Below are 111,646 nucleotides of genomic sequence, written 5' to 3'. Positions count from 1 at the left end.
GCCGAGTATGTGAAGAGCGCCCCCGGCGACCCCGCGAACAACATGCTCGCCGCGTACAACGCGGGCCCGTACGCCGTGATCAAGTACGGCGGGATCCCCCCGTACCGGGAGACCCAGAACTATGTGCGGATCATCCGCACCCTGGAGAAGAGCTTCGCCCGGCCCATCGGCCGGGTCGACCCCTCCCGGCAGGCCGCCGCGGCGATCCACTTCGCGCAGCAGCAACTCGGCAAGAAATACCTGTGGGGCGGCACCGGCACCCCCGAACAGGACGGCCGCTTCGACTGTTCCGGGCTCACCCAGGCCGCGTACCGCACGGTGGACATCGAGCTGCCCCGGGTGGCCAATGACCAGTACAACGCCGGACCGCACCCCGCCAGGGACGAGCTGCTCCCCGGGGACCTGGTCTTCTTCTCGGACGACCTCACCAACTCCCGGGCCATCCGGCACGTCGGCATCTATGTCGGGGGCGGATATATGATCAACGCTCCCCGCACCGGGGCCTTGATCCGCTTCGACAAGATCGACACCCCGGACTACTTCGGGGCCACCCGGGTCACCGCGGACGGCGCGAAAGCGTTGCCCAAGCGGCCTTCGGAGGTCTGACGCGGGCCCCGCCCCGGCGGGAACGCTCTGCTGAGGCGCGGCCCTGAACTGCGGCGACGCATCTCTCTTCGATAACGTCATGGTGATCGTTCAGTGGAGAGTGGAACGTCCGGGGCGGGAGAGCCGTTCCCTGGACGGAGCGGGACGCGGCGGCGGAGCGGCCGTCACGGAGAGCGGCGGAGACGGTGCGCCTCCCCGGGGTGCGGACCGTGGCCGGGAAGCAGTCACGGGGGCTCGGACGGACACAGAGCAGTTTCAGGGCGAACAAGGCAAGGGGCCGGAGCAGATGGCTGGACTCGCAATGAGGGATTCCCTCGCGGAGCCGAGGACAGGGCTTCCGCTCGCTGACGGGGCCACGGGGTCGGGTCCCGACCTCACCCTGCTCTACGAGATCAACGGTCTGTCCAAGGCCGCCCCGCCGTGGGTCGACCGGATCATGGGCTTCGTCGGTGAGTACGGCATCATGCTCGGGCTCGCCGTGGTCGGTCTCTGGGCCTGGTGGAGCGTGCGCCGCAGCGCCACCGCCGAGGACGCCGTCGCCTCCGTCGCCGGACTGGCCTGGGCGCCGCTCGCCGCCGCGGCGGCCGTGGTGGTCAACATCCCGATCCGGGGCTTCGTCGAGCGACCGCGGCCCTTCGTCGACCACCCCAAGGAGCTGGAGGTCCTGGTCGACGGGAAGACCGACTTCTCCTTTGTGAGCGACCACTCCACGATGGCCATGGCGCTCGCCGTCGGTATCTTCCTGGTCCACCGCAGGCTCGGCTGGGCGGCCCTCGGGCTGGCGTTCGCGGAGGGCTTCCTCCGTATCTATATGGGTGTGCACTACCCGACCGATGTGATCGGCGGCTTCGCGCTCGGCACGGCGGTCACCCTGCTGCTCGCCCCGCTCGCGATGGCGCTGCTGACGCCGCTGGTGTCGGCGATCGCCGGGTCGAAGGCGGGCGGGCTGGTGTGGGCGAGGCCGCCGCGCTCCCGGCGCGGTGACCGTCGGGAGCCCTTCGGGATTCCCGAGCCGCGGGCCGAGGAGGGCGGCGAGAAGGGGCTGGCCGCCTGAGGCGGAATGGCCGCCGGAGCGACGGGCGGAGCGGATGAGGGGCCGTGGGCGGGAAGCCCGCGGCCCGTCGTCGTTTCCGGGGGGTCCGGGGTCCGGGGCTCGGACCTCAGCGGCGGCCGCCGCGGTTGCGGCGCTGATGGCGGCGGAGGATCACGGCGGTCCCGGCGGCGGCCACGGCGCCGGTGCCCAGGACGGACAGCGAACTCTCGATGGGCCCGTCCGGTTTGGTCCCGCTCGCGGCGAGGGCGGTGCCCGCGGCGAGGGCCGTGCCCGTGGGGGACAGGACGAGGACGGCGGAGGCGAGTGCGGTGGCGGTGGTGAGGGCGGCGAACCGGGCGCCGCGGCCTATGGAACGGTGCGTCATGGCGGTATTCCTCCGGGGAAAAGGTCTTTCCCCCAGCGCACCGCCGCCGCGCCCCGGTGGCCATCCGGACACGCCCGTACGGGTCACGCCCCCGTACCGGTCACGCCCCAGGCCCGGCGTCAGACCCCGGAGGCCAGCGGTTCCGGCGCGCTGTGCGTACGGGCGTCCACCCGGGCCCGTTCACGGGAGCGGCGGGCGGGGCCGCTCCAGCCGCAGGAGCAGCGGGCGAGGGCGAAGGCACCCCGTTCGACCGTGGTCGTCGTATGCGCTGCCGGAGTCGGGTCCGGCCCTTCTGGCGGAGGCACCGGACCACCGTAGCGGGGGAGGAGCGCGCCGCGGGACATACGGACGGGCCATTCGGCGGCCGGGGACAGGCCATTCGGCGCGTTGCCGGGGGGCCATTCGTCCGGGAAGGATCAGGGGCTAAATGGTCCGGACGTGTCATGCGCGTACTGTGTGTCACTCCCTACGCTGGGAAGCCGGTACCGGCAGGGAGAGGGTGAACGCGCGTGGCTCCGCCCAGTACGACCATGGTCCAGGACCACGTGGCCCTCGCCGAGATCGAGCTGTGCGGCGATCTGATCATCGCGGCCTCCGCCGCCGACGGGGACCGGCTCAGCTTCGCCCGTATCGACGAGGTGCTGAAGGTGGCGGCGGAGCGCTCGGCGCTCCAGGCCGCCGCCCGCCGTCAGAGCTGACCCGCCCGCCGGACCGGCCCCCGGGGCCGGGCGTACGAGGCCGGCCCGAGCCCCCTCGGGCCCGGGCGCCCCTGCGATCAGGTGCGCAGCAGCCGGGCGATCGCCTTGGTGGCCTCCTCGACCTTCGCGTCGATCTCCGAACCGCCCTTGACGGCCGCGTCCGCGACACAGTGCCGCAGATGCTCTTCGAGGAGCTGGAGCGCGAAGGACTGGAGGGCCTTGGTGGACGCCGAGACCTGAGTGAGTATGTCGATGCAGTAGACGTCCTCGTCGACCATGCGCTGGAGGCCGCGGATCTGTCCCTCGATCCGCCGCAGCCGCTTCAGGTGCTCGTCCTTCTGCTTGTGGTAGCCGTGGTGCCCCTGCTCGTGCCCCTGGTCCTGCTCGGTGACCGGTCCGTCCGCCGCCGCGGTGGTGTCCGTGACCGGGGGGCCTGCTGCCTCGGTGGTCGTCATCGGGTCCTCCCGTTGTCCTGCGGTGCCTGTCCGAAAATGGTCTGTCCAAAGCCCGGGGTTACATACCCCTCATGGGTATATGGTACCGAACCCCGGGCGAAGGGGGCGGCAGATGCCCGCGGGGGGCCCTGCTCAACGGGGGATGCCATGGGCGACACTGAAGAACACTGGTTGGCCGTGGCCGGATGAATGCGCCTAGCATCAACGTGTCCGAACCCTGAGCATCCTGAGGACCTCACGTGCGATTTCGTCTGACCCCCCGGGAGACGAGCTTCTACGACATGTTCGCCGCGTCCGCGGACAACATCGTCACGGGCTCCAAGCTCCTGATGGAGCTGCTCGGGGCCGAACCCTCCGCACGTGCCGAGATCGCGGAGCGCATGCGGGCGGCGGAGCACGCGGGCGACGACGCCACCCATGCCATCTTCCACCAGTTGAACTCCTCGTTCATCACCCCGTTCGACCGTGAGGACATCTACGCCCTCGCCTCCTCCCTCGACGACATCATGGACTTCATGGAGGAGGCCGTCGACCTCGTCGTCCTCTACCAGATCGAGGAGTTGCCCAAGGGCGTCGAGCAGCAGATCGAGGTGCTGGCGCGGGCGGCGGCGCTCACGGCCGAGGCCATGCCGCATCTGCGCACCATGGAGAACCTCACCGAGTACTGGATCGAGGTCAACCGGCTGGAGAACCAGGCCGACCAGATCCACCGCAAGCTCCTCGCCACGCTCTTCAACGGGAAGTACGACGCCATCGAGGTGCTGAAGCTCAAGCAGATCGTGGATGTGCTGGAGGAGGCCGCGGACGCGTTCGAGCATGTGGCCAACACCGTGGAGACCATCGCGGTCAAGGAGTCCTGAACCCCGTGGACACCTTCGCCCTGGTCGTGACCATCGCGGTCGCGCTCGGCTTCACCTACACCAACGGCTTTCACGACTCCGCGAACGCGATCGCCACCTCCGTCTCCACCCGGGCGCTGACCCCGAGGGCCGCGCTGCTCATGGCGGCCGTGATGAACCTCGGCGGCGCCTTCCTGGGCCAGGGGGTGGCCGAGACGGTCAGCGAGGGGATCATCGCCACCCCCGAGGGCAGCCAGGGGATGGGCATCCTCTTCGCCGCGCTGACCGGGGCGATCGTCTGGAACCTGATCACCTGGTACTTCGGGCTGCCCTCGTCCTCCTCGCACGCGCTGTTCGGCGGCATGGTGGGCGCGGCGCTGGCGGGCGGCACGGAGGTGATCTGGTCGGGGATCCTGGAGAAGATCGTCATCCCGATGTTCGTCTCGCCGGTGGTCGGCCTGGTGGCCGGTTATCTGGTGATGGTCGCGATCATGTGGGTCTTCCGCAACGCCAATCCGCACAAGGCGCGGCGCGGCTTCCGGATGGCGCAGACGGTGTCGGCGGCGGCGATGGCGCTCGGCCATGGCCTCCAGGACGCCCAGAAGACGATGGGCATCGTGGTGATGGCCCTGGTGATCGCGGATGTGCAGCAGAGCGGGGACGAGATCCCGGTCTGGGTGAAGATCGCCTGTGCGGTGATGCTCTCGCTCGGTACCTACGCCGGTGGCTGGCGCATCATGCGGACCCTCGGACGCAAGATCATCGAGCTGGACCCGCCACAGGGGTTCGCGGCCGAGTCCACGGGCGCCTCGATCATGTTCGGCTCCGCTTTCCTCTTCCACGCGCCGATCTCCACGACCCATGTGATCACCTCGGCGATCATGGGCGCGGGCGCGAGCAAGCGGGTGAACGCCGTGCGGTGGGGCGTCGCGAAGAACATCGTGCTCGGGTGGTTCATCACGATGCCCGCCGCGGCGGTGGTCGCCGCGGCGAGCTACGGGGTGATCTGGCTCGTCTTCGGCTGAGCCCGGAGCCGCCCGGAGCCGCCCGGCCCCGGCGCACCGGGCCGACGGTCGTCCCGGCGGTCTCCGTCCGGGCCCGCGCTCCGCGGCCCCGGCCCCTCATCGGGGCTGTACGGGCCGCTGACGGCGTCCCGGGGCCTTTGCCGTCAGATCCGTTCCTGCCGTGCTCGTACGCCCGTACGGGCGCGGCAGAAGCGTTTCCGCGCCCGGAGGTACCCGCAGGCGTCCGGAGCGACCCGCGGGAACGACGGCACGGTGCAACGGGAACGACGGCACGGTGCAACGGGAAACGGGAACGGGAAACGGACAGGGCCCGCCCCCCAGGGAGAGGGGACGGGCCCTTCGCCTCGCGGTGGCACCGCCATGCAGCACCGCCAGGACATTTGGTGTCCGGGGACGCGCGCCTCGTCAAGGCGCCGTCCGTCGGGGACGGGGGGATCAGCCGAAGCGACCCGAGATGTAGTCCTCCGTCGCCTGGACCGACGGGTTCGCGAAGATGCGTTCCGTCTCGTCGATCTCGATCAGCTTGCCCGGCTGTCCCACGGCCGCCAGGTTGAAGAAGGCCGTCCGGTCCGAGACTCGGGCCGCCTGCTGCATGTTGTGGGTGACGATGACGATCGTGAACCGTTCCTTCAACTCACCGATCAGGTCCTCGATCGCCAGCGTCGAGATCGGGTCGAGGGCCGAGCAGGGCTCGTCCATCAGCAGCACCTCGGGCTCGACCGCGATGGCACGGGCGATGCACAGCCGCTGCTGCTGACCGCCGGAGAGGCCGGAGCCGGGCTTGTTCAGCCGGTCCTTGACCTCGTTCCAGAGGTTGGCGCCGCGCAGCGACTTCTCGACGACGTCGTTGAGGTGGTTCTTCTTGTACGCGCCGTTCAGCCGCAGCCCCGCCGCCACATTGTCGAAGATCGACATGGTGGGGAAGGGGTTGGGACGCTGGAAGACCATGCCCACGGTGCGGCGCACCGCGACCGGGTCCACCTGCGGCCCGTAGAGGTTCTCGTCGTCGAGCAGCACCTTGCCCTCGACCCGGCCGCCGGGGGTGACCTCGTGCATCCGGTTCAGCGTGCGCAGAAAGGTGGACTTGCCACAGCCGGAGGGGCCGATGAAGGCCGTCACCGAGCGGGGCTCCACGGTCATCGAGATGTCCTCGATGGCCTTGTGGGCTCCGTAGTAGGCGGTCAGGCCGCTGACGTCGATTCGCTTGGCCATGTTCTCAGATCACTTCCAGGAAGCCGCGTCAGCGGCCGGTCTTCGGGGCCTTCCAGCGGGCGATGCCGCGGGCCACCAGGTTGAGGAGCATGACGAAGGCGATCAGGACCAGCGCGGCGGCCCAGGCGCGGTCGTACGACGCCTCGCTGCCGACGCGGTACTGCTCCCAGATGTAGAAGGGGAGGGAGGACTGCGCGCCTTCGAAGGGGTTGGTGTTGATGAGCTGACTGCCGAAGACGAGCAGCATGATCGGCGCGGTCTCACCGGCGATACGCGCGATCGCGAGCATCACACCGGTGGTGATGCCGCCCAGCGCGGTGGGGATGACCACCTTGAGGATGGTCCGCCACTTCGGCACGCCGAGGGCGAGCGACGCCTCGCGCAGCTCGTTGGGGACCAGCTTGAGCATTTCCTCGGTGGAGCGCACCACGACCGGGATCATCAGGATCGCCAGGGCCAGCGCGCCCATCAGCCCGGAGGGCTGGAGCTGGAACATCAGCATGATCGACAGCAGGAAGAGGCCCGCGACGATCGACGGGATGCCGGTCATGACGTCGACGAAGAAGGTGACGGCCTTGGCGAGCGCGCCCTTGCCGTACTCGACCAGGTAGACGGCGGTGAGCAGGCCGATCGGCACCGAGATGACGGTCGCGAGACCGACCTGCTCCAGGGTGCCGACGATGGCGTGGTAGACGCCGCCGCCGGCCTCGAAGCCGGGGACACCGGCCATGGAGTGGGTCAGGAAGTAGACGTCGAGGACCTTGATGCCGCGGCTGACGGTGACCCAGATCAGCGAGAACAGCGGGACGACCGCGAGGATGAAGCAGACCCAGACGATGCTGGTGGCCAGCCGGTCCTTGGCCTGCCGCCGGTTCTCGACCGTCGAGGTCACGACGTAGGAGATCAGCAGGAAGAGGAGCGCGGAGACCAGACCCCACTGGGTCTTGCTCTGCCAGCCCGCGACCGCGCCCAGGCCGCAGCCGAGGGCGAGGGCGGCGCCCGCGAAGCCCAGGGGGGCCCAGCGGGGCAGTGAACGGGCGCTCAGCGAGGAGGCCGGGGGCGGCGGAGTGGGGCTCGGCCGGTTCTGTACGGCGGTCTGGCTCATGCGTTGGCCCCCGAGTACTCCTTGCGGCGGGCGATGATGAGCCGGGCCGCGCCGTTGACCAGCAGGGTGAGGACGAAGAGCACGAGGCCGGACGCGATCAGGGCGTCCCGGCCCAGCTCATTGGCCTCGTCGAACTTCGCGGCGATGTTCTGCGCGAAGGTGCCGCCGCCCGGGTCGAGCACATGCAGCGAGATGAGGAAGCTCGGGGAGAGGACCGTGGCGACGGCCATCGTCTCGCCGAGCGCACGGCCGAGGCCGAGCATGGAGGCGGAGATGACACCGGAGCGGCCGAAGGGGAGCACCGACATCCGGATGACCTCCCAGCGGGTCGCGCCGAGGGCCAGGGCCGCCTCCTCGTTCATCCGCGGGACCTGGAGGAAAACCTCGCGGCTCACGCTGGTGACGATCGGCAGGATCATGATCGCGAGCAGGATGCCCACGGTGAAGAGCGAGCGGGCGACGCCGACCTCGGTCTTGTCGAAGATGTACGTCCAGCCGAAGTAGTCGTCCAGCCAGAGGTTGAGACCTTCGAGGTAGGGCACGAGGAAGAGCGCGCCCCAGATGCCGTAGATGATCGAGGGCACGGCGGCCAGCAGGTCGACCACGTACGCGATGGGCGCGGCCAGCTTGCGCGGGGCGTAGTGGGAGATGAAGAGCGCGATGCCGACCGCGATCGGGACGGCGATGACCATCGCGATCACCGAGCTGACGACGGTGCCGAAGAGCAGCACCGCGATGCCGAAGACCGGCGGGTCACCGGCCGGGTTCCAGTCGAAGGTGGTGAGGAAGTTGCCCTCGTCCTTCGAGATGGCGATCGAGGCGCGGTAGGTGAGGAAGCCCGCGATCGAGGCCATGATCACCAGCAGCAGGATGCCCGAGCCCCGGGAGAGGGCGAGGAAGACCTTGTCTCCCGCGCGCCCGGTCTTCGCGGGCTTCGGCTGCTGGGGGGCGACGGGCGGTGCCTGCATCGGCGGAGGTGAGTCTATGGGTGTGGTGGATGCCATGGTCTTTCCGGTCTGTGTGGGGGAGCGGCTGCTCCCCTGGCGGCGGTGCACCGGAGGGGGCGGCGGGCGGAAGCGTCGGGGCTTCCGCCCGCCGGTGTCGTTCCTGCTGGTCCTGAGGTCGGGGGCCGGAGCCGGTCCGGCTCGGCCCTACTTCAGACCCGCGACGGTCTCGCGGACCTTGGCGTTGATCTCGGCGGGGATCGGGGCGTAGCCGTGCTCGGAGAGCAGCTTCTGGCCCTCCTCGCTCGACGTGTAGGTCAGGAAGGACTTGACCGTGTCGAGGGTGTCGGCCTTGTTGCCGCTGTCGCAGACGACCTCGTAGGTCACCAGGACGAGCGGGTAGGCGCCTTCGGCCTTGGTGGTGTAGTCCAGCTCCAGGGCCAGGTCCTTGCCGGTGCCCTTGACCTTGGCGGCGGCGATGGCCTTGGAGGCGTTCTCGGAGGTGGCCGCGACCGGGGCGGAGGCGCCGGTGGCGATGCTCACGGTCGGGATGGACTGGGAGGTCGCGTACGACAGCTCGAAGTAGCCGATGGCGCCGTCGACCTGCTTGACCTGGGCGGCGACACCGGAGGAGCCGGACGCGGCCTGGCCGCCGGGCGCGGGCCACTTCTTCTCGGCCTCGTACGGCCACTCCTTGGCGGCGGCGGCGCCGAGGTACTTGCCCAGGTTCTGGGTGGTGCCGGAGTCCTCGGAGCGGTGGAACGCCTGGATCGCCTTGTCCGGGAGGCTCTTGCCCTTGTTCAGCTCGGCGATGGCCGGGTCGTTCCACTTCTTGATCTTGTCGTCGAAGATCTTGGCGATCGTCGGCGCGTCCAGGACCAGGTTGTCGACGCCGGAGAGGTTGTAGCCGATGGCGATCGGGCCGCCGACCATCGGGAGGTTGATGCCCTGGCCGGTCTTGCAGGTCTTCTTGGACTCCTCGACCTCCTCGGGCTTGAGCGCCGAGTCGGAGCCGGCGAAGCCGACCGTGCCCTGGTTGAAGGCGACGATTCCCTCACCGGAGGAGGAGGACTTGTAGTTGATCTCCACACCCGAGCAGGCGGCCATGTAGTTCTTGACCCACAGGTCCATGGCGTTCTTCTGGGCGCTGGAACCGGAGGCGAGAAGCTTGCCCTTGGCGCCCTCGCAGGAGATGTTCGAAGCGGCGGTCGTCTTGCCGCTGCCCCCGCCGCTCCCGGCGTTGTCGTCCGAGCCACACGCCGTGAGCACCAGGGCGCCGGTGACGGCGAGGGCGCCGAGCGCGGTGGCGCGAAGCCCGTTGTTGCGCTGAAGCTTCACTTTCCAGTGTTCCTTCCAGAAGCCGCCGGACGCCTGTCCGTACCGGGGCGCGCTGCGACGGCGTGTGATCGGGAGTGGGACGTCCGGCCCGGTGCCGGTCACCACATGGGGCCGAAATTAAGCAGATCAGGTGACAGGGCTCATGGGGGAGAGTGAACGGCAGGTGAACCGTGTCGGGCGGCTGGGTGTGTGCCCCGGGCCATGCCGAGAGGGCGTGCGGAAGGTGGCGTACGCGCTGGTGGACGGCTGTCGTAGCGTGAACGGGGGCTGGTACGCGCCCCCTGGATCGGCTCCGGGGGCTGTCCCCGGCCCCTGGTGAACTCCCTCCGGAATTACGCCCGTACGAGGGTCTGCGGGTGTGGGCGGGGGTGACCCGAACGGGTCACGGAGCCCTGGACGCGCGGGCGCTCCCGCGCCGTGCGCCCCCCGGTTGCGGCGGGGCGTCGGGAGGGTCCGGCGGGTCCGGCCGCGCGGCCCGCGTCCACCGCGGCCGGGAAGGAATCCGGCCGGGGCGGCGGCGGTCTCAGCCGATGCCGGATATGGGTGGGACGGGGTGCGCCGGGCGCGCGGTGGCCGGGGCCGCGACGGCCCGCGGCGCGGCGGACCGGCCCGCACCCGGGACGGGGCACCGGCCGCGGCGGTGGAGCTGCCGCGGAAGGTGCGGAAGGTGACATACGCGCATGACCCGGGACCGTACACCGATCACGGTGGTCCGTGTCCCGGGCCGTTCCCGGGGGGCGGGGCGCCGTGCCGTCGGGGAACGCCGTGCCGGGGCGGGGTGCCGCGGTGCCGCGGGACGCCACCCCGTACGGGAATGCCGTTCCGTACCGGAATGCCGTTCCGGCAGGGGACGCCGTGCCGCGGCGGGGCGTCGCCCCGCCGCTGCCCCCTGGCCCCCGTAGCCCTGACACACTGAGGTGATGTCCGCGGTGGCCGGGGCGAAACCGGGGTCAGTGGGCGTGCTCGGCGCCCGCCGGGCGCAGTGCGGTGAGGAAGGCGTCCACCAGCGCACGGTCGCGTTCCTGGGTGAGCCGGATGTGCGCCGCCCGGGGGGACAGCCACACCACCCGGTCCACCTCGCGGTTGGGGGTGAAGCCGCCGCCGGTGGCCTCGGCCGCCCAGTAGCGGACCTCCTTGGGGCGCCCCTCCACGGGGTAGCGCACCGTGGGCAGTTCGGGTCCCGGGTCGCAGTCGGTCCCGGTCTCCTCCCGTACCTCCCGCCGCGCGCCCGCGCGGGCGTCCTCGCCGCGCTTCAGCTTTCCCTTGGGGTGCGACCAGTCGTCGTACTTCGGCCGGTGGACGAGACAGATCTCCACGTCCCCGCCGCCGTGCGGTGAGCGCCGCCAGAGCACACACCCGGCGGCTCGTATCACGGTTCCGTTCGCTGACATCGGGCCTCCCTTCGACCCCCGTGACCACCGGCCGGGCCCGCCCCGGCCGACGGCTTCCTGTATCTCACAGGACCGCTTTCATCGCGGTGGAGCCCTGCCAGACCTCCTGGAAGGCGAACCGGGCGGCCTCCACCTCGTGGCGCTGGTCGGCGTGGAGCACGCCCAGCGCGTACGCCGTCGCCGGGGCGATCCGCGGGGTGCGGGCCGCGCTTGCGGCGGCTGCCGCCGCTTCGGCGGCGTCCCGGTGCCGGTCGAGCAGACCGCCCGCCCGGCGCAGGACCGGATCGGTGTCCGGGCCCAGCACCTCCAGTGCGTACCGGTGCAGCCGCAGCAGCCGCCGCACCCGGTGCCAGGGTTCGTCCTGGGCCTCTTCGCCCGCCAGCCCCGACATCAGGGCCTCGGCGTTGTACGGGTGGCCGGCCCGGCCGAGCGGGAGCGCGGCCACCGCGTCGAGGAGGCGGCGTTCGGCGCCCCCGGCGGAGGGCGGGAGCGCCGTGCCCGCGGGGAGCGACCCGGCGGCCGGGAGCAGCGGCAGCTCGGACGCGAGCACGGCGACGGCGTCGGCGACCGCGTGGAAACGGGCGGAGCCCAGCGCCTGGAGCCCGGCGGAGTGCGCCCGGGTCCGCGCCAGGGTGAGCTGCCGGTCCAGCAGGGCCGCCGCGCGGGCGGCGCCGACGGCGAGCTGTCCGCCCTCCTGGCCGGTGCCCCGGCCGCGCGGGGCGCCGCGCCGCGCCGCCGCCGTCCGCCCGGGGGCCGGGGCGGCTCCCGGGCCGCCCTGCGCCCCCGAGAGCCGTCCCAGCGAGGTGAGCAGTCTGCTGAGCCGGGCCGTGCACGCGTGTTCCTCGGCGAGCGTGGCGGAGAGCCAGGTCAGCTCGGTCCGCAGGCCGTCCGCCCAGGCCGGGTCGAGCAGCGGGCGGAAGGTGTGGAGGGTGCCCGCGATCCGCCGGGACGCCATCCGCAGCGCACGGGCGGAGTCGGCCGCCGCGGCGGTGTCCGCGCCGCTGTCCTCGTGCAGCCGCAGGCCGCGCAGGAACTCACCGGCGCGGGCGTGGAGATACGCGGCGAGGGCGTCCCCGGCGCAGCCGCCGGTGCCGCCGCCCGCGCGGGCGGACGGTGTCGACTGTGGGGGGACACAGGACAGTTCAGGGTTGTGCACGCCTTCGCCTCCGGGCGTCAATGAGCATCTCCTGGACATTGCGCAGCGGCTGCCCCTCCGGGTCGGTCGCATGGCGGGTCCAGGCGCCGTCCGGCCCCAGATGCCAGGAGGAGGTGGAGTCGGCCATCCCCGTCTCCAGCAGCCGGGTCAGTGCCGCGCGATGGGCCGGGTCGGTGACCCGGACGAGTGCCTCGATACGGCGGTCGAGGTTGCGGTGCATCATGTCGGCGCTGCCGAGCCAGACCTCCGGTTCGCCGCCGTTGCCGAAGGCGAAGACGCGGGAGTGCTCAAGGAAGCGGCCGAGGACGGAGCGGACCCGGATGTTCTCCGAGAGTCCGGGGACGCCGGGGCGCACCGCGCAGATGCCGCGGACCCAGATGTCGACGGGGACCCCCGCCATCGCGGCCCGGTAGCAGGCGTCGATGATCGCCTCGTCCACCATGGAGTTGACCTTGATGCGGACATAGGCGGGGCGTCCGGCGCGGTGGTGGGCGGCCTCCTTGTTGATCCGGGAGACCAGGCCGTCGCGGAGCGACTTGGGGGCGACGAGGAGGCGGCGGTAGGTCTCCCGCCGGGAGTAGCCCGACAGCCGGTTGAACAGGTCGGAGAGGTCCGCGCCGACCTGCGGGTCGGCGGTGAGCAGCCCCAGGTCCTCGTAGAGCCGGGCGGTCTTGGGGTGGTAGTTGCCGGTGCCGACGTGGGAGTAGCGGCGCAGCGTCTCGCCCTCCTGCCGCACCACCAGGGAGAGCTTGCAGTGGGTCTTCAGGCCGACCAGGCCGTAGACGACATGGCAGCCCGACTCCTCCAGCTTCCGCGCCCATTTGATGTTGGCCTGCTCGTCGAAGCGGGCCTTGATCTCGACCAGGACGAGGACCTGTTTGCCGGATTCGGCGGCGTCGATCAGGGCGTCGACTATGGGGGAGTCGCCGGAGGTGCGGTAGAGGGTCTGTTTGATGGCGAGGACGTCGGGGTCGGCGGCGGCCTGCTCCAGGAACGCCTGCACCGAGGTGGAGAAGCTGTCGTACGGGTGGTGCAGCAGGACGTCGCGTTCGCGCAGGGCCATGAAGATGTCGGGCGCGGACGCGGACTCGACCTCGGCGAGGTCGCGGTGGGTGCCCGCGATGAACTTGGGGTACTTCAGCTCCGGCCGGTCCAGTCCGGCGATGCCGAAGAGGCCGGTGAGGTCGAGCGGGCCGGGCAGCGGATAGACCTCGGAGTCGGAGATCTTCAGCTCGCGGACCAGCAGGTCCAGGACGTAGGGGTCGATGGACTCCTCGACCTCCAGGCGGACCGGCGGGCCGAAGCGCCGCCGCATCAGCTCTTTCTCCAGGGCCTTCAGCAGGTTCTCGGCGTCGTCCTCCTCGACCTCCAGGTCCTCGTTCCTCGTCACACGGAACATGTGGTGCGCGAGCACCTCCATGCCGGGGAACAGCTCCTCCAGATGGGCCGCGATCACGTCCTCCAGCGGGACGTACCGCTGGGGCGACGCCTCCAGGAAGCGGGAGAGCAGCGGCGGGACCTTCACCCGGGCGAAGTGGCGGTGGCCGCTGACCGGGTTGCGGACGACGACGGCGAGGTTGAGGGAGAGCCCGGAGATGTACGGGAAGGGGTGCGCGGGGTCCACGGCCAGCGGGGTCAGCACCGGGAAGATCTGCTGCCGGAACAGCGTGAACAGGCGGGCCTGCTCCTTCTCGGTGAGGTCGGGCCAGCGGATCAGATGGACGCCCTCGTCGGCGAGGGCGGGGGAGACGTCCTGCTGGAAGGTGGCGGCGTGCCGGGCCATCAGCTCGCGCGAGCGGGTCCAGATCAGATCCAGCACCTCGCGGGGCTGGAGGCCGGAGGCGGAGCGGGTGGCGACGCCGGTGGCGATGCGGCGCTTGAGCCCGGCGACCCGCACCATGAAGAACTCGTCCAGGTTCGAGGCGAAGATCGCCAGGAAGTTGGCGCGTTCGAGCAGCGGAGTGGTCGGGTCCTCGGCGAGTTCGAGCACCCGTTCGTTGAAGGCGAGCCAGCTGCGTTCCCGGTCCAGGAAGCGGCCCTGGGGCAGCTCGTTCCCCGGCGCGACGCGCTCCTCGTCGTACCCGTCGAGATCCGCGTCGAGGTCGGGTTCCAGATCGGAGACCGTGGCGGCGACGGTGTGCGGTCGGTGCGCGGCTATGGAGCCGATCGACGGCTGGGGGTGCTGGACCGATGCCTCGGCAGGCTGCTGACTCATGAACCCATTCTTCCGCGTCAGGGCGGCAAGGGGCGCGTCGGAGGGCACGGACGCGATCATGCCGTTGCGGGAGGGGCGGCGCGGTCGGCGGCGATGTTCCGGATCGGGCACAGCGGGCTGCATTGAGTGAGGGTCCCAGCGCCGTCTGAATGGCTGGTAACAACAGGGTGACCGGAAGGAAGCGGAGCGGGGCCGGGCGGGGGACGTCGGCTGAGCTGCGGTGCCGATGAGGGGGGTGGGGCGGCTGGGGCCGGGGTGATCTTGTGGGTACATGCACGAGTGTCCGATTCTCGTCCTGGACCCTGATGGTTTCGGTCAGCTTCGGCGGCCTTCCGCCGACGGGGGTCGGCTCCGGGGGAACGGGGTCCCGCGGGGCTCCCACCGGGGCGGAACGGGAGCGGAACGGGGTGCTCCCGGCGGCCGGTCCCCGCCCGCCGAACGGGTGAGCGGCGGGCCGGGGACCCGGGGGTGGCGTCCGGCGGGGTCCGCGCTGCCGGGGCGTCGGGGCGGGCGGCGTTCCCGGGGCTTCCGCCCCTGTTGCGGAACCGGCCGCGATGCTGCCCGGCTTTGCGGAACCGGCTGCGATCCGGGCCGCGGCCCCGGGGCGGAGCCCGGGTCACTGACCGGTCAGGACCCCAGGCCAGCCCCCGGTCAGGACTCCGTGCGGTACATCAGGTCGATCTCGTGGGTGCGGAAGCCCAGCCGCTCGTACACGGTGACGGCGGCGGTGTTGTCGGCGTCGACGTAGAGCATCGCCGTGGGCAGCCCCTCGGCCGCGAGATGGCGCAGACCGATCGCGGTGAGCGCCTTGCCGAGCCCCCCGCCCTGGGCGTCCGGGCGGATGCCGACCACATACACCTCGCCCAGCCGCTCGGCGGCGTGCACCTTCGTCCAGTGGAAGCCGATGATCTCCCCGTCGCGCTCGGCGAGGAAGAAGCCCCGGGGGTCGAACCAGGGCTCGGCCGTCCGGTCGTCGAGGTCGCGCTGGGTGAGGGCGCCCTGCTCGGGGTGGTGGGCGAAGGCGGCGGCGTTCACCGCGAGCCAGGCGGTGTCGTCCTGCCCGGGGACGAAGGCGCGGACGGTGACGCCCGGCGGCAGCACCGGCTCGGCGATGTCCAGCGGCTCCAGCGGGCGGCGGAGCTGCCGCAGCTCACGGAAGAGGGTCAGACCGAGCACCTGCGCCAGATGGCGGGCGGCGGACCGGCCGCCGTGCGCCCAGACCCGCAGCCGCTTGCCGGAGGCGGCGAGCAGCGCGTTCCCGAGCGCCCTGCCGTGGCCGCGTCCCCGGTGCTCGGGGTGGACCACCAGTTCGGCGGCGGGCGCCTCGACCGGATCGGTGTCCTCAAGCTGTGCATATCCGGTCAGGACATCCCCGACCGTGAGCAGGAAGTGCCGTACGCCCTCCCGCCCGCCGCCCCGGAGCTGGAGCCGGCCCTGCTCGGAGACGGCCTGGGTCCCGTCCGATGCGGCCGCGTCCGCGAGCAGCGCGAGCACCGCCTCGGCCTGCACGTCCGTCAGCTCGTCCAGGCTCGCGATCTGCCGGCCGGGCCCCGGGGTCACTGCGTCAGTCGTCATGGGGGAAGCCTACGGCGGCGGACCCGCCCGACAGCGGTGGCCTCAGGCCCTGATCAGCTCCGAAACACTCAGCGTGACGGCGGGGGCGCCCTCGGGGCCGACGAAGGCGGGGAGGGTCAGGCTCTGGCCGGGGGCGTAGACCTGATGGCTTTCGTAGGTGTCGCCGTTGGGAGCGGTGAGGAGATGGACCCTGCCGTGCTTGCGGTTGATGATCAGATAGACCGGGATTCCGGCCTCGGCATAGGCGTTGACCTTGGTCCTCAGGTCATGGTTGTAGTTGCTGGAGGTGACTTCCACGGCGAGATGGACGATGGCGGCGTCGTGACAGTTCTTCTCCGTGACGTGATCTTCGATATCGGCGTCCACGACGACGAGGTCGGGGGTGGCGTAGTCGGAAGGCCCGCCCGGCAGCGCGATATCGACGTTCTGGAGGACCAACGTCTCCTTGCCGTGCAGACCCGCCATGATGAACGGGACCATGAGATCGGTCAGAACGCGTGCGTGACGGCTGTCCGGGGACGGGGCCATGGTGAGGTTGCCTCCGATGATCTCGACGCGCCAGCCGGGATTCTCCTCACTGAGGCGGTCCGCCTCGTCCAGGAGGTTGATTTCCGGCTCGCTGTCCCAGGGGCACTCGACTGCTTCGGCAGACATGGGGACCTCCTGAAGGGCGTGTGTCGAGAGCATCATCGTAGGCACAGGGCTCCGTATGTGTCCGTTTGTCGATGGCTCACTCGTTCGGATGGTCGGACGCTGCCTCCCGCGCGGGAGGCAGCCGTCGGCCCCGGCCCGCGCGGGAGGCGGGGCGGTCGGAGCACGCGGCCCGCGCGGGAGGCGGAGGTGGTTCAGAGCACGCGGCCCGTCTTTCCGGTGGCGGCGGGGCCCTTGGCGGCCCGGCCGCAGAACTCGGCCTCCGCGATGGAGCCGCCGTTGTCGCCCCAGTCGCCGTTGAGGTTGTAGGCGAGCTGGCGGCGGCCGTCCTCCGTGGTGAACACCTGGGAGAGGGAGCCGACGATGCCGCCGCCGTGGGACCACAGCTGTGTGCCGCAGTTCGTGATGTGCCGGTAGATGCCCAGGCCGTAGTCGATGCCGAGCCTCGGCATCGGCACCGTGGTCCGCATCGCGTCGAGCTGCTTCTTCGGCAGCAGCCTCCCCTTCATCAGGGCGCTGAAGAAGCGGTTCAGATCGCCGGTGGTGGAGATGATGTCCCCGTCCGCCCAGCCCTGGGAGCCGTTCATCTCCGTCGCGTCGTGGATCGCCGCCGCCGGGGGCGCGCCCTCGTACAGCGTCGAGTAGGCGCGGCTGCTCGGCCTCGGCATATGGACACTGTTGCCGGGCTGGCTGGTGGAGCGCAGCTTCAGCGGCTCGATGATCCGCTCGCGCACCTCGTGCTCATAGCTCTTCCCGGCGACCTTCTCGATGATCAGACCGGCCAGGACGTAGTTGGTGTTGGAGTAGTCGGACGTGGTGCCGGGGGCGAAGTTCGGCGGGTTCGACATCGCGACCCGGATGTGGAACGCGGGCGGCAGGGTGTCGTAGCGGTGCTTCAGAAAGCCCTCGCCGATCAGATACGTCCGCGCGTACTCCGGGTCCGCCAGATAGTCGAAGATGCCGCTGGTGTGGTTGAGGAGCTGGCGGACGGTGATCTTCCGGCCGTCGTGGCCGTTGCCCCGGACGACACCGGGGAGGTGGGTGTCGACGGTGTCGTCGAGGGAGAGCCGCCCCTCCGCCTCCATCTGGAGCAGGACGGTGGCGACGAAGGTCTTGGTGATGCTGGCGATCCGGAAGCGGTCCCGTGTGTCGCGCGGCGCGCCGGTGACGCGGTTGCCGACGCCGGAGGTGGCGGCCCAGGTGCCGGTGCGGTCGTCACGGGTGGACGCCACGACACCGGGTATGCCGGACGCGACGACGGCGTCCATCGCGCGCCGGGTCTCCTGGTGCCGGGGCGCGGTGTCCGTGGCGGTGCCGGGCGCCGTGCCGGCCGCCTGGGCGGGTACGGCGAAGGCCGTGGCCGCGACGGCCGCCGCCGCGATGCCGACGACCGCCGTCCGCGCGGCCTTCGTCCGGGCGGTGCCCGGGCGCGCGGTCCTCGTCCGGGCCGCTCCGTCCGGGCCGGGGGCGGTGCGGGTGGTGGGTGCCGGTGTCGTCATGCCGCGTTCCTCTTCTCTGCCGGAGCCGCTGCCGGAGCCGGGGCCGCTGTCGGGGTCTCTGCCGGGGTCGCCGCCAGGCTCTCCGCCGGAGCCGCTGCCGGGGTCCTCGCCCAGCTCTCCGGCGTGGTGGTGGCGGTGGTCGCGGCCGGGGCGCCGGGCTGTCGGCCGCCGGGCTCACCGCTGCCGGGCTGCGGGTCCCCGGGCTTCGGCGGATCGCAGAAGCCCGCGTCGATCAGCGCGGTGAAGCCCGCGAAGGACCAGTCGCCATTGGTGTTGAACGTGAGCTGACGACTGCCGTCCGCCGTGGAGAAGGAGGCCGAGAGGCTGCCGATCCAGCCGCCGGTGTGCCCCCACACCTCGGTGCCGCAGCTCGTGGTCTCCTTCGTCAGCCCCAGCCCGTAGCCGGAGGCGCCGTCGTCGGACTGCGGGCTCAGCGTCTTCATCGCCGCGAGCTGCGCGGGCGGCAGCAGCTTTCCGCGCAGCAGCGCGCGGAAGAAGCGGTTCAGATCGTCCGCCGTGGAGATCATGTCGCCCTCCGCCCAGGACTGGGAGGCGTTCTGGAGGGTGACGTCGTGCAGCCGTCCGCTGCCGTCCTCGGTCAGTGTCGAGTACGCGCGGCTGCTGGGCCGGGGCATGCGGACGCTGTCGCCGGGCGCGGTGGTGGAGCGCAGCTTCAGCGGTGCCGCGATCCGCCGGTGCACCTCGTCCTCGTAGCGGTTGCCGGTGACCTTCTCCAGGATCAGCGCGGCCAGGACGTAGTTGGTGTTGGAGTACCGGTAGTGCGCGCCGGGTGCGAAGACCGGGGCGTGGGACATGGCCACGTCCACCGCGACCTGTGGGGAGCGGTAGTCGTAGCGGTGTTTCAGAAAGCCCTCGCCGAGCATGAACTTCGCCCGGTACGCGGGGTCCTCCAGATAGTCGTAGACCCCGCTGGTGTGGTTGAGGAGCTGGCGGACGGTGATCTTCCGGCCGTCGTGGCCGTTGCCCCGCACGACGCCGGGGAGGTGGGTGTCGACGGTGTCGTCGAGGGAGAGCTTCCCCTCCGCCTCCAGTTGGAGGACGACGGTGGCGACGAAGGTCTTGGTGATGCTGGCGATCCGGAAGTGGTCGTCGGTGCCGCGCGGGGCGCCGGTGACGCGGTTGCCGATGCCCGATGCGCCCTTCCAGACCGTGTGCCGGTCCCTGGCCTGCCCGGTGACCCCGGGTATTCCGGCGGCGACGACGGCGTCCATCGCGCGCTGGATCTCCTGGTGCCGGGGTGCGGTCCCCGCGGTCGTGGGGGCGTCGGCCCGGGCGGGTGCGGCGAAGGCCGTCGCGGCGAGCGCCGCCGCCACGAGGCCGACGGCTCCGGCGCGCGCGGTCCGGCGCGCAGGCCGGGCCTCCGGGACGGGCCGTGGTGCGGCGGGTGTACCGCCTGGGAGGTGTGGACGTCGTGCCATGGTGCTGCTGCTCCTCACTCCGAGCGGCTGCCGGGCCGGTGCGGCGGGTGTCCGGTGGTGACCTGTGACTGTGACCGCCCGGCGCCGCCCGGACCGGCATCGCCAGAAATGACCCCGGAACGCCCTCGGTGGTTGACCGGCCGGGAAGCGATGGCCGAAGACCATTGATTGGCCGAAAAAGGGTGCTTTGAGCGGGAGTGAGGCCGGTGCGTCAACCGACGGAAATCAGGTCGTAATCTCACCCCCCTGTCGCGCTACGCGCGTTGACCTTAGGCTGCCGCTCGCAGCCCGCTTACCGCCGCCGACCCTCAAGGGGAGCGATGTCAGCCAGATCGCGCAGGACGAGTACGACCAGGACCCGCCGCATGCTCGCGGCAGCCGCCGGACTGACCACCATCGGCGCTCTGGTCGCCGCGATCCCCGCCCCCGCGGGAGCCCAGGAGAGCCGCGACCGCGGCCACGGCCACAGCGACGGCCGGGGCCACGGCCGCACCGTCGATGTGCAGCTGCTGTCGTTCAACGACTTCCACGGCCACCTCCAGCCGCCGACCGGCTCGGGCGGCCGGGTCACCCGGACCAACCCTGACGGCACCACGACGACCGTCGACGCGGGCGGCGCCGAATATCTGGCGACCCATTTGCGCGAGGCCCGCAAGGGCAACCGCTACTCCGTCACCGCCGCCGCGGGCGACCTCGTCGGCGCCACCCCGATGCTCTCCGGGCTCTTCCACGACGAGCCCAGCGTCGAGGCGCTGAACCAGCTCGGCCTGGACGTCTCCTCCGTCGGCAACCACGAGTTCGACGAGGGCGTCAAGGAGCTGGCGCGGATACAGAACGGCGGCTGCCACCCCACCGAGGGCTGTTACCAGGAGGGCCGGACGTTCAAGGGGGCGAAGTTCCCCTACCTCACCGCCAACGTCACCCAGGAGAAGACGGGCAGGCCGCTGCTCGACCCGTACTTCATCTGGCAGAAGAACGGGGTGCGGATCGGCTTCATCGGAGTGACGCTGGAGGGCACGCCCGACATCGTCAACTCCGAGGGCATCAAGGGCCTGAAGTTCCACGACGAGGTCGAGTCGATCAACAAGTACGCGAAGGTCCTGGAGCGCAAGGGCGTCAAGGCGATCGTCGCACTGCTGCACGAGGGCGGCTCGCCCGCTTCCTCCTCGTACAACTACAACTGCGACAGCCCCGGCCCCGGCGACGGGATCTCCGGGCCGATCGTGGAGATCGCCAAGAACGTCAGCCCGCAGGTCGACGCGATGGTGACCGGGCACACCCACCAGGCGTACGCGTGCTCCATCCCGGACCCCTCGGGCAAGCCGCGCACGGTGACCTCGGCGGCGTCGGCGGGCCGGCTCTACACGGACACCACGCTGACGTACGACCGCCGCACCCGTGACGTGGTGCGGACCGCCGTGAAGTCGGCGAACCACGTCGTCACCCGCGACGTCCCCAAGGCACCCGACATCACCCGGCTGATCGACGGCTGGAACGCGCTGGCGGGCCCGATCGCCAACCGCCCCGTCGGACACATCTCCGGTGACATCGAGAACCCGCTCTCCGAGGTCGAGCGCCCGCTCGGCAACCTGATCGCGGACGCCCAGCTCGAAGCCCTCGCCCCCGCCGACAAGGGCGGCGCGCAGCTCGCGCTGATGAACCCGGGCGGCATCCGCGCGCCCCTGACGCACCAGGCGTCCGGAGCCGAGGGCGATGGGGTGGTGACCTATGGCGAGGCGTTCACCGTCCAGCCCTTCACCAACATGATGAACGTGGTCGACCTGACCGGCGCCCAGCTCATCACCACGCTCCAGCAGCAGGTCAGCGGCCCGAACCAGGGCTCCCCGAAGATCCTCCAGGTGTCCCGCGGCTTCACGTACACGCTGGATATGACGAAGACGGGCGCGGACCGGATCGTCACCGGCTCGGTGCGGCTGAACGGTGAGCCGATCGACCCCGCGAAGACCTACCGCGTCGCGATCAACGAGTTCCTGACCGGCGGCGGCGACGGCTTCCCGGTGCTGCGCGAGCACAAGAACAAGATCGTGGGCGCGTCCGACCTGGATGTGCTGCTCGCCTACCTGGGCGCCAACTCCACCCCGACCGCGCCGCTGGCCCCGCCGGCGCTGGGCCGCATCACCGTGGTGCGGTGACCCGGGGACGGCCCTGAGGTGACGGAAGGGGGCGGCGGGTACCGGGTTCTCCCGGGTCCGCCGCCCCTTCCGTCTGTCCACGGCCTTTGTCCACGGCCTTCCAGTGGTGTCGTGTGCACGCCATAATCCGGCGCCATGGAGAGACGGAGTCTTCTCACGGCCGCCGCGGCCCTGACCGCGACCGCCCTCATCCCCCCGCCCGGCGCGCTCGCGGCCCCCCGCCGCGCCCGCGCCCCCCAGGACTGGATGGCGGCCCATGCCGACACCACCCCGCTCCAGCGGCTGACCATCCCCGGAACCCACAACTCCGGCGCCCGTTTCGGCGGCCTCTGGGCCCAGTGCCAGACCACCACGATCGCCGAGCAGCTCGGCAGCGGCATCCGTTTCCTGGACATCCGCTGCCGGATCACCGGGGACGCGTACGCCATCCACCACGGGCCCGCGTACCAGAACGCGATGTTCGGCGACGTCCTGACCGCCTGCCGGGACTTCCTGGCCGCGCACCCCTCCGAGACGGTGCTGATGCGCGTCAGACAGGAGTACTCGGAGGAGTCCGACGCCGCCTTCCGCCGGATCTTCGACCTCTATCTGGACGGGAAGGGCTGGCGCTCCCTCTTCCGCATCGGCGACGGCGTCCCCCGCCTCGGCGAGGCCCGCGGCCGGGTGGTCCTCCTCGCCGACAACGGTGGCCTGCCCGGGGTGCGGTACGGGGACGGGGCCCTCTTCGACATCCAGGACGAGTGGAACGCGGCGCCCGCGGCCAAGTACCCGCGGATCGAGGCGCACTTCCGCAGAGCGGTGGAACAGCCGGGGCGGCTCTTCGTCAACTATGTCTCCACCGCCGCGTACCTCCCGCCGCGCTGGAACGCCGACAACCTGAACCCGCGGGTCCACTCCTTCCTGGACGGGGCCGCGGGCGGCTGGCGGGGGCTCGGGATCGTTCCGCTGGACTTCCCGGCGACCAGGGCGGGGCTGGTGGAGTCGCTGCTGCGGCACAACTGACCGGGCGCTACGGGTTCTCCTGCCCGTAGAAGTCGGCACTCGCGGGCCGCACCGGCCACCGGGCGTCCCCCTGCCGGGTCAGGGGATAGCGCACGGAGAACAGCTCCGCGCTCATGCGGATGTCGTTGACCTCGGCCACGAGGGGGCGGCCTGCGACGGTGACGGTGGAGGTGCGGATGATCCTGAGCAGGGGGACGCCGGGCGGGAGGAGCAGGGCCGCCGTCTCGTCGGGTGACGGGGTTATGGCGGTGATCTCCTCCTCCCAGGCGATGGGCGCCCCCGCCCACTCCTCGATCCGGTCGTAGATCCCGCCCGGGCCCGTCTCCCCGGCCAGCACCGGCAGCGCCGCCACCGCGTCCGGGTGCAGCCAGCTGTCGGTGAGCTGGCGGTGCGCCGCCGTGCCGGGGTCGCCGTTGAGGCGCTCGCGGACCACGACCGGGGTGCCGGGCTCGACGCCGAGTGCCGCCGCGATGTCCCCGGGTACGGGCCGGGTGCCCACCTCGGTCCGGGTCCCGGCGACCGCGCGCCAGTGCTGCACGTTCGCGCCGGAGTAGTAGCCGAGGCTGTCCCGTTCCATGCCCCGGGAACGCACCATCCGGGTCGTGGGCCGCTCGCGCACGGTCGTCCCCGTCCGGCCGCCCCGGTACTCCGCGAGCCCTTCCCGCTTCAGGAGGTTGAGCGCCTCCCGCGCGGTCTGCCGCGACACCCCGTGCTCCTCGGCCAGGGCCTCCATGGTGGGGAGCCGGTCCCCGGGCCTGAGTTCCGCGCGGTGGATGCGGCGGCGAAGCTCGGCCGCGATCTCTTCCGACGTGTGCGCCATCCGGTGCTCCTTCCCGGGTCCCTCCTGGGGGTGCCCCAGCTTAGGGGCCGGCTCAGTCCGGTCGTCCACGCCGACGGGCCCGCGCCGCCGCGCCACCGCCCTGCGGGCCCGGCGCCCCGAGGCCGACCATCTCTACGGCACCGTCTACCGCCTCACCCCGGGCGGGCCGGTCGCGACCCGCAATACGCACACCGCGCGCGCCGCCCGCCACACGTCCTGGTTCCGCGCCGCGCACCTCGCCGTCACCCTGAACGGCGTCACCCCGGTACGGCTCACCCGGCCGCGGTGAACGGCGGTGGCACCGCCGCCCCCGGCAGTCGGAGCACCGCCCGGGTGCCGCCGTCCCCGGGGCTCTCCAGCCGGATCTCGCCGCCCGCCTGCTGGACCGTGCGGGCCACGATCGACAGGCCGAGGCCGGAGCCGGGCAGCGCGCGGGCCGACGGGGAGCGCCAGAACCGTTCGAAGACGTGGGGGAGTTCCTCCGGCGGGATGCCGGGGCCGTGGTCGCGGACCGTGAGCGTCCCGTTCCGCAGCCGTACCTCGACGGTGGAGCCGGGCGGCGAGAACTTCACCGCGTTGTCGAGGACGTTCACCAGCGCGCGTTCCAGCGCGGCCGGTTCGGCCCGGACGTACCAGGGGCCGATGTCCGTCGTGAAGGTCAGCCCCGGCCCGCGCAGCCGGGCCCGGTCGAGGGCCGTCGCGGTGATCTCGTGCAGCGCCACCACGGTCAGCGGGCCGCCCTGGGCGGCGTCCGGCCGGGACAGCTCCTGGAGGTCTCCGATGAGCGAGGCCAGCTCGGCGGTCTGCGCCCGGAGCGAGTCCAGCAGCGCGCTCCGGTCCTCGGGCGGGATCGCCCGCCCGGTGCGCTCGCTGCGCGCCAGCAGCTCGACATTGGTCCGCAACGAGGTCAGCGGGGTGCGCAGCTCATGCCCCGCGTCCGCGATCAGCCGGGCCTGGCGGTCCCGGGAGGAGGCGAGCGCCGCCGTCATCGAGTTGAACGAGCGCGACAGCCGGGCGATCTCGTCCTCGCCCTCGATGGGGATGCGCATGGTCAGATCCTCGGTGCGCGCCACGTGCTCCACGGCCTCCGTGAGCCGGTCGACCGGCTTGAGCCCCGCGCGCGCCACCCACAGCCCGGCCGCGCCCGCGCCGAGGACGCCGACGCCCGCGAGCCCGGTGAGCAGCAGCGCCAGCCGGTTCAGGGCGGTGGTGATCTCGTCGAGCGGCCGGGAGACGGAGACCGCGACCGCCGGTCCGTCGGGGCCGAGCAGCATCCGGGTGGTGTGCACCCGTACCGGGGTGCCGTCGTCCGTGACGCTGTTGTGGAGGGTGCTGTCCAGCACTCCGCGCGCCACGCCGACATCGCTGTTCCTGACCTTCACCGGGGTGGAGTACGGGGCCACACAGCGGGTGCCGTCGGGCGCGACGATCTGGGTGTACGCGAAGCCGGTGGAGCTCTTGGACGCCGGACGGTTCTCGGCACAGGCTTCGTACGCCTGCTCGACCAGGGTGTCCGAGGCCCGGCTGTTGCGGAGGGTGGTGTTCAGCTCCTCGTAGAGCTGCTGCCGGGTGAGCAGCCAGGAGACGACGGCGACGGCGGCGACCGCGACCGCCACGGCGGTGGCCACCAGCAGGGCCAGCCGCGACCGTAGGGGCAGCGTACGGAACCGGCGGATCAGGCCGGTCACGCCTCACCGCCGCGCAGGACGTAGCCCACGCCGCGCACGGTGTGCACGATCCGGGGCTCGCCACCCGCCTCGGTCTTCCGCCGCAGATACATCACATACACATCGAGGGAGTTCGACGTGGGCTCGAAGTCGAAGCCCCAGACGGACTTGAGGATCTGCTCCCGGGTCAGCACCTGACGGGGGTGGGCCAGCAGGAGTTCGAGGAGGGTGAACTCGGTCCGGGTCAGCTCCACGGCCCGTTCGCCCCGGTGGACCTCACGGGTGGCCAGATCCATACGGAGGTCCGCGAACGAGAGGATCTCGTGGCCGTCGTCACCGGACGCGGTGTCCCCGGCGGCGCTCGCGTACGAGCTGCGGCGCAGCAGGGCCCGAATCCGGGCGAACAGCTCGTCCAGTTCGAAGGGCTTGACGAGGTAGTCGTCGGCCCCGGCGTCCAGCCCGGTGACGCGGTCGCCGACGGTGTCCCGCGCGGTCAGCATCAGGACGGGGACGGTGGAGCCGGTGGCGCGCAGCCGCCGGGCGGCGGTCAGACCGTCCATCCGGGGCATCTGGATGTCCAGCACCAGCAGATCCGGACGGTAGCTCTCCGCTTTCGCGAGGGCATCGATCCCGTCGACGGCGACCTCGGTCGCGTAGCCCTCGAAGGCGAGGCTGCGCTGAAGCGCCTCACGGACGGCGGGCTCGTCGTCGACGATGAGGATGCGTTCGCCTTCGCGGGGAGTCGTCATGTCCCCAGCGTCGCACGGGAGGGCTCCGGCCCCGCAGAGGACGCCGGTGGACGGGTGGTACCCCTCGTACCCCTCGTACCGGCCGTACCCCTCGGGTGCCGGGTGCGGTCCGTCCCACCTGTACGCCTCGGGTGCCGGGTGCGGTCCGTCCCACCTGTACGCCTCGGGTGCCGGGTGCGGTCCGTCCCACCTGTACGCCTCGGGTGCCGGGTGCGGTCCGTCCCGCCTGTACGGGAAGCCCCCGGGGCCGCCCGGGAGGCCGCCCGGCGAACCGCCCGGTTCAGCGCTCACCGGCACGGAGGTCGCCGAGGACGCTCGTGACGGTGTCGGACGGGATGGCGAAGCCGAGCCCCACACTGCCCGCGGCACCGCTCGCGCCCGCGGGGGAGTACATGGCCGAGTTGATCCCGATGATCTCCCCGCGCATGTTGATCAGCGCGCCGCCGGAGTTGCCGGGGTTGAGGGACGCGTCGGTCTGGATCGCCTGGTAGGTGGTGGTGCGGTCGCCGGTGTCCCCGTTGAACTGCTGCCCGCCGAACTCGAAGGGCCAGCGGTCGTTCTGCCGCTGCTCCCGGCCCGGCTGCTCCGCGATGGTCACATCGCGATGGAGCGCCGAGACGATTCCGCTGGTCACGGTGTTGCTCAGCCCCTCGGGGGAGCCGATGGCGACGACCTGCTCGCCGACCGCGAGCTTGCCGGATTCGCCGAGGGTCGCCGCCGTGAGGCCCTTGGCGCCCCTCGCCTTGATCAGCGCCAGGTCCTTGCCGGGGTCGGTGCCGACCACGTCGGCGGTGAGGACCCGGCCGTCGCTGAGCCGGACGGAGACCGTGTCCGCTCCGGAGATCACATGGTTGTTGGTGATGATCTCGCCGTCGGAGGTGATGATCACGCCGGAGCCGGTGGACCCGCCGGCCGTCGTGTCGGCACGGATCTCGACGGTGCTGGGCAGGACGGCCGCGGCCACCCCGGCGACCGTCCCCTGGTTGCCGCTGGCGACCGGGGTGCCGTTGATGGGGACGCCCGCGCTGGTCACGGCCGTCTCCTGGCCGGTCACCCGGTCGAGGACGGTGGCCGCGCCGCCGCCGACGGCCGCCGCGAGCACGGCGACGGCGAGCACCAGCGCGACCGGCCGCTTGGCCCGGCGCACGCCATGGGCGACCGGTCCGGCCGGTGGCCGCGCGGGCGGCGGCGGGCAGGCGGCGGGACCATGGGCCCCGCCGTGGGCGGCGTCGGGGGAGAAGGTCCAGGGCTGCTGCGGGTCGTGGGAGTGGTCCGTCATGCTCACGACTCTCGCGCCGCTGGATGAGAACTGTCTGAGCCACCGCTGAGAAGCGCCGCAGAACCGGAGGGGAACGTCCTGAGCGCGTCCGGGGTCCCGCGGGGGCCGGACTCCGGGAGCGGCCCCACCGGGCCGCCGGGCGCCGACCCCGGGCAGGGTCGGACCGGGTCGTGTCCGGGCCCCCTGTGCACCCGGCCCCCTGTGCACCGGCCCCCGACCTGCTCGGGGCCGGGGCCCGCTCGGCGGCGGACGGAGCCGGACGCGTCAGACCCAGACCCGGATGGCCTCCAGCCGCTTGTGCCGGCCCGTCGTCCCCACGGTCACGCTGAGACCGGCCTGGGGCTCCATCCAGCCGAGGTCCTGCACATGCCCCTGCGCGGCCATCGCCCCGAGACCGGTCTCCAGCGTCAGCGCCTCCATCGCGCGGGACTCCCCGGTGGTGCCGACGGTGACCGACGCGCCGTTCGGGGCGCACCGCGTGCGCTCCCAGCCGAGGTCCGCCAGATGGGCGCCGGCGCAGATGCCGCCGGTCTCCGAGGTCGCGATCTCCACCGCCTCGACGGCCCTGTTGCCCCCGACGCTCCCGGCGAGACCGCCGTTGCAGACGGGCGCGAGCCAGCCGATGCCGGTGACATGGGCGCGGTAGCAGACGGACCGGGCCGCCGCCGTCCCGCGCCTGCCCAGCTCGGCCCGCAGCGCCTCGGCGGCGGTCGTCCCGGCGGCGTACCCGCCCGCCCCGGACACCCGCTCCTGCGCCTGCGCGGCCGTCCCCGCGCCCGCGAACCCGAAAGCGCCGACGAGCCCGAGCGCCAGCAGCGCGCGTACCGTTCCCCTGCTTCCCGGCTGGTTCATGCCGCTCCTTCCACGGGTGCTCCGGAGGGTCTTCCGGACGGCTGCGGAGTATGTAGCAAGCGGCGCCGGGGATGGGGAGACAGCCGTCGGACGCTGTCCGGAAAACCTCGCGGAATGACGGGCACCGGTCGGATCGCAAGGCCCGGTCCCGGACGGCACCGGGCCCGGGGGCCGTCCGCCGCACCATCGGCGCGCGGGCCACCCGTACACATCACCGACGAGTGAATCCGCCCGGACCGCGGCCCGGCGCCCGGGTGCGGGGCGCATGATCTCGGCAGAGCTGCCGTTCGGCCGAGTGGGTGGAGATGGCCTGGTTCTGTCCCTGGTGCAAGCGTCCCGACGCCGTCGCCCATGTCGAGAACGCGGCGGGGCTGCATCCGTTCCCCTGCCTCTTCTGCGACTGCTCGACCGTCGCCGGTCCGGTGCTGGGCGTCCGGGAGGCGAGCAGAGTCTGCGCGACCCCCCGCTGCGGCGGGCTCGTCACGGAGACCTTCGGGTACGACGTCCACGGCAGGCTGGCCGAGGTGCGGCGGCGGGGGTGCCCCGAGTGCGGGTCCGCGCTGTCGGCGGCGGAGTGCGGCGGGTGAGACGTGGTCCCACGGCGGTCCGGTGGCCCCGGCGGCCCGCTGACACGGTGGTCGGGTGAGAAGGAGCCCCGGCGGCCGGTGACACGGCGGCCCGGGGCCCGTGGCCGACGGCCCGGTAGGTCCCGGCGGTCCGATGACCACGGCGGCCCGGTGGCCCCGGCGGCCCGCTGACACGGTGGTCCGGTGAGAAGGGGCTCCGGCGGCCCGGTGGGTCAGCCGCAGCCGCAGGAGCGCCGGATCACCAGACCGGACGGGAACTGGCGGACCCGCTCCCGCCGCGAACCGGCGAGCCGCAGCCCCTCGTCCAGGACGAGATCGACGGCGGCGCGCGCCATCGCCGGGCGGTCGGAGGAGACGGTGGTCAGCGGCGGGTCGGTGAGATGGGCTTCCTTGACGTCGTCGAAGCCCGCCACCGCCAGCTCGCGCGGAACGTCGATGCGCAGTTCGCGCGCCGCGCGCAGCACCCCGATGGCCTGGTCGTCGGTGGCACAGAAGATCGCGGGCGGCCGGTCGGGCCCGGACAGCAGCTCCAGGGCGACCTGATACGCCTCATAGCGGTTGAACGGGGCCTTCACCAAACGGCCTTCGACCGAGCGGCCCGACTCCACCATCGCGCGCCGCCAGCCCTCCACATGGTCGGTGACGGGGTCGCCGACCGGCGGGGTCGTGTCGGGGCCGCCGAAGCAGGTCACATACGCGTTGCCGTGCTCCAGCAGATGACGGGTCGCCAGTTGCGCGCCGCCGATGTCGTCGGTGACGACGGCGACGTCGTCCACGCCCTCGGGCCGCTCGTGGAGCAGCACCACCCGGGCCTCCCACGCCTCGATCTCCTGCGCGGCCTGCTCGGTGAGCCCCTGGCTGATCAGCACCAGACCGGCCACCCGCATCCCGAGGAAGGCCCGCAGATAGTGGACCTCGCGCTCCCTGCGGTAGTCCGAGTTGCCGACGAGGACCATCTTTCCGCGCTCGGCCGCCGCCTGTTCCACGGCATGGGCCATCTCCGCGAAGAACGGCTGCCGGGCATCCGGGACGATCATGCCTATGAGATCCGTCCGGCGGGACGCCATCGCCTGCGCGACCCGGTCGGGCCGGTATCCCAGCTCCTTGATCGCGGCGAGTACTCGCTCCCGTGTGGCCGGGGCGACCGGCCGGGGTCCGTTGTTGATGACGTAGCTGACGACGGCGGTCGAAGTCCCCGCCAGTCGCGCAACATCGTCCCGCGTCACCTTGGCCACGCGCGGCAGTCTACGCGGGGTGACCTACCGCTGGGCAGGGCGTACGGCGGTCTTGTGCCGCTTCGTGACCTGCTCCGGACGGTCCGCCGCCGCGGCGGCCTCCGTCGCCTCCCGTTCGACCTTCTCCGGCGAGACGAAGCGGTATCCAACATTCCGCACGGTGCCGATGAGCGACTCGTGCTCCGGGCCCAGCTTGGCGCGAAGACGCCGTACATGGACATCGACGGTGCGGGTCCCGCCGAAGTAGTCGTAGCCCCAGACCTCCTGGAGGAGCTGGGCGCGGGTGAAGACCCGGCCCGGGTGCTGCGCCAGATACTTCAGCAGCTCGAACTCCTTGAAGGTCAGATCCAGCACCCGGCCCTTGAGCTTCGCGCTGTAGGTGGCCTCGTCGACCGAGAGATCACCGTTGCGGATCTCCATGGGGGAGTCGTCCAGACCGATCTGGCGGCGGCCCAGGGCCAGCCGCAGCCGGGCCTCGACCTCCGCCGGGCCCGCCGTGTCGAGCAGGACGTCGTCGATGCCCCAGTCGGCGGTGACGGCGGCGAGCCCGCCCTCGGTCACCACCAGGATCAGCGGACAGCCGGGGCCGGTGGAGCGCAGCAGTTGACAGAGGGAGCGCACCTGCGGCAGATCGCGGCGCCCGTCGACCAGGATCGCGTCGGCGCCGGGCGTGTCCACGAGGGCGGGGCCCTCGGCGGGGGCCACCCGCACGGAGTGCAGCAGCAGCCCCAGGGCGGGCAGGACCTCCGTCGAGGGCTGGAGGGCGTTGGTCAGCAGGAGCAGGGAACTCATCGCGCGCCTCCCGCCCGGGGTGCCCGCGGCGCCGTCCCGCGGTGGTGGCGCCTTCGGCTGTGCACGGTTCGCTCGCCCATTGCGTCGGTTCCTCCTCGGTCCCCGCGAGGACATGTACGCGGCCTGCTTCGTACGGTTGGTTCACCTGCCTGTAACAACGAGCAGGAAACACAAAAGGACCCGGGGGCTGCGTCGCCCGAGTCCTCTTCCGGCCACCATAACGCAGATGGGGCCCGCGCCAGAGGGTCCGTTCATACTCCGGACCCCGGTGCGCTTCCCGGGGACTCCCGGAGCGAAACCACCCGTACTCTCCTTCATACCCTTAATACCTCGTACGGCGCTCGGAGCGAAGCCCGGCGGCGGACACCGCGGGACCCCGTGCGACCCGGCGGCACCGGCACGGCGGCCCGGCCGACCGGGCCCACGGCCCCGTGGGATGGCTCATGATGGATGCCGACGAAGGGAGTCGCGCATGCCGGCGGGGACGATCCGCTACTGGGCCGCAGCCAAGGCGGCGGCCGGGACGGCGGAGGAGCCGTACACGGCGGGGACGCTCGCCGAGGCGCTGACGGTGGTGTGTCAGCGGCACCCCGGGGAGCTGACGCGGGTCCTGGAGCGGTGCTCGTTCCTGGTCGACGGCGCACCCGTCGGGAACCGGGCCCATGAGACCGTACGGCTGGTCGACGGCGGCACGGTCGAGGTGCTCCCGCCGTTCGCAGGAGGGTGAACCGCACAGCATGAGCAGTGATCAGCAGTATCCGTACGGGCAGCAGCCCCATCCGGCGGACCGGGGGCCGTACCCGGGGCCCTATCCCGGGCCGGACGACCCGTATCAGGGATACCCGGAGTACCCGGGCCATCAGCAGCCGACGGACGCGCAGGCGACCCACGCGCGGTCCGCGTATCAGCAGCAGCCGTCCCATCCGCAGCCGACGCATCAGCCGCCGACGCATCAGCATCAGCCGTACGCGCCGCAGGACCCGTACAGCGGTGGGAACCCCTATCAGCAGCAGCCCTATCAGCAGCAGACGCCGTACGGGGTGCCGCAGCCGCAGCCGTACGGGCAGCCGCAGGCGTATCCGCAGCCCGCGCCCGTGCCGCAGGAGGGCGCCGCCCAGACCTGGGAGGGGGAGACCTGGGACACCTCGTACCAGCCCGTCCTGCGCTCTGAGCCCCCCGCCCCGCACGGGGCCGCGCCGGGGCACGCCGACGGGCAGACCGCGTATCTGCCGCCCGTGACCGACGGTCCCGCCGGGTACGGGACGCCCGCCGCCGGTGGTCCCCACAACGGGACGGGGGGCCGTCCGCTGCCGCCCGAGGCTCCCGCCGCCCCGTACGAGCAGGCTCCCGCGCCCGCCCCGGCGCCGCCCGCTCCGCCCACCGGGCCCGACGGCTACACCACCCCCACCACCGGTGGCGCCGTCCGCCTCACCGCCGCCCAGCGCGCCCGGGCCGAGGGCCGCTCGCCGATCATCCCGCCGGGCATCCAGCCCGCCGCCGTGACCGCGGGACTCTCGCTGCTGCTCGCGGTGGGCGCCGCGATCCACACCTCCGCGCTGCTCGTCCCCCTCGTCCTGCTCCAGGCCGTCACCGCCGCGGGCTGGTTCCGGCTCAACGGCATGTGGCCCGCCCGCCAGGGCATCGCCCTCGCCTTCGCGGGCGCGCTGGTCTCCGACGCGGCCCTGCTGGCGGCGGGCCGCGAGAACGCGCCGACCGCCATCCTCGGCACGCTCGGCGTCTGGGTGCTGATCGGTATCGTGCTCACGCTCCGCAGCCGCGCCTCGTCGGACGAGCGGATGTCCGGGCTCATGGCGACGGTCGTCTCGGCGGCCCTGGCGATCCTCGCGACCGCGTATCTCGCCGCCCCGGACAAGGCCGTGGTCGCGGGCGTCTGCGCCGTCGCGGCGGCCACCGTGGTCCGGGCGCTCCCGGCGCGCGGCCCCGTCTCCGTGGCGGCCTCGCTGCTCGCGGGCGGCGCGGTGGGCGCGGCGACCGCCGGAATGCTCTCGCTGGGCGCCGCCGACGGCGGGGTCCTGGGTGTGTCGGCGGCGGTTCTCGCCCTGATCGGGCTGCGGGTGGCGAGCTACGACTACCCGTCGCGGTTTGTCCACTTCACCGCCGGGGTCGCGCTGCCGCTGACGGCCGCCGCGCCCGCGCTCTACGTGCTGGGCCGGGTGCTCGTCTGACCCCCGGGGCCGGGCCGTCCGCCCGGCCCCCGACGGCACGGGCCCGGGCCGCGTCCCGGGCCCGTGCCGTTCTCTTTCCGCCCCTCGGCGGCCCCTCGGCACCCGGCCGGCGCGGGGCGTCAGGAACCAAGGCGTCCGCCCGGACGTCGATGTCTGAGGACAGGCGTTGTCGTCCAGCCGTTCCGGGACCATGCCTTCCGGTTCGTGGTGAGGGGCGCGCGTACACGGACGAACGAAGGTGGGCCACCGGACCATGCGTGCACTGCGAATAACCTTGATCACGGCCGTTGTCCTCGGCGGTCTCTTCGTCGCCGCCGACCGCATCGCGGTCCATGTCGCGGAGGGTGAGGCAGCCGACCGGATCAAGGCCACGCAGGGTCTCTCCGCCACCCCCGAGGTCTCCATCAAGGGCTTTCCCTTCCTGACCCAGATCGCGAACAGGCAGCTCGACGAGGTCGACGTCAGCGTCACCGGCATCGACGCCACGGCCGGTGGCCGCACGGTCGCCGTCTCCGAGGTCCGGGCCGAGCTGGCCGATGTACGGATCGGCGGCAACTTCGCCTCGGCCACCGCCGCCCGCGCGGAGGGCTCCGCCCGGGTCTCGTACGAGGATCTGACCAAGTCCGCGCCGAGCGGGGCCACCGTCGGCTACGCGGGCCCGGAGCGCGCCGCCAAGGGCCAGGTCAAGGTCACGGGCCCGTCGGTCCAGCTCCTGGAGGGCGCGGGCGTCGCGATCCCCGACGCGATCAAGGGCGTGCTGGGCAACGAGGAGATCGAGGTCTACAGCACCATCGAGGCGGGGGAGAGCGGCACGGTACGGCTGAAGGCCGACTCCCTGCCCGAGATCCCCGTCCCGGGCTTCGACACCGAGCTGCGCCGGGCCGTGGACTACGACCTGAGGATCGACGGCCTGCCGGGCGGGATCACGTTGAACCGCGCCAAGGCGGACGAGACCGGGCTGACCTTCCTGGGGACGGGGCAGGGCGTCTCGCTGGTGGGCTGAGCCCGCCCCCTTCACGGCTCTCGGCGGCGACGCCCCACGGCTCTCGGCGGCGGGCCCCACGGGGCCCGGCGGCGGCGGTCCGTCCGCGCGGTGTCCTCAGTGGTCCGGACGGTCCGTCCGCGCTGTGCCGCCGAGCAGCCGGGCGAGCTGGCGGCCCGCCGTCAGCAGGGGCCGCTCGTCCCGGGTGACCTGGGCGCACAGCTCGGCGCCCTCCAGGGTGCAGACGACCGTGACGGCCAGCTCCGCCGCCTCGTCCGCGGGCACACCGCTCCCGCGCAGCTTCGCCTCGAAGATCTCCTGCCAGTGGATGAACGCGGCCGACGCGGCGCCCTGGATGTCGGGCAGCCGCCCCGCCGTGCCCAGCGCGGTGGCCGTGACCGGGCAGCCGTCGAGCCAGTCGGACTCCCGCAGCCCCTCGGCGAGGCTGCGGGTCACGGCGAGGACCGCCTCCGCCGGGTCCGGCTCGCCGTCCAGCAGCTCCCGCAGGATCACGGTGAACTCCTCGTCGCCCCGGTGGACGGCGGCGACGGCGAGTTCCTGTTTGCCGCCGGGGAAGAAGTGGTAGACGGAGCCCAGGGTCGCCCCCGCCTCCTGCGCGATCTGCTTGATCCCGGTGCCGTCGTACCCCTGGCGCTGCATCAGCAGGGAGGCCGCCCGCACGATCCGCTCCCGGGTGCCGGGCGTCCCCTGCGGCTCCTCGGCCCCGGGTGTGTGGCGTGTCCTGGTCTTCATCCTGCCGAATCTAGTGGATGGAACGTCCATTACAGAACCCGTGTGCACAGGCGGCGGACGGGACACCCGCCGGGCGGGGACGGGACGCCTGCGGGGCGCGCGCGAGGGAGACGCGAGGGAGAGCGGGGGACGGGGCCGGAGCGCCGAGCGGTCATGGCCGCATGCTGAGACGTCCCTGTCCGACAGGCAGAAGAAGTGCCGGAACCAGCCGTCGCCGGGGGTGCGCCGGAGTCCCTTTCCGTGGTCGAGATTCCGAATCCCGGACGTTTCCGTCTCATTATTCGACATGGCGGTGACATGGCGGCCGACTCGTCCCTACGATCGGACGCATGAAGCGACAGGCGGATCTCACGAAGCGGCGGGCAGTCGACCTGTGCCGCGTCGCCGCCATGCTCTGTCGCACTGTCTGAGCGGGACCCCCGTCGAGCGGGCGCGTCCCATCGCTCTCTGTCCCCCCGGCCCTTCGACCTCTGTGATCAGGGCCGTCCCCGTGCGGGCCACGACGCCTCTGACGCGTACCCGCGCAGTCTCATCAGTCTCATCAGCAACCCCGCCGCATACTGCCCCGGAGGAGAAACAGCATGAGCCGCAGCGACGTCCTCGTCGACGCCGACTGGGTCGAGGCGCACCTCGACGACCCGCAGGTCGCCATCGTGGAGGTGGACGAGGACACCTCGGCGTACGAGAAGAACCACATCCGGAACGCCATCCGGATCGACTGGACCAAGGACCTCCAGGACCCGGTCCGCCGCGACTTCATCGACCAGGAGGGCTTCGAGAAGCTGCTCTCCGCGAAGGGGATCGCGAACGACACCACCGTCGTCCTCTACGGCGGCAACAACAACTGGTTCGCGTCCTACGCCTACTGGTACTTCAAGCTCTACGGCCACGACAGCGTGAAGCTGCTCGACGGCGGTCGCAAGAAGTGGGAGCTGGACTCCCGCGACCTCGTCGACGGCGACCAGGTGCCGCAGCGCGCGGCCACCGAGTACCGCGCCCAGCCGCAGAACCTGGCGATCCGCGCCTTCCGTGACGACGTCGTCGCCGCGATCGGCGCCCAGAACCTGGTCGACGTGCGCTCCCCCGACGAGTTCAGCGGCAAGCTGCTCGCCCCGGCGCACCTGCCGCAGGAGCAGTCGCAGCGCCCCGGCCATGTGCCCAGCGCGCGCAACATCCCCTGGTCCAAGAACGCCAACGACGACGGCACCTTCAAGTCGGACGACGAGCTGCGGGCGCTCTACACCGACGAGCAGGTCGACCTGGCCAAGGACACCATCGCCTACTGCCGCATCGGCGAGCGCTCGGCCCTGACCTGGTTCGTCCTGCACGAGCTGCTGGGTGTCGAGAACGTCAAGAACTACGACGGCTCCTGGACCGAGTACGGCTCCCTCGTCGGCGTGCCGATCGAGCTCGGCGCCAACACGTGACGTCCTGAGCAACGTCCCGCGAGCAGTCCCGTCCCGCGAATCTTTGGAGAAGCTGTATGTGTGGAGCGAAGGCCGGCGGCCCCGACGCCTCGACGATCAAGCCCGGTGAGACGACGATCCAGGGCCAGGTGACCCGCGACGGCGAGCCCGTCACCGGTTATGTCCGCCTGCTGGACTCGACCGGCGAGTTCACGGCCGAGGTCCCGACCTCGGCGACCGGGCAGTTCCGCTTCTACGCCGCGGAGGGCACCTGGACCGTGCGCGCCCTGGTTCCGGGCGGCACGGCGGACCGTACCGTCGTCGCGCAGACCGGCGGTCTGTCCGAGGTCGCGATCGCGGTCTGACCGCGCCCGGCCGCGACGCTGTCGCGGCCGACGGGCAGCCGGCCGTGACCGGTCGCCCGCCGAGAACGGCCGAGGGGCCGCACCCCAGGGGGTTGGACGCCACTGGGTGGGGTGCGGCCCTTCGGTATGCGCGGGTGCCGGTGGAGTCCGCGACCGGCCACGGACGGGCCACGGACCGGGACGGCGGCCGTCCCCGGTCGTACGCTGGAGACATGTACGCACGGCGGCGGCGTGCCTATTTCGTGCTGATGGGCGTGTGCCTCTTCCTCTTTGTCTCCGCCTGGTCCTATGTCCGGCTGTTCTCGGTCCCGGCGGCCGTGGCGCTGTGCGTCGTCGCCATGGTCATCCCGCCCATCGCGGTGATCGTCGCCAACCGCCGGGGGCCGGACGACCGCTGGTGGGACGATCCGTCCGGCGACCCCGAGTCGGACCGCTGGTGGGACGAGCTGGACGGGAAACGGGGCCCCCGCCCCTGAGCCGGGCAGCGCCCGGGCCTTCCGGCCGCCCTGTCCGCGGGCCTTCGACGGGCCCTCCTCGCGGGCCTTCGGCGTCGACGGTCCGCTTCCGGCCGCCCTGGCTGCTCCGGCCGCCTTGGCTGTTCCCGCTCCCCTAGTAGACGAGCGCCTGGACGCCGTCCGCCATGATCTCGCTGACGAAGACCTGCGCGCCCGCGATCCGCACCCCGTCGAGGACGTCCTCCTCCGTGATCTCCCGCCGTGCCGCGCACTGCGTGCACAGGGTGATCCGGCCGCCCGCCCGGATGGACTCGATCAGGTCCGGCAGCGGGGCGGCGTGCGGCAGCTCGAACCCGGCCGCCCGGTCCGGCAGCGCGAACCATGAGGACTCGCCGGTCAGCCAGAGCGAGACCTCGACACCGCTGGCGACGGCGACCGCCGCCACGGTGAAGGCCTGGGAGCAGCGCTCCGGGGCGTCGGCCCCCGCGGTCACCTTGATCACGAGCTTCTTGTCCATGGTCCGCACTGTAGTCCGCGCCCCCGTGCGGGCCGCTCCGGGCGCCCCGCCGCGACGGCCCCCCGGCGGGGCGTGGCGACGGCTCCCGGCAGGCTGTGACGACCGTCCCGGCGGGGCGTGGCGACCGCCCTCACAGAGAGAGCCGGGCCCTCACCCATTAGGCTGGGGCCCGGACCGTACAACGCCCACCGCTCACCCGAGGAGCACTCCGTGCTTGAGGCATTCTTCGAAGCCCTGCTGGTCCTGGTCTGCATCGGCGTCGGCGCCTTTGCGTTCCTGACCGTGAAGAAGCTGTACCAGGGTCAGCGCTGATCCGGCCCGTCCGCCCCGTATCTACAGATCGCCAGAGCTGCTCATGATCGAGATTCCGTCCGACCTCAATCCGGACCTCGTGCCCCTCGCCTTCCTCCTCGGGACCTGGGAGGGGGCGGGCGTGTCCGACTTCCCGGGCGCCGAGAAGTGCAACTTCGGCCAGTCCGTCACCTTCAGCCACGACGGCCGTGACTTCCTGGAGTACGCCTCGCACGCGTGGGTGCTGGACTCCGAGGGCAACACGGTCCGGCCGCTGGAGAGCGAGCACGGCTACTGGCGCATCGACAAGGACCGCAAGGTCGAGATCGTCATGGTCCGTGACCAGGGCATCGTGGAGGTCTGGTACGGCGAGCTGGCCGACCAGAAGCCGCAGATCGACCTGGCGACCGACGCCGTGGCCCGGACGGGCGCGTCCGGCCCGTACAGCGGTGGCAAGCGGCTCTACGGCTATGTGAAGGGCGATCTGATGTGGGTGGGCGAGAAGGCCACCCCCGAGGTCCCGCTGCGGCCGTACATGTCCGCGCACCTGAAGAAGATCACTGAGGCCCAGCCGCAGACCGTCACCCCGGAGGAGGTCGAGTCCTGGGCGAAGGACCTCGGTGACCTTCCCGACGACGGGATCGCCTTCTTCAAGTAGGCCCGCCCCGTCACGGGCCCGACCCCTGGCGGGCAGGTCCGTACACCCCGCGCCTCCGTGCCCCCGGCTCCCTGTGGACCGGGGGCACGCTTGCGTCGCCTGCCTACACTGGGATACGTGGTGAGCACCGACTGGAAGAGCGACCTCCGGCAGCGCGGCTACCGTCTGACGCCGCAGCGCCAGCTGGTGCTGGAGGCCGTCGACGCGCTGGATCACGCGACGCCGGACGACATCCTCTGCGAGGTGCGCAGGACCGCGTCCGGGGTCAATATCTCCACCGTCTACCGGACGCTGGAGCTGCTGGAGGAGCTGGGCCTCGTCTCCCACACCCACCTCGGGCACGGCGCGCCCACCTACCATCTCGCCGATCGCCATCACCATATCCATCTCGTCTGCCGGGACTGCACGGATGTGATCGAGACAGATGTCGACTTCGCCGCCGACTTCACCGCCAAGCTGCGTGAGACGTTCGGCTTCGACACCGATCTCAAGCACTTCGCGATCTTCGGCCGCTGCCAGGGCTGCACCTCGTCCCGGACGGACCGGGCGGACCGGACGGATCAGGCGGACCGGGCGGAGCGGAGGGACGGGCCGGACGGGACGGACCGGGTGGCCCGCCCCGCAGCGCCGTCCGCGTCCGGGGCCTCCCGCGCTCCCGGGGCCTCGACCAGCGGGTCGTAGGCTTGGCCCATGGCCACTGTGAAGAGCCCCCTGCTGTCCCAGCCCGGCGCGGTCCCCGCCGAGGGAGCCGACGAAGGCGTCGCCGCGCACTACGGCGACATCTTCCGTGAACAGCGCGCGCTCGCGGACGGCACCGGCCTCGTCGACCTCTCGCACCGCGGCGTCCTCACCGTCACCGGCGAGGACCGGCTCGCCTGGCTGCATCTGCTGCTCACCCAGCACATGACGGAGCTGCCGCCGGGGCGGGCGACGGAGGCGCTGATCCTCTCCGCCAACGGCCATGTCGAGCACGCGCTCTACCTCGTCGACACCGGGGACACGGTCTGGGCCCATGTCGAGCCCGGCTCCCAGGAGGAGCTGATCGCCTATCTGGAGTCGATGAAGTTCTTCTACCGGGTCGAGGTCGCCGACCGCACCGACGACATCGCCGTGGTGCATCTGCCCGCGGGCTCCATCGCCGAGGTGCCCGAGACCCCCGGGACCACCGAGACCGTCGTCGTCCGGGAGACCCCGCACGGCCGGGACCTCTTCCTGCCCCGGGAGCGGCTGGAGTCCTACGCCGCGGCGAACGGGCCGCTCGCCGGTGTCCTCGCGTACGAGGCGCTGCGGGTCGAGGCCCACCGGCCCCGGGTGGGCTTCGAGACCGATCACCGGACCATCCCGCACGAACTGGGGTGGATCGGTACGGCCGTCCATCTCCAGAAGGGGTGCTACCGGGGTCAGGAGACCGTCGCCCGGGTGCAGAACCTGGGCAAGCCGCCGCGCCGGCTGGTCTTTCTCCATCTGGACGGCAGCGAGGTGCACCTGCCCGCGGCGGGGACGCCGATCCGGCTGGCCGCCGACGGCGAGGAGGGCCGCCAGCTCGGATTCGTCACCACGTCGGCCCGCCATCACGAGCTGGGGCCGATCGCGCTGGCGCTGGTGAAGCGGAACGTCCCGGTGGACGCCGCGCTGATCGCGGGGACCACGGCGGCGTCCCAGGAGACGGTCGTCGAGCCGTAGACCGTCCCCGGACGGCACGCCCTAGATCTCCAGCAGCACCGTGAACGGGCCCTGGTTCGTCAGCGAGACCCGCATGCTCGCCCCGAACCGGCCCGTCTCCACCCGGGCGCCCAGCGCCCTGAGCTGCCGTACCACCTCGTCGACCAGCGGCTCGGCCACCGGTCCCGGCGCGGCGGCGCTCCAACTGGGGCGGCGGCCCTTCCGGGCGTCCCCATAGAGGGTGAACTGCGAAATCACCAGCAAGGGCGCATTCGCCTCCGAGCAGGACTTCTCGCCCTCCAGAATCCGCAGCGACCACAGCTTGCGGGCGAGCTGCGCCGCCTTCGCCGGGGTGTCGTCGTGGGCGACCCCCACCAGCACACACAGTCCCTCGCCGAAGATCTCGCCGACGGGCTCGGTGTCGGCCCCCTCTGTCACGGCGACGCTCGCGCCGTCCACCCTCTGCACCACTGCACGCATACAGACCAACCTATCTGGGGCTGAACGGGTGCAGAGCGCCTGCGTCGGGAGCGCCCGGAATGGCACGATGCAGGAAGGCGGTGCGCGCTCGCGGCCCTTCGGGCCCCGGGGGGAACCCAGGCACCGGTCAAGGGGACGGACAGACGCATATGAGCACATCTGGAACCGGGCAGCCGACCGGTCCCGTATCGACTCCCGGGCTCCCGCTGCCGACGGTCCGGGCGGGGCGCCCCGGCCCGGCGGTTCCCGGGGCCCCGGGAATGCCGGGAGTGCCGGGGATCTCGGGGGGCCCGGGGGCTCCCGGGGGGCCGGGGCTCCCGGGGGTGCCGTCGCTCGCGGCGGCCGTTCCGGCGATGGCCCACGGGCCTCAGGGTCCCCACGGCCCCCAGGGCCGCCCGGCCGGTCCGGGCTCCCCCCTCTGTCCGCCCGCGCCGCGCGCCACCCTGGACGCCCTGGCCGACCCCCCGCAGTACGATCTGCGCACCCTGAGCCTGCCCGAACTGCGGACCCTGCGCCGGGAGTCCCAGCGGGACGAGGCCGATCTCAGCTATGTCCGGCGGATGCTCCACGGCCGGATCGACATCCTCCGCGCCGAGCTGGCCCGGCGCACGGAGTCCCAGGTTCCGGTGGTGCGGAGCCTGGTGGTGGACCGGCTCTCCGAGATCCTCGCCGACAGCCCCTCCAGCCATCGCAGACCCGCCCGCCATGTGACGCTCTCCACACCGCAGAACGAGGAGTACCGCACCCTCGCCGCCGACATGCTCGCCGATGTGGAGCTGTCCGACCTCTCGGCCAGGACCGATGACGAGCTGCACACCGGAATGGGGCGGCTCATCCGCTACGAACAGCAGGTCTCGTGCCGTCGACAGCGGCTTCAGCGGACAGCGGACGATTGCAGTGCGGAGATTGCGCGCAGGTACCGTGAAGGGGAAGCGCATGTCGACGACCTGCTCACCCGGTGACCCGCTGACCTGGCTCGATCTGATCAGATCACGCTGATCCGAGCAGCTCCGGCCTGGAGCGGACCGTCCGGAAGCGGGTACCCCCACCACCCCGCAACGGAGGCCGATGATGTCCCCTGCCGCCATACCCCCGGTCCTCGCCGAGGTCGTACGATCCGGCTTCGTCGAGGGCCGTCACCGGGGCTCGCTGGTCGTCCTCGCGGCCGACGGCAGGGTGGAACTGGCGCTGGGCGACCCCGACGCGCCCGTCTTCCCGCGCTCCGCCAACAAGCCCTTCCAGGCCGCCGCCGTCCTCCGCGCCGGACTCGACCTCTCCGGCGAACGGCTCGCGCTGGCCGCCGCCAGCCACTCCGGCGAGCACTTCCACCTCGACCTGGTCCGGACGATGCTCGCCGAGCAGCGGCTCACCGAGGACGACCTCCAGACCCCGCCCGATCTGCCGCTGGACCCCGTCGAGGCGGAGAGCTATCTCGCCCGGGGGCTGGTCCGGGACAAGGTCACGATGAACTGCTCCGGCAAGCACACCGCGATGCTCGCCGTCTGCGCGCTCAACGGCTGGGACCGGGAGGGGTACCTCGACCCGGCCCACCCGCTCCAGCGGCTCGTCCGCACCGTCCTGGAGGAGGCCGCGGGCGAGCCCGTCGCGGCCGTCGGCACCGACGGCTGCGGGGCGCCCCTGCTGGCGGTCGGCCTGACCGGTCTGGCGCGCGCCTTCCGCTCCCTCGTCCTCGCGGAGCCGGGCTCCGCCGGGCGGCGGGTCGCCGACGCGATGCGGGCCCACCCCGAGTATGTGGCGGGCACCCGCCGCCCCGACACCTGGCTGATGCGCGAGGTCCCGGGCACCCTCTCCAAGATGGGCGCGGAGGCCGTCCAGGCGGTGGCGCTCCCCGATGGGCGGGCCCTCGCCTTCAAGATCGACGACGGTGCCGCGCGCGCCCTCGGCCCGGTCCTCGCCCGGAGCCTCGGACTGCTCGGCGTCGAATCCCCGGTCCTCGACCGGATCGGCCGTTCCCCGCTGCTGGGCGGCGCGACCGAGGTCGGGGAGGTCCGCGCGGCCTTCTGAGACCGCGCGGCCCTCCGGGGACGGTGCGGCCCTCCGGTGCGGCGGGGCGTTCCGGGGCGGCCCGGCACGGGCGGGGAACGGTGCGCGGAGCACTTATCACGCGGTGATGGCGCGGCGCCGAAGGAGTGATTCCGATGCACCGTCAACCCCGTTGACCTGCACCGCTGTCGGACCGTCGGGCGCGTGGGCCACAGCTTTCTCAGGGCGTTCTCAGAAACCCGTACAACCATCTGTCCCTGTCCCATGTCTGGATGGAAGAGTCGGGTGACCCGACCGGCCCTCCGGGCCTCCGCGCGTCGTGCGCCGCGGAGCCCGCCCCTTCGAACTGGGACGTGCATGCGCTCTCGTACAACGGCCGCCGTTCTGCCCGGCGCCCTGGCCCTGGCCGCGTTCGGCGTGCCGTCGGCCGAGGCCGGGGCCGACACCCTTTCGGCCGCGTCCGGCCGTGCGGGCGCCCCGGCGGTCAACGAGTCCGTACCGCCCACGGTGTGGGACGTCGTGGTCAACGGGGGCGAGCCGGTCGTCCTCGGCACACACGCGGCCAAGAAGGTCACGGTCACTTTCCGGGCCTCCCACGCGGAAGGCATCTTCGACGCCTCCACGGTGCTCTGGTACGGAACCTCGCCCGAGGAGAAGGAAGCCAGGATTCCGGCGGACGGGCTGGTCACCGCCTGCACCTCCGGCACCACGGTGAGCTGTACGGCGGATGTCACCATCGCTCCGCGGACCCATCTGGAGCGGAACGCCTTCGCGGGCGCCGCCTGGAAGGCCGAGCTCTCCGTGGTGGCCAACGGCGGCGACGAGGTCGAGCTGCCCGCCGCCCGGACCTTCAGCGTCCAGCGCGCCGCCCGGCTCACCGTGAACGCCTCGCCCGAGCCGGTCCGCCAGGGCAAGGTCATCACCGTCACCGGAGCCTTGACCCGGGCCGACTGGGAGACGTACAAGTACTCCGGTTACTCCGGACAGTCGGTGAAGCTCCAGTTCCGTAAGGCCGGGACGGACGCGTACACCACGTTGGGGACGGTCAGGACCGACAGCAGGGGTCAGCTCAGCACCACGCTGACGGCCGAGTCCGACGGGTACTTCCGGTACAGCTTCGTCAGCACCCCCACCACCCAGGGGGTGAACGCGACGGGCGACTACGTCGACGTCGTCTGAGACTCCTCGGGCCACGGCCCCTGGGTGCGCGGGGGCGTCCAGGGACCGTGGCCCGGGGTATTCCGCCCGCGGGTCCGGCCGCTTCCCGCGGTTCCGGTTACCCGGTGGTTCCGGTCAGCCCCGGCGCGGCTGGGTGAACCGCAGCATGTTCCCCGCCGGGTCGCGGAAGGCGCAGTCGCGTACGCCGTACGGCTGGTCCATCGGCTCCTGCACCACATCGCCGCCCGCGGCACGGATCCGCTCGAAGGCGGCGTCGACGTCGTCGGTACGGAAGATGACGCCGCGCAGCAGGCCCTTGGCCATCAGCTCGGCCATCGCCCGCCGGTCGGCCTCCGGGGCGTGCGGGTCCGCGAGCGGCGGTTCGAGGACGATCTCCACGTCCGGCTGTGCGGGTGAGCCGACGGTGACCCAGCGCATGCCCTCGAATCCGACGTCGTTGCGGACTTCGAGACCGAGCGCGTCCCGGTAGAAGGCGAGCGCCTTGTCGTGGTCGTCGACGGCGATGAAGCATTGTGAGAGTGCGATATCCATGTCCCTCACGCTAGGATCCGTCGGCTGATTCCGCTTCTCCGTTCCTGACCGGTTCGGCCGGCCTGTCCTCCGCCCGGCCTCCGCCCGGTTCCCCGCCTCTGACCGGCCGGGTGCGGGACCGTGCGACACAGGAGGGAACGGTGGCGCCGTGGCTGTGGTCGCGGGCCCGGTAGGCGCTCGGACTCTCGCCGACCAGCTCGGTGAAGCGTGAGCTGAACGAGCCCAGCGAGGTGCAGCCGACCGCGAGGCAGACCTCCGTCACCGACAGGTCGCCCCGCCGCAGCAGCGCCTTGGCCCGCTCGATCCGGCGGGTCATGAGATAGCTGTACGGGCTCTCGCCGTAGGCGGCGCGGAAGCTGCGCGAGAAGTGCCCCGGCGACATGAGGGCGACCCGCGCCAGCGCCGCCACGTCCAGCGGCTCCGCGTACGCGCGGTCCATGAGGTCGCGCGCCCGGCGCAGCCGGACGAGATCGGCGAGGCCGTCGGCATCGGAGGAAGGCACAGGGGCACGGTACCGACCACCGGACGGGCTGGCCAGAAATATGGATAAACCCCCTGGAGAAGGGGCATACGCATCGAGTGCCTCCACGGTGGCGCGTGGTGTGGCGCACTTTTGCAAGCGACTGCTTGCAAAAGTTAGCAAGGGTGGGCACCATCGGTGGCATGGCATCACTCAACGTCGGCAATCTCGGTGAGTACCTGCGGGAGCAGCGGCGCACGGCCCAGCTCTCACTGCGGCAGCTCGCCGACGCCGCCGGGGTGTCCAATCCGTATCTGAGCCAGATCGAGCGCGGGCTGCGCAAGCCGAGCGCGGAGGTGCTCCAGCAGGTCGCCAAGGCGCTGCGGATCTCCGCCGAGACGCTGTACGTGCGGGCCGGGATTCTCGACGAGCGGGACCGGGACGAGCTGGAGACCCGGGCCGTCATCATCGCCGACCCCTCCATCAACGAGCGGCAGAAGGCCGTACTGCTCCAGATCTACGACTCCTTCCGCAAGGAGAACGCGGTGGAGGCGGAGGCCGGGTACCCGGCCCCGGGTGCCGACGGCGCCGCGGGTGCGGACCGCTGCATAGCGGACGCGGGAGCCGGAACGGGCCCGGGGACGGGCACCGACCCGGACCCGGGGACGGAGACGGACCCGGAGACGGACCCGGGCACGGCACCGCATCCGCACTCCCGCGCCGCGGCGGACACCACGGCCGACGGGCCCCGCGCCGCGGGCGGCCCGGACGACGCCGGCACACCCTCACACTGATCGCGTTCCAGGAGGATTACCCATGGCCATCACCGACGACCTCCGCAAGACGTTCACCGACCCCACCCCCCTCTACTTCGCCGCCGGAACGGCCGACCTCGCCGTCCGGCAGGCCCGGAAGGTGCCCGCGCTCATCGAGCAGATCGCCGCCGAGGCGCCCGGACGGATCGACGCGGTCCGCAACACCGACCCCAAGGCCGTCCAGGAGAAGGTCACCGGCCAGGCCAAGGAGGCCCAGGCCACCGTCCAGGCCGTGGTCAACGATGTGATCGGCGGCTTCGACAGCGATCTGAAGAAGCTCGGCGAGACTGCCCAGGACCTCGCGCTGCGGGGTGTGGGCGTCGCCGCCGAGTACGCGGTCAAGGCCCGTGAGACCTACGAGAAGGTTGCCGGGCACGGCGAGCAGACCGTGCGGTCCTGGCGCGGTGAGGCCGCCGAGGAGATCACGGAGATCGCCGTCGCCGTCGAGCCCGAGCCGAAGGCCGGTCCGGAGGCGAAGGCCGCGGCGAACCCCACGCGGACCCGGCAGCCCCGCAAGCCCGCCGCGGACGCGCCCGCGAAGCCCGCCGCCCGGAAGCCCGCCGCGCGCAAGGCCGCGCCGAAGAAGACCGCTCCCGTCGCCGAGTAAGGGCGTGCGCGACGGCCGGGCCGGGCACCTTTCGGGGTGCCCGGCTCGTTCCACAGGTAACGTGGCGGGGCGGGTCGGTCCCTCCACCCACGAGTCCTAGGCGGTGCTCACGATGCTGGCCGTGAATTTCCACAACACCCTGATGCTGGTCGTGTACCTGGTCTTCCTGGTCACGTCCGTGACTGCGTTCGCCATGGCGCTCTTCGCCCGTGAGGACGCCTTCCGCGCCGCCGACAAGCAGACCAAGCCCTTCTGGCTGATCATCCTGGGCATCGCGGTCGCGGTGAATCTCTTCACGAGCATGCTGTTCCTGTCCCTGGCGGGACTGATCGCCTCGATCGTCTTCTTCGTCGACGTACGACCGGCGCTCGCCCAGGTCACCGGGAAGGGCGGCGGGCGGCGCGGCGGCTCCAGCAGCGACGGCCCCTACGGCCCGTACAACGGCGGGCGGTGACCGCCGCCGGGCCGCTCCCGTCCCGGCCCGGGCCCGCCGTGGCGTGACCGTGCCGTGTCAGGGACCGCTCAGCACGTGTCAGGGGCCGCTCAGCAGCAGCACCGCGAGATCGTCGGTCAGATCCCCGCCGTTCAGCCCCCGCACCTCGGCGATGGCCGAGTCCAGCAGCGCCTCACCGCCGAGGCCCGCCGACAACTGCCGGTCGACCACGGCCAGCATCCCCTCGTCGCCCAGCCGCTGCCGCTCCCCGGGACCGCTGCGGCCCTCGATCAGCCCGTCGGTGTAGAGCATCAGACTCCACTCCCCGCCCAGCTCCACCCGGTGCCGCGGCCAGCGGCTGCACGGCAGCAGCCCCAGCGCGGGGCCGGTCTCGTGGGGGAGCAGGGCGGCCGGGCCGCCCTCCCGGGTGAGCACCGGGGCCGGGTGCCCCGCCAGGCACAGCTCGGCCGAGCCGCCGTCCGGGGCGATGTCGACGGTGCAGAGCGTCGCGAAGATCTCCTCGCTCTCCCGCTCGTGCTCCAGCACCCGCTGGAGCGTCGCCAGCAGCTCGTCCCCGCAGAGCCCCGCGAAGGTCAGCGCCCGCCAGGCGATCCGCAGCTCCACGCCGAGCGCCGCCTCGTCCGGGCCGTGGCCGCAGACATCGCCGATCACGGCGTGCACGGTGCCGTCGGGGGTGCGGACCGTGTCGTAGAAGTCCCCGCCGAGCAGGGCCCGGGAGCGGCCGGGCCGGTAGCGGGCGGCGAACCGCAGGGGTGAGCCCTGGAGCAGGGGAGTGGGCAGCAGCCCGCGTTCGAGCCGGGCGTTCTCCTCGGCCCTGAGACGGGACTCGGCCAGCTTCCGCTGGGCGGTGTCGGCCCGCTTGCGCTCCACGGCGTACCGCACGGTGCGGCGCACCAGCCGCCCGTCCAGCTCGTCGCGGAAGAGATGGTCCTGCGCCCCGGCCCGTACCGCCTCGGTCGCCTGCTCGGCCTTGTCCGACGTGGTCAGGGCGAGCACCGCCTGCCGGGCCGCGAGCCGCAGCACCTGCTGGAGCGGGCCCGGCCCGTCCGCGCCGCCGGGGAGCGCCAGGTCGACCAGGACGCAGTGGACATCGTCGGTGAGCAGCCGCTCGGCCTCGGTGAGATTCCGGGCCCGCCGGACCCGGACCCGGGTGTGCGAGGAGTCCAGCAGCTCCGGCACGGAGAAGGTGCCCGCCGGGTCGTCCTCGATCACCAGCAGGGTGAGGTCGCCGGCCCCCGGCCCGGTGGCTCCCCGCTCGGCGGCCGGCGGTCCGCCGGGACCGGGGACGCCGGTGCCCGGGCCGCCGTCCAGGACGGTCTCCGTCTCCGTCTCCACGGCGGCCTCCAGGGCAGATGCGCTCCGCTGGAGCGGTGCGGGTGCGGGTACGGGCATGGGTGCGGGTCCTTCCCTCCCCCCGGGCCGCGGCGAGGCGACGAACGACGCCTGCCCGTCGGGGACCTTAGCGGTAGGCCCGGCCGCAGGGGAACGACAGACGGCGGCCGGGAGGCGATATGCCGGGCTTCGGAGGGCAGTTGACGCCCTCGTCATGACAAACATCACGCCGTCGGGAACGCTCCGTCGCGGTATCCGTACGCTCCGGGACAACGGCGCCGCGACGGGGCCGGTGCCCGAAGCCGGACCCCGGTCCCGGAGCGGTCTCCGTACCGTCGCGGCCCGGCCCGGAGCGTGCCCTCCGTGCCGCCGCGGCCGTCCCCGGCGGTGCTGCCCGGGCCGGGCGGACCCGGGCCCGGGCCGGTGTCCCGGCCGTGGCTCAGGCCGGGTCCGGGCGGACCACGCCCAGGATCTTCATCGACCCGGCGCCCGCCACGCTCACGGTGCGGCCGGGACGGGGGGAGTGCACGATCCGCCCGTCGCCTATGTAGATCCCGATATGGCTCGCGTCGGCGTTGTAGACGATCAGGTCGCCGGGTTGTATGTCCTCGGTCGCCACCCGGGGCAGCTCGCGCCACTGCTGCTGCGAGGTGCGGGGTATGCCCACGCCGCCCGCCGCCCACGCCTGGGAGGTCAGCCCGGAGCAGTCGAACGAGCCGGGGCCCTCGGCGCCCCAGGCATAGGGCTTGCCCACCTGGGCCAGGGCGAAGGCGATCGCCTTCGCGGCGGCCCCGGCCGGCCCGGCCTCGGAGCCGCGGGCCCTGCCCGGCGCGTCGGCCCTGGAGCCGCCGCCGGGTCCGTCACCCGCGTTCTGCCGCTGCTTCAGGGCCTGCTCCCTGAGCCATGCCTCCTGGGCTCGCTCCGCCGCCTCCCGCTCCAGGGCGAGAAGCCGCTCGCGCTCCTCCTCCGCCAGCCGGCTCTCCAGCCGCTGGGCGGCGGCGATCCGCTCGGTGATCCGCTTCTTCGCCTTCTTCTGGGCCTGCCGGTCGGCCTCCAGGTCCCGCCACTCGGCGCTGGCGCGCCGGGTGTAGTCCTCCAGCTCCCGCTGGGCGCGCTCCAGCTCGGTCAGCAGGTCCTTGGTCGCCTTCATGCTCTGGCGGACCCGCTCGGCGGCGTCGAGGAAGAGCCGGGGATCGTCGGTGAGCAGCAACTGCGCGCCCGCGGGCAGCCCGCCGCCCCGGTACTGCTCCCGGGCGGCGGCGCCCGCCCGGTCCTTCAGCTCCGCGATCCGGGTCCGGCCCCCGTCGATCCGCCGGGCCAGCCGGACGATCTCCGCCGACTGCTGTTCCGTCCGCTCCTCGGCGAGGTTGTAGGCGTCGGTGGCGGACGCCGCCTGCTGATACAGCTTCTCCATGTCGAGCCGCACCCGCTCCAGCGCGTCACCCGGGGCCGGCCGCTCCGGCGCGACCGGCGGCTCGGGTGCCCGGGGCAGTACCCGCGGAAGGGCGCGCCCCGGCTCGGCGGGCACGGCGGCGAACGCCGTACCGGGTACGGCGAGCACGGCGAGGGCACAGACCACCGTGATCGCTCCGGTGGCGCAGTGGCGTCGGAGCACGCTCCCCCTCCAGGGCAGTCCGGGGCCGGGACCGGTGGGTCCGGTGGGCCCGATGGGATGACACGGGTCCGCCGGGCCGGCCCGGCGCTCTGAAGTACCGTCAGTAACGTCCGAGTGGTGCCGTGATGGTGCCATGGCTCCCCCCAAAGCGACAGAGGCGAGTATCGGCCGCCTCCACCCGCGCCGACGAACGGCCCGCCGCCGGTGTTCCCGGGAGGGGGCCCGCGCCGGGATGTTCACCCGCGCGAGGGAGCCAGCGCCGCCCAGTTGACGGTCACCTCGCCCTGGCGCCACCGCCGACGGTCGTCCGTCAGTGGCCAGTCGGCCGCCAGCTCCCCGACCGCCCTGATCCAGCGCTGCCGGGCGCTGAGCGGGGCGTACGGGGCGGCAGCCGCCCACGCGCGGTCGAAGTCGCGGAGGAAGGCGTGCACCGGCTCGCCCGGGACATTACGGTGGATCAGCGCCTTGGGCAACCGTTCCGCCAGGTCGGAGGGGCGTTCCAGGGAGCCGAGCCGGGCCGCGAAGGTCACCGTGCGCGGCCCCCCGGGCCCGAGCGCGACCCAGACGTGCCGCCGCCCGATCTCGTCGCACGTGCCCTCGACCAGGAGCCCGTCCGGCGCCAGCCGTCCGCACAGCCGCTCCCAGACGGCGGTGACCTCGTCCTCCTCGTACTGGCGCAGCACGTTCGCCGCGCGGATCAGCAGCGGCTCCCCGTCGACGGGGAGCTCGAATCCGCCATGGCGGAAGCTCAGGCCCTCGCGCTCGTACGGCCGGGCCGCCGCGACCCGTTCGGGGGCGATCTCGATACCGACGACCTCACAGCGCGGATCGGCGGTCCGCAGCCGTCGCAGCAGCTCCAGGGTGGTCCAGGGGGCCGCTCCGTACCCCAGGTCGACGGCGGTCGGACGATCGCTGCGGCGCAGCGCGGGGCCGTGCACGGCGGCGATCCAGCGGTCCATCCGGCGGAGTCGGTTGGGGTTGGTCGTCCCGCGGGTGGGGGTGCCGACGGGGCGGGGGCGGGTCATGCGTACGAGCCTATGCGCCCTCCGTCCGCGCCCCTGCCGTCCGCATGGCGTAAGGCCCGCCCGCGCGCCTTACGTCCGCCCCGCCGGAGGCCCGTCCGCGCGCCTGCCGTCCGCACCGCCCCGTCGGCACCCCCACCCGACTGCCGGAAGCCCGCCCTTCCCCGTCACCCGCACCCGGAAGCCCGCGCCGTCGGAGGCCCGCCGCGCCCGCCCTGCCGCCCCCGCGCGGTAACGATTAGGCAAAGTGCTGGACCCCGGGAAATGGAACTGCGGACTCCAGGGTTGTGCGCCGTGGAGAGCGGGCGAGGTGTCGGCTCGACGCGCCCTGCCCGGACAGCCCCGCCCGGCACCCGGCCGAGACCGGCCGGAACGAGGAGGAACGCCGACGTGAGCCCCTACGGCCAGTACGTCTCCCGTCGCGGCACCGTCTTCCGGGGACCCCGGATCGCCTTCCCCGGCACGCACCGCAGACCGCGCCGGATCGCGATGCTCAGCGTGCACACCTCGCCGCTGCACCAGCCCGGCACCGGCGACGCGGGCGGCATGAACGTCTACATCGTCGAGCTGGCCCGTCGCCTCGCCGACCTCGGGATCGAGGTGGAGATCTTCACCCGGGCGACCGCGGGCGGGCTGCCCCCCACCGTGGAACTCACCCCCGGTGTCCTCGTCCGCCATGTCGACGCCGGCCCGTACGAGGGCCTGGCCAAGGAGGAGCTGCCCGGGCAGCTCTGCGCCTTCACCCACGGGGTGATGCGCGCCTGGGCCCGGCACCGGCCCGACCACTACGACCTCGTCCACTCGCACTACTGGCTGTCGGGCCATGTCGGCTGGCTCGCCGCCGAGCGCTGGGGCGTGCCCCTCGTCCACGCCATGCACACCATGGCCAAGGTCAAGAACGCCGCCCTCGCCGAGGGGGACACCCCCGAGCCCGCCTCCCGGGTCATCGGCGAGACCCAGATCGTGGGCGCGTCCGACCGGCTGATCGCCAACACCGCCGAGGAGGCCGCCGAGCTGGTCACGTTCTACGACGCCGACCCGGCCAAGGTCGCCGTGGTGCACCCGGGGGTCAACCTCGACCGCTTCCGCCCGGCCGACGGCCGGGCCGCCGCCCGCGCCCGCCTCGGGGTCCCGCAGGACGCGTTCGTTCCGCTCTTCGCGGGCCGCATCCAGCCGCTGAAGGCCCCCGATGTCCTGCTGCACGCGGTCGCCCGGCTGCTGGCGCGGTGGCCCGAGCTGCGGCCCCGGCTCCATGTGCCGGTCGTCGGCGGCCCCAGCGGCAGCGGACTCGCCCGGCCCGAGGAGCTCCAGAAGCTGGCCGCGCGGCTGGGGATCGCGGATGTCGTCCACTTCCGCCCGCCGGTGGGCCAGGACGCGCTCGCGGACTGGTTCCGGGCGGCGTCCTGCCTGGTGATGCCCTCGTACAGCGAGTCCTTCGGGCTGGTCGCGATCGAGGCGCAGGCGGCCGGGACCCCCGTGGTGGCGGCGGCCGTCGGCGGGCTGCCGGTCGCCGTGCGCGACGGCGAGAGCGGCGTCCTCATCGACGGGCACGACCCCGACGACTACGCCGGGGCGCTGCACCGGCTGCTGGCCGATCCGGCGCTCGCCGCCCGGATGGGGGACGCTGCGGCCCGGCACGCCGGGACCTTCGGCTGGGACCGCGCGGCGGAGGCCACCGCCGCCGTCTACACGGCGGCCCTGCACGATCACCGCCGCCGGGTACGCTCGCAGCATGTCTGACCCACGGCAGACCCCACGGACCCCGTCCGTCCCGGAAGCCGCCCCCGCATCCGTCCTGGGCACCGAAGCGGCGGTCGGCGCGGCGGCGGTCGTCGAGCGCGCCCTCACCGACGCCGGGCTCGTCTGGGAGCGCCCGGAGCCCGGTTCGTACGTGGTGACGCTCCCCGGCACCCGGAAGCTGTCCACCACCTGCTCGCTGCGCATCGGCAGACACTCCCTCTCCCTCAACGCCTTCGTCATCCGCCACCCCGACGAGAACGAGGCGGCCGTGCACCGCTGGCTGCTGGAGCGGAACCTCCGGCTGTACGGGGTGAACTACGCCATCGACCACCTCGGGGACATCTATCTGACCGGGCGGCTCCCGCTCTCCGTGGCCACCCCCGAGGAGCTGGACCGGCTGCTGGGCGCGGTGCTCGAAGCCTCCGACGGCGCCTTCAACACCCTTCTGGAGCTGGGCTTCGCCGAGGCGATCCGCCGGGAGTACGCCTGGCGGACCGCGCGCGGCGAGTCCACCCGCAATCTGGCGGCGTTCACCCATCTGACCAAGGACGTCCAGAGCTCCGGGGGCTGACACCCCGTTCGGACCGCCCGCCCGTACCCACCTGCCCCGAACACGGCCCGAGCCGCCCGGAGCCGCACCGGCCCGGCGGTGCCGACCCCTTCCCGCGCCCGCGCGCGCCATGGCATGCTCACCCCGCGTACCGACGCAGAGACATGAACATCGTTCATATCCATGAAATGCATGGAAGGCGGGCCCGCGATGGAGAACGGTCGGCGCACCCTCAGCAGACGCACCCTGATCGGCAGTGCCACCGCCGTCGCGGCGGCCTGGGCAGCGGCCGGACCCACCGGTACGGCCCACGCCGCGCCACCGGCCTCCGCGCCACCGGCCCCGCCGCTTCCGGTGCCCGCGCTCTGGCAGGAGTTCCGGCGCAACCCGTACGCCCACCCCCAGATCCCCTACATCGGCCGGGCGGGCAGCCGCAGCCGTCGCCGCCGCCATCGCGCGCGCACCGTCAGCGCGCTCGACTACGGGGCCGTCCCCAGCACCGCCGTGGACTCGGCCCCCGCGATCAACAGCGCCCTCGCGGCCGTGGGCCGGCGCGGCGGCGGCACGGTGACCCTCCCGCCCGGGACCTTCCGGATCGACGGGGTCATCCGCATCGGCCACAGCGGCGTCGTACTGAAGGGCGCGGGCAGCGGGCGCACCACGCTGTACGCGACCCGGCATCTCACCGAGCTGATCGGCCCCTACGGCAGCCGCTACGGAGGGGACAAGTCCTCCTGGTCCTGGGCGGGCGGCCTGATCTGGCTCTGCCCCGAGGGCCGCTGGTCCTCGCTGATCGACGCGATCAGGGCCCGGGAGTGGCCGTTCGAGGGCTGGACCGGCAACCGGCGCGACGAGTGGCGCACTCTGACGGCGGTGCGCCCCGCCCGGCGCGGCGACTGGTCCATCACGGTGGACGACACCGCCGGACTGCGCCGGGGACGGCTGGTCCTGCTGCGGATCGCGGACGACGAAGGACACACCCTGCTGGAGCACATGGCGGGCGGCGGCCCGGGCCCCGAGGCGTACCAGTGGGCCGACAAGACCAAGCTGACCAGCTATGTGCCGTACGAGTGGCCGGTGCGCGTGGTCTCCGTGAAGGCGAACCGGGTGACGCTGGAGCGACCGCTTCCGCTGGATCTGCGCCCCGAGTGGGACCCCCGGCTGGTCACCCCCGTCACCCCGCTGACGGACGCGGGCGTGGAGGGGCTGACCCTGGAGGCCGTCGAGACACCGCAGTCGCCGCACCTCCTGGACAAGGGGTACAACGGCGTCACCTTCCAGTGCGCCTACGACTGCTGGGCCGACGACATCACCGTCCGGCACGCCGACAACTCCTTCGGCCTGGTCGCGGCGTCCGCCTGCACCCTGAGCCGGACCCGGGTCGAGGGCCGGGGCAGCCACCATCCGTACTTCTGCCGCGAGGGCGCGCACGACAACCTCGTGGAGGACTTCACCGTCGCCCGCGCCACGGTCCCGTTCCCGCCGGGCACCCAGTTGCACGGCATCAACGTGGAGGGGCTGTCCAGCCACAACGTCTGGTCGCGGGGGGTGATGGAGATGGGGACCTTCGACACCCACCGGGGCATGCCGTTCGCCAACGTCCGCACCGAGATCACCGTGGACAACACCGGGCGGCACGGCGGCGACGCCTCCGCGGGCCCGCTCTACGGGGCCCGTTTCGCCCACTGGAACGTGTCGGTCACCAACGGCCGCGCCGGGCTGGTGCGGATCGACGGGGTCGCCCCGTGGAGCGCGACGGTGGCGATCTCGACGGTCCGCGAGTTCGACCAGACCGACCGGCCGGACTTCACCGGGCCGCTCAACTCCCGGCTGGAGGCGTACGGCGCGCCCGGCGGGGTGTGGCCGCCCAATCTGCACCGGGCGCAGCGCGCGTACTGACGCTCACCCGTCCACCCGCCGGGGCATGCGGGTCCGCCGGACCCTGGAAAGAATCCCACCATGACTCATATGTCGGGTGAGGGTGGCCCCGGGCCGGGGCCCAGCGGCGGGTACACCGCGCCAGCGGGTACGGGGCAGGCGGGCGGCCTGGCCCCGGACCCGGCACCGGGCGCCGCACTCGGCACGGTGCCGGAGGTGAGGCCGCTCCCGGGCGGCGTCCCGGCCGACGGCCCCGGTCCCGGCGGCCCCGACGGCCCCGGTCCGGGCGGCGGCGGCCCCGGCCCCGCGACCAGCCGCCCGCTGGCGCTCGCGGCGATGATGTTCGCGGTGGCGATGACCTTCGTCGATCAGACGGTCGTCGCCGTCGCCGCCCCGGACATCGCGGCGGAGCTGGGGCTCTCCTCGTCCGGTATCCGCTGGGTGGTCAACTCCTATCTGCTGACGCTTGCCGCGTGCTTCGCGCTCGGCGGCAGGCTCGCCGACATCCACGGCCACCGCCGGGTCACCCTGATCGGGACGGGCGTCTTCGCCGCCGCCTCGGTGCTCTGCGGCTGTGCCCCGGCGGGGCCGTACGCCCAGACCTGGATGGTCGTCTTCCGGGCGGTGCAGGGCGTGGGCGCCGCGCTGCTCTTCCCCGCCGCGCTCGCCGTCGTCACCGCCGTGTTCCCGGTCCGCCGCCGGGGCCGGGCCCTGGCCCTCTTCTTCGGCCTCTCCGGCGCGTTCACCGCGGTCGGACCGCTGATCGGCGGGGTGCTCACGGCCTGGACCTGGCGGGCCGTCTTCTGGGTGAATGTGCCGGTCGCCGTGGTCGCGATCATCCTCACGCTCCTGGCGCGCGTCCCCGGCACGGGCCGCGGGGGACGCCTCGACCTGCCCGGCGCGGTCCTCGCGGCCCTCGGCATGGGCCTGAGCGTGCTCGGCCTCCAGCAGGCGTCCGAGTGGGGCTGGGAGTCCGCCGCCACCTGGGGGTGTGTCGCCGCCGGGGCCGCGCTGCTCGTGGCGTTCTGCGGCTATGAGCTACGGGTTCCGGCCCAGCCGCTGATCAGGCTGCGGGTCTTCCGGGACCGCGCCTTCAGCGCCGACACGGCGGTCCTCTTCTTCGCGATGCTCGCGTTCGTCCCCCTGTTCTTCTTCGTCTCCGGGTACGCGCGGGTCTCGCTCGGCGCCTCACCCCAGGGGGCGGCCCTCCACCTGCTCGTCTTCTTCCTCGGCTTCGCGCTCGCCTCCCAGGCCGGGGGCCGGGCGCTGGACCGGCACGGCGCCCGCCCGCCGCTGCTGCTCGGCTCCGCGCTCGCCGCCGTCGGCTTCGCGCTCTGGGGCCTGCACCTCACCCGGCTCTCGTTCGGCGCGCACTGGCCGTACGTCCTCCTCGCGGGCGCGGGCATCGGACTGCTCCTCGCGCCCGCGTCGACGGACTCGGTGAACCGTGCGATCGACGCCTCGTACGGGGAGGTCACCGGCGTCACCCAGACGGTGCGCAACTACGCGGCGGCGGTGGGACTCGCGGTGTACGGGACGCTCCTCAGCCGGATCACCGTCGACCGGGTCACCGGGACGCTGGAGGAACGGGGCGTGCCCGGCGCGGTGGCGAAGGACGCGGCCCGGGACATCGCGCGGACGGTCATGGGCCGGGGCGGGCAGGTGTCACCCGGGGAGCCCGCGGGCGGCGGCGGCGGCGTCGGCGGGGGCGGGGTGCCGGAAGCCGTGCTGCGGGACGCCGGGGCCGCGATCCGGACGGACTTCGCCGAGGCGAACCAGTGGGTGCTGTACGGGATGGCGCTCGCACTGGCCGCCGCGTTCCTCTGCGCCCTCGCTCACCCGGGGACCCGGGTGACGGCGGCGGGTCCCGGCAGTACCGGTGACCCCAGTGGCCCCGGTTGATCCCGGCAGTACCGGTGAGAGCGCCGGTCGTGGTGGTCCGATAACACCGGCCTGATCAATCGAAGTTGGCTGAAATTTCCCTCTGCTCATCCGCTGTGTATCGGCCATTCGATATTGACCATGGCATGGACATGTTCGTATAGCGATGCATCAGCCCGGTGGAACTGATGGTGCCTCCCTCCAGGCCACCCCGTATTCACCTGCGCATTTTTCAACTCCGTTGAAAGTTGGCGCAGAGGGCGCCCAAAGAACACCGGTGCTGTTTACGGCCGTACGTATCCCATGGACGATCAGGCATCCGAAGCGGCTTCCCTGCCAGGAACGGCGCGGTCCTGTCTCAAACGTCCTCGGCACCTGCCGGAATTCCCCCGGCCCACTGCCGGAAAGGTGTTCTCTGTGCGTCCTTCAAGGCGAATACTCGTCTCCTCCATGGCCGTCGCCGCGCTGCTCGCCACATCGAGCGGACTCGCCTCCGCGATCCCCGCCGACGCGGGCCGGCCCGCCGACGGGGCCGCCACCCTCTCCGCGCGGGCCACCCTGGCCGACGGTGCGCGGGTCGACTCCCGGAGCGAGATCGACCGACTGGAGAAGTACTGGACCCCCGAGCGGATGGCGAAGGCCGTCCCCGCCGATGTCCCGGGCCCCCGGGCCGCGCTCCCCGCCGCCCCGCCCCGGGGGGCGGGCCCCACGGGCAGGCCCGGCACCACCCCCGCCGCCCCGCCCCTGAAGGCGGGTGAACGGGCCGCGCCCCGGGTCAACGAATCGTCCGCCGTCGGGAAGGTGTATTTCCGGAACCCGGTCAACGGGGGTGACTACATGTGCTCCGCCGCCGCGATCAACAGCCCGTCGAAGCAGATGGTCACCACGGCGGGCCACTGCGTGAACACGGGCGGCGTGAACGGCGTCGCCGGGCACTGGATGCAGAACTGGGTGTACATCCCCCGGTACCGCTCCGGCGCCCGGCCCTTCGGCACCTACGCGGCCAAGGAGTACCGCTCGTTCAACGGCTGGATCAACAGCGGCGATCTGACCCGCGACGTCGCCATGGTCACCACCTGGCCGCTCAACGGGGCCAGAGTCGTCGACGCCACCGGAGGCCACGGCCTCAGCTGGAATTTCAGCCGCACCCAGCACATGACCGTCCTCGGCTACCCCGGGAACAAGGACAACGGAGAGCTCCAGTGGGCCTGCCAGGGGACCACCCAGCAGGACGGGGCCGGTCCGAAGATCGCGATGCACTGCGACTTCGGCGGCGGATCGAGCGGCGGTCCCTGGCTGCGCGAGCTCAACGACGCCAATGGACTCGGCTCCCAGAACGGGGTCATGAGCACCATCAGCTCCGGGGGCTGGAACCAGAGCCCGTACTTCGACGACCCGGTGAAGGCGATGTTCGACGCCCAGGGCAGCATCACCTGACCCGGCCCGCCCGGCCTGACCCGGTCCGGCCCGCCCCGGCCTGACCGGCCGCCGGACCGGTGCCGTTCCGCCAGTCCCGTCCCGTCAGCCCCGTTCCGCCCCGGTCCGCGCCCCCACGGCGGACTCCTCGGCGGGTGCGACGGCACCGGCACCGGCACCGGCCGGGGAGCCGCTGCCCGAGGCCACCACCCCCTCGGGCAGCCTCCGCATCAGCGCCCAGTACCCGAGCCCCGCGACCGTCCCCAGCGCCGCGCTCATGCCCCACAGCCACGCCGCGCCGAAGCCGTCGATCACGAACCCGGCGGCCAGTGGGGCCACCAGGGTGGCCACCGACCAGCTCAGCGCGTACACGCCCTGGTAGCGCCCCCGGCCGTGCACCGGCGACAGCCGCACCACGAGCCCGGTCTGCGTCGGCGCGTTGACGATCTCCGCCAGCGTCCAGACGGCCACCGTCAGCGCGTAGAAGGCGAGGGACCCGGCGAAGGCGGTCAGCCCGAAGCCGTACCCGGCGAGCAGTGAGGAGACGATCAGCAGCCGACGGGGGTCGCGGTGCTCGATGAAACGGGTGACGGGGATCTGGAGGACGACGATCAGCACCCCGTTCAGCGCCATCACGGTGCCGAAGTCCGAGGTCGAGAATCCGTCCTCGCCCATCGCCAGCGGCAGTCCGACATGGCCCTGCATGAAGATCAGCGCGATGAGGAAGGAGAGCCCGACCACGCCCATGAACCGGCCGTCCCGCAGCACGGTCCCGAGCCCCACGCCGGGCTCGTCCGCCCCGGCCGCCGGGTCGCGCTCCGGCCGGGACTCGGGCACCTTCACCCAGACGAGGACCGCGCAGAGCAGGGTCATCGCCGCCTCGCCGAGGAAGCCCGCGCGATAGCTGTGCTCGGCGATGAACCCGGCCGCGACCGCCGAGACCGCGAAGCCCAGGTTGATCGCCCAGTAGTTGAGGGAGAAGGCCCGCACCCGGTCCTCGGGCGGCACGATGTCCGCCATCATCGCCTGGACGGCGGGCCGGGAGGCGTTGGTCGCCATGCCCACCAGACAGGCCACGGCGGCGATCGCCGCCGGGTGGTGGACGAAGGCGAGCGCGGCCACCGACAGCGCGGTGGAGGTCTGGGCGATCAGCAGCGTGGGCCGCCGCCCCAGCCGGTCGGCCATCACCCCGCCGCCGATCGACGAGACGACGCCGCCGAGCCCGTAGAGGGAGACCACCAGACCGGCGTACGCGGCGGAGTGCCCCTGGTCGGCCGTGAGATACAGAACCAGGAAAGTGGCGACGAATCCGCCGAGACGGTTGACCAGGGTGCTGGTCCACAGCCACCAGAACTCCCGGGGCAGCCCCGAGACGCTCTCCCTCACCGCTCGGCGCACAGCGGCAGCGGACATCGGATTCCCCCCAGGGCGTTCGCGGACGGAGCGCGGTGCGCGGGACACCGGGCACGGCGCTGGATGTCTGTACGATCCACGCACCGCCCGCGGGGGCGCCAGTCGATTGATGATCTGCGTCAAGCGACGCGCTCGCACACCCGTCCGCCGTGCTCGGTTAGGCTCGGACGCATGGCCGACGCACCGTACAAGCTGATCCTCCTCCGCCACGGCGAGAGCGAATGGAACGCGAAGAACCTGTTCACCGGCTGGGTGGACGTCAATCTCACCGAGAAGGGCGAGAAGGAGGCGGTCCGCGGCGGTGAGCTGCTGAAGGACGCCGGTCTGCTCCCCGATGTACTGCACACCTCGCTCCAGAAGCGCGCGATCCGCACCGCGCAGCTCGCGCTGGAGGCCGCGGACCGCCACTGGGTCCCCGTCCACCGCTCCTGGCGGCTGAACGAGCGCCACTACGGCGCCCTCCAGGGCAAGGACAAGGCCCAGACGCTCGCCGAGTACGGCGAGGAGCAGTTCATGCTCTGGCGCCGCTCCTACGACACCCCGCCGCCGCCGCTCGCGGACGGCACGGAGTTCTCGCAGAGCGACGACGCCCGCTACGCGGCCATCCCGCCGGAGCTGCGCCCGCGCACGGAGTGCCTGAAGGACGTCGTCGTGCGGATGCTCCCGTACTGGTACGACGGCATCGTCCCGGACCTGCTGGCGGGCCGGACGGTCCTGGTCGCCGCCCACGGCAACAGCCTGCGCGCGCTGGTCAAGCACCTCGACGGCGTCTCCGACGAGGACATCGCCAAGCTGAACATCCCGACCGGCATCCCGCTGGTGTACGAGCTGGACGCCGACTTCAAGCCGGTCAAGGCGGGCGGCACCTACCTGGACCCGGAGGCCGCTGCCGCGGCGATCGAGGCCGTGAAGAACCAGGGCAAGAAGTAGCCCCCGCGGCGGTCACGCCGTTCCGCCGGACGCACCGGACGCACCGGACGCACCGGACGCACCGGACGCGCGAGGCGCGAGGACGCGCGGAGCGCGGGAGGCGGACGCGCGGGACCGCCCGCCGACGGGCATGGCGAGGGCCCCTGGCCAACACCGGACGACCGGGGTGGCCAGGGGCCCTGCCGCACGGGGAGCGGTGTCCGGCGGGCCGCCGGACGGGCGGTCAGCCGCAGCCGCCGCCGCACTGGCAGGAGCCGCCCGACTGGCAGCCGCAGCCGCAGCCGGGGCCGCAGGAGCAGCTGGACAGCGGCGCGAGGCCGGGCGGAGCCTCGCACCGGGGTGTCGATGTCGTGGAATCGGCCATGGGTCCCTCCTCAGGAGCGTACGAGCCATGACGGAACGGTTCTGCGACCCCACAGGGCACAGGGCCGCCTCTCGCCATTGGACGCCCGGAGCTGCGGGCGCATCAACAGCGCGCGGAGGCATGGGCGCCTCCTCCCGGACACTCCGGTCGCGCGCCCCTTCGGCGACGGATCGCGCCCGCCCTCCGTCCACGCTCCCTACGCGCCCTCGACCGGCGCGCCCGGCGTGCTCTCCGTCTGGAGCTCGCTCGCGTGCTCGCCCGTCACGAGGTACACGACCCGCTTGGCCACCGACACCGCGTGATCGGCGAATCGCTCGTAGTAACGGCCCAGCAGGGTGACGTCCACGGCCGTCTCGATGCCGTGCTTCCAGCGGTCGTCGATCAGATGCTGGAAGAGCGCGCGGTGCAGCAGATCCATCTCGTCGTCGTCGGTTTCGAGCTGGAGCGCCAGATCGACGTCCTTGGTGATGATGACCTCGCCCGCCTTCGCCATCAGCCGCTGGGCGAGCTGGCCCATCTCCAGGATGGTGGCCTGGAGGTCTCTCGGGACGGCGGAGTCGGGGAAGCGCAGCCGTGCGAGCTTCGCCACATGCCGGGCCAGATCGCCCGCGCGCTCCAGATCGGCACTGATCCGCAGCGAGGTGACCACGATCCGCAGATCCGTCGCCACCGGCTGCTGTCGAGCCAGCAGGGCGATGGCCCGTGCCTCCAGGTCCCGCTGGAGATCGTCGATCTTCTGATCTGCGGCAATGACGTTTTCGGCCATCTTCAGATCGGCGTCGAGCATGGCCGTGGTGGCCCGTCCGATCGCCGAGCCGACCAGCCGGGCCATATCGACCAGACCTTCGCCGATCGAGTCAAGTTCCTCGTGGTACGCGTCCCGCATCGACTTCCCTTTCGAAAGGTGTACAGGCGTCCTGAAGGCTCTCGGACCCCCACGCTCCCACGGTCGGCTGAGAACGCGTCCGGTGGCTCCCGGCCAAATGAACCGGCCTCATCCCCTCGGTGAACTCTGGGCGACGAGTGCCGGCGGTGGCCCCGGATCGGCTGTGAGCACGTCCGAGCGCCCGCATAACCTGGAAGCATGGACGTGAACGCGGCGCTCGCCGCAGTGGCGGCGATCGCCGGTCTGCTGACCGGCGTGATCGCCATGCTGGCGTTCCGCTGGAGCGAACGGGAGCAGCGCCGGCCCAGCCGGACCTCGCTGCACACCGACGCCGTGCTGCCGCCCGGGGTCGACACCGTCCTGTCCGTGCTGCGCTCCTCCGCGGTCGTGCTGGACGAGAGCGACTCCGTCGTGAAGGCCAGCTCGGCGGCGTACGCCCTCGGGCTGGTGCGTGGCGGAAAACTGACGGTCGACGCGATGCTGAAGATGGCCCGTGACACCCGTCGCGACGGCGAGATACGCCAGGTCGAGCTGGATCTCCCCCGCCGGGGCACCGGCCGGGGCGAGGCACTGGCGGTCTCCGCCCGGGTCGCGCCCCTGGGCTCCCGGCTGGTGCTGCTGCTCGTCGAGGACCTGACCGAGGCCCGGCGGATCGAGGCCGTGCGCCGCGACTTCGTCGCCAATGTCAGCCATGAGCTGAAGACGCCGGTGGGAGCGCTCTCGCTGCTCTCCGAGGCGGTCATGGACGCCGCCGACGAGCCCGAGGCCGTCTCCCGGTTCGCCGGGCGGATGCAGATCGAGGCGACCCGGCTGACCAATCTCGTCCAGGAGCTGATCGACCTCTCCCGGGTGCAGAACGACGACCCGCTGGAGGACGCCGAGCCGGTCCGGGTGGACGAGCTGGTGGCCGAGGCCATCGACCGCTCCCGGCACCCCGCGTCCACCAAGCAGATCACCATGGCCAGCGGGGGCACCTCCGGACTGCACATCTGGGGCAATCGCGGCAAGCTGGCCGCCGCCCTGGGCAATCTGGTGGAGAACGCGGTGAACTACTCCCCGGCCCGCACCCGGGTCGGCATCTCCGCCCGCCGGGTCCCCGGCCCGGGGAACGGCTCCACCGGATTCATCGAGATCGCCGTCACCGATCAGGGCATCGGGATATCCGAGAAGGACCGCGAGCGGATCTTCGAACGGTTCTACCGTGTCGACCCGGCCCGCTCCCGCGCCACCGGTGGCACCGGCCTCGGGCTCGCCATCGTCAAGCATGTCGCCGCCTCGCACGGCGGCGAGGTCTCGGTGTGGAGCACCGAGGGTCAGGGCTCGACCTTCACCCTGCGTCTTCCCGAGGCGCGCGCGGCGCGGGATCGTACTGCCGAGGGGCATGTACCGGCCTCCGGCGCGGACACCGCCGGGGCCGCCCCGGAAAGACCCGGTGACACCTCCGTATCCGACCCCGGCCCGGACCCCGCCGCAGACCCCGATCCCGGGCCGGACGCGCTCCCCGGCCGCGGCGGCCGGGACCGCCACGACGACCAGCACGGCCGCAACGACCAGTACCGCCGCAACGACCAGGACTTCCCCGCCGCAGTGACCGAAACCCGCCCGTCCCGCCGTCCCGGCGGTGACCGGCCCCCTGCCACCGATACCGATACCGACATACCTGCCCCGGAGGTCCTTCCGTGACCCGAGTGCTCGTCGTCGAGGATGAGGAATCCTTCAGCGACGCTCTGTCCTACATGCTCCGCAAGGAAGGCTTCGAGGTCGCGGTGGCGGCCACGGGCCCCGAGGGGCTCGACGAGTTCGAACGCAACGGCGCCGATCTCGTACTGCTCGACCTGATGCTGCCCGGTCTGCCGGGGACCGAGGTCTGCCGTCAGCTGCGCGGCCGTTCCAATGTCCCGGTGATCATGGTGACCGCCAAGGACAGCGAGATCGACAAGGTCGTCGGCCTGGAGATAGGCGCCGACGACTATGTCACCAAGCCGTTCTCCTCGCGTGAGCTGGTCGCCCGCATCCGTGCGGTGCTGCGCCGCCGGGGGGAGCCGGAAGAGGTCACTCCGGCCGCCCTGGAGGCCGGTCCGGTCCGGATGGACGTGGACCGCCATGTCGTCACCGTCTCCGGCGCCAAGGTCGACCTCCCGCTGAAGGAGTTCGACCTGCTGGAGATGTTGCTCCGCAACGCGGGCCGGGTGCTCACCCGGATGCAGCTCATCGACCGGGTCTGGGGCGCCGACTACGTCGGCGACACCAAGACCCTCGACGTCCACGTCAAGCGGCTCCGCGCCAAGATCGAGCCGGACCCGGGCGCGCCCCGCTATCTGGTGACCGTCCGCGGCCTCGGCTACAAGTTCGAGCCCTAAGTCGTGTCGTCGAAATCCCGTCTGCGTCGCGACGCCTTGCACGCACATCTGCTGCGTTGTCGTCAGTCGCCGATGGCCCCCTGGGCCTGGCGGCCCGGGAGGGACCCCCACCGCATGGACTCCCTCCTCCGCCTTGCATCTGCACGCACCATGCGCCGCACCGCCCGTCCTCCGGACGGACGACGCTATTTTGACGACACTCCCTAGCCCCGCCGCCGCGCGGCAGCGCCCTGTCCGGCGCGCGGCGCCCGGCGGGAACGACGAAGGGGTGGGCCCCGCCGCACCGGCGGGGCCCACCCCTTCGGGCGTCATGGGAGGGAGGGTCAGCCCGTGGGCTCGCCCTGCTCCTCGCCGGCCGGGGGCACGGCCTCCTCGCCCGCCGGGGCACCGGCCGCCGGGGAGGCGGGGGCGGAGGCACCCGTGGCGGGCTGCCCGGACTCGTCCGCGGGGTTCGCGGGCGAGGCCGGAGCCGCGGCGGGCGACGGCGCGGCGCTGGGGCCGAAGTCCTTGTAGTAGCTCGCCGACGGCACGACGAACGCGTCCAGCTTCACGGCGCCGGTCTTGCTGAGGCCGAAGACGACGTTCTGCACGCCGCCGATGTTCTTGGTGAGGGCGAGGCCGTCCTCGATCACCGCGCTCGGGTTGCCCTGGCCACCGATGACGATCTTGCCCTGCGCGGGCACGACGACCGGGCCCGCGCCCTGGGCCGGGGAGAGCTTCGCGGAGCCGCCGCCCTGGAGGGCGATCGAGTCGACCGTCTGGTCCTCGTTGCCCTTGTTGAAGATCGTCGCGGAGACGGCCGCCGGGCCCGCCTTCCCGGATTCGGGCTGAGTGATCACGTTCGCGTTCTGGACGCTGATCGTGTCGACGGTCACCGAGGGGTTGTCCGGCTTGATGCCGAGGGACTCCGCGTTGTTGCCCGCGCCGCACGCGGTCAGGGCGGCGGTGGACAGCACGACGGCGCACGCGGCGACGGCACCGCGTCGAAGGCGAGGGGTGCCCCCGGACGGAGTTTGGGGGAGGCTCACGGCGGCGGCATCTCCTTGGGCAGAGCGGGACGGACGGGTGACGTTCGTACAAGCCGGGCAATCCCGGCCCCGATCGCGTCAGTTCGCGATACCGACCGAGATCACCACAGTTCGTCGACAGATTACAGAGCCGGGTCCCGGCGGTCTCACCCGACCCGCCACTTGGGGGTACGCGCCCCGCGCGCCCCCGCCGCCGGGGTGCCCGGGAGGGAAATACCGGGCGGGCGGCGGGGCGGGAGCGGGAGTGGTGAAGGCCACGCGGCCCGCGCCACCCCCGGACGGACGGGGCGCTCTCGTCCGGTTTCCGCCCGTGGTGTTCGCCACACTCCGGGAAGAGCTCCGGCCCGCTCCGGGAACGCGCGCCGTGCGGAAGTCGGGAACCCGTCTTTCGCGCCCCCTTCGCCACCGTTCGCAAAACCGCAGATGATCAATTCCGGCGGCGCTCGCGCATTCCTTCCTTTTGCGTTCGCCATGCGTTCGTTGATCAATTCCTGATTAGACCGGGCGGTCGTCCGGACGGGTGAGCGACAGCCGAACGGAGTACGGGAAGTTCACCGGCTGGAACCCGACAAAACGGGACGTTCGGTCCTGTCCGGGCTGTCCGGAGGGGGCGTAACGTACGTGTTTCCCCCGCCCCGCGCAGCCGCTCCGACCTGCGAATACCCCCTTCCGGAAGTCGTCCGCAGCACGTTCCCATCGCTGTTGTCAAGCCCCGAGATATGCCCTGACCTGCGAAAACGCCATTCAGCAGAAGCCGTATCCGTGTTACCCTGGATAGCCACGGAAGGGGTACCTGTCACATGACGTTCAAGGTTGGCGACACCGTGGTCTATCCCCATCACGGGGCCGCGCTGATCGAGGCCATCGAAACTCGCCAGATCAAAGGCGTGGACAAGACCTACTTGGTGCTCAAGGTCGCGCAGGGCGACCTGACGGTTCGTGTGCCGGCGGACAATGCGGAGTTCGTCGGTGTGCGCGATGTGGTCGGTCAGGACGGGCTCGACCGGGTCTTCGAGGTACTGCGCGCGCCGTACGCCGAGGAGCCGACGAACTGGTCCCGTCGCTACAAGGCAAACCTTGAGAAGCTCGCCTCCGGCGATGTCATCAAGGTCGCCGAAGTCGTCCGAGACCTGTGGCGTCGCGAGCGCGAGCGTGGGCTTTCCGCAGGTGAGAAGCGGATGCTCGCCAAGGCACGGCAGATCCTGGTGAGCGAGCTCGCCCTCGCCGAGAACACCAACGAAGACAAGGCCGAGGCACTGCTCGACGAGGTCCTCGCGTCCTGACGCACGACGCACCAATGCCGCGGTGCCCGCTGACACACCATGATCGCCCTTGATCACGGGACTGTTGCCGGGCGCTGCGGCATGTTCGTATCCCCTAGGGGTGTCACACCACGGCTGACCAGGACGCAGCACCTGCGGTCACCGTGGTGTGCCGGGCCCGGGCGGCTGGCGCGGACCGAAAAGTCACGGAAGGGTCCCGTCAAGGCGTCGCGCCCGGCACGCTGTGGCCATACCCATGTCGGCCAAGGAAACAAACCTGCCGGAGTGCAACCGATGTCGAACGTCTCACTTCCGCCCCGCACTGCGGCCGTGATCCCGGCCGCCGGCCGCGGCCTACGGCTGGGCCCCGGCGCGCCCAAGGCGCTCCGTACGCTCAACGGCACCCCCATGCTGGTCCACGCCGTCCGGGCGATGGCGGCGTCCAACGCGGTCTCCCTCGTCGTGGTCGTCGCGCCGCCCGACGAGACCGCCGCCGTGAAGAGCCTGCTCAGCGATCTCGTCCTGCCGGACCGCACCGAGGTCGCCGTCGTCCCCGGCGGCGCGAACCGGCAGCAGTCCGTGCGCCTCGGCCTCGACGCCCTCCCCGAGGACATCGGCATCGTCCTCGTCCATGACGCCGCGCGCCCCCTCGTCCCCGTCGACACGGTCGACGCCGTCGTCGAGGCCGTGCGCGACGGGGCGTCCGCCGTCGTCCCCGCGCTGCCCCTCGCCGACACCGTCAAGGAGGTCGAGCCCCGGCCGGGCGGGCCCGAGCCGGTCCTCTCCACCCCGGAGCGGGCCCGGCTGCGCGCCGTGCAGACCCCGCAGGGCTTCGACCGGGAGACGCTGATCCGCGCCCACGGCACCGTCGCGGACGACGGCGAGGGCGCGACCGACTGCGCCGGTCTGGTGGAGCGCCTCGGCGAGCGGGTGGTGGTCGTCCCCGGCCACGAGGAGGCGTTCAAGGTGACCCGGCCGCTGGATCTCGTGCTGGCCGAGGCAGTGCTCGCCCGGAGGAGGGCCAATGACGGCTTCTGACCGCACCCCGGGCCCCGCCGCCGGGCTGCCCCCGCTGCCGCTCATCGGCATCGGCACGGACGTCCACGCCTTCGAGGCGGGCCGCGAGCTGTGGTGCGCCGGGCTGCACTGGCCCGGCGAGGACGGCCTCGCCGGGCACTCGGACGGGGATGTCGCCGCCCACGCGGCCTGTGACGCCCTCTTCTCCGCCGCGGGCGTCGGCGACCTCGGCGCCCACTTCGGCACCTCCCGCCCCGAGTGGTCCGGGGCCTCCGGGATCACCCTGCTGGCCGAGGCCGCCCGGATCGTCCGGGCCGAGGGCTTCGCGATCGGCAATGTGGCGATCCAGGTCATCGGGGTACGGCCGAAGATCGGCAAGCGCCGGGACGAGGCGCAGAAGGTGCTCTCCGAGGCCGTCGGCGCGCCCGTCTCCGTCTCCGGCACCACCACCGACGGGCTGGGGCTCACGGGCCGGGCCGAGGGCCTGGCGGCCATCGCCACCGCGCTGCTGGTGCGCGTCTCCGGCTGACCGCCGGTACCCGGCCCTGGGCGGGCCGCCGCCCGTCCGGCGCGGCGGCCGGACGGGACAGGACACCGGACAGGGCACCGGACGGGACGGGCACGGGACGGGGAAGGGCCCCGCGCGGGACACCCGCCGGGACCGCGGGCCGCTTCGCCGGCGGCGGCGGTATCCGGCCCCGCCCGGGGCTCCGGGGTGGCGCGAAGGAGCGCGGGGACCAAGAGTCGGAGGTGACGCCGCCCCTCCCGGGGCGGGCGTCCGCCCCGACCCCGCGACACCGCGCGCGCACCGCGTGTGTCCCCACCAGAAAGGCGGCGCCCATGACCGCAGCGCTCTCGGACGGTCTGAGGACCCTGCTCGACTCCCCGGTCTTCGTGAACATCGCCACCATCCAGCCCGACGGCAGCCCGCAGGTCAGCCCCGTGTGGGTGACGCGCGACGGCGACGACGTCCTGGTCTCCACCACCATCGGCCGCCGCAAGGAGCTGAATCTGCGCCGCGACCCCCGGGTCACCGTGCTGGTGCAGCCCTTCGACGCGCCCTACACCTACGCGGAGATCCGGGGCACCGCCACCCTCACCACCGAGGGCGGCCAGGAGCTGATCGACGAGCTGTCCCGCAAGTACACGGGCAAGTCCTACGCCGACTTCAACCCGGCGGCGGGCGAGGACGCCCCCCGGGTCGTGGTGCGCATCACCCCGCGCAAGGTCGTCGGCCGGGTCTGAGGGCCGGCCGGGCGCCGGCCCCGTTCACCGGTCGGCTCCGGCGCACGCCATCGGCTCCGGAATCCGTACGCCGGACGGCTTCCACACCCGTACGTCGTCCCTGGGGACGGCGCGTCCCACGGAAACGGCACAAACTCGGCCTCGCGGTCCACAAGGGTCGCGGGGCACCGCCGTCCGCCCACTACTCTGGTGGCGTGACTATTCGCCTGTACGACACCAGCGCCCGGCAGATCCGTGACTTCACCCCGCTCGTGCCGGGCTGTGTCTCGATCTACCTCTGTGGCGCGACCGTGCAGGCCGCCCCGCACATCGGCCACATCCGGTCCGGGCTCAACTTCGACATCATGCGCCGCTGGTTCGCCTACCGCGGCTACGAGGTGACGTTCATCCGCAACGTCACCGACATCGACGACAAGATCATCAAGAAGTCGGCGGAGCAGGGCCGCCCCTGGTGGTCCATCGGCTACGAGAACGAGCGCGCCTTCAACGCGGGCTACGACGCCCTCGGCTGCCTGCCGCCCACCTACGAGCCGCGCGCCACCGGCCACATCACCGAGATGGTCGAGATGATGCGCGGTCTGATCGAGCGCGGCCACGCCTACGAGGCCGAGGGCAACGTCTACTTCGACGTCCGCTCGTTCCCCGGCTATCTCCAGCTCTCCAACCAGGACCTGGAGGATCTGCGCCAGCCCGCCGGCGAGGGCGAGACCGGCAAGCGGGACCCGCGCGACTTCGCCATGTGGAAGGCGGTCAAGCCCGGCGAGCCGAGCTGGGAGACCCCCTGGGGCCGGGGCCGCCCCGGCTGGCACCTGGAGTGCTCCGCGATGGCGCACAAGTACCTGGGCAGCGCCTTCGACATCCACGGCGGCGGGCTCGACCTGGTCTTCCCGCACCACGAGAACGAGATCGCGCAGGCCAAGGCGTTCGGCGACGAGTTCGCCCGGTACTGGGTGCACAACGCCTGGGTCACCATGAGCGGCGAGAAGATGTCCAAGTCGCTCGGGAACTCGGTGCTGGTCTCCGAGATGGTCAAGCACTGGAAGCCCATCGTCCTGCGCTACTACCTCGGCACCCCGCACTACCGCTCGATGATCGAGTACAGCGAGGAGGCGCTGCGCGAGGCCGAGTCCGCGTTCGCCCGGATCGTCGGCTTCATGCAGCGGGTCTGCGAGAAGGCCGGGGGCGCGGTGGAGCCCGCCGCCGAGGTCCCGCTCGCGTTCGCCGAGGCGATGGACGACGACCTCGGTGTGCCGCAGGCCCTCGCCGTCATCCACACCACCGTCCGCCAGGGCAATTCCGCCCTCGCCGCCGACGACAAGGAGACGGCCGCCGCCCGCCTCGCCGAGGTGCGCGCGATGCTGGGCGTCCTCGGGCTGGACCCGTTCGACCCGCACTGGGCGGGCGAGGCCGAGAGCGGCGAGGATCTGCACGGCGCCGTCGACACCCTCGTCCGGCTGGTGCTCCAGCAGCGGGAGGCGGCCCGCGGCCGCAAGGACTGGGCCACCGCCGACGCCATCCGCGATCAGCTCCAGCAGTCCGGGCTCGTCATCGAGGACGGCCCCGAGGGCACCCGCTGGTCGCTCGGCCCGCGCTGAGCAGGGACGAATGTGCCGCCCGGGGCTCCGGGCGGCACACTGTCATACGTACACGCGTCCGTGCGCGCCCCGCGCGGGCGGACGCGACCGACACCACCGTCACCAGCGACGCGGCAGCGCGTCCACGACGATCCGAGAACAGGTAGCAGTCATGGCCGGGAACAGCCAGCGCAGGAACCGCCGCACGTCCAACAAGAAGGGCGCGCAGGTCGGCAGCGGTGGCAAGCGGCGCCGCAGCCTGGAGGGCAAGGGCCCGACCCCGCCCGCCTCCGCCCGGAAGGGCCACGTCAAGAACCGCGTCGCCAACGCCAAGGCGAAGCAGTCGGCCCGCAGGCCGGTCGCCCGCCGCGGCGGCAAGGGCAGCTCCGAGATGGTCGTCGGCCGCAACCCCGTCTTCGAGGCGCTGCGCGACGGTGTGCCCGCGACCACGCTCTACGTCCAGCAGTTCATCGAGAACGACGAGCGGGTGCGGGACGCGCTCCAGCTCGCCACCGGGCGCGGCACCATCAACATCATGGAGGCACCGCGCCCCGAGCTGGACCGGATGACCGGCGGGCTCAACCACCAGGGCCTGGTGCTCCAGGTGCCGCCGTACGAGTACGCGCACCCCGAGGACCTGGCCGCGTCCGCCGCCGACCACGGCGAGGACCCCCTGATCGTCGCCCTCGACGGTGTCACCGACCCGCGCAACCTGGGCGCCGTGGTCCGTTCCGTCTCCGCCTTCGGCGGCCATGGCGTGGTCGTGCCCGAGCGGCGCGCCGCCGGGATGACGGCGGGCGCCTGGAAGACCTCCGCCGGTACGGCGGCCCGCACCCCGGTGGCCCGGGCGACCAATCTCACCCGCGCCCTGGAGTCGTACCAGAAGGCCGGTCTGACCGTCGTCGGTCTCGCCGCCGACGGTGAGCACGAGGTCGGCGACCTGGAGGCGCTGGGCGGCCCGGTGGTCGTCGTCGTCGGCAGCGAGGGCAAGGGCCTGTCCCGGCTGGTCGGCGAGACCTGTGACTTCCTCGTCCGCATCCCGATGCCGGGCGGCGCCGAGTCGCTGAACGCCGGTGTCGCCGCCGGAGTGGTGCTGTACGAGGCGGCCCGCCGCCGTCGCTGAGCGAGCACGCCGTGATGCCCGGGACGGTCGCGTCCCGGGCGTCCGTGTGTCCGGGGGCGGCGCCGACGGGCCCGCGCGAGATGTGTTGACGTAACGGAATGGGCGCTTCCGGGCCGCTCACCAGCCTTGACGGGTCTCGGACAGATCCGGCCCGGTACGGCAGTGTCCAAACCCGGTGTCACTCGGTTAGATGAGTGTGGACACCAGAACGCCCCGGCCCGGGTTCGATGATCAGCCTGTGTTGAGCATGGTCAAGGTCGACTGCGACCCCGCGCAGGTCATCGTGAACCACGCCAGCTTCCGGGTGCGGCTCGCACAGAGCCCGCGCCCCGCACGCGCCTTCGCGGACACGCTGCGCGTACCCGCCGTCGCGGGCGCGGTGGAACCGCGCGGACGCCGCCGCGCGCCCGTCGTGTGGACCGGCAGATCCGCGCCCGGCGACGCGGGCGCGACCGGTCTGCTCCAGGCCGTGCGGAACAGCACCGCGACCGCCGACCGCTACGACACGGGAGCGACCCAGGTCATCCCCCGGGTCGACCTCGACCACGGCCCGTCCTTCGACGGCTCCTCCTACGACGGCCCCGACACCGCGCCCACCCCGCTGCTGCCGCCGATGCGCCAGGCCCTCGGCGCCTACGACGCCTACCCCTACCCGCCCGGCGGGCACCACGCCCCCTACGACGGCTCGTACGACGGCCCGGACGGCCCGTACGGCGGCGGGGACGGCTTCGGCGGGGAGGCGGACGCGGAGCGCTCCCAGCGGCCCGGCCAGGACTCCGCGCGGCACCCCTACTACCCCGACCGCCGGATGAACCTCGGTGTGGTGCTGCTGCCGCTGCGGATCTTCCTCGGTCTCATCTCCGTCTACGCGGGCATGGGCAAGCTCTGCGACCCCGTCTACTTCGACGGCGGCGAACGCGGCTCCATGGTGAAGTGGCTCAGCTCCCTGCACCCGTGGGCGCTCGCCGAGCCGCTGCGGGACTTCGCCCTCTCGCACCCGGTGGGCGCGGGTCTCACCGTCGCGTTCCTCCAGGTCGTCGTGGGCGTGCTCACGGTGCTCGGCCTCTGGCAGCGGGTCGCGGCGGTCGTCGGCGCGCTGCTGTCGGCGGCGCTGATCCTCACCGTGAGCTGGCGCACGGTCCCGGTGTACGACGCGCCCGACTTCATCTATCTCGCCGCCTGGTCGCCGCTGATCATCGCGGGGGCGCCGGTCTACTCCGTCGACGGACGCCTCGCCGGGGAGGCGTGGCGGACCCTCGGACCGCGCTCGGAGCTGTGGGCGCTGCGGCGCCGGGTGCTGCGCCGGGGCGCGGTCGTCGCCGCCGTCGTCGTCGGGCTCACGATGCTCATCGGGTCGATGCTGGGCGGCGCGGTGCGCTCGACCGAGATGGTCACGGTGCCCGGGCCCGACCAGGACCCGACCAACCATCTGCCGGGTACCGCGCTGCCGCAGGACACGCCCTCCGGGGAGCGTTCGGCCACCCGGTCGGGGAGCGGGGGGCCGGGGACGCCGTCGCCGAGCGCGAGCAGCTCGGAGGCGGCCGTGCCGGAGCAGGCCGTGCCCCCGCAGGGCGAGGCGGCGGGTACCGCCGCGGTGCCCGACAGCGGTGCCGGTGCGGCGGGGCGGCCCAGCGAGAGCCAGGGGGCGGGCCGGGAGCAGGCGCCGCCGCCCGCGCCGGTGCGGCAGCAGGCGCCGCCGCCCGCCTCCGGTACCTCGACCGGCGGGGGCACCGGCACCGCGCCGGGCAGCAGCCCCGCCGGGACGGACACCCCCGGGACCTCCTCGGGCTCGGGCGGCGGCGACGCGGGCCCGGGCCGGGTCATCGGCGGCCTCCTCGGCTGACCGTCACCGGGTGGACACGGAACAGCGCTCAGGGGCCCGGGAAAGGGCCCCTGAGCGCTGTGGGTGACGGGGTGCCGGGCGGGTTACCGTCCGGCGAGTTCCTTGGCGGCCTCGGTGAGGTCCTTGGCGGTGTCGATGGCCCGCCAGTAGGCGCCCTGGGGCAGCGGGAAGCCCGCCAGCCGCCGCTCGCGCGCCAGACCGGGGAAGGTGGTGCGCTCGTGGTCGCCGCGCTCCGGGAGGAGATCGGTGAACGCGGCCGAGAAGACGTAGACACCGGCGTTGATGAGGAACGGCGACGGCGGCGCCTCGATGAAGTCGGTGATGTGGCCGAAGGCGTCGGTCTCGACGGCGCCCCAGGGAATCCGGGGCCGGGCCAGGGCGAGCGTCGCGGTGGCGTCCCGCTCGGCGTGGAAGGCGGCCATCTCCCGCAGCGAGAAGCGGGTCCAGATGTCGCCGTTGGTGGCGTACCAGGGAAGGTCGGGGCGGGGCAGCCGGGCGGCGGCGTACTTGAGCCCGCCGCCCCGGCCCAGCGGCTCGGGCTCGACCACGGTGGTCACCCGCAGCGGCAGATCGGCACCGGCCAGCCACTCCTGGAGGACCTCCGCGAGATGCCCGCAGGAGACGACGGCGTCGGTCACGCCCTCCGCGGCCAGCCAGGCGAGCTGATGGCCGATGATCGGGGTCCCGGTCCCCGGGATCTCGACCATCGGCTTGGGGCGGTCGTCGGTGTACGGGCGCAGCCGCGAGCCCTGGCCGCCCGCCAGGACCACGGCCTGCGTCGGATACGTAGGCGTATGCATGCCGTGAACGATATGCGCAGCGGTGCGGGCGGGGCCCGTCAGCTCCCCTGGGTCTGCTCGGCGACCCCGGAGGCGAAGGAGGTGTCGCAGACCGGCTTGGAGTACGCCTGGGCGCGGGTGGGGCCCAGCCGGTCGACGGCGGCGCGGCCCAGCGCGCGGGCGATCGAGCGGCAGTGCCGGGCGAGCGAGGGCGTGGCCTCCACCTCGCGCTGGAGCCGGGTCAGGGCCACCCCCGGGTTCTTCTCGTGGAGTTCGGTGAGCAGCTTCTCGCGCAGGACGTCCTGGGGCGCGCGCGACGTGGCGCGGGTGGAGACGTTCTCCGATGAGGCGCTGAGGAGCTGCGGCCCGCTCGGTCCGGCCCAGGGGACGCTCGTGACCGCGAGGGTTCCGGAGAGCACCAGGACGACGGGGAGAACGAGGGCGAGACTGCGGCCGATGCGGCGAGCTGAGTGAGTCACGCGGCGAGCGTAGCGGGCGGTAACGCGGCGGCGACATTTAGTCACTCACGTGAGGGATCGTTCGAGGGAATCTTTCGAATGGAGTGTTGACGGAAAAGTGGGAAATGCCGCTGAGGGCAGGGTATTTACTGCGATGTCGGGTGTGGGGCGTGCCTTGCGCCCGGCCCGGAAGCCTGCTCCGGTGCCCGGTGCCCGGTGCCCGGTGCCCGGTGCCCGGTGCCCGGTGCCCGGTGCCCGGAGTCGTCGGAGTACCGGTGGCCGGAGTGGTCGGAGTGGTCGGGAACGCGGAACGGCCCCGCGCGGGTGCGCGGAGCCGTTCGGTGTTCCTGGGGCCGGCGGACCGGCGGGGCGGGTCAGCCCGTCAGGCGCTCGCCCGTGGAGGTCGAGAAGACGTGCAGCTCGTCGGGGCGCGGCACGACGTGCAGCTCGGAGCCCTTCTCCGGGACGGAACGGCCGCCGACGCGGACGACCAGGTCCTTCTCCTCGCCGCTGACCGTGGTGGAGCCGTAGACGAAGCCGTCGGAGCCCAGCTCCTCGACGACGTTCACCAGCACGGCGAGACCGGCCGGGGCGTCGGCGGAGTCCTTGGAGAGCGCCTTCGCGGCGGCGCCGCCGTGCTCGACGACGTCGAAGTGCTCGGGCCGGATGCCGACGGTGACGGTCTTGTCGCCGCGGTCGGCGGCTGCGCTCAGCGCCTCACGGGAGACCGGGACGACGCTGTTGCCGAACTTCACACCGCCGTCGGTGATCGGCACCTCGACCAGGTTCATGGCGGGGGAGCCGATGAAGCCCGCGACGAAGAGGTTGGCGGGGCGGTCGTACATGTTCCGCGGCGAGTCGACCTGCTGGAGGATGCCGCCCTTGAGGACCGCGACCCGGTCGCCCATGGTCAGGGCCTCGGTCTGGTCGTGGGTGACGTACACCGTGGTGATGCCGAGACGGCGCTGGAGCGAGGCGATCTGCGTACGGGTGGAGACACGCAGCTTGGCGTCCAGGTTGGACAGGGGCTCGTCCATGAGGAAGACCTGCGGCTCACGCACGATGGCGCGGCCCATCGCCACGCGCTGGCGCTGACCGCCGGAGAGCGCCTTCGGCTTGCGGTCCAGGTAGTCGGTGAGGTCGAGCATCTTCGCCGCCTCCTCGACCTTCTTGCGGATCTCCGCCTTGTTGACGCCGGCGATCTTGAGCGCGAAGCCCATGTTGTCGGCGACGCTCATGTGCGGGTAGAGCGCGTAGTTCTGGAACACCATGGCGATGTCCCGGTCCTTGGGCGGCAGGTGCGTGACATCGCGGTCGCCGATGCGGATGGCGCCGCCGTTGACGTCCTCCAGGCCCGCGAGCATGCGCAGGGAGGTGGACTTGCCGCAGCCGGAGGGACCGACGAGGACGAGGAACTCCCCGTCCGCGATCTCGATCTCCAGCTCGTCGACGGCGGGCTTCTCGGTGCCCGGGTAGATCCGGGTCGCCTTGTCGAACGTGACGGTTGCCATGGCGGTACTTCCCCTCACCGGCAGGAACGTGCCGGACGATCCGAGTAAAGGATTGGTGTAGTCCACCTGGGTGAACTGCTCGTGACGCTACCTGGCCTTCTTCCGTCTGTCAGTAACGGGAAGGGAACGAGATGTGCGGGAGCGCCGCTGTGTAGAGTGGGTGACCACCGTGCACGGGCCCGGCCCCTGCGCGTGCGCCGCCTTAGCTCAATCGGTAGAGCAGCGATCTTGTAAGTCGCAGGTCGTCGGTTCGATTCCGACAGGCGGCTCGTACGAACAGTGTCCCGGCCCCACACGGTCCGGGACACTGGTGTTTCAGGGGTGTGCGGGTACGGGCCGGGGGGCGGCCCGACGGGGAGGGCGCGGGATGAGTCGCCGCTCGGGCGGAGCGATCGGGACATGGGCCGAGGCGCAGCGGCGTCAGCAGCGGGAGCACGAGGCGCGCGCCCGTGCCGCGCAGCGCGCGCAGCGCGAACAGGAGCGGCGGCAACGGGCGTACGAGCGGGACCTGGCCCGTCGGCACCGGGAGCAGCAGGCCGCGTACAGGCGGGGCCGCGAGGCGGACGCCCGGGCCAGGACCGAGGAGATCGAGGCGCGCGTCGCCGAGCTGTCCGGGCTGCTGGTGGCGGGCTGCCGGGGGCAGGTCTTCCGGACGGGCTCGCTGACCCGTGCCGAGTACATCGAGCCCTTCGCGCCCGGGCCGCTGGAGCACCCCGTTCCGATGCCCGATCCCGCGCTCTACCGCTCCCAGGGAGGCTGGACCGCGCGGGCCCGTGAGCGCGCCGACCGGGAGGCGGCCCAGCGGTACGAGTACGACCTGGCGGTCGCGCGCGCGGCGGAGGCCGACCGGCAGGCGCGGCTCGCGGAGTACCGGCGGCAGTACGACGCCTGGGCGGGCGGGCTGCGGGCGGAGATCCAGCAGCACAACGCCGGGGTGGCCCGGCTGGTGGAGGGGCTGCGCGCGAGAGACCCCGAGTCGGTCGTCGAGTACTTCTCCGCGGCGCTGTACGCGTCGACGGAGTGGCCGCAGGGCCTGCCCCGGCGGCTGTCGGCGGCGTTCGACCGGACGGCGGCGCAGCTCGTGCTCGCGTGGGAGCTGCCCGGCTTCGCGGTGGTGCCCGGGAGCAGGTCGGTGCGGTACGTGGCCGCGTCGGACGAGCTGAAGGAGGTCGCGCGCCCGCTCGCGCGGCGCCGCGAGCTGTACCGCGACGTCCTGGCGCAGTGTCTGCTGCTGGTGCTGCGGGACCTGTTCGCCGCCGACGAGTCCGGGGTGCTGGGCTCGGTCGTCGTCAGCGGATTCGTGGACGGGGTGGACCCCGCGACGGGCCGCCGCGCGGATGTCGTCGTCGGCACGGTCACGGTGGCCCGCGAGGACTTCACCGGGCTGACGCTGGAGCAGGTCAGCGCGGTCGAGTGCCTGGAGGGCATCCGGGGGCGGCTGTCGGCGCGGCCGGACACCGGTGCGGCGGTGCGGCCGGACCGGCTGCCGCAGGACATCGGCGCGGACGTGGTCTCGCACGGCGACGGCGACGAGCCGGATCTGCTGGAGATGGACCCGATCGCCTTCGAGCACCTGGTGGCGGAGTTGTTCCGGGCCCGGGGGATGCGGGCGGTGACCACTCAGCGCTCCAACGACGGCGGGGTGGACGTCGAGGCGTTCGACCCGGACCCGATCAGCGGCGGCAGGATCATCGTCCAGGCGAAGCGGTACCGGCACACCGTTCCGCCGACGGCGGTGCGCGATCTGTACGGGACGGTCCAGGACACCGGGGCCAACAAGGGCGTCCTGGTGACGACGTCCGGATTCGGCCCGGGTTCGTACACGTTCGCCAACGGCAAGCCGCTGACGCTGGTGAGCGGGGCCGAACTGGTGGAGCTGCTGGCCGCCCACGGGCTGCGGGGGCGGCTCGGACCGGGCGGCGGCACCGGCGGCGGGGCGCGGCGGGCGCCCGGCCCCGGGGAGCTGACCCCGGAGGATCTCGCTCCACCGCCCGCCGACGGCGACGGCGACTTCCATGTGCTGGGGATGGTCTGGGCGGGGGCGGTCGGTCTCGACGTCTGCGCCCTGGTCTGCCGGCAGGGCCGGGTGCTGAGCGAGAGCCACTTCGTCTTCTTCAACAACGAGCGCACCCCGGACGGTTCGGTGCGCGCGGTGCCGCCGACGGCGGGCGACCGGGCGGCGGTCCGGGTCGCCTTCGACGCCCTCCCCACGGCGGCCGACCGCCTGGTCCTGGTGGCCGCGGTGGACCCGGCGACCCACCCCGGCGCGGACCTCGCCGGTTTCACGGGCGCGGGCATCGTGCTCCGCGACGCCGACGGCGCGGAACTCGACCGCCTGGTGGTCTCGGACGGCCGCCCCGGCGAGACGGCGCTCGTACTCGGCTCCTTCCGCCGTAGGCCGGGCGGGAACTGGGAGTTCGTGATCGGCGGGAAGGGCTACACCGGCGGCCTCGAAGCGCTGGTGGGGGAGTACGGCATCGAGGTCGAGTAGCGGCGGCGGCCGGGGAGTCCGGCGGAGTCCGGCGGAGGCCGGGACCGGGTGACGGCGTGTGCGTCGGGGCGGGGCGGTGTCGCCGGGCCGCGGGCTCCCCGGCGGTCGGCTGCCGTACGGTCCGGCGGGCCCGGGGTGGCCGGACCGGAGCGGTCCCGGGCCCGGGGACCGGCCTTGAGCGCGATCGGGTCCGGCGGGGCCGGTACGCCGGAACGGGCCCGCGGCGGCTCGCCCGTCGCGGCCATGAGGTCCCGGCCGTCCGACCGCATCGGCCGTCCGACCGCACCGGTCCCTCCGGGCGCGGCCTCAGTGGCGGCCCGAGATCCGGTCCGCGAGGGTCGCGACCCGGTCCGTCCGGGGGGAGTGGGACGCGGCCTCGCGGCGGTCCGCGCCCCGGTACGCCGTGTACATCGCCCGCACCCCGAGCCAGCGCAGCGGCTCCGGCTCCCAGCGGCGGACGCGGTGGTTCACCCAGGGCAGCGCGGTCAGCTCCGTCGCCCCCGCCTGGCCCGAGTCCTGCTGGACCAGGTCGCACAGCGTGCGCCCGGCGAGGTGCGCGGTCGCGACCCCGGAGCCCACATAGCCGCCCGCCCAGCCGAGGCCCGTCGTCCGGTCCAGTGTGACCGTGGCGCACCAGTCGCGGGGCACGCCCAGCACCCCCGACCAGGCGTGGTCGATCCGCACCCCCGCCGTGGTGGGGAAGAGCCGCACCAGCATCTCGCGCAGCGCGCGGACCGTCGTCGGCTGCGTCCCGCCGTCGTGGTCCGTCCGGGAGCCGTACCGGTACGGGACCCCGCGGCCCCCGAGCGCGATCCGGCCGTCCGCCGTCCGCTGGGCGTAGATGTAGGCGTGGGCCATGTCGCCCAGGGTCTCCCGGCCCTCCCAGCCGATGGTCTCCCACAGCGCGTCGGAGAGCGGTTCGGTGGCGATCATCGAGGAGTTCATGGGGAGCCAGTCCCGGCGGCTGCCCTTGATCCCGGCGGTGAACCCCTCCGTGCAGCGCAGGATGTACGGGGCGCGGACGGTGCCGTACGGGGTGACCGCGCCCCGCGGGCGGATCTCGGTGACCGGCGTCGACTCGTGGATCGTCACGCCCAGCGCCTCGACGGTGTCCGCGAGCCCCTTCACCAGCTTCGCCGGGTGCAGCCGGGCCCCGTGCGGGGTCCACGTCGACGAGACCGCCCCCGCGACCCGCAGCCGCTCGGCGGTCTCGCGGGCGCCCCGCAGCACGCGGTCGTGCTCGCCGTAGGTCAGCTCCTGTTCGTGGAACGCCTTCAGCCGGGCGGCCTGCGCGGGCGTCCGGGCGACTTCGAGCACCCCGCCGCGGTGGATGTCGGCGTCGATGCCCTCGTCGGCGGCGACGCGGATCACCTCGTCCACGGTGGTGTTCATGGCCCGCTGGAGCCGGACGGCGGCGTCGTGGCCGTGCAGCCGGGCGTAGCGGTCCCGTCCGGCGATCCCGTTGTAGAGCCAGCCGCCGTTGCGGCCGGAGGCCCCGTACCCGCAGAACTTCGCCTCCAGAACGACGATATTGAGGAACGGGGCGGCCTTCTTGAGGTAGTACGCGGTCCACAGCCCGGTGTAGCCGCCGCCGACGACACAGACGTCCGCCGCGGCGTCGCCGGGCAGCGGTTCCCGGGGCACGGGCAGCCCGTCCCGCGCGTACCAGAACGCTATGCCTCCGTTGACGGTGTCCGTGTCCCTGGTCATGAGTGCTGATGTCCCTGCTGCTCGGTACCGCGTGACGGGGTGGGGGGCGGGGCCGACTGTACGCAAGGCCGGTCCGCCGGAAAACGGGTGAGCTGCACGTCCTCGCTCCGTACCATCGCGGACATGGTCGAGATCCCGGAACTCCTGGCCCACCGGCAGCTCGCCCACGGCGGTGCGGCGGGCCGCGCGTTCATCGCCGAACTCCCCTCCCGCACGGAGCGGTTCCTCGACGCGTGGGGGCTGCGGCCCGCCGGTCCGGTGCGGCACGGCTGGACCGCGCTGGTCGTCCCGGTGGAGCGCGGGGACGGGAGCCGGGCGGTGCTCAAGCTCCAGGCGCTGACCGACGAGACCGAGGGCGAGGCCCAGGCCCTGCGGGCCTGGGGCGGCGACGGGGCCGTACGGCTGCTGCGGCACGACGCCCCCACGGGCACCCTGCTCCTCGAACGGCTGGACTCCCGCCGCTGCCTCGCGGACCTCCCCGGCGTCCGGGACGCGGTGACGGTCATCGCGGAGCTGCTGGCCCGGCTCACGGCCCGGCCCGCGCCCCCGGGCCTGCGGCGGCTCGGCGACATCGCCGCCGATCTGCTCGACCGGGCCCCGGGGACGCTCGCGCTCCTCGGCGACGAGCGGGAGCGGCTGCTGCTGCTCGACTGCGCCGCCGCGCTGCGGGAGGTCGCGGACGAGCCGGGCGACCGGCTGCTCCACTGGGATCTGCACTACGAGAACGTCCTGGCCGCCGAGCGCGAACCCTGGCTCGCCATCGACCCGAAGCCGCTCGCCGGAGACCCCGGCTTCGAGCTGCTGCCCGCGCTCTACAACCGTTTCGACCCGGCCGCCGTCCAGTGGCGCTTCGATCTGCTGACGGAGGCGCTGGGGCTCGACCGCGAACGGGCCCGGGCCTGGTCGCTCGGGCGGGTCCTCCAGAACACCCTCTGGCACATCGAGGACGGCGAACGCCATCTGGAGAGGGAACAGGAGTCCATGGCACGGACGCTACTGGCGCGCTGACCCCGGGTCGGCGAGGCTTGTTCCATGATCCGTAACGCTGTGCCGGGGGACATTCCCGAGATCCTTCGCATGATCCGCGAACTGGCCGAGTACGAGAAGGCCCCGCAGGAGGCGCGGGCGACCGAGGAACAGCTCCACCGGGCGCTCTTCGGCGAGCACCCCGCCGCCTTCGCGCACCTCGCCGAGACCGACGGGGGCGAGGTGGCGGGCTTCGCCCTGTGGTTCCTGAACTTCAGCACCTGGCGCGGGACGCACGGGATCTATCTGGAGGACCTGTATGTCCGCCCCGCGCTGCGCGGCGGCGGCCACGGCAGGGCCCTGCTGACCGAGCTGGCGCGGATCTGCGGGGAGCGCGGCTATGAGCGGCTGGAGTGGTCCTGTCTGAAGTGGAACACCCCGTCGATCGGCTTCTACCGCTCGCTCGGCGCGCGCGAGCAGGACGAGTGGACCGTCTTCCGGCTGACGGACGAGGCCCTGACCGCGCTGGGAACCCCGCCGGGGGCGGCGTCGGCGGGGTCCTCCGCCCCCGCGGCGCGGTCGCTGCCGTCCGCCTGACGGCGCGGGGCTGCCTTTGACCGGCGGCGCGGCTTCCGGGCGGGCGGGCCGGGCGGCGCGGGTCCTCGGCGGGCGCGGTGGGGCTGTCGCCGGGAGGTGGTGCCCGTCCGCATGGCGGTGTGTCCTCCGCCACGCGGCACTCCGCACCGGAGCCCCCGGGCCCGGCGCACCCCGCTGCCGTTCCCACCGCCGCACAGGGTCCGCGGGCTCCCGTGCCCCAGGACGACGGCCTCCCCGGGGTCCATCCCGTGGTGGGCGCCGCCGCCCGCGCCGGAGTCCGGAGCGCCGTCGCTCCTGCGCCCACCGCCCCGGGGCGGCCGGGCCCGGCGGGGCGCGTGGTCCGCAGCGGGTCGCGGGCGTCCGCCGACGTGCCACCTCCGTTCCCGGGACGGGGGGCCTGCCCCACCCGGGAGTCCGGGTGCGCGGTCACCGAGGGCCGGGGGCTGTGGCCGGGACGGTCACCGGGGCCGTCCGGTGGACCGTGCCGGGCCCGCACGGGCCCGGCGTGGCGGCCCGGGACAGGCGCCCGGGCGGGCCCGTACGTTCAAAAGAATCGCGCGGTCAGGGGACCAGGACCACCTTGCCGATGGTCCCCCGGTTCTCCAGCGCCCGGTGCGCGGCGGCGGCCTCGGCGAGCGGGAAGCGCTGCACCGCCGGGCGCAGCCGCCCGTTCGCGGCCTCGGCGAGCGACCGCTCCTCCATCGCGCGCAGCCCGCCGCCGCGCGCCAGCAGCGTGGGCCCGTGGATCATCTCGGAGGTGATGCCCCGTTCGGCCTGCTCCTCCTCGGTGTAGCTGAGCGGGCTGCCCTCGTGCAGTTTCTCGCCCGCCCAGCCGTAGACGACATGCCGGCCGCCGGGGCCGAGGAGATCGACGGCAGCGCGGGCCGTGTCGCCGCCGACCGCGTCGAACACGATGGTGGCGCGGCGCTCGCCGAGCCGGTCGCGGACCCGCGCGGGCCAGTCGGACCGCCGGTAGTCGACGGCGATATCGGCGCCCGATGCCAGGGTGTGGGAGACCTTGGCCGCGCCCCCGGCGAGGGCGACGACGGTGGCTCCGGCGTTCTTGGCGTACTGCGTCAGCAGAGTGCCGATCCCGCCCGCAGCGGCGGTGACGATCACGATGTCGTCCGGTCCCGGCTCGGCGTAGCCGAGGATGCCGAGGACGGTGCGCCCGGTGCCGATCATGGCGACGGCCGCGCCCTCGTCCAGGCCGTCGGGCAGCTCGTGCAGTCGTTCGACCCCGGTGACGGCGAACTCCGCGTAACCGCCGGGGACCATCCCGAGATGGGCGACGACCCGCTTGCCGAGCCAGGCCGGGTCGGTGCCCTCGCCGAGCGCGTCGACGGTGCCCGCGACCTCGCGGCCGGGGACCGTGGGCAGCGGTACCGGTTCCGGGTACGGGCCCTTCTCGCCCCGCCGCAGCGCCGTGTCCAGGACGTGCACCCCGGCGGCGGCGACCGCGATCCGTACCTGGCCGGGCCCGGGGACCGGGTCGGTGATCTCGTCGTACCGCAGGTTCTCGGCGGGGCCGTGGGTGTGGAGGCGGACGGCGCGCATGGCTGGTCTCCCTGGGAGCGGTGGACTCGCTGACAGGGACGAGCCTCCGGCCTCAACCTTGCTTGAGGTCAAGCGCCGGTCTCCGGTGCCGGGCACCCCGGCCCCGGCGCCCGGGGCTCAGACGCGGGGGAAGCGGGCCTGGAGATCCCAGACGACCGGGTTGTCCGCCAGGCCCTCGTGCATGTCGGTCAGATCGGCGAGCACGTCGTGCAGAAAGTCCCGGGCCTCCCGGCGCAGCTCACCGTGGTTGAAGGTCAGCGGCGGCTCGTCCCGGCGGGTCCAGTCCGCCGTCACGTCCACCCAGCCGAAGCGCCGCTCGAAGACCATGCGGTCCGCCGACTCGGTGAAGTCCAGCTCCGCCCACTGCGGCGTCGACGACCGGCTCCCCCGGGGGTCCCGGTCGATCCGCTCGACGATGTCGCACAGCGCCCACGCGAAGTCGAGCACCGGCACCCATCCCCAGGCTGTGGACAGCTCGCGGTCCGTCTCCGGGTCCGCGAGATAGACGTCCCCGCAGAAGAGGTCGTGCCGCAGGGTGTGGGTGTCCGCTTCCCGGTAGTCCGTCTGCGGCGGATCGGGGAAGCGGGACGAGAGGGAGTAACCGATATCGAGCACCCCCCGATGCTCCCACGGGGTCCGGGACGCGGGAGGGCCCGGGGACCGGTGTGGTCCCCGGGCCCTCCCCCGGAGTGAGGGGCGGTGTCCTCCCCGCCCGTCGGCCTCGGCTCAGAAACGGCCGGCCGGGAGCGGCAGCGGGTTCGGGGCCGTGCGGTCGTGGCCCGGGCCCGAGATGCGCGGCACCGGGTTGGTGCAGACGGTGTCCTTGGCCGGGAGCTTGCCGGTGGTGAGGTAACCGGTGATCGTCCGGTCGGCGCAGGGGCTGACACCGGCCAGGTAGACGCCGTGGCCCTCGCCGTTCTTCACGGTGAGCAGCTTGGAGCCCTTGAGGGCCTTGCGCATGCCGAGACCGGCGGTGTACGGGGTCTGGGAGTCCCACTCGTTCTGGACGACCAGCGAGGGAACGCTGTTGTTGATGACGATGCCGGGCTCGACGGAGTCGCCCCAGAAGGCGCAGGGCTTGATGTTGGAGCCGAAGTCGCCGTAGAGCGGGTAGCGGGCCTTGTCGCGGATCGCGTCCTTGCGGTACTGCTCGGTGTCGCGCGGCCAGGCGGCGGAGTTGTCGGCGCAGACCACGGCCCAGAAGGCCGCGTCCATGTTGTCCTCGGGCGGCGGGGCGAAGAAGCGGGGCGCGGGGGCCTGCGACCGCGGGGCGACCCGCTTCACGGGCTTGCCCGCCGCCGCCTTCTTCAGGTCGACGACCGTCCGCGCGGCGCCCTCCACACCGAAGAACTCGCCGCGCAGGAGGTTGCGGAGTCCGGCGCCGTCGTAGGGCTCGCCCTCGAACACGATCGGCTTGCGGTCGGCCTGGGCGACCAGGTCCCAGAAGGTCTTGGTGACGGCGGCCTCGGTCGCGCCCAGCTTGTACCGGGAGTTCCGCTCGGCGGTCCACTGCGCCCAGCGCTTGAACGCGGGCTCCGCGCCCTCCGCCCAGATCTGGATCATGCCGCGCCAGGCCAGCTTCGGGTCGACGGCGCTGTCCAGGACGAAGCGGCCCGTCTTGGTGGGGAAGAGCTGCGTGTAGACGGCCCCGAGCTGGGTCCCGTACGAGTAGCCCAGGTAGTTGAGCTTCTTCTCGCCCAGCACGATCCGCAGGACGTCCATGTCGCGGGCGGTGTTGCGGGTCGTGATGTGCGGCAGCTTCTCGCCCTGCTTCTTGCGGCACTTGTCCGCGACGCCCTTCGCCCAGGCCACGTCCTTGGCGAAGGTCTTCTCCTGGTAGGGGCGGGGCCAGGTCATGTCGCTCTGGGTCAGCCCACAGGTGACGGGCGAGCTGCCGCCGACGCCACGCGGGTCGAAGCCGATCAGGTCGTAGCCGTCCCGGATGGCCCGGGGCAGAGCGTCATGCATGAACAGCGGCATGTCGACGCCGGGCCCGCCGGGTCCGCCGGGGTTGAAGAGCAGCACTCCCTGGCGCTTGCCCGCGACACTCGTCTTGTACCGGGATATCGCGAGGTCCAGCGTCTTGCCGCCGGGGCGCTTGTAGTCCAGCGGGACCTTGATGGTCGCGCACTGGAAGGCGGCGGGAAACGCGGTCGCGCACCGCTTCCAGTTGGGCTTCTGCTTCTCGTACGGGGCCAGCGGGCTCGCCTTCGGCGCCGCCGCGGCGGGCGCGGGCGCGGCACTGGCGATGCCGGGGCCGGCCAGCGATGCCATCACGCTCACCGCCAGCAGAGGTACGAGTCGTCGTCGCACTGGGTTTCCCTTCCCGGTCAACTGTTTGGTCGGGAAGACCCTTTCGTCTCAACGGGTCCGGGGAATCCGCCGTGGAGCCCGTCTTCTCTCAGCCTCCGGTCGTACACGGGGCGCGGATATCGTCCTGTGGAGGTACCAACTCCCCTCCTGGGCGGTGGGGGTGGCGGGTGCCACCTGCTCCATCCCCCGGCACGGGTGTCACCCGTGCCGTCTTTCTCCGGCGGTGCGGGTCACATTCCGCTGAGGCGGTCAGGAGCGCTCCAACTCGGCCAGGAGAAGGCGAAGGGTCAGGGAGTGCTTCTCCGGGGGGAGGGCGGACAGCGCCGCCCTCGCGTGGGCGGCCCCTCCCCGCACATCGCCCGAGCGGGCGAGCATGAGCCCCCGGTGCAGCTCCAGATGGGTGGCGAACCGGGGCAGCGCGGAAGGCAGTTCCCGCGCCGCCGCGTCCTGCGCGGCGACCGCCACGTCCTCGTCCCCGAGCCGGGCCGCGAGCAGCGAGACGAAGACGTTCAGCCGCCACCACGGCACGGCGTAGTCGCTGCTCTCCTCGTAGGACCCGGCCTTGTCGAACACGCGCCGCCCACGCTCCATGAGTTCGCGCGCGGTGCCCACGTCACCCCGCAGCGCCGCCGCATGGGCCTTCCCGAAAACGGCGTTGAGGAGCCCGAGCGACGGCCGGTCGCTGATCGCCATCGCCTGGTCGGCCAGCACATCGGCCACCCCGAGCGACGCCCCCTCGTACCCGAGCGCGATGGCCGCCCGCCCCCGGACCCACACCCGCGTCCCGTCGTCACCGGACCGGTCCGCCGCCTCCGCCGCCATGCGGTACCACCGCACCGCCTTGGAGCCGTCCGAGCCGGGAAACGTCTTGGCGTAGAGCGTCATCAGCCGCGCGGCCACGGACCACAGGCGGGGCTGGTCGAGCTGCTGCTGCACGACGACGAGTTCATGGGCGACGCGCCGCTGGATGTCCTCGGCCCCGAGGCTCATGTACTCCGAGCCGTACCGCAGGAGCTTGGCTTCCCAGTCGTCGACGGACGGGCCTCCCGACAGCCGGGCGGCGAAGCCTGTGCGGAGCAGTTCCGAGGCGACGACCGAAGCCATGGGCGCCCGGACGACACCGGATGCGGGAGCGTCGCCGCTCGCAGGCGCCGGCCGCCCGTGGCGCCGGTCTCCGGCCTCATGAGGATCTCCGCTCAGGGCCCCGATCGTCATGGCTCCATCGTGCTCCTCCTTCCGCGCCCGCGGCTCCTGCCTCGCCCGGTCGGCTGAAACCCTGTCGTGAAACGGCTGGGTGGCCCTGCGCCACCAGTAGATGCTGGAGGCGATTCGTTGTATCCCGAACTCGTTTCGGAGTCTTCCGGGGGGAGTACGTTCTGAGTGTCGACGTCAGAACGGAGCCCCAGCATGAATATGCCTGAAGGCCCTGCCCAGCGCACAGGCGTAGGAGCACGTATCCATGAGTTGCGTGCGCTTCGTGGCTATACCCTGATCGAGCTGGGCAGACGATCAGCGGTTTCTCCGTCGATGCTCTCTCGAATCGAACGCGGTAGTCGAGTGGCGAGCGAGCAGCTTGTCTCATCGGTGGCCCGAGCGCTGAGCGTCAGCGTGACGGTGCTGCACGGCCAGCCGTACATCGAACAGCTTCGCCAAGATCAGTTGGACCGTCTGATCGCACCGCTCAGCATCGCGCTTGACGACTGGGACATTCCGCCGGACGAGGAAGATCCTCAGCCGCGCCCCATCGCGGATCTGCAAGGGGAAATCGCGCGGGTCCAGAAACTCAGAACCGACGCCGCTTATGGTGAATTGGCCGAGCTGCTGCCCGGTCTCCTCGGTGAGCTTTCCCATGCGACGCAACTGCATTCCTCCCCCTCCCGGGCCCGCGAGCAGATTTTCTGGCTCCAGACCGAAGCCGCGCTCGGTGCTTTCAGCGTGGCGTACAAGCTCGGCTATATGGACTTGGCCCGTCTCTCTCTGGCCAGGATGGCCGCTGCCGCCGGACAGTCGGGCGACCCTCGACAGGTGGCGGCGGAGCGGGTCAAGCGGGTCATGCTGCTGGCCGAGGGACCGGCGTTGGATCGCGGAATCCGGCTGGTGCGGCAAGGGTTGAGGGACCTGGAGCCGGACGGTACCGAGAAGACGCACGCCGTCCGGGGCGGCCTCATTCTCAAGGGTGTGCAGCTGCATGGTCTGCGGGGGGACCGGCAGGAAATGGAGGCATGGCTCGAAGAGGCCCGAGGTATCGCCAGAGACATAGGGGAGACGAATCACTACTGCTTTGTGTTCGGTCCGACCAATGTTGAGCAGCACGCCATTGAGGCAGCGGGCGATCGGGATGAACACGGCCTGGCCGTGGAGCTGAGCAACGCGGTCCGTCTGCCGACCGACTATCCGGCGGCTCGTGCCGGTGTCTACTGGATCGACACGGCCCGGTCACAGGCGTTGACCGCCCGGTACGAGGAGGCGCTGGCCTCTCTGGAATCGGCTCGACGGGTATCTCCCCAGCAGACGCGGTACCACCCGACGGTCCGCTCCACGGTGGGAGTGCTTCTTCGGGCGCGCCCCAGCGTCTCCGACAGGCTACGGGCGTTTGCCCAGTGGGGCGGCGTTTAGCGCAAGTAAGCCTAAAAAGCAAGGGGTTGGCGTTGGCTCTCTGTCAACGCCAACCCCTTGCTGTTCCGCAAGGCTGTAAAACGAAGCCGCTGCGCTTGGCCCCGCTGCCGACCCGGTGGGGGCACCGCAGTGCCGTGATCCACCAGTACCCCCATGGAGATGAGCGGTGCGTCAACCACCCCCCAGGTACCCGGAATTCAACCCCTTTGATTTCGGCCCCTGTGCCTGCCCCCGTCCCGACTGCAAGCTGAAGAAGAAGACCCCTGTTGACGGTCCCCAGCTCCCCTCGGGGCATCGCATGGGTCAGCGAGCAACTGAAAGCGACCTGTGCGAAACCGAAAAGTATCTGCCCTGGGCGCAGTGATGATGCTGTCGTTGTGGGCCGTATCCGTGGGGATCATCGCCTTGGCCATCGCCCGTGAGCTGGAAACACTCCGCCTCCCGACGTAATACAGGCGCCCGGGCCTCCCCCCGCGGGGCCGTCCGCATGAGCTGAGGTCAGAGCATGCCCGCCTTGCGGGAGACCGGGGGCCTCAGCGAGGGCGTCGCGCGGTGGGAGGTCTGGTCGTCGACGGCGGTGCAGGTCACGTTCTGGTGCGGGAGGACTCCCGTGATCAGGTAGTCGTTCGCCGACTTCAGGGCGCAGGGGTTGGGGGCGTAGTTGTAGATGCCGTGGCCCTCGCCGCCCTTGACCGAGACCAGCCGGGAGCCCTTCAGGGTCCGGTGCATGCCGAGTCCGTTCGCGTACGAGGTCTGCGAGTCCCACTCGTTCTGGAGGATCAGCGCCTTGGCGGGCTTGTCGAACGTGGTGACGGGCTCGGGCGAGGTGCCCCAGAAGGCGCATGCCTTGACGCTGGACGCGAAGTCGCCGTAGAGCGGATAGCGGGCTTTGTCCCGGATGGCGTCCTCCCGATAGGTGCCCGGGTCGCGGGGCCAGGAGGTGTCGTCGTCACCGCAGGCGATGGACCAGAGGGTGTCCCAGAAGCCCGTCATATCGGGGAAGGCGGGGGTCGCGGGGGCGGGGCCCACCGGCAGGCCGAGGGAGGCTCGGCGCAGGTTCGCCATCGCGTCCGCTCCCTCCTTCACCGAGAAGAACGTGGGCCGCAGGAGGCGGATCGCGTCCCCGTTCCACTCCCGTCCGTGCAGGGAGATCGGCGTACGCTCGGCCTTCCGCACCAGCCCCCAGAAGGTGTCGCGGACCTGGGCGGGTGTGCCGCCCAGGTCGTAGCGGGCGTCGCGCGCGGCCGTCCACCGCGTCCAGCGGGTGAAGGCGGTCTCGGCCTCCGGGCCCCAGGTGCGGAACATGCCGCGCCAGGCCAGCGTCGGGTCGACGGCGCTGTCGAGGATGAAGCGGTCGGCGCGGTGGGGGAACATCTGGGTGTAGACGGCGCCCAGATAGGTCCCGTAGGAGACGCCGATGTACGAGATCTTCCGTTCGCCGAGGACGGCGCGGATGACATCCATGTCGCGGGCGGTGTTCCTCGTCGAGATATGCGGAACGCGCTCGCCCTCCCTCGCTCTGCACTTCTCGGCGATCGAGCGGGACCGGGCGATGTCCCGCTGCTCCGTCTCCGGCTTGTACGGGCTCCAGAAGCCCCCGGCCTTCTCGTCCTCGTCGAGGCCGCAGTTCAACGGGGAGCTGCGGCCGACGCCCCGGGGGTCGAAGCCGATCAGGTCGTACCGTTCGAGCACGGACCGGGGCAGGTCCTTCGCGAAGAGCAGCGGGTCTTCGAGGCCGGAGCCGCCGGGGCCGCCGGGGTTGAAGAGCAGTACTCCGCGGCGCTGCTCCGGGGTGCTGGTGGCGAGGCGGGAGATCGCGACGCCGATCGTCGGTCCGTCGGGCCGCCGGTAGTCCAACGGCATCTGGAGGGTGGCGCACTGGAAGCGGGCGGGCGCCGTGCCGCCGCAGTGCTTCCACGCGGGCTTCTGGGTCTCGTACCACGTTGCCGGAGAGGGCTCGGCCGCCGGGGCGGTCCGGGCGGTCGCCTGCGGTGCCAGCGGGGCCAGCGGGGCCAGCAGCCCCACGGCGAGTGCCGGTATGAGTGCGCGTAAACGCATACGGGGTCCTCTCGTGTGCCGTCCGGTGCCCCGGGGCGGCGCCCCGGGCCGATGCACCATGAACGGATCACTGACGACCTTGCCGTGAACGAAAGCGCCGGGGCATCCACCCCGCGGCGTCATCTTCGTACGACCCCCGTGGTACGGCCGGTCCGGCGCGACATCCGAGGGGTGGAGAAACGACCGGCTCCCCCGACCCCGGTCCTGCCCGCCCGGCGGAACGTCCCGTTCCGGGGAAAACGCCCGCGCCCGCGCGGCGTCCCGTTCCGGGAAACGCCGCAGGGCGGCACCCCCACAAGGGGAGTGCCGCCCTGGACAGCAGCGGAACCGCTGATCCCGGAGGATCAGAAGTCCATGTCACCGCCCGGCATGCCGCCCGGAGCAGCCGCAGCGGCCTTCTCCGGCTTGTCGGCGATGACGGCCTCGGTGGTGAGGAAGAGCGCCGCGATGGAGGCGGCGTTCTGGAGCGCGGAACGGGTCACCTTCGCCGGGTCGAGGATGCCCTCGGCGATCATGTCCACGTACTCGCCGGTCGCGGCGTTCAGACCGTGACCCGGGGTCAGGTTGCGCACCTTCTCGACCACGACGCCGCCCTCAAGGCCGCCGTTGACGGCGATCTGCTTGAGCGGGGCCTCCAGGGCCAGGCGGACGGCGTTGGCACCGGTGGCCTCGTCGCCCGTCAGCTCCAGCTTGTCGAAGACGGCGGAAGCCTGGAGCAGCGCCACGCCGCCACCGGCGACGATGCCCTCCTCGACGGCCGCCTTCGCGTTGCGCACGGCGTCCTCGATGCGGTGCTTGCGCTCCTTGAGCTCGACCTCGGTCGCGGCACCGGCCTTGATGACGGCCACGCCGCCGGCCAGCTTCGCCAGACGCTCCTGGAGCTTCTCGCGGTCGTAGTCCGAGTCGGAGTTCTCGATCTCGGCGCGGATCTGGTTGACGCGACCGGCAACCTGGTCGCTGTCACCGGCACCGTCGACGATGGTGGTCTCGTCCTTGGTGATGACGACCTTGCGGGCGCGGCCCAGCAGGTCCAGGCCGGCGTTCTCCAGCTTGAGGCCGACCTCCTCGGAGATGACCGTGCCGCCGGTGAGGATGGCGATGTCGTTCAGCATGGCCTTGCGGCGGTCGCCGAAGCCCGGGGCCTTGACGGCGACGGACTTGAAGGTGCCACGGATCTTGTTGACGACCAGCGTGGACAGGGCCTCGCCCTCGACGTCCTCGGCGATGATCAGCAGCGGCTTGCCCGACTGCATGACCTTCTCCAGCAGCGGAAGGAGGTCCTTCACATTGCCGATCTTGGAGTTCACGATCAGGATGTACGGGTCGTCCAGGGACGCCTCCATACGCTCCATGTCGGTGGCGAAGTACGCCGAGATGTAGCCCTTGTCGAAGCGCATACCCTCGGTGAGCTCCAGCTCCAGACCGAAGGTCTGGGACTCCTCGACGGTGATGACGCCTTCCTTGCCGACCTTGTCCATGGCCTCGGCGATCAGCTCGCCGATCTGGGTGTCGGCGGCGGAGATGGAGGCGGTGGAGGCGATCTGCTCCTTGGTCTCCACGTCCTTCGCCTGCTCCAGCAGGGCGGCGGAGACGGCCTCGACGGCCTTCTCGATACCGCGCTTCAGGGCCATCGGGTTGGCGCCGGCGGCGACGTTGCGCAGACCCTCGCGGACCAGCGCCTGAGCCAGGACCGTGGCGGTCGTCGTGCCGTCACCGGCGACGTCGTCCGTCTTCTTGGCGACTTCCTTGACCAGCTCGGCGCCGATCTTCTCGTACGGGTCCTCCAGCTCGATCTCCTTGGCGATGGACACACCATCGTTGGTGATCGTGGGCGCGCCCCACTTCTTCTCCAGGACGACGTTCCGCCCCTTGGGACCGAGGGTGACCTTGACGGCGTCGGCGAGCTGGTTCATACCGCGCTCAAGGCCGCGCCGCGCCTCCTCGTCGAACGCGATGATCTTTGCCATGTGAAGTGTCCTCCACGGACTGGTGGGAAGCTCTGGCGGACCGCGCTGGCGCCCGCGACGGACGGCCCTGCACACCCTGTGGGCTCCCGCCCACCCGGCCTGCGGACCTCACCGACCCGGTCCTTCTTTTGTCACTCTCACTGGGAGAGTGCTAACGCCAATGATTAGCACTCGCCTAGGGAGAGTGCAAGCGCCTTGGAGAGAACGGGACCCTCACGGGGGGTGCGGGACCGGCCGGGAACGGGTCCGCGGCCCGGTGCGCGCCCGGGTCCGGAGCCTGCCGGTCCGCGGCGTCCGCCCATGTCTGTGCCGGGGCTCACCCGCCTCTGTGCCGAGTCCCGCGCGCGTCTGTCCGGGGGCTCACCCGCGTCTGCGGCGGGGCTCACTCGCGTCTGTGCCGGGGCCGCGCGGACCCGGGGGCACCTGTCCGGGCCCGGGAACGCATGTGGGGTCCGCACCCCGTCTCCGGGATGCGGACCCCACATGCGTGAGCGTGTCGGTGGCCGATCGCGTCGCAGACCGCCCTCGCGGACGGCGCGGGCTGTCCGGTCCGTCCGGTCCGCGTGCGCGGTCCGTCCGGTCCGGCCCGTGGGCCGCGGCCTGCTCAGGCCGTCAGCTTCACCATGTCAGCCTGCGGGCCCTTCTGACCCTGCGAGATTTCGAACTCGACTCGCTGACCCTCCTCCAGGGTGCGGTAGCCGTCCATCTGGATCGCGCTGTAGTGGACGAATACGTCCGCACCACCGTCGACCGCGATGAAGCCGTACCCCTTCTCCGCGTTGAACCACTTGACGGTGCCCTGAGCCATGCCTAACTCCCCTATTACTGGCCCTTGCGCAGGACCGCACTTCGCGGACCCGGGTCAGATCTCACCCGTTGCGCCAACTCCGTCGAAGACGGGACGAAGGCCCCACAGGTGTGCGTCGGAACGCGTCGACCGCGGCTGAATGTATCTGCCCAACTGCCCTCTGCAACAGGTCAATCGGACGAGAATTCCGGGAGCACAGGAAGGGACAATTGCCGAGAATTCACGAAATTCCAGGGCAAGTCGGGCCCGGCAAAGGAGACTAACAAGACAAAATCAATGAGCACATTGGCTGCTTCTTATCGCGCCCGGGCGCATTCCCATAGGGCGCTCGAAGACTCCGGCCCGGGGGCGTTCCCCAACTGTAGCGCGCTCAACCATGCAGAATTGCCCCCTCCGTTTGTCTTACGGAGGGGGCAATTGAAGTGACGTTGCGTAAGTGCGACGGGTTCAGCCGCCGGCGACCGCGGGGATGATCGAGACACCGGCGCCGTCGGGCGTCGCGGTCTCCAGACCCTGCTCGAATCGGACATCGTCGTCATTGACGTAGACGTTCACAAAACGGCGCAGCTTCCCCGCGTCGTCGAGGACGCGCGCGGCGATTCCGGCGTGGTTCTTCTCCAGGTCGGCGATCACCTCGGCGAGGGTGGTGCCCTCGGCGGGGACCTCGGACCGGCCGTCGGTGTAGGTGCGCAGAATGGTCGGGATGCGGACGGTGACGCTCATGGGGTGCTCCAGGGGTGGTCGTCGTCGGACGCCGTCGGTCGGCGGGGCGGCGGGGGCGTGCGCGGGCCGGGGGCGCGGCTGCCGCGCGGGCGGAACGGGCGGTCGCTCAGTCGGTGGCGAGACCGGCGGCGCGGAACGCCTCCAGGCTCGGCCGGATGGTCGCCGTGGGTCCGCTGGTCGGCGCGACCGCGTCCAGGGTCTTGAGCCCGTCGCCGGTGTTGAGCACGACGGTGGTGAGCGCCGGGTCCAGTACCCCGTTCTCGATCAGCTTCCGGGTCACCCCGACGGTCACGCCGCCCGCGGTCTCGGCGAAGATCCCCTCGGTCCGGGCGAGGAGCTTGATCGCGTCCACGATCTGCCCGTCGGTGACGTCCTCCACCGCGCCGCCGGTGCGGCGGGCGATGTCCAGCACATAGGGGCCGTCGGCCGGGTTGCCGATGGCCAGCGACTTGGCGATGGTGTCCGGCTTCACCGGGCGCACCACGTCGTGCCCGGCCTTGTAGGCGGCCGACACGGGGGAGCAGCCCTCCGCCTGGGCGCCGAAGATCTTGTAGGGGCGGTCCTCGACCAGACCCAGCTTGATCAGCTCCTGGAGCCCCTTGTCGATCTTGGTGAGCTGGGAACCGGAGGCGATGGGGATCACGATCTGGTCCGGCAGCCGCCAGCCGAGCTGCTCGCAGATCTCGTACGCCAGCGTCTTGGAGCCCTCGCCGTAGTACGGGCGCAGATTGACGTTGACGAAGCCCCAGCCCTCGCCGAGCGGGTCGCCGATCAGCTCCGAGCAGAAGCGGTTCACATCGTCGTAGGTGCCCTCGATGCCCACCAGCTCGCCGCCGTAGACGGCGGCCATGACGACCTTGCCCTGCTCCAGGTCGTGCGGGATGAAGACGCAGGAGCGGAAGCCCGCACGGGCCGCCGCCGCGCCGACCGCGCCCGCGAGGTTGCCGGTCGAGGAGCAGGAGAGGGTGGTGAAGCCGAAGGCGCGGGCCGCCTCGACGGCGATCGCCACGACCCGGTCCTTGAAGGAGTGGGTGGGGTTGCCGGAGTCGTCCTTGATGTACAGGCCGCCGGTCACGCCCAGTTCACGGGCGAGGTTGTCGGCCTGCACCAGCTGGGTGAAGCCGGGGTTCAGACTGGGCTTGCCGGCCACGTCGGCGGGGACCGGCAGCAGCGGGGCGTAGCGCCAGATGTTCTTCGGGCCGGCCTCGATCCGCCGCCGCAGCTCCTCCGGGCCGCCCGCGGGCAGCTCGTACGCGACCTCCAGCGGGCCGAAACACGAGACACAGGCGAAGATCGGGCCGAGCGGGAAGCGCTCACCGCACTCGCGACAGGAGAGTGCCGCGGCGGGGCCCAGATCAGGGGCGGGGGTGGTGGAACCGGTGGCGTCGGCGGTGTTTGCGACGGTCTGCACAGCCATGGAGGCGAGGCCCTTTCTCCTCATCTTCCTCATGACGCGTTTCGCCATGAGACGGAATTGGCACCTTCCCGAGCCGGGAGCCCCGCTGCGCTGTGCGCGACGAGACCGGCTGGAGGGTTGCCGGGGCTTCAACGGGCCGTTTCCCTCTGCCCCTCTGGATGAGCGGTATTCGATTGTGGAGGCGTGCGCGGGGTGTCTGTCGGGACAGCCGTCGCAACGCCGGACGCCGGACCCGACATGCGACGGGACTCCGCGTTGTTCAAGACTGTAACGGAAGGTGGGGGCGGCTGAGACAGCCGTCCGAACCGCGAGATGCGTCACACACCGTGGGGAGATGGGCGAACGTGCTCGATGAAGTGGAGCGCTGGCTGAGCAGGCGTTCCTGGTCGGCGGCCGACCGCCCGCTGCCGGGGATCCTGGCCGCCAAGCGTGGGACCACCGTCAGCGTGGTGCTGCCCGCGCTCAACGAGGAGTCGACGGTCGGAGCCATCGTCTCCGTGATCAGACGCGAACTGATGGAGGCCGTTCCGCTTGTTGACGAGCTGGTGGTGATCGATTCCGGCTCCACCGACCGCACCGCCGAACGGGCCGCGGCGGCGGGCGCGCGAGTGGTCCACCGGGACGCGATCCTGCCCCGGATGCCGGCCCTCCCCGGCAAGGGGGAGGTGCTGTGGCGGTCACTCATGGTGACGAGCGGTGACATCGTCTGCTACGTCGACGCCGACCTGGAGGAGTTCTCCGCGGACTTCGTCTCCGGGATCGTCGGACCGCTGCTCACCGACCCCGGGGTGAGCCTGGTGAAGGCGATGTACGACCGTCCGCTGGCCGGGGCGCCCGGACAGGGCGGCCGGGTGACCGAGCTGGTGGCCCGGCCGCTGCTCAATCTGCACTGGCCGCAGTTGGCCGGATTCGTACAGCCGCTCGGCGGCGAGTACGCGGCCCGCCGCTCCCTCCTCGAACGGCTCCCCTTCCCCGTGGGGTACGGCGTCGAGCTGGGACTGCTGGTCGACGCCCTGCACCTGGTGGGCCTGGACGGGCTCGCCCAGGTCGATGTCGGCCGCCGGGTCCACCGCCACCAGGACGGCCAGGCGCTGGGACGGATGGCCGCCGCGATCTACCGCACCGCGCAGCTCCGGCTGAAACCCGGCCATCTGGTGCGGCCCGCGCTCACCCAGTTCGAACGGGGCGCCGACGGGTTCGTCCCGCGCACCCACGCCGTGGACACCGAGGAACGGCCGCCGATGCGGGAGATCCCGGAGTACGCGGCGCGTCGCGCGGCCTGAGCCCGGACCCTCGGTGACCATCCCGTTCATGGGATTCATCGGGTCTTACCTGTGGTTCCTCGTCGGTCTCGGGCTCAGCCTGGCCGCGGCGGCGGCCGTGGGACTCGCCGCCGCCCGGCACCGCCGCGGGCCGAGCGGGCCGAAGGGGTGCCGCCCGGGCCCCATGGCATGGGTGGACGATTCCCCCGGCCCCGGGGGCGAGTGAGGCCCTGCCCCCGTACCCCGTCCCCACGTGGACGTCTGCCTTGGCCCCTGTGCGTGCGCGGACGATGGCCCCGGCCCGGGGCGGTTCCCCCGGGAGGTCCGCCCGGGGTGGGTGAGCCGATGCGATGCGCCCGTATCCCGTCCCCGCGTGGACGACTGCCTCCGCCCCGCCCTGACCCGGCACGCCCGGCGAGTGAGCTGAAGGGGTGCCGCAGGCGCCGCGCGCGCCCCCGTGTTTTTGGGCTGGATGTCCGCCTTGACCCCAGGGCGAGTAAGCCATGGGGCGCGTGGCTGCCGAAAGCGGGGAGCGCGCCCCCGCCCCGCCCGTCTCCAGGACTGGACGATGGCCCCGCACCTCGCCCCTGGGCCGGGCGTTTGCCTTGCCCCTGCGGCGAGTGAGCCGAAGGGGTGCCGCGGGTGCCGAAAGTGGAGAGCGCGCGGAGGTTCCGAGGAACGAGGAACCGAGCACGGTCGACCGTCGGCGCACGCTCTGGCATCCCGGAGGCGAACCGAGCCACAAAAAGGGGCGTCCGTCGGCGCACGCTCCAGCACCCCGGAGGCGAACCGAGCCACAAAGAAAAGGGGACATACGTTTGAGGCGGCGCGGTACGGGCTAGGTTCGCGACATGGTCCCCGAATCGTCCGGCAGGCCGCAGCGCGCCACCGTTCTGGTCGCCTCCAATCGAGGTCCCGTCAGTTACAGCCTCGGCGAGGACGGAGATCTGACCTCCCGGCGCGGTGGCGGCGGGCTGGTTTCCGGGCTTTCGGCCATCGGCTCCGGGGCGGACTCCCTCTGGGTGTGTTCCGTGCTCGGCGCGGGCGACCGGGAGGCCGTGCGGCGCGGGGTCGGCGAGCCCGGGGTGCTCATGCTCGACATCGACGAGGCCACGCACGCCGCCGCGTACAACGGCATCGCGAACTCGGTGCTCTGGTTCGTCCACCATCTGCTCTACCAGACCCCCCTGGAACCCGTCTTCGACTCGGAGTTCCGCCGCCAGTGGGAGGCGTACGAGCGCTACAACGGCGCCTTCGCCCGGGCGCTCGCCGACCGGGCCGCGCCGGGTGCCGCCGTGCTGGTGCAGGACTACCATCTCGCGCTGGTGCCGGGGCTGCTCCGGGAGCTGCGCCCGGATCTGCGTATCGGGCACTTCTCGCACACCCCCTGGGCTCCTGTGGACTATTTCCGGCTGCTGCCCGACGATGTCGCCGGGCAGTTGCTGCGCGGACTCCTCGGCGCGGACCGGACCTGTTTTCTCACCCGCCGCTGGGCCGACGCCTTCGGTGAGTGCGCGGTACGGCTCCTCGGCCCGGACGCCCTGGCCGGGACCCGGATCGGGGTGCACGGTCTCGGCGCGGACGCGGATTTCCTGCGGGAACGGGCCCACCGGCCGGATGTCGAGGAGCGCATGGCCGCCCTGCGCGAGCAGATCGGCCCCGGCCGCCGCACCGTCGTCCGTGTCGACCGCACCGAGTTGTCGAAGAACATCGTGCGCGGGCTGCTCGCCTACCGGCTGCTGCTGCGTGAGCGGCCCGAGTGGCGTGAGCGGGTGGTGCACCTCGCGTTCGCCTACCCCTCCCGCCAGGATCTGGCCGTCTACCGGGAGTACACCGCCGAGGTGCGGCGGCTCGCCGACGCGATCAACGAGGAGTTCGGCACCGAGGGCTGGACCCCGGTCGTGCTCCATGTCCAGGACGACTTCGCCCGTTCGCTCGCCGCCTACCGGCTCGCGGACGTCGCCCTGGTCAACCCCATCAGGGACGGGATGAACCTGGTCGCCAAGGAGATTCCCGTCGTCTCCGACGAGGGCTGCGCGCTGGTGCTCTCCCGGGAGGCGGGTGCCCATGAGGAACTGGGGGAGTGGGCGCTCACGGTCAACCCGTACGACGTGAGCGGTACCGCCGAGGCGCTGCACACCGCGCTGACCCTGCCGGACGGGGAGCGTTCCCGGCGTACCGAGGCGCTGGCCGCTGCGGCGACGGCGCTGCCGCCGGAGCGGTGGTTCCTGGACCAGCTCGACGCGCTGCGGGCCTGAGCGGGCCCGCAGCCGCGAGCGCTCCCGGGAGGGCGGCGGGGGCAGGGCCGTCCGAGTGCTCCCGGGAGGGCGGCGGGGCAGGGCCGTCCGAGTGCTCCCGGGAGGGTGGTCGTCAGAGCCTTTCGGCGAGGGCGGAGAGGAAGCCCACGACCGCCGCCGGGCCGGGGAGCAGCAGGTCGGAGCGGTCGGCCAGTTCGGTGACCTCGGTGCTGCCGCTGCACACCAGCAGCCCCGGCACCCCGTCCGAGCGCAGTTTCTCCACGGCCGCGTACGCGGGGAGGTCGCCCAGGTCGTCCCCCGCGTAGAGCACCGCGTCCGCGCCCGCCTCCCGGGCGTACTCGGCGAGCGCGACGCCCTTGTCCATGCCCGGCGGGCGCAGCTCCAGGACCATCCGGCCCGGCTCCAGGACCAGCCCGTGCCGGGAGGCCAGCACGGCCAGCGGCTCCCGCAGGGCCTCGAAGGCGGCCCGGGGGTCGCCGGCCCTGCGGGTGTGGACGGCGACGGCCCGGCCCTTCTCCTCGATCCAGGTGCCGTTCCACGCCCCGATGGTGTCCAGGAACCCGGGCAGCTCCGCCCGGACGGCGGCCACCCCGGGGTGGGGCGCGGGGGCGGTCACGGTGCCTGTGACGGCGTCCCAGCGCTCCGCGCCGTAGTGGCCGAGGACGACGAGATGCTCCAGGCCGGGGACCCCGGCGAAGCCGCCGTAGCGGACCGCGACCCCGGCGGGACGGCCGGTGATCACCGCGACGGAGGCCACTTTCGGGGCGAGCCGGGCCAGTGCCGGGACCGTCGCCGGGTGGGCGCGGGCCTGCTCCGGGTCGGGCACGATCTCGGCGAGCGTGCCGTCGAAGTCGAGGGCGACGAGGGCCCGTGCGGGCCGTTCCAGCAGTGCGGCGAGACCGTCCCGGCCCGCGGGCGTCGACGGCTCCGGCAGGGGATGCGCATACGGTGGGATGCCCATGGCCCCGACCCTATCGGCGCGCGCGTTTCCCGTCCCTGACACGGCGCAGCCGGTTCACCGTCACCGGGTCGTGGGCGAGCGCGAGCGGGTCGTCGAGCAGGGCGTTGAGCCGCTGGTAGTAGCGGACCGGGGAGATGCCGAGACGCTCGCGTATCGCCCGTTCCTTGGCGCCGGGGCCGGGCCAGGAACCGTGCTCCAGGGCGAGGACGGCCCGGTCCCGCCCGCTGAGCCCGGTGCGGGGCCGCGGGGTGGGGCGGTCGCTGTCTTCGGTCATGAGTCCACCGTAACGGGGACCACTGACACACCCCCTGATCTGCGGCTCCGCCCCCGGGCCCGGCTCACTCCTCTTCCTGAGCCTCCGCGTCCTGGGCCTTCTGCGCGATGTCGCCCAGCACCTTCGCGGGGCTGCCGCCCGGCTCCACGGCCCGGCCGACGTTCGCCCTGATCTCCTCGCTCACCGTTCCCCACGAGGTCTTGTTCACGGGCGGCAGCAGCGAGGTGGGCAGCTCGACCAGGAACTCCTTGAGGTCCGCGTGGTCGGGGTCCTGCTCCATGGCCTCGGACGCGGTCACGGTCGGCGGCAGCAGATCGTTCTGCGAGGCGAAGTCCAGCACGTTCTTGTCGGTGAAGAGGAAGTTGAAGAACTTCCCGATCTCCTCGCGGTGCTCCCGCTTCTTGAAGCCCATGATCCAGTCGGCCACGCCCACCGCGGCCTTGGGCTTGCCCTTCTTGCCGGGCACCGGGACCTTGCCCAGCTCGATCCCGGCCTTCTCGGCCTCCTTCAGCAGCGAGGGGTGGCCGTTGAGCATCCCGACCTCACCCTTGGTGAAGGCGGCGAACGCCTGCTTGCGGTTGAGTTTGCTGGGCGGAACGGGGCCGACGAGCCCGGGCTCGACCAGGTTGGACCGCACCCACTCCAGCGTCTCCCGGTTCTCCTCGGAGTCGATCGAGTAGCTGCCGCCCGGCTCCACGAAACCGTTGCTGTCGCCGCCGAGCAGCCACATCATCGTCTCGATCTGGGCCTCTTCCGGGCCGAGCGGCAGCGCGTACGGATAGCTGACCCCGGCATCCTTCAACTGTTCCGCTGCGGAACGGAGTTCGTCCCAGGTGGTGGGCGGATTCTCCACGCCCGCGCCGGCGAACAGCTTCTTGTTGTAGAAGAGCACTCGCGTCGACGCGGTGAACGGCAGTCCGTACTGCACCCGCCGCTGTTCTCCGGCGTCGGCGAGCGGGCGCAGGAAGTTCGACTGCACCGGTATGGAAAGGAGTTGGTCCGCGCTGTAGAGCTTGTCGCCCGCCGCGTAGTCGGCGTACGGGCCGATCTGCGCGATGTCGGGCTCCTTGCCCTCCTTGACCAGTTGGGCGACTTTGCGGTCGATGCCGGTCCAGGGCTCGATGGTCACACGGACATCGATTCCTTCGTGCTTGGACTCGAAGTCCTTGGCGAGGTTGTCCCAGTAAGTCTTGCTGCTCTGGCCCCCGTTGACGTCGTAGTCGGCGGCGATCAGCGTGAGGGTGACATCGCCGGACGAACCGGTTGATGTGCCGCACCCGGTGAGAGCGATCGTCGTTCCCAGTGCGGCCAGCGCCGCCGTAAGACTCGCGTAGTGACGCTGCAAAACTCTTCTCCCACTGTGCAGTTCGCGTTTCCCTGCGGCAAGTAGCCATGTTCTCAACCGGGATGAGCAGCGATTTTCCACCATGGGGCCTTCAGTGGTCCATGCCACCTGGTCTCACTTCTGCAACGGCTGAGGTGCAGCGTTCCTGTTGAACGGGGCGATGGTGGGCGCCATTGCCCGGATGTGTCCGGGCCTGCTAAGCACGTCTCGACACGAATGAGTCAGGTGTCTGTCCGAATACACGTGTACGCGCGAGGAGCGGAGCACATGTCCCATACGGCGGAAGAAATAGCCACCCAGCCCGAGTGCTGGCGCCGGGCCGTCCGGGCCGCGGCGGATTTCGACGGATTTCCCCGGGCGGGGGAACGGGTCGCCGTCACCGGGTGCGGCACCTCCTGGTTCATGGCGATCGCGTACGCGGCGCTGCGGGAGGCCGCGGGGCAGGGCGAGACGGACGCGTTCGCCTCCTCGGAGTTCCCCGTCGGGCGGCGCTACGACCGGGTGGTGGCGATCACCCGGTCCGGGACCACCACCGAGGTGCTGGAGCTGCTGGAGCGGCTCAAGGGGGCGACGCCGACCCTGGCGCTCACCGCGGACCCGGCCACGCCGGTGATGACCGCGGCGGACGCGGTCGCGGTCCTGGACTGGGCGGACGAGGAGTCCGTCGTCCAGACCCGGTTCGCCACGACCGCGCTCGCGTTCCTGCGGGCGGGGCTCGGGGAGATCCCCGGGGTCAAGCCGGTCGCCGAGGCCGCGGCGGACGCGGAGCGGGCGGTGGCGGAGCCGCTGCCGGACGAGGTGGTGGCGGCGGAGCAGTGGACGTTCCTGGGGCAGGGCTGGACCTACGGTCTCGCGCTGGAGGCGGGGCTGAAGATGCGGGAGGCCGCCGGGGCGTGGACGGAGGCGTATCCGGCGATGGAGTACCGGCACGGGCCGATCTCGATCACCGGGCCGGGGCGGGTGGCGTGGGTCTTCGGTGAGGTGCCGGAGGGGCTGGCGGACGAGGTCGCCCGGGTCGGGGGCGATCTGGTCGCCCACGCCCCCGCCGACCCCCTCGCCGCGCTGATCCGCGCCCAGCGCCTCGCGGTCGCCCTCGCCGAGTCCCGCGGCTTCGACCCCGACCGCCCGAGGAACCTCACCCGGAGCGTGATCCTGTCCTAGCGGTACGCCTCCGGCGCGGGCACCCACGCGGAATCAGCCCCTCAGGTGCCGGCCCCGACGGTCGCCCGGGACGGCCCCGCACCCCCCGCCACGGGGTGCCGGGATCACCCGGTGCGGATGCGTTACGGCAGGTGTGGGGCTCGGGTAAGGGCCGCGTGGGGGTTTGTACGGGAGGGCAACAATCCCGGCTAGTGGACTAGACCTTTCGCCCCCTCTCGCGACAGACTGTCCACGTGAGACACGTCATCGCCCTCGATGTGGGCGGCACCGGCATGAAGGCCGCCCTCATCGGGCCGGACGGAGCCCTCCTCCATGAGGCCCGCCGCGCCACCGGGCGCGCCCGCGGGGCCGATGCCGTCGTGCAGTCCATCATCGACTTCGCCGCCGACCTCCGCGCCTACGGGCAGCAGCACCTCGGAGAGACCGCCCGTGCCGCCGGGGTCGCCATCCCCGGCATCGTCGACCCCGACGCCGGCATCGCGGTCTACGCCGCCAACCTCGGCTGGCGTGACGTGCCCCTGCGCGATCTGCTCGCCCAGCGCCTCGACGGCATCCCCGTCGCCCTCGGCCACGACGTCCGCACCGGCGGTCTCGCCGAGGGCCGCATCGGCGCGGGCCAGGGCGCCGACCGCTTTCTCTTCGTACCGCTCGGCACCGGCATCGCCGGAGCCATCGGCATCGGCGGAGCCATCGAGGCCGGGGCCCACGGCTACGCGGGCGAGATCGGCCATGTCGTCATCCGCCCCGACGGCCCCGACTGCGGCTGCGGCCAGCGCGGCTGTCTGGAAACACTCGCCTCCGCCGCCGCCGTCTCCCGCGCCTGGGCCGAGGCCAGCGGGGACCCGGAGGCCGACGCCGCCGACTGCGCCAAGGCCGTCGCCTCCGGCGACCCCCGCGCCCGTGCCGTCTGGCACGACGCGGTGGACGCCCTCGCCGCCGGACTGGTCACCGCCCTCACCCTCCTGGACCCCCGCACCCTGATCATCGGTGGTGGTCTGGCGGAGGCGGGGGACATCTTGTTCACGCCCCTGAGGGCCGCCGTCGAGGAGCGCGTCACGTTCCAGAAGGTGCCCTCCATCGTCCCGGCAGCCCTCGGGGACACCGCAGGGTGCCTGGGCGCGGGGCTGCTCGCCTGGGATCTGATCACCACCGACTCGGAGGTAACCGCCTAATGGCCGCACGCGCCGCACTCGCCGACAGCGCCGCACGCGCCGACTGCACCGTCCTCACCGGAGCCCGGGTGGTCCTGCCGACCGGGACCGTGGAGAACGGCCGGCTGATCGTGGACGGTACGAAGATCGCCGGTGCGGCGCCCGAGCACGCGCCGACCCGAGATCTCTCCGGTCACTGGATCGTCCCCGGCTTCGTGGACCTCCACAACCACGGCGGCGGCGGCGCCTCCTTCACCGGCGGCACCGCCGAGGACGTGCTGCGCGGCGTCCGCACCCACCGCGAGCACGGCACCACCACCCTGGTCGCCTCCCTCGTCACCGCCGGGACGGACTTCCTCGCCCAGCGCGCGGGCACCCTCTCCGAGATCGTTGAGCAGGGCGACCTCGCGGGCATCCACTTCGAGGGCCCGTTCATCTCCCCCTGCCGCAAGGGCGCCCACAGCGAGGAACTGCTGCGCCACCCCGAGCCCGCCGAGGTCCGCAAGCTGCTCGACGCCGCGCGCGGCACCGCCCGGATGGTCACGCTCGCGACCGAGCTGCCCGGCGGCATCGACTCCGTGCGGCTGCTCGCCGAACACGGCGTGATCGCCGCCGTCGGCCACACGGACGCCACCTACGAACAGACCGTCGAGGCCATCGACGCGGGCGCCACCGTGGCCACGCACCTCTTCAACGCGATGCCCCCGCTCGGCCACCGCGCCCCGGGCCCCATCGCCGCCCTCCTGGAGGACGAGCGGGTCACCGTCGAGCTGATCAACGACGGCACCCACCTCCACCCCGCCGCCCTGGAGCTGGCCTTCCACCGCGCGGGCGCCCACCGGGTCGCGTTCATCACCGACGCCATGGACGCGGCGGGCTTCGGCGACGGCCGCTACCAGCTCGGCCCGCTCGCCGTCGATGTCGTCGACGGGGTCGCCCGCCTGGTCGAGGGCGGTTCGATCGCGGGCTCCACGCTCACCCTGGACACCGCCTTCCGGCGCGCCGCCACCGTCGACCGCATCCCGGTCGAGGACATCGTCCAGGCCATCTCCGCCAACCCCGCGAGACTCCTCGGCGTCGACGATACCGTCGGTTCGCTGGAGCCCGGGAAGAACGCCGACCTCGTCGTTCTGGACGAGGAGTTCCGCCTCAAGGGTGTGATGCGCCAGGGCGCCTGGGTCGTCGAACCCCCCGCGTAGGCACCCACCCGTTCCCGGACGGGAACACCCCGTGTGACGAACGGCAGGGCGGCTGGTTCAGGGTCTGGGCCAACCGCCTTCCGTTTGGCATGATCAGGACGGTACGAGCACGGGGCGGCCGGTCCGGCCGGAAGGGGGCGCACGGTGATCCTGACGGTCACACTCAACACCGCCCTCGACATCACCTACACCGTCGACGGCCTCGCCCCGCACACCAGCCACCGGGTCGGCGAGGTCACCGAACGCCCCGGCGGCAAGGGCCTCAACGTGGCCCGGGTCCTGGCCGCGCTCGGCCGGGAAACCGTCGTCACCGGCTTCGCGGGCGGCGCCGTCGGCTCTGTGCTGCGCGGACTCCTCGCCCCCCTCGGCCCCCGCGACGCGCTCGTCCCCATCGCCGGGAACACCCGTCGCACCATCGCCGTCGTCGACTCCGTCTCCGGGGACACCACCCAGCTCAACGAGCCGGGGCCGGTCATCTCCCCCGGTGAGTGGGCCGCCCTGCTCGACACCTACACCGCCCTGCTGCGGGAGGCGGGCGCGGTCGCCCTCTGCGGCAGCCTGCCGCCCGGGGTCCATGTCGGCGCCTACGCCGACCTCGTCCGCCGGGCCCGCGCCGCCGGGGTCCCCGTGCTGCTCGACACCAGCGGCGAACCGCTGCGCCGGGGCATCGCGGCCCGCCCCGACCTGGTCAAACCCAACGCCGACGAACTCGCCGGGCTCACCGGCGCCCGGGAGCCCCTGCGCGCGGGCCGGGACGCCCGCCGCCGGGGCGCGCACACGGTGGTCGCCTCCCTCGGCCCGGAGGGCCTGCTCGCCACCACCCCCGACGGCGTCTGGTGGGCCACCCCGCCCTCCCCCGTGCGCGGCAACCCGACGGGCGCGGGCGACTCCGCCGTCGCCGCGCTGCTGGCCGGTCTCGTCGACGGGCTGCCCTGGCCCCGCCGCCTCGCCCACGCGGTCGCCCTCTCGGCGGCGACCGTCCTCGCCCCGGCGGCGGGCGAGTTCGACCGGGACGCGTACGACGGACTGCTGCCGCTCGTCCGGGTGACGGAACACGCGGCAGCGGCGTGACGGAGCGGGCGGCGGCGGGATGAGCGCGCGGACGGCTGTGGCATGACAGCGCGGGCGGCCCGGTACCGATCGACGGCCTCCGGGACAACCACCCGCGCATTCCGCCCCGTTCGCCCCGATATATCGCCCGTTCCGGCCGATAGGGACCCCGTGTGCCCTGCCGCACCGCCCGCTTCCGCCGGTACGCGCCTCGTTCCCGCGGGTGCGCCTCCCGTCCGCCCCGGCGCCTCCCCGCACAGGGCCGGGAACGGGAGCGGACGTCCGCACCGGCCGTGTCCCGGAACGAACCCCGCACCCCCGGGCCGTACCACGGACCCGGTGTCGTACGGAAAGTGAGAAGACCGCACCATGCCGCTCGTCAGCACCGCCGAACTCGTCTCCGCCGCCACCGCCGAGAACCGCGCCACAGCCGCCTTCAACGTCATCACCCTGGAGCACGCGGAGGCCATCGCCGCCGGCGCCGAACAAGCGGGCACGCCCGCGATCCTCCAGATCTCCGAGAACGCCGTCCGCTTCCACGGCGGCCGGCTCTCCGCGATAGCCGCGGCCACCGCCGCCGTCGCCCGCGCCTCCACCGCGCCGCTCGCGCTCCACCTCGACCACGTGGTCTCGCTCGACCTGCTGCACGCGGCGGCGGACGAGGGCTTCGGCTCGGTGATGTTCGACGCGTCGAAACTCCCGTACCAGGAGAATGTCCGGGTCACCGCCGAGGCCGTGGCCTGGGGCCGCGCGCACGGCATCTGGATCGAGGCCGAACTGGGCCGCGTCGGCGGCAAGGAGGGCGAGGCGCCGCTCGGTGCCCACACCCCCGGAGTGCGCACCGACCCCGCCGAGGCCGCCGCCTACGCCGAGGCCACCGGGGTCGACGCCCTCGCGGTCGCCGTCGGCTCCTCCCACGCCATGACCGAGCGGACCGCGTCCCTCGACCACGCGCTGATCGCCCGGCTGCGCCGGTCCGTCCCCGTCCCGCTGGTGCTCCACGGCTCGTCCGGGGTGCCGGACGCCGAGATCCGCGCGGCGGTGGCCGCCGGAATGGCCAAGATCAATGTGGGGACGGCGCTGAACACGGCGTTCACCGGCTCGGTGCGGGAGTTCCTGGCGGCGGACGGTCGCTCGGTCGACCCCCGGAAGTATCTGGCCCCGGCGCGCACGGCGATGGCGGGGACCGTGGCGGACTTCCTGGGGCTGCTGCGCCCCTGAGCCCGGTGGCCCGGGCCTCGGGGGCACATGCCCCGGGGCCCCGGCCCCGCGGGCCCCGGGCTCAGCCCTGGCGGTGTCCCGCCTCCAGCCAGACCTGGCTGAGCAGGACGTCGCAGGTGTCGCCCTCCTCGCAGGAGATCTTCAGATCGTTCTTCCCCTTCTGGAGATTGGTGTGCGACCAGGTGTAGGTCCAGGTCTCCCAGTCGCCCTCCTTCGCACCGGCGAAGTTGTTCATCCGTATGTCGCGCGGGGGGTCGCTGTTGACGGTGAGTGAGGGGTTGGAGTCCTTGCCGGGAACGCTGTAGGTGACGTGCAGGGTGTAGGGCCCGGCCTCCGCGACGTCCACCGACCAACTGGCCGAGCCGCCGACCCCGTTGAACTTCACATAGCCGCCGCCGGTGCCCTTGGAGCCCTTGACGCTGTTCTCCGCCGTGGCCGGTCCGCCCAGCCGGAGTGTCGCCGCGTCCTCCTTGGGCAGCCCCGCGGGCCTGGACGCCGACGGCTTCTCGTCCTTCGGCTCGTCCTTCGGCTCCTCCGGCGGGCTGGGCGCACCCGAGGCGCTGTTCGTGGCGACGGGCTGCTTGTCGCCGTCCGCCTCGTTCTTGCCGTTGTTGTTGATCACGGCGGCCGTGATGCCCGCGACCACGGCCACGACCACGGCGATCGCCGCTATCAGCAGCGCCTTGGTGTTGGGGCCCCGGCCCCGGCCGCCGCCGGGCTGCGGCGGAGCGGGGCGGGTGGGCGCGCCGCCCGGGTAGGTCTCGGGCGCGGCGTACTGCGGGTGCGGCTGGCCGTACTGCTGCTGCCCGTACGCCTGCTGCGGGGGCTGCTGGTGCGCGGCGTGGTGGCCGCCGCCGTAGGTCCGCTCGCCGACCGCGCGGACGTGGTTGTAGGAGGTGCGCGGGACTCCCGGCTGAGGTGTTCCGGGCCCCGGGTAGCCATAGCCCCGGCCGCGACCGGAGGGCGATGCGGCGCCTGCCGCGTTCCCGTCCTCGTACAGATACCCGAACGGATCGTCGTCCTCGGGCGTGCTCGCGCCGTTGTTACCGGCCGCCGTCATCCCTGGTCCCTCCTCACCTTCGTCAGCCCTACGCCGACCCCGGCGAGCCTACCCGGTTCGGATGAAGCGGCTGAGGGGCGTTGACCGCTCCCGCCGCGATCGTCACAAGACCAGGACATGACAGGGAGCGGGGTCGGGTGACGGGGAAAAGGGCTGGTGGGGCCCGGGGCGCGGGTCAGGGTTCAGCCCGCGCGCCGGTGGACCTTGGAGCGGGACCGCTTCTCCACATACATCCGCTGGTCGGCGGATTTCAGCACCTCTTCGACGGACATTCCGCAACTCGCCCAGCTGATGCCGAAGCTGGCGCCCACCTTGACCGCCCGGCCGTCCACCCGGATCGGCAGGACGATGGCGCTCCGCAGCCGTACGGCGAGATCCGCGGCGTCCGCCGTGCCGAGGCCGTCGGCGAGGACGACGAACTCGTCACCGCCGAGCCGGGCGACGGTGTCCCCGTCCCGTACGCCGGTGGTGAGCCGGTGGGCGACCTCGACCAGGACGGCGTCCCCGGTCTGGTGCCCGAAGCGGTCGTTGATGGACTTGAAGCCGTCGAGATCGCAGAAGAGGACGGCGAGGCCCTTGGTGCCGTCGTCGACCTCGTCGTCGGGGGCGACCACGTGCACATGGTGGTCGTACACGGTCCCGGCGGGGCCGAAGTCGAACCCCTCGGCGTTGAAGAGCGCCCCGGTCTCGGCGTCGTAGACGGTGTCGCCCGGGTCGGGGACCGCGTCCCGGGCGGCGAGGGGCCGCTCGCAGAGCCGGGCGCTGAGCCGGGCCCGCAGCTCCGCGCTGTTGGGCAGCCCGGTGAGCGCGTCGTGCGAGGCGCGGTGCGCGAGCGCCAGCTCATGGCGTTTGCGGTCCTCGATGTCCTCGACGTGGGTGAGGAGGAAACGGGGCCCGTCGGCGGTGTCCGCGACGACGGAGTTGCGCAGCGAGACCCAGAGGTAGCTGCCGTCGCGGCGGCCGAGGCGCAGTTCGGCCCGGCCGCCCTCGGCGGAGGTGCGCAGCAGGGTGCCGATGTCCTCGGGGTGGACGAGGTCGGCGAAGGAGTAGCGCCGCATCGCGGACGCGGGGCGGCCGAGCAGCCGGCACAGGGCGTCGTTGGCGCGCAGCAGCCTGCCGTGCTGGTCGCCGCCCATCTCGGCGATGGCCATCCCGCTGGGGGCGTACTCGAACGCCTGCCGGAACGACTCCTCGCTGGCGCGCAGGGCCTGCTGCTCGCGTTCCAGCCGGACCAGGGCGCGTTGCATGTTTGCTCGCAAACGCGCGTTGCTGATCGCGATGGCCGCCTGGGAGGCGTACATCTGGAGCGCTTCCTGTCCCCAGGGGCCGGGGCGGCGGCCGTTGCGGGGGCGGTCGACGGAGATGACGCCGAGGAGTTCGCGTCCGCCGCCGGTGCTGAACATGGGCGCGTAGAGGCGGTCGGCGGGGTGCCACTCGTCCTCGAAGCGGGGTTCGGGGCCCTCGGTGTGCCACTGGGGCACATCGTCCTCGATGAGCACCCAGCCCTCGGCGTGCGGGATGAAACGCAGCTCGCCCCAGGACTCGCCCATGGAGAGCCGGCGGTCCCAGGCGTCGCGGGGGCCGACCCGGCCGGTCATCAGGGCCTCGGCGGCGGCGCTTCCGGCGAAGGCCGCGACGACGAGGTCGCCGTCGGGGCGTACGAGGTTGACGCACGCCAGCTCGTAGCCGAGGCCCGACACGACGCCGTCGGCGACGGTCTGGAGTGTGTCGGCCAGGCTACGGGCGGTGTTGAGGTCCGCGACCACCTTGTGCAGCTGCCGCAGGGTCGCAAGACGGACGTAGGGCTCCGACTCGGTCTCCATGCTCGCTCTCCCCGAGACCTCGACAGCAGACTCCAGTGGTTCTTCGGCGTTCTTCTGGTTGGTTCGTGTTGCGCTTTCCCGGCCACTGAATCACAGCGAGCTGTCCACCCGGTACACAGGGTCAACAAATAAGCCTCTCTGTGACTCAAGTCACATGAGATGATCAAATCTCCGGGGGATGGCCCCGTTGGGCGGGGTGGACGCCGACCGTGCACCCGGCGTGTACCCGAACGCAAATCGGGCCCTCGGCGGCCCCGGCCCGGCCCGCGTCCGGCTGGCGTTCGGCCCTTGTCCGGCCGTGGCCGCGTCGTGGTCCTAGGACCACCCTCGTCCCTTGGCCCGATGCGGGGAGTGCCGCGGCGCGGTTAGCGTTCCCCTGTGTATCAGACGACCAGCGACTCCCCGGCCTCCGGATCTCCCTCCGCGCCTCCGCTCCTCCATGCTGAGGGGGTGAGCAACGAGGAGTTCCGCGCCGCCCTCGCCCGGCTGGCGGCGGGGGTGGTCCTGGTGACCGCGCACGACCCCGACGCCGGTGCGCGGGGCGAGGACGTCGGCATGACGGCGACCGCGTTCGTCTCGGTCTCGCTGGAGCCGCCGCTGGTGCTGGTGAGTCTGCGGGAAGGTTCCCGCATGGACGACCTCCTCGCGGAGCAGCCGCACTGGGGCGTCTCCCTCCTCGCCGAGAACCAGCGCCACATCGCGGGCCGCTTCGCGATGAAGGGCCGGGTGAGCGACCGCCTCCTCTTCGCGGACGTCCCCCACACCCCGGGCCCCCTGACCGGCGCCCCCCTCATCGGCGGCGCCCTCGCCACCCTGGAGTGCCGCACCGAACAGCGTGTCCCCGCGGGCGACCACACCCTCGTCATCGGCCGCGTCCTCGCCGCGGACCTCACCCCCGCCGACGACGGCCCTCTGACGTATTTCCGCGGCAAGTACCGGCGTCTGGGCTGACGCGCGGCGGCCGTGCGCCGCCGCGCCGGTCCGTCATGGGCGCAGCAGCCGTACGAACACCCTGGCGCCGTTGTGGAACCGCACCGTCACCCCGGTGTGGTCGGCCCGCGCGTCCTCGCGGACGGACCACCGCTCGACCCTCTCGATCTCGGGGCACGCGGCCCCGGCCAGCAGCCCGGCGAGCCATGCCTCGGGCCCGTCCCCGGGGGTGGGGGCGGCTGTGAACGGGGTGCCGTGCACCGGCTCGTCCGTGAACCCGTCGTGCTTCGCCCCATCGGGGAGCTGGCCGACGATCCCCCACCGCGAGTTCCCCGCCGGCGCGGTGACCACCAGTCCGCACGGTGGCCCGTCCTCGCCCTCCTCGGCCGCCGTCCCGGCCCGCGAGACCGACGGGTCCTGCCCCGCCAGCCCGATGACATACGCCTGAAAACGCTGGGGCCGCACCCGGGCCGCCTCTCGTCTCGTCTGTCGTGTTCAGCCATCCGCCGTGCTCAGCCACCGGGGAAGCGTCCGGGCGATGGAGGACCGGCAAGCTGGTCGAGCAGGTCCATGCCGGGACAGTAGAAGTGTGCCGAGCGGGCGGCAAGCAAGCCCGGAGGTAAGGCCCTTGGAGAGTGACGGGCGGCCGTCGGGTTGACGGACTGGGGCGGGGTTCAGCCCCAGTCGCGTCCCGAGCGGCCCCGCTTGGTATCCGAGCGCTGGCGCTTCTCCCGCAGGCGGCGTTCGTTGAGGCCGCGGGGGACACGGGTGGGGCGCCGGGGTGCGGGCGGTGGGGCCGTGGCCTCGGCGAGGAGGGCGGCGAGACGGACGGCGGCGGTCTCGCGGTTGCGCCACTGGGAGCGGTGCTCCGAGGCGCGGACCGCGATCACCCCGCCGACCAGGCGGTTCGCCAGACGGTCGAGGGCGCGCTCCTTCCACACCGCGGGCAGCGCCTCGGTGTGGGCGAGGTCGAACCGCAGCTCGACCTGGGAGT

General features: G+C 72.5%; 106 protein-coding genes, 1 tRNA gene and 1 riboswitch (2 of these 108 cut by a window edge). Of the genes, 54 read left to right on the top strand and 53 right to left on the bottom strand.

The window, feature by feature from the left end:
* Together CRV15_RS12685 and CRV15_RS12680 are read left to right on the top strand one after the other, a co-directional pair.
* Nucleotides 1-606, top strand: partial view of a C40 family peptidase gene (locus tag CRV15_RS12685; protein ID WP_003953566.1) — the 3' portion only. 372 nt of this gene lie to the left of the window's left edge; the window shows 606 of its 978 coding nt (coding positions 373-978); its start codon lies beyond the left edge, outside the window; the stop codon is at nt 604-606.
* Nucleotides 607-907: 301 nt separating this feature from the next.
* Nucleotides 908-1,660: a phosphatase PAP2 family protein gene (locus tag CRV15_RS12680; RefSeq protein ID WP_003953565.1), complete on the top strand. Its 753-nt coding sequence runs from the start codon at nt 908-910 to the stop codon at nt 1,658-1,660.
* Between the two features lie 106 nt (nt 1,661-1,766).
* Here CRV15_RS12680 and CRV15_RS12675 read toward each other — a convergent pair whose 3' ends face one another.
* Nucleotides 1,767-2,024 (bottom strand): hypothetical protein, encoded by a 258-nt coding sequence (locus tag CRV15_RS12675; protein ID WP_009997047.1) that lies wholly within the window; start codon nt 2,022-2,024, stop codon nt 1,767-1,769.
* A gap of 119 nt (nt 2,025-2,143) precedes the next feature.
* On the bottom strand, nt 2,144-2,368 hold the full coding sequence (locus CRV15_RS12670; protein WP_003953563.1) for a hypothetical protein: 225 nt from the start codon (nt 2,366-2,368) through the stop codon (nt 2,144-2,146).
* 165 nt (nt 2,369-2,533) lie between these two features.
* Between CRV15_RS12670 and CRV15_RS12665 the strand changes: the two genes are divergently transcribed.
* Entirely contained in the window at nt 2,534-2,722 is a 189-nt protein-coding gene (locus CRV15_RS12665; RefSeq protein WP_003953562.1) for a hypothetical protein, read from the top strand.
* 77 nt (nt 2,723-2,799) lie between these two features.
* On the opposite strand, the gene CRV15_RS12660 is transcribed toward CRV15_RS12665, so the two are convergent.
* Nucleotides 2,800-3,177: a metal-sensitive transcriptional regulator gene (locus tag CRV15_RS12660; protein WP_003953561.1), complete on the bottom strand. Its 378-nt coding sequence runs from the start codon at nt 3,175-3,177 to the stop codon at nt 2,800-2,802.
* A gap of 239 nt (nt 3,178-3,416) precedes the next feature.
* Between CRV15_RS12660 and CRV15_RS12655 the strand changes: the two genes are divergently transcribed.
* Both CRV15_RS12655 and CRV15_RS12650 read left to right on the top strand, forming a co-directional pair.
* Nucleotides 3,417-4,037, top strand: a complete 621-nt coding sequence (locus CRV15_RS12655; protein WP_003953560.1) for a DUF47 domain-containing protein — start codon at nt 3,417-3,419, stop codon at nt 4,035-4,037.
* A 5-nt stretch (nt 4,038-4,042) separates the two neighbouring features.
* Nucleotides 4,043-5,041: an inorganic phosphate transporter gene (locus CRV15_RS12650; RefSeq protein WP_003953559.1), complete on the top strand. Its 999-nt coding sequence runs from the start codon at nt 4,043-4,045 to the stop codon at nt 5,039-5,041.
* Nucleotides 5,042-5,476: 435 nt separating this feature from the next.
* Here the strand turns inward: CRV15_RS12650 and pstB are convergent, their stop codons facing one another.
* From pstB to CRV15_RS12595, 11 genes are all read right to left on the bottom strand, one after another.
* Complete coding sequence (gene pstB / locus CRV15_RS12645) at nt 5,477-6,253, bottom strand: phosphate ABC transporter ATP-binding protein PstB (protein WP_003961242.1); 777 nt, start codon at nt 6,251-6,253, stop codon at nt 5,477-5,479.
* 28 nt (nt 6,254-6,281) lie between these two features.
* A complete protein-coding gene (gene pstA / locus CRV15_RS12640; RefSeq protein ID WP_003953557.1) occupies nt 6,282-7,358 on the bottom strand; it encodes a phosphate ABC transporter permease PstA in 1,077 nt (358 codons plus the stop codon).
* Nucleotides 7,355-8,362: a phosphate ABC transporter permease subunit PstC gene (gene pstC / locus CRV15_RS12635; RefSeq protein ID WP_003953556.1), complete on the bottom strand. Its 1,008-nt coding sequence runs from the start codon at nt 8,360-8,362 to the stop codon at nt 7,355-7,357. The genes pstA and pstC overlap by 4 nt, the downstream gene beginning before the upstream one ends.
* Nucleotides 8,363-8,509: 147 nt before the next feature.
* Entirely contained in the window at nt 8,510-9,640 is a 1,131-nt protein-coding gene (gene pstS, locus CRV15_RS12630) for a phosphate ABC transporter substrate-binding protein PstS (protein WP_003953555.1), read from the bottom strand.
* A gap of 950 nt (nt 9,641-10,590) precedes the next feature.
* A complete protein-coding gene (locus CRV15_RS12625; RefSeq protein ID WP_003961246.1) occupies nt 10,591-11,031 on the bottom strand; it encodes an NUDIX hydrolase in 441 nt (146 codons plus the stop codon).
* A gap of 64 nt (nt 11,032-11,095) precedes the next feature.
* Entirely contained in the window at nt 11,096-12,187 is a 1,092-nt protein-coding gene (locus CRV15_RS12620; protein ID WP_003961247.1) for a CHAD domain-containing protein, read from the bottom strand.
* Entirely contained in the window at nt 12,174-14,402 is a 2,229-nt protein-coding gene (locus CRV15_RS12615; protein WP_009997054.1) for an RNA degradosome polyphosphate kinase, read from the bottom strand. Before CRV15_RS12615 ends, CRV15_RS12620 begins: the two co-directional genes overlap by 14 nt.
* A gap of 651 nt (nt 14,403-15,053) precedes the next feature.
* On the bottom strand, nt 15,054-15,977 hold the full coding sequence (mshD, locus tag CRV15_RS12610; protein ID WP_003961249.1) for a mycothiol synthase: 924 nt from the start codon (nt 15,975-15,977) through the stop codon (nt 15,054-15,056).
* Between the two features lie 42 nt (nt 15,978-16,019).
* The gene (locus CRV15_RS12605; protein WP_003953547.1) at nt 16,020-16,631 is read right to left on the bottom strand and encodes a Uma2 family endonuclease; all 612 of its coding nucleotides are present in this window, start codon (nt 16,629-16,631) and stop codon (nt 16,020-16,022) included.
* A gap of 191 nt (nt 16,632-16,822) precedes the next feature.
* Nucleotides 16,823-18,127 carry a serine hydrolase domain-containing protein gene (locus tag CRV15_RS12600; protein WP_003961250.1) on the bottom strand — a complete coding sequence of 435 codons (1,305 nt, stop codon included), beginning with the start codon at nt 18,125-18,127 and terminating at the stop codon, nt 16,823-16,825.
* Nucleotides 18,124-19,566 carry a serine hydrolase domain-containing protein gene (locus CRV15_RS12595; protein WP_230864151.1) on the bottom strand — a complete coding sequence of 481 codons (1,443 nt, stop codon included), beginning with the start codon at nt 19,564-19,566 and terminating at the stop codon, nt 18,124-18,126. Before CRV15_RS12595 ends, CRV15_RS12600 begins: the two co-directional genes overlap by 4 nt.
* A 320-nt stretch (nt 19,567-19,886) precedes the next feature.
* Between CRV15_RS12595 and CRV15_RS12590 the strand changes: the two genes are divergently transcribed.
* Both CRV15_RS12590 and CRV15_RS12585 read left to right on the top strand, forming a co-directional pair.
* A complete protein-coding gene (locus CRV15_RS12590) occupies nt 19,887-21,719 on the top strand; it encodes a bifunctional metallophosphatase/5'-nucleotidase (RefSeq protein ID WP_003961251.1) in 1,833 nt (610 codons plus the stop codon).
* A gap of 135 nt (nt 21,720-21,854) precedes the next feature.
* Nucleotides 21,855-22,721, top strand: a complete 867-nt coding sequence (locus CRV15_RS12585; RefSeq protein ID WP_003953543.1) for a phosphatidylinositol-specific phospholipase C — start codon at nt 21,855-21,857, stop codon at nt 22,719-22,721.
* Between the two features lie 7 nt (nt 22,722-22,728).
* Here CRV15_RS12585 and CRV15_RS12580 read toward each other — a convergent pair whose 3' ends face one another.
* From CRV15_RS12580 to CRV15_RS12555, 5 genes are all read right to left on the bottom strand, one after another.
* The gene (locus tag CRV15_RS12580; protein WP_003961252.1) at nt 22,729-23,541 is read right to left on the bottom strand and encodes a GntR family transcriptional regulator; all 813 of its coding nucleotides are present in this window, start codon (nt 23,539-23,541) and stop codon (nt 22,729-22,731) included.
* 272 nt (nt 23,542-23,813) lie between these two features.
* Nucleotides 23,814-25,229, bottom strand: coding sequence for a HAMP domain-containing sensor histidine kinase (locus CRV15_RS12570; RefSeq protein WP_003953540.1), 1,416 nt, complete (start codon nt 25,227-25,229; stop codon nt 23,814-23,816).
* Nucleotides 25,226-25,957 carry a response regulator transcription factor gene (locus CRV15_RS12565; protein ID WP_003953539.1) on the bottom strand — a complete coding sequence of 244 codons (732 nt, stop codon included), beginning with the start codon at nt 25,955-25,957 and terminating at the stop codon, nt 25,226-25,228. Before CRV15_RS12565 ends, CRV15_RS12570 begins: the two co-directional genes overlap by 4 nt.
* Nucleotides 25,958-26,237: 280 nt before the next feature.
* Nucleotides 26,238-27,236, bottom strand: a complete 999-nt coding sequence (locus tag CRV15_RS12560) for a S1C family serine protease (protein WP_003961254.1) — start codon at nt 27,234-27,236, stop codon at nt 26,238-26,240.
* Between the two features lie 264 nt (nt 27,237-27,500).
* A complete protein-coding gene (locus CRV15_RS12555; RefSeq protein ID WP_009997065.1) occupies nt 27,501-28,088 on the bottom strand; it encodes a polysaccharide deacetylase in 588 nt (195 codons plus the stop codon).
* Nucleotides 28,089-28,393: 305 nt separating this feature from the next.
* Here CRV15_RS12555 and CRV15_RS12550 point away from each other — a divergent pair, with 305 nt between their 5' ends.
* Nucleotides 28,394-28,675 carry a hypothetical protein gene (locus tag CRV15_RS12550; RefSeq protein ID WP_003961256.1) on the top strand — a complete coding sequence of 94 codons (282 nt, stop codon included), beginning with the start codon at nt 28,394-28,396 and terminating at the stop codon, nt 28,673-28,675.
* Nucleotides 28,676-28,887: 212 nt separating this feature from the next.
* Here CRV15_RS12550 and CRV15_RS12545 read toward each other — a convergent pair whose 3' ends face one another.
* Together CRV15_RS12545 and CRV15_RS12540 are read right to left on the bottom strand one after the other, a co-directional pair.
* Nucleotides 28,888-29,910, bottom strand: a complete 1,023-nt coding sequence (locus tag CRV15_RS12545; RefSeq protein WP_003953534.1) for a LacI family DNA-binding transcriptional regulator — start codon at nt 29,908-29,910, stop codon at nt 28,888-28,890.
* A 24-nt stretch (nt 29,911-29,934) separates the two neighbouring features.
* Entirely contained in the window at nt 29,935-30,702 is a 768-nt protein-coding gene (locus CRV15_RS12540) for a response regulator transcription factor (protein ID WP_003953532.1), read from the bottom strand.
* 472 nt (nt 30,703-31,174) lie between these two features.
* On the opposite strand from CRV15_RS12540, the gene CRV15_RS12535 reads away from it, so the two are divergent.
* From CRV15_RS12535 to CRV15_RS12525, 3 genes are all read left to right on the top strand, one after another.
* Complete coding sequence (locus CRV15_RS12535) at nt 31,175-31,429, top strand: MoaD/ThiS family protein (RefSeq protein WP_003953531.1); 255 nt, start codon at nt 31,175-31,177, stop codon at nt 31,427-31,429.
* Between the two features lie 10 nt (nt 31,430-31,439).
* Complete coding sequence (locus CRV15_RS12530) at nt 31,440-32,888, top strand: hypothetical protein (protein WP_003961259.1); 1,449 nt, start codon at nt 31,440-31,442, stop codon at nt 32,886-32,888.
* Between the two features lie 253 nt (nt 32,889-33,141).
* On the top strand, nt 33,142-33,891 hold the full coding sequence (locus CRV15_RS12525) for an LmeA family phospholipid-binding protein (RefSeq protein WP_003961260.1): 750 nt from the start codon (nt 33,142-33,144) through the stop codon (nt 33,889-33,891).
* A 96-nt stretch (nt 33,892-33,987) separates the two neighbouring features.
* Here CRV15_RS12525 and CRV15_RS12520 read toward each other — a convergent pair whose 3' ends face one another.
* Nucleotides 33,988-34,623: a TetR/AcrR family transcriptional regulator gene (locus tag CRV15_RS12520; RefSeq protein WP_003953527.1), complete on the bottom strand. Its 636-nt coding sequence runs from the start codon at nt 34,621-34,623 to the stop codon at nt 33,988-33,990.
* 329 nt (nt 34,624-34,952) lie between these two features.
* On the opposite strand from CRV15_RS12520, the gene CRV15_RS37875 reads away from it, so the two are divergent.
* From CRV15_RS37875 to CRV15_RS12505, 4 genes are all read left to right on the top strand, one after another.
* Nucleotides 34,953-35,033, top strand: coding sequence for a putative leader peptide (locus CRV15_RS37875; RefSeq protein ID WP_350203226.1), 81 nt, complete (start codon nt 34,953-34,955; stop codon nt 35,031-35,033).
* 171 nt (nt 35,034-35,204) lie between these two features.
* Nucleotides 35,205-36,050 (top strand): sulfurtransferase, encoded by an 846-nt coding sequence (locus CRV15_RS12515; protein ID WP_003953526.1) that lies wholly within the window; start codon nt 35,205-35,207, stop codon nt 36,048-36,050.
* 56 nt (nt 36,051-36,106) lie between these two features.
* The gene (locus CRV15_RS12510; RefSeq protein WP_003953525.1) at nt 36,107-36,394 is read left to right on the top strand and encodes a DUF1416 domain-containing protein; all 288 of its coding nucleotides are present in this window, start codon (nt 36,107-36,109) and stop codon (nt 36,392-36,394) included.
* A gap of 134 nt (nt 36,395-36,528) precedes the next feature.
* A complete protein-coding gene (locus tag CRV15_RS12505; RefSeq protein WP_009997067.1) occupies nt 36,529-36,870 on the top strand; it encodes a DUF3099 domain-containing protein in 342 nt (113 codons plus the stop codon).
* Between the two features lie 133 nt (nt 36,871-37,003).
* On the opposite strand, the gene CRV15_RS12500 is transcribed toward CRV15_RS12505, so the two are convergent.
* On the bottom strand, nt 37,004-37,366 hold the full coding sequence (locus CRV15_RS12500) for a DsrE family protein (protein WP_003961263.1): 363 nt from the start codon (nt 37,364-37,366) through the stop codon (nt 37,004-37,006).
* Nucleotides 37,367-37,721: 355 nt separating this feature from the next.
* Here CRV15_RS12500 and CRV15_RS12490 point away from each other — a divergent pair, with 355 nt between their 5' ends.
* The 3 genes from CRV15_RS12490 (at nt 37,722) to ygfZ (ending at nt 39,998) form a co-directional block, all read left to right on the top strand.
* On the top strand, nt 37,722-38,315 hold the full coding sequence (locus CRV15_RS12490) for a heme-binding beta-barrel domain-containing protein (protein ID WP_003953521.1): 594 nt from the start codon (nt 37,722-37,724) through the stop codon (nt 38,313-38,315).
* A gap of 117 nt (nt 38,316-38,432) precedes the next feature.
* Nucleotides 38,433-38,996, top strand: coding sequence for a Fur family transcriptional regulator (locus CRV15_RS12485; protein ID WP_003953520.1), 564 nt, complete (start codon nt 38,433-38,435; stop codon nt 38,994-38,996).
* An 18-nt stretch (nt 38,997-39,014) separates the two neighbouring features.
* Nucleotides 39,015-39,998 carry a CAF17-like 4Fe-4S cluster assembly/insertion protein YgfZ gene (ygfZ, locus tag CRV15_RS12480; protein ID WP_003953519.1) on the top strand — a complete coding sequence of 328 codons (984 nt, stop codon included), beginning with the start codon at nt 39,015-39,017 and terminating at the stop codon, nt 39,996-39,998.
* A gap of 21 nt (nt 39,999-40,019) precedes the next feature.
* On the opposite strand, the gene dtd is transcribed toward ygfZ, so the two are convergent.
* A complete protein-coding gene (gene dtd, locus CRV15_RS12475) occupies nt 40,020-40,457 on the bottom strand; it encodes a D-aminoacyl-tRNA deacylase (RefSeq protein ID WP_003953518.1) in 438 nt (145 codons plus the stop codon).
* A gap of 353 nt (nt 40,458-40,810) precedes the next feature.
* Between dtd and CRV15_RS12470 the strand changes: the two genes are divergently transcribed.
* The 3 genes from CRV15_RS12470 (at nt 40,811) to CRV15_RS12460 (ending at nt 43,640) form a co-directional block, all read left to right on the top strand.
* The gene (locus CRV15_RS12470; protein ID WP_231629317.1) at nt 40,811-41,419 is read left to right on the top strand and encodes an RsiG family protein; all 609 of its coding nucleotides are present in this window, start codon (nt 40,811-40,813) and stop codon (nt 41,417-41,419) included.
* A gap of 106 nt (nt 41,420-41,525) precedes the next feature.
* Entirely contained in the window at nt 41,526-42,482 is a 957-nt protein-coding gene (locus CRV15_RS12465; protein ID WP_003953516.1) for an asparaginase, read from the top strand.
* Nucleotides 42,483-42,818: 336 nt separating this feature from the next.
* Nucleotides 42,819-43,640, top strand: a complete 822-nt coding sequence (locus CRV15_RS12460) for a hypothetical protein (RefSeq protein ID WP_009997075.1) — start codon at nt 42,819-42,821, stop codon at nt 43,638-43,640.
* A 114-nt stretch (nt 43,641-43,754) separates the two neighbouring features.
* Here CRV15_RS12460 and CRV15_RS12455 read toward each other — a convergent pair whose 3' ends face one another.
* Both CRV15_RS12455 and CRV15_RS12450 read right to left on the bottom strand, forming a co-directional pair.
* On the bottom strand, nt 43,755-44,171 hold the full coding sequence (locus CRV15_RS12455) for a VOC family protein (RefSeq protein WP_003953514.1): 417 nt from the start codon (nt 44,169-44,171) through the stop codon (nt 43,755-43,757).
* Between the two features lie 10 nt (nt 44,172-44,181).
* Entirely contained in the window at nt 44,182-44,673 is a 492-nt protein-coding gene (locus CRV15_RS12450; RefSeq protein ID WP_003953513.1) for a helix-turn-helix transcriptional regulator, read from the bottom strand.
* 161 nt (nt 44,674-44,834) lie between these two features.
* Here CRV15_RS12450 and CRV15_RS12445 point away from each other — a divergent pair, with 161 nt between their 5' ends.
* The 3 genes from CRV15_RS12445 to CRV15_RS12435 all read left to right on the top strand — a co-directional run bounded on the left by CRV15_RS12445 (nt 44,835) and on the right by CRV15_RS12435 (nt 46,507).
* A complete protein-coding gene (locus CRV15_RS12445) occupies nt 44,835-45,425 on the top strand; it encodes a helix-turn-helix domain-containing protein (RefSeq protein ID WP_009997081.1) in 591 nt (196 codons plus the stop codon).
* A 22-nt stretch (nt 45,426-45,447) separates the two neighbouring features.
* Complete coding sequence (locus tag CRV15_RS12440; protein WP_003953511.1) at nt 45,448-46,053, top strand: hypothetical protein; 606 nt, start codon at nt 45,448-45,450, stop codon at nt 46,051-46,053.
* Nucleotides 46,054-46,165: 112 nt separating this feature from the next.
* Entirely contained in the window at nt 46,166-46,507 is a 342-nt protein-coding gene (locus CRV15_RS12435) for a DUF2516 family protein (protein WP_003953510.1), read from the top strand.
* 78 nt (nt 46,508-46,585) lie between these two features.
* On the opposite strand, the gene CRV15_RS12430 is transcribed toward CRV15_RS12435, so the two are convergent.
* From CRV15_RS12430 to CRV15_RS12420, 3 genes are all read right to left on the bottom strand, one after another.
* Nucleotides 46,586-47,899, bottom strand: coding sequence for a PP2C family protein-serine/threonine phosphatase (locus tag CRV15_RS12430; RefSeq protein ID WP_009997086.1), 1,314 nt, complete (start codon nt 47,897-47,899; stop codon nt 46,586-46,588).
* Nucleotides 47,900-48,278: 379 nt separating this feature from the next.
* Nucleotides 48,279-49,454, bottom strand: coding sequence for a C40 family peptidase (locus CRV15_RS12425; protein ID WP_003953508.1), 1,176 nt, complete (start codon nt 49,452-49,454; stop codon nt 48,279-48,281).
* Nucleotides 49,455-49,690: 236 nt separating this feature from the next.
* Nucleotides 49,691-50,479: a class I SAM-dependent methyltransferase gene (locus CRV15_RS12420; protein WP_003961271.1), complete on the bottom strand. Its 789-nt coding sequence runs from the start codon at nt 50,477-50,479 to the stop codon at nt 49,691-49,693.
* Nucleotides 50,480-50,866: 387 nt separating this feature from the next.
* Here CRV15_RS12420 and mshA point away from each other — a divergent pair, with 387 nt between their 5' ends.
* The 5 genes from mshA (at nt 50,867) to CRV15_RS12395 (ending at nt 57,962) form a co-directional block, all read left to right on the top strand.
* Nucleotides 50,867-52,216 carry a D-inositol-3-phosphate glycosyltransferase gene (gene mshA / locus CRV15_RS12415; protein ID WP_009997088.1) on the top strand — a complete coding sequence of 450 codons (1,350 nt, stop codon included), beginning with the start codon at nt 50,867-50,869 and terminating at the stop codon, nt 52,214-52,216.
* Nucleotides 52,209-52,787 carry a type III secretion system chaperone family protein gene (locus tag CRV15_RS12410; protein WP_003961272.1) on the top strand — a complete coding sequence of 193 codons (579 nt, stop codon included), beginning with the start codon at nt 52,209-52,211 and terminating at the stop codon, nt 52,785-52,787. Before mshA ends, CRV15_RS12410 begins: the two co-directional genes overlap by 8 nt.
* A 162-nt stretch (nt 52,788-52,949) precedes the next feature.
* Nucleotides 52,950-54,665, top strand: a complete 1,716-nt coding sequence (locus tag CRV15_RS12405; protein WP_003953504.1) for a glycosyl hydrolase family 28-related protein — start codon at nt 52,950-52,952, stop codon at nt 54,663-54,665.
* A gap of 69 nt (nt 54,666-54,734) precedes the next feature.
* Nucleotides 54,735-56,546 (top strand): MFS transporter, encoded by a 1,812-nt coding sequence (locus tag CRV15_RS12400; RefSeq protein ID WP_003961273.1) that lies wholly within the window; start codon nt 54,735-54,737, stop codon nt 56,544-56,546.
* A 396-nt stretch (nt 56,547-56,942) separates the two neighbouring features.
* Nucleotides 56,943-57,962: a trypsin-like serine peptidase gene (locus CRV15_RS12395; RefSeq protein WP_029182994.1), complete on the top strand. Its 1,020-nt coding sequence runs from the start codon at nt 56,943-56,945 to the stop codon at nt 57,960-57,962.
* Nucleotides 57,963-58,046: 84 nt separating this feature from the next.
* Here the strand turns inward: CRV15_RS12395 and CRV15_RS12390 are convergent, their stop codons facing one another.
* Nucleotides 58,047-59,354: an MDR family MFS transporter gene (locus tag CRV15_RS12390; RefSeq protein WP_003961275.1), complete on the bottom strand. Its 1,308-nt coding sequence runs from the start codon at nt 59,352-59,354 to the stop codon at nt 58,047-58,049.
* Nucleotides 59,355-59,525: 171 nt separating this feature from the next.
* On the opposite strand from CRV15_RS12390, the gene CRV15_RS12385 reads away from it, so the two are divergent.
* The gene (locus CRV15_RS12385; RefSeq protein WP_003953499.1) at nt 59,526-60,284 is read left to right on the top strand and encodes a phosphoglyceromutase; all 759 of its coding nucleotides are present in this window, start codon (nt 59,526-59,528) and stop codon (nt 60,282-60,284) included.
* Nucleotides 60,285-60,507: 223 nt separating this feature from the next.
* On the opposite strand, the gene CRV15_RS35915 is transcribed toward CRV15_RS12385, so the two are convergent.
* Nucleotides 60,508-60,648: a hypothetical protein gene (locus tag CRV15_RS35915; RefSeq protein WP_162925187.1), complete on the bottom strand. Its 141-nt coding sequence runs from the start codon at nt 60,646-60,648 to the stop codon at nt 60,508-60,510.
* Between the two features lie 196 nt (nt 60,649-60,844).
* A complete protein-coding gene (gene phoU, locus CRV15_RS12380; protein ID WP_003953498.1) occupies nt 60,845-61,534 on the bottom strand; it encodes a phosphate signaling complex protein PhoU in 690 nt (229 codons plus the stop codon).
* A gap of 198 nt (nt 61,535-61,732) precedes the next feature.
* Here phoU and CRV15_RS12375 point away from each other — a divergent pair, with 198 nt between their 5' ends.
* Together CRV15_RS12375 and phoP are read left to right on the top strand one after the other, a co-directional pair.
* Complete coding sequence (locus CRV15_RS12375) at nt 61,733-63,217, top strand: ATP-binding protein (protein ID WP_003961277.1); 1,485 nt, start codon at nt 61,733-61,735, stop codon at nt 63,215-63,217.
* A gap of 5 nt (nt 63,218-63,222) precedes the next feature.
* The gene (phoP, locus tag CRV15_RS12370) at nt 63,223-63,894 is read left to right on the top strand and encodes a two-component system response regulator PhoP (protein ID WP_003953496.1); all 672 of its coding nucleotides are present in this window, start codon (nt 63,223-63,225) and stop codon (nt 63,892-63,894) included.
* 323 nt (nt 63,895-64,217) lie between these two features.
* On the opposite strand, the gene CRV15_RS12365 is transcribed toward phoP, so the two are convergent.
* Nucleotides 64,218-64,850 (bottom strand): hypothetical protein, encoded by a 633-nt coding sequence (locus tag CRV15_RS12365; RefSeq protein ID WP_009997095.1) that lies wholly within the window; start codon nt 64,848-64,850, stop codon nt 64,218-64,220.
* Nucleotides 64,851-65,722: 872 nt separating this feature from the next.
* Between CRV15_RS12365 and CRV15_RS12355 the strand changes: the two genes are divergently transcribed.
* The 7 genes from CRV15_RS12355 (at nt 65,723) to CRV15_RS12325 (ending at nt 72,986) form a co-directional block, all read left to right on the top strand.
* Nucleotides 65,723-66,205 carry a CarD family transcriptional regulator gene (locus CRV15_RS12355; RefSeq protein ID WP_003953493.1) on the top strand — a complete coding sequence of 161 codons (483 nt, stop codon included), beginning with the start codon at nt 65,723-65,725 and terminating at the stop codon, nt 66,203-66,205.
* 273 nt (nt 66,206-66,478) lie between these two features.
* On the top strand, nt 66,479-67,222 hold the full coding sequence (gene ispD / locus CRV15_RS12350; protein ID WP_009997116.1) for a 2-C-methyl-D-erythritol 4-phosphate cytidylyltransferase: 744 nt from the start codon (nt 66,479-66,481) through the stop codon (nt 67,220-67,222).
* Entirely contained in the window at nt 67,209-67,730 is a 522-nt protein-coding gene (gene ispF / locus CRV15_RS12345) for a 2-C-methyl-D-erythritol 2,4-cyclodiphosphate synthase (protein ID WP_003953491.1), read from the top strand. Before ispD ends, ispF begins: the two co-directional genes overlap by 14 nt.
* Nucleotides 67,731-68,041: 311 nt before the next feature.
* Nucleotides 68,042-68,446: a PPOX class F420-dependent oxidoreductase gene (locus tag CRV15_RS12340; RefSeq protein ID WP_003953490.1), complete on the top strand. Its 405-nt coding sequence runs from the start codon at nt 68,042-68,044 to the stop codon at nt 68,444-68,446.
* 194 nt (nt 68,447-68,640) lie between these two features.
* Complete coding sequence (cysS, locus tag CRV15_RS12335; protein ID WP_003953489.1) at nt 68,641-70,041, top strand: cysteine--tRNA ligase; 1,401 nt, start codon at nt 68,641-68,643, stop codon at nt 70,039-70,041.
* A gap of 151 nt (nt 70,042-70,192) precedes the next feature.
* Nucleotides 70,193-71,143 (top strand): 23S rRNA (guanosine(2251)-2'-O)-methyltransferase RlmB, encoded by a 951-nt coding sequence (rlmB, locus tag CRV15_RS12330; RefSeq protein WP_003953488.1) that lies wholly within the window; start codon nt 70,193-70,195, stop codon nt 71,141-71,143.
* 247 nt (nt 71,144-71,390) lie between these two features.
* Nucleotides 71,391-72,986: a DoxX family membrane protein gene (locus tag CRV15_RS12325; protein ID WP_009997120.1), complete on the top strand. Its 1,596-nt coding sequence runs from the start codon at nt 71,391-71,393 to the stop codon at nt 72,984-72,986.
* A gap of 83 nt (nt 72,987-73,069) precedes the next feature.
* Here the strand turns inward: CRV15_RS12325 and CRV15_RS12320 are convergent, their stop codons facing one another.
* The 3 genes from CRV15_RS12320 to CRV15_RS12310 all read right to left on the bottom strand — a co-directional run bounded on the left by CRV15_RS12320 (nt 73,070) and on the right by CRV15_RS12310 (nt 75,734).
* Nucleotides 73,070-73,786, bottom strand: a complete 717-nt coding sequence (locus tag CRV15_RS12320; RefSeq protein WP_003953486.1) for a nucleotidyltransferase family protein — start codon at nt 73,784-73,786, stop codon at nt 73,070-73,072.
* 38 nt (nt 73,787-73,824) lie between these two features.
* Entirely contained in the window at nt 73,825-74,244 is a 420-nt protein-coding gene (locus CRV15_RS12315) for a hypothetical protein (protein ID WP_003961283.1), read from the bottom strand.
* Nucleotides 74,245-74,597: 353 nt separating this feature from the next.
* Complete coding sequence (locus tag CRV15_RS12310; RefSeq protein WP_003953484.1) at nt 74,598-75,734, bottom strand: ABC transporter ATP-binding protein; 1,137 nt, start codon at nt 75,732-75,734, stop codon at nt 74,598-74,600.
* A gap of 196 nt (nt 75,735-75,930) precedes the next feature.
* Here CRV15_RS12310 and CRV15_RS12305 point away from each other — a divergent pair.
* Both CRV15_RS12305 and CRV15_RS12300 read left to right on the top strand, forming a co-directional pair.
* Nucleotides 75,931-76,003 (top strand) — tRNA-Thr (locus CRV15_RS12305).
* 98 nt (nt 76,004-76,101) lie between these two features.
* A complete protein-coding gene (locus tag CRV15_RS12300; RefSeq protein ID WP_003961285.1) occupies nt 76,102-78,225 on the top strand; it encodes a restriction endonuclease in 2,124 nt (707 codons plus the stop codon).
* A 306-nt stretch (nt 78,226-78,531) separates the two neighbouring features.
* On the opposite strand, the gene CRV15_RS12295 is transcribed toward CRV15_RS12300, so the two are convergent.
* Nucleotides 78,532-79,935 carry an NAD(P)/FAD-dependent oxidoreductase gene (locus tag CRV15_RS12295; RefSeq protein WP_003953481.1) on the bottom strand — a complete coding sequence of 468 codons (1,404 nt, stop codon included), beginning with the start codon at nt 79,933-79,935 and terminating at the stop codon, nt 78,532-78,534.
* A 123-nt stretch (nt 79,936-80,058) separates the two neighbouring features.
* Here CRV15_RS12295 and CRV15_RS12290 point away from each other — a divergent pair, with 123 nt between their 5' ends.
* Both CRV15_RS12290 and CRV15_RS12285 read left to right on the top strand, forming a co-directional pair.
* Entirely contained in the window at nt 80,059-80,943 is an 885-nt protein-coding gene (locus CRV15_RS12290) for an aminoglycoside phosphotransferase family protein (RefSeq protein WP_029182995.1), read from the top strand.
* A gap of 24 nt (nt 80,944-80,967) precedes the next feature.
* Nucleotides 80,968-81,498: a GNAT family N-acetyltransferase gene (locus CRV15_RS12285; protein WP_003961288.1), complete on the top strand. Its 531-nt coding sequence runs from the start codon at nt 80,968-80,970 to the stop codon at nt 81,496-81,498.
* Between the two features lie 561 nt (nt 81,499-82,059).
* Here the strand turns inward: CRV15_RS12285 and CRV15_RS12280 are convergent.
* From CRV15_RS12280 to CRV15_RS12265, 4 genes are all read right to left on the bottom strand, one after another.
* A complete protein-coding gene (locus CRV15_RS12280; RefSeq protein ID WP_003961289.1) occupies nt 82,060-83,055 on the bottom strand; it encodes a zinc-binding dehydrogenase in 996 nt (331 codons plus the stop codon).
* Between the two features lie 117 nt (nt 83,056-83,172).
* Nucleotides 83,173-83,670, bottom strand: coding sequence for a hypothetical protein (locus CRV15_RS12275; protein WP_003953477.1), 498 nt, complete (start codon nt 83,668-83,670; stop codon nt 83,173-83,175).
* A 111-nt stretch (nt 83,671-83,781) separates the two neighbouring features.
* Nucleotides 83,782-85,329 (bottom strand): alpha/beta hydrolase, encoded by a 1,548-nt coding sequence (locus CRV15_RS12270; protein ID WP_009997127.1) that lies wholly within the window; start codon nt 85,327-85,329, stop codon nt 83,782-83,784.
* A 288-nt stretch (nt 85,330-85,617) separates the two neighbouring features.
* The gene (locus tag CRV15_RS12265; RefSeq protein WP_003953475.1) at nt 85,618-86,583 is read right to left on the bottom strand and encodes a hypothetical protein; all 966 of its coding nucleotides are present in this window, start codon (nt 86,581-86,583) and stop codon (nt 85,618-85,620) included.
* A 192-nt stretch (nt 86,584-86,775) separates the two neighbouring features.
* Here CRV15_RS12265 and CRV15_RS12260 point away from each other — a divergent pair, with 192 nt between their 5' ends.
* Nucleotides 86,776-87,984, top strand: coding sequence for a helix-turn-helix domain-containing protein (locus CRV15_RS12260; RefSeq protein WP_106428602.1), 1,209 nt, complete (start codon nt 86,776-86,778; stop codon nt 87,982-87,984).
* Between the two features lie 166 nt (nt 87,985-88,150).
* A complete protein-coding gene (locus tag CRV15_RS36695) occupies nt 88,151-88,348 on the top strand; it encodes a hypothetical protein (protein WP_003953473.1) in 198 nt (65 codons plus the stop codon).
* A 134-nt stretch (nt 88,349-88,482) separates the two neighbouring features.
* Here the strand turns inward: CRV15_RS36695 and CRV15_RS12250 are convergent, their stop codons facing one another.
* The 5 genes from CRV15_RS12250 to thrC form a co-directional block, all read right to left on the bottom strand.
* Entirely contained in the window at nt 88,483-90,042 is a 1,560-nt protein-coding gene (locus CRV15_RS12250) for an alpha/beta hydrolase (RefSeq protein WP_003961292.1), read from the bottom strand.
* A gap of 344 nt (nt 90,043-90,386) precedes the next feature.
* Nucleotides 90,387-92,009 (bottom strand): chaperonin GroEL, encoded by a 1,623-nt coding sequence (groL, locus tag CRV15_RS12245; protein ID WP_003953470.1) that lies wholly within the window; start codon nt 92,007-92,009, stop codon nt 90,387-90,389.
* A 604-nt stretch (nt 92,010-92,613) separates the two neighbouring features.
* Nucleotides 92,614-92,817: a cold-shock protein gene (locus CRV15_RS12235; RefSeq protein WP_003953467.1), complete on the bottom strand. Its 204-nt coding sequence runs from the start codon at nt 92,815-92,817 to the stop codon at nt 92,614-92,616.
* Nucleotides 92,818-93,264: 447 nt separating this feature from the next.
* The gene (locus CRV15_RS12230; RefSeq protein ID WP_003953466.1) at nt 93,265-93,540 is read right to left on the bottom strand and encodes a MoaD/ThiS family protein; all 276 of its coding nucleotides are present in this window, start codon (nt 93,538-93,540) and stop codon (nt 93,265-93,267) included.
* Nucleotides 93,541-93,646: 106 nt separating this feature from the next.
* The gene (gene thrC / locus CRV15_RS12225) at nt 93,647-94,957 is read right to left on the bottom strand and encodes a threonine synthase (RefSeq protein ID WP_009997129.1); all 1,311 of its coding nucleotides are present in this window, start codon (nt 94,955-94,957) and stop codon (nt 93,647-93,649) included.
* Nucleotides 94,958-94,974: 17 nt separating this feature from the next.
* A riboswitch (SAM riboswitch) is annotated at nt 94,975-95,122 on the bottom strand.
* 179 nt (nt 95,123-95,301) lie between these two features.
* On the opposite strand from thrC, the gene CRV15_RS12220 reads away from it, so the two are divergent.
* The 3 genes from CRV15_RS12220 to CRV15_RS12210 all read left to right on the top strand — a co-directional run bounded on the left by CRV15_RS12220 (nt 95,302) and on the right by CRV15_RS12210 (nt 98,477).
* Nucleotides 95,302-96,240, top strand: a complete 939-nt coding sequence (locus CRV15_RS12220; protein ID WP_003953464.1) for a glucosyl-3-phosphoglycerate synthase — start codon at nt 95,302-95,304, stop codon at nt 96,238-96,240.
* A 28-nt stretch (nt 96,241-96,268) separates the two neighbouring features.
* On the top strand, nt 96,269-96,445 hold the full coding sequence (locus CRV15_RS35910) for a hypothetical protein (protein ID WP_157849175.1): 177 nt from the start codon (nt 96,269-96,271) through the stop codon (nt 96,443-96,445).
* 625 nt (nt 96,446-97,070) lie between these two features.
* Nucleotides 97,071-98,477, top strand: a complete 1,407-nt coding sequence (locus CRV15_RS12210; RefSeq protein WP_003953463.1) for an alpha,alpha-trehalose-phosphate synthase (UDP-forming) — start codon at nt 97,071-97,073, stop codon at nt 98,475-98,477.
* A 112-nt stretch (nt 98,478-98,589) separates the two neighbouring features.
* Here CRV15_RS12210 and otsB read toward each other — a convergent pair whose 3' ends face one another.
* From otsB to CRV15_RS12195, 3 genes are all read right to left on the bottom strand, one after another.
* The gene (otsB, locus tag CRV15_RS12205; protein WP_003953462.1) at nt 98,590-99,438 is read right to left on the bottom strand and encodes a trehalose-phosphatase; all 849 of its coding nucleotides are present in this window, start codon (nt 99,436-99,438) and stop codon (nt 98,590-98,592) included.
* A gap of 10 nt (nt 99,439-99,448) precedes the next feature.
* Complete coding sequence (locus CRV15_RS12200; protein WP_003953461.1) at nt 99,449-99,712, bottom strand: DUF3263 domain-containing protein; 264 nt, start codon at nt 99,710-99,712, stop codon at nt 99,449-99,451.
* A 64-nt stretch (nt 99,713-99,776) separates the two neighbouring features.
* Nucleotides 99,777-101,057, bottom strand: coding sequence for an ABC transporter substrate-binding protein (locus CRV15_RS12195; protein ID WP_003953460.1), 1,281 nt, complete (start codon nt 101,055-101,057; stop codon nt 99,777-99,779).
* 267 nt (nt 101,058-101,324) lie between these two features.
* On the opposite strand from CRV15_RS12195, the gene CRV15_RS12190 reads away from it, so the two are divergent.
* The 5 genes from CRV15_RS12190 to CRV15_RS12170 all read left to right on the top strand — a co-directional run bounded on the left by CRV15_RS12190 (nt 101,325) and on the right by CRV15_RS12170 (nt 106,839).
* On the top strand, nt 101,325-102,218 hold the full coding sequence (locus CRV15_RS12190; RefSeq protein ID WP_003961296.1) for an SIS domain-containing protein: 894 nt from the start codon (nt 101,325-101,327) through the stop codon (nt 102,216-102,218).
* Between the two features lie 233 nt (nt 102,219-102,451).
* Nucleotides 102,452-103,390: an ROK family protein gene (locus tag CRV15_RS12185; RefSeq protein ID WP_003953458.1), complete on the top strand. Its 939-nt coding sequence runs from the start codon at nt 102,452-102,454 to the stop codon at nt 103,388-103,390.
* Nucleotides 103,390-104,568, top strand: coding sequence for an N-acetylglucosamine-6-phosphate deacetylase (nagA, locus tag CRV15_RS12180; RefSeq protein ID WP_003953457.1), 1,179 nt, complete (start codon nt 103,390-103,392; stop codon nt 104,566-104,568). The genes CRV15_RS12185 and nagA overlap by 1 nt, the downstream gene beginning before the upstream one ends.
* Before the next feature lie 144 nt (nt 104,569-104,712).
* Nucleotides 104,713-105,639: a 1-phosphofructokinase family hexose kinase gene (locus CRV15_RS12175; RefSeq protein WP_003961297.1), complete on the top strand. Its 927-nt coding sequence runs from the start codon at nt 104,713-104,715 to the stop codon at nt 105,637-105,639.
* 348 nt (nt 105,640-105,987) lie between these two features.
* On the top strand, nt 105,988-106,839 hold the full coding sequence (locus CRV15_RS12170; protein ID WP_003953454.1) for a class II fructose-bisphosphate aldolase: 852 nt from the start codon (nt 105,988-105,990) through the stop codon (nt 106,837-106,839).
* 61 nt (nt 106,840-106,900) lie between these two features.
* Here CRV15_RS12170 and CRV15_RS12165 read toward each other — a convergent pair whose 3' ends face one another.
* Nucleotides 106,901-107,899, bottom strand: a complete 999-nt coding sequence (locus CRV15_RS12165) for a carbohydrate-binding protein (protein ID WP_003953453.1) — start codon at nt 107,897-107,899, stop codon at nt 106,901-106,903.
* 182 nt (nt 107,900-108,081) lie between these two features.
* Nucleotides 108,082-109,722, bottom strand: a complete 1,641-nt coding sequence (gene cdgB, locus CRV15_RS12160; RefSeq protein WP_003961298.1) for a diguanylate cyclase CdgB — start codon at nt 109,720-109,722, stop codon at nt 108,082-108,084.
* A gap of 378 nt (nt 109,723-110,100) precedes the next feature.
* Here cdgB and CRV15_RS12155 point away from each other — a divergent pair, with 378 nt between their 5' ends.
* A complete protein-coding gene (locus CRV15_RS12155; protein ID WP_003953451.1) occupies nt 110,101-110,673 on the top strand; it encodes a flavin reductase family protein in 573 nt (190 codons plus the stop codon).
* Nucleotides 110,674-110,706: 33 nt separating this feature from the next.
* Here the strand turns inward: CRV15_RS12155 and CRV15_RS37405 are convergent, their stop codons facing one another.
* Complete coding sequence (locus tag CRV15_RS37405; protein WP_003953450.1) at nt 110,707-111,117, bottom strand: hypothetical protein; 411 nt, start codon at nt 111,115-111,117, stop codon at nt 110,707-110,709.
* Between the two features lie 209 nt (nt 111,118-111,326).
* Nucleotides 111,327-111,646, bottom strand: the 3' portion of a protein-coding gene (gene arfB / locus CRV15_RS12145; protein ID WP_003953449.1) for an alternative ribosome rescue aminoacyl-tRNA hydrolase ArfB. The gene runs 109 nt beyond the window's last position; only the last 320 of its 429 coding nucleotides appear in the window; the start codon falls outside the window, past its right edge; it ends in the stop codon at nt 111,327-111,329.

Source organism: Streptomyces clavuligerus (assembly GCF_005519465.1).
Lineage (GTDB): Bacteria > Actinomycetota > Actinomycetes > Streptomycetales > Streptomycetaceae > Streptomyces > Streptomyces clavuligerus.
Note: the sequence above shows the minus strand (reverse complement) of the source record. Positions and strands in the feature narration are given on the sequence as shown.

Bases quoted from the DNA above. Each gene is read 5' to 3' on its own strand.
- CRV15_RS12680 (WP_003953565.1), top strand. From the start codon at position 908: ATGAGGGATTCCCTCGCGGAGCCGAGGACAGGGCTTCCGCTCGCTGAC.
- CRV15_RS12675 (WP_009997047.1), bottom strand. From the start codon at position 2,024: ATGACGCACCGTTCCATAGGCCGCGGCGCCCGGTTCGCCGCCCTCACC.
- CRV15_RS12670 (WP_003953563.1), bottom strand. From the start codon at position 2,368: ATGTCCCGCGGCGCGCTCCTCCCCCGCTACGGTGGTCCGGTGCCTCCG.
- CRV15_RS12660 (WP_003953561.1), bottom strand. From the start codon at position 3,177: ATGACGACCACCGAGGCAGCAGGCCCCCCGGTCACGGACACCACCGCG.
- pstB (WP_003961242.1), bottom strand. From the start codon at position 6,253: ATGGCCAAGCGAATCGACGTCAGCGGCCTGACCGCCTACTACGGAGCC.
- pstA (WP_003953557.1), bottom strand. From the start codon at position 7,358: ATGAGCCAGACCGCCGTACAGAACCGGCCGAGCCCCACTCCGCCGCCC.
- pstC (WP_003953556.1), bottom strand. From the start codon at position 8,362: ATGGCATCCACCACACCCATAGACTCACCTCCGCCGATGCAGGCACCG.
- CRV15_RS12625 (WP_003961246.1), bottom strand. From the start codon at position 11,031: ATGTCAGCGAACGGAACCGTGATACGAGCCGCCGGGTGTGTGCTCTGG.
- CRV15_RS12615 (WP_009997054.1), bottom strand. From the start codon at position 14,402: ATGAGTCAGCAGCCTGCCGAGGCATCGGTCCAGCACCCCCAGCCGTCG.
- mshD (WP_003961249.1), bottom strand. From the start codon at position 15,977: ATGACGACTGACGCAGTGACCCCGGGGCCCGGCCGGCAGATCGCGAGC.
- CRV15_RS12605 (WP_003953547.1), bottom strand. From the start codon at position 16,631: ATGTCTGCCGAAGCAGTCGAGTGCCCCTGGGACAGCGAGCCGGAAATC.
- CRV15_RS12600 (WP_003961250.1), bottom strand. From the start codon at position 18,127: ATGACGACACCGGCACCCACCACCCGCACCGCCCCCGGCCCGGACGGA.
- CRV15_RS12595 (WP_230864151.1), bottom strand. From the start codon at position 19,566: ATGGCACGACGTCCACACCTCCCAGGCGGTACACCCGCCGCACCACGG.
- CRV15_RS12590 (WP_003961251.1), top strand. From the start codon at position 19,887: ATGTCAGCCAGATCGCGCAGGACGAGTACGACCAGGACCCGCCGCATG.
- CRV15_RS12585 (WP_003953543.1), top strand. From the start codon at position 21,855: ATGGAGAGACGGAGTCTTCTCACGGCCGCCGCGGCCCTGACCGCGACC.
- CRV15_RS12580 (WP_003961252.1), bottom strand. From the start codon at position 23,541: ATGGCGCACACGTCGGAAGAGATCGCGGCCGAGCTTCGCCGCCGCATC.
- CRV15_RS12565 (WP_003953539.1), bottom strand. From the start codon at position 25,957: ATGACGACTCCCCGCGAAGGCGAACGCATCCTCATCGTCGACGACGAG.
- CRV15_RS12560 (WP_003961254.1), bottom strand. From the start codon at position 27,236: ATGACGGACCACTCCCACGACCCGCAGCAGCCCTGGACCTTCTCCCCC.
- CRV15_RS12555 (WP_009997065.1), bottom strand. From the start codon at position 28,088: ATGAACCAGCCGGGAAGCAGGGGAACGGTACGCGCGCTGCTGGCGCTC.
- CRV15_RS12550 (WP_003961256.1), top strand. From the start codon at position 28,394: ATGGCCTGGTTCTGTCCCTGGTGCAAGCGTCCCGACGCCGTCGCCCAT.
- CRV15_RS12540 (WP_003953532.1), bottom strand. From the start codon at position 30,702: ATGAGTTCCCTGCTCCTGCTGACCAACGCCCTCCAGCCCTCGACGGAG.
- CRV15_RS12535 (WP_003953531.1), top strand. From the start codon at position 31,175: ATGCCGGCGGGGACGATCCGCTACTGGGCCGCAGCCAAGGCGGCGGCC.
- CRV15_RS12530 (WP_003961259.1), top strand. From the start codon at position 31,440: ATGAGCAGTGATCAGCAGTATCCGTACGGGCAGCAGCCCCATCCGGCG.
- CRV15_RS12525 (WP_003961260.1), top strand. From the start codon at position 33,142: ATGCGTGCACTGCGAATAACCTTGATCACGGCCGTTGTCCTCGGCGGT.
- CRV15_RS12520 (WP_003953527.1), bottom strand. From the start codon at position 34,623: ATGAAGACCAGGACACGCCACACACCCGGGGCCGAGGAGCCGCAGGGG.
- CRV15_RS37875 (WP_350203226.1), top strand. From the start codon at position 34,953: ATGAAGCGACAGGCGGATCTCACGAAGCGGCGGGCAGTCGACCTGTGC.
- CRV15_RS12515 (WP_003953526.1), top strand. From the start codon at position 35,205: ATGAGCCGCAGCGACGTCCTCGTCGACGCCGACTGGGTCGAGGCGCAC.
- CRV15_RS12510 (WP_003953525.1), top strand. From the start codon at position 36,107: ATGTGTGGAGCGAAGGCCGGCGGCCCCGACGCCTCGACGATCAAGCCC.
- CRV15_RS12500 (WP_003961263.1), bottom strand. From the start codon at position 37,366: ATGGACAAGAAGCTCGTGATCAAGGTGACCGCGGGGGCCGACGCCCCG.
- CRV15_RS12490 (WP_003953521.1), top strand. From the start codon at position 37,722: ATGATCGAGATTCCGTCCGACCTCAATCCGGACCTCGTGCCCCTCGCC.
- dtd (WP_003953518.1), bottom strand. From the start codon at position 40,457: ATGCGTGCAGTGGTGCAGAGGGTGGACGGCGCGAGCGTCGCCGTGACA.
- CRV15_RS12470 (WP_231629317.1), top strand. From the start codon at position 40,811: ATGGCCCACGGGCCTCAGGGTCCCCACGGCCCCCAGGGCCGCCCGGCC.
- CRV15_RS12465 (WP_003953516.1), top strand. From the start codon at position 41,526: ATGATGTCCCCTGCCGCCATACCCCCGGTCCTCGCCGAGGTCGTACGA.
- CRV15_RS12460 (WP_009997075.1), top strand. From the start codon at position 42,819: ATGCGCTCTCGTACAACGGCCGCCGTTCTGCCCGGCGCCCTGGCCCTG.
- CRV15_RS12455 (WP_003953514.1), bottom strand. From the start codon at position 44,171: ATGGATATCGCACTCTCACAATGCTTCATCGCCGTCGACGACCACGAC.
- CRV15_RS12445 (WP_009997081.1), top strand. From the start codon at position 44,835: ATGGCATCACTCAACGTCGGCAATCTCGGTGAGTACCTGCGGGAGCAG.
- CRV15_RS12440 (WP_003953511.1), top strand. From the start codon at position 45,448: ATGGCCATCACCGACGACCTCCGCAAGACGTTCACCGACCCCACCCCC.
- CRV15_RS12435 (WP_003953510.1), top strand. From the start codon at position 46,166: ATGCTGGCCGTGAATTTCCACAACACCCTGATGCTGGTCGTGTACCTG.
- CRV15_RS12430 (WP_009997086.1), bottom strand. From the start codon at position 47,899: ATGCCCGTACCCGCACCCGCACCGCTCCAGCGGAGCGCATCTGCCCTG.
- CRV15_RS12420 (WP_003961271.1), bottom strand. From the start codon at position 50,479: ATGACCCGCCCCCGCCCCGTCGGCACCCCCACCCGCGGGACGACCAAC.
- CRV15_RS12410 (WP_003961272.1), top strand. From the start codon at position 52,209: ATGTCTGACCCACGGCAGACCCCACGGACCCCGTCCGTCCCGGAAGCC.
- CRV15_RS12405 (WP_003953504.1), top strand. From the start codon at position 52,950: ATGAAATGCATGGAAGGCGGGCCCGCGATGGAGAACGGTCGGCGCACC.
- CRV15_RS12400 (WP_003961273.1), top strand. From the start codon at position 54,735: ATGTCGGGTGAGGGTGGCCCCGGGCCGGGGCCCAGCGGCGGGTACACC.
- CRV15_RS12390 (WP_003961275.1), bottom strand. From the start codon at position 59,354: ATGTCCGCTGCCGCTGTGCGCCGAGCGGTGAGGGAGAGCGTCTCGGGG.
- CRV15_RS12385 (WP_003953499.1), top strand. From the start codon at position 59,526: ATGGCCGACGCACCGTACAAGCTGATCCTCCTCCGCCACGGCGAGAGC.
- CRV15_RS35915 (WP_162925187.1), bottom strand. From the start codon at position 60,648: ATGGCCGATTCCACGACATCGACACCCCGGTGCGAGGCTCCGCCCGGC.
- phoU (WP_003953498.1), bottom strand. From the start codon at position 61,534: ATGCGGGACGCGTACCACGAGGAACTTGACTCGATCGGCGAAGGTCTG.
- CRV15_RS12375 (WP_003961277.1), top strand. From the start codon at position 61,733: ATGGACGTGAACGCGGCGCTCGCCGCAGTGGCGGCGATCGCCGGTCTG.
- CRV15_RS12355 (WP_003953493.1), top strand. From the start codon at position 65,723: ATGACGTTCAAGGTTGGCGACACCGTGGTCTATCCCCATCACGGGGCC.
- ispD (WP_009997116.1), top strand. From the start codon at position 66,479: ATGTCGAACGTCTCACTTCCGCCCCGCACTGCGGCCGTGATCCCGGCC.
- ispF (WP_003953491.1), top strand. From the start codon at position 67,209: ATGACGGCTTCTGACCGCACCCCGGGCCCCGCCGCCGGGCTGCCCCCG.
- CRV15_RS12340 (WP_003953490.1), top strand. From the start codon at position 68,042: ATGACCGCAGCGCTCTCGGACGGTCTGAGGACCCTGCTCGACTCCCCG.
- rlmB (WP_003953488.1), top strand. From the start codon at position 70,193: ATGGCCGGGAACAGCCAGCGCAGGAACCGCCGCACGTCCAACAAGAAG.
- CRV15_RS12325 (WP_009997120.1), top strand. From the start codon at position 71,391: ATGGTCAAGGTCGACTGCGACCCCGCGCAGGTCATCGTGAACCACGCC.
- CRV15_RS12320 (WP_003953486.1), bottom strand. From the start codon at position 73,786: ATGCATACGCCTACGTATCCGACGCAGGCCGTGGTCCTGGCGGGCGGC.
- CRV15_RS12310 (WP_003953484.1), bottom strand. From the start codon at position 75,734: ATGGCAACCGTCACGTTCGACAAGGCGACCCGGATCTACCCGGGCACC.
- CRV15_RS12300 (WP_003961285.1), top strand. From the start codon at position 76,102: ATGAGTCGCCGCTCGGGCGGAGCGATCGGGACATGGGCCGAGGCGCAG.
- CRV15_RS12295 (WP_003953481.1), bottom strand. From the start codon at position 79,935: ATGACCAGGGACACGGACACCGTCAACGGAGGCATAGCGTTCTGGTAC.
- CRV15_RS12290 (WP_029182995.1), top strand. From the start codon at position 80,059: ATGGTCGAGATCCCGGAACTCCTGGCCCACCGGCAGCTCGCCCACGGC.
- CRV15_RS12285 (WP_003961288.1), top strand. From the start codon at position 80,968: ATGATCCGTAACGCTGTGCCGGGGGACATTCCCGAGATCCTTCGCATG.
- CRV15_RS12280 (WP_003961289.1), bottom strand. From the start codon at position 83,055: ATGCGCGCCGTCCGCCTCCACACCCACGGCCCCGCCGAGAACCTGCGG.
- CRV15_RS12270 (WP_009997127.1), bottom strand. From the start codon at position 85,329: ATGGCATCGCTGGCCGGCCCCGGCATCGCCAGTGCCGCGCCCGCGCCC.
- CRV15_RS12265 (WP_003953475.1), bottom strand. From the start codon at position 86,583: ATGACGATCGGGGCCCTGAGCGGAGATCCTCATGAGGCCGGAGACCGG.
- CRV15_RS12260 (WP_106428602.1), top strand. From the start codon at position 86,776: ATGAATATGCCTGAAGGCCCTGCCCAGCGCACAGGCGTAGGAGCACGT.
- CRV15_RS12250 (WP_003961292.1), bottom strand. From the start codon at position 90,042: ATGCGTTTACGCGCACTCATACCGGCACTCGCCGTGGGGCTGCTGGCC.
- groL (WP_003953470.1), bottom strand. From the start codon at position 92,009: ATGGCAAAGATCATCGCGTTCGACGAGGAGGCGCGGCGCGGCCTTGAG.
- CRV15_RS12235 (WP_003953467.1), bottom strand. From the start codon at position 92,817: ATGGCTCAGGGCACCGTCAAGTGGTTCAACGCGGAGAAGGGGTACGGC.
- CRV15_RS12230 (WP_003953466.1), bottom strand. From the start codon at position 93,540: ATGAGCGTCACCGTCCGCATCCCGACCATTCTGCGCACCTACACCGAC.
- thrC (WP_009997129.1), bottom strand. From the start codon at position 94,957: ATGGCTGTGCAGACCGTCGCAAACACCGCCGACGCCACCGGTTCCACC.
- CRV15_RS35910 (WP_157849175.1), top strand. From the start codon at position 96,269: ATGGGATTCATCGGGTCTTACCTGTGGTTCCTCGTCGGTCTCGGGCTC.
- CRV15_RS12210 (WP_003953463.1), top strand. From the start codon at position 97,071: ATGGTCCCCGAATCGTCCGGCAGGCCGCAGCGCGCCACCGTTCTGGTC.
- otsB (WP_003953462.1), bottom strand. From the start codon at position 99,438: ATGGGCATCCCACCGTATGCGCATCCCCTGCCGGAGCCGTCGACGCCC.
- CRV15_RS12200 (WP_003953461.1), bottom strand. From the start codon at position 99,712: ATGACCGAAGACAGCGACCGCCCCACCCCGCGGCCCCGCACCGGGCTC.
- CRV15_RS12190 (WP_003961296.1), top strand. From the start codon at position 101,325: ATGTCCCATACGGCGGAAGAAATAGCCACCCAGCCCGAGTGCTGGCGC.
- nagA (WP_003953457.1), top strand. From the start codon at position 103,390: ATGGCCGCACGCGCCGCACTCGCCGACAGCGCCGCACGCGCCGACTGC.
- CRV15_RS12170 (WP_003953454.1), top strand. From the start codon at position 105,988: ATGCCGCTCGTCAGCACCGCCGAACTCGTCTCCGCCGCCACCGCCGAG.
- CRV15_RS12165 (WP_003953453.1), bottom strand. From the start codon at position 107,899: ATGACGGCGGCCGGTAACAACGGCGCGAGCACGCCCGAGGACGACGAT.
- cdgB (WP_003961298.1), bottom strand. From the start codon at position 109,722: ATGGAGACCGAGTCGGAGCCCTACGTCCGTCTTGCGACCCTGCGGCAG.